The organism is Streptomyces sp. NEAU-YJ-81 (genome assembly GCF_017592595.1).
Taxonomy (GTDB): Bacteria; Actinomycetota; Actinomycetes; order Streptomycetales; family Streptomycetaceae; genus Streptomyces; species Streptomyces hygroscopicus_B.
On record NZ_JAGFNO010000003.1, the window covers coordinates 1 to 115,343 of the forward strand.

Sequence of the window (115,343 nt, forward strand, 5' to 3'; positions counted from 1 at the left end):
CGGCCTGGACCGCTTCTGGGCCTCGCTGGGCGAGGCGTGGACGCGTGGTGTGAGCGTGGACTGGGAGGCGGTGTACGAGGGGACGGGCGCGGAGCGCGTCGAGCTGCCCACGTACGCCTTCCAGCACGAGCGCTACTGGATCGAGGTCCCGCTCTCGGTGGGCGATGTCGCCTCCGCCGGGCTTGGCGCCGCCGGGCATCCGCTGCTGGGCGCCGCCGTCGAACTGCCCGACTCCGATGGCTTCCTGCTCACCGGGCGGCTCTCCCTCCAGACCCACCCCTGGCTCGCCGACCACGCCGTGTCCGGCACCGCGCTGCTGCCGGGGACGGCCTTCGTGGAACTGGCGATCCGCGCCGGTGACCAGGTCGGCTGCGATCTGCTGGAGGAGCTGACCCTCGAGGCGCCGCTGATCCTGCCGGGCCGGGGCGGGATCCAGCTCCGGCTGACCGTCGGCGCGCCCGACGCGAGCGGCCGCCGGACGCTGGAGGTCTACTCCCGCCCGGAGCCGGACGCGGACCGGGGCGACGCCTCGGACCAGCCCTGGATCCGTCACGCCAGCGGTGTCCTGGCCTCCGGTGACGCCACGGACGGCGGCGCCGACCTGTCCGTATGGCCGCCCGCCGAGGCCGTCGCCGTCGACGTGGACGACCTCTACGAGCGGTTCGCGGCGGGCGGCATCGGCTACGGCCCGGCGTTCCAGGGGCTGGGCGCCGCCTGGCGGCGCGGCGAGGAGGTCTTCGCCGAGCTGCGCCTGGAGCAGCGGCAGCACGCCGACGCCGCGCTGTTCGGACTGCATCCTGCGCTGCTGGACGCCGCGCTGCACGGGGTCGCGCTCGGCGACTTCCTGGGCGCCGAGGCCGACGGGATCCGGCTGCCGTTCTCCTGGACCGGGGTCACGCTCCACGCGGCGGGCGCCACGGCGCTGCGCGTACGGATCGCCCCGGCCGGGCCGGACACGGTGACCCTGGACGTCGCGGACGAGAACGGTGGCGCGGTCGCGTCGGTGGACTCCCTCGTGCTGCGTCGTATCGCCCCGGAGCAACTGCGCGCGGCCCAGGTGACGTACCACGACTCGCTGTTCCGGCTGGAGTGGGCGCCGGTGCCGACGCCCTCGGCGGCCCCCGGGACCCTCCGCTGGGCCCTGGTCGGCCAGGGCACGGCGAACAGCGCCGGCCAGGACGCCGTGAACAGCGCCGGCCAGGACGCCGCGCACGGCACGGACGCCTTCGGGCTCGTCGCCGTGCTGGATTCCGCCGGTGCCGAATGCGCCGTCTTCGCCGACCTGGCCGAACTCGCGGCCGTGGTGGCTTCGGGCAGCCCCCGGCCGGACGTCGTCCTCCTCCCGCACACCGGCCCCGCCGGGGGCGGCGATGTGGCGGAGGGCGCCCGGCTGGCCACCCATGCCGCGCTGGACAGCGCGCTGTCGTGGCTCGCGGAGGAGGGCCTCGCCGGGGCGCGGCTGGCGTTCGTCACCCGGCGCGCGGTCGCCACGTCCCCGGACGCCGCGGTGCACGACCTGCCGCGGTCGGCCGTATGGGGTCTGATCCGCACCGCCCAGACCGAGAACCCGGACCGTTTCCTGCTGCTCGACCTGGACGGTGACGAGACCTCGGCAGACCTGCTCACGGCGGCCGTGGCAGGCGGGGAGCCGCAGCTCGCCGTCCGCGCGGGCGCCCTCCACGCGCCCCGGCTGGCCCGGGTCGCCACCCAGGAACAGAACGAGGGCCAGGCGCCGGAAGGGCTCCCGGAGTTCGACCCGGACGGTACGGTCCTGATCACCGGCGCCACCGGTGTCCTCGGCGGACAGCTCGCCCGCCATCTGGTGACCGAGCGCGGTGTGCGGCATCTGCTGCTCAACAGCCGCCGCGGGCAGCGCGCCCCGGGGATGCCCGGGCTGGTCGACGAACTGACCGCGCTGGGCGCCCGGGTGAGCGTCGCGGCCTGCGATGTGGCCGACCGCGAGGCGCTGTCGATGCTGCTGGCCGAGGTGGATCCGGAGCATCCGCTCACCGCCGTCGTGCACACCGCGGGTGTGCTGGACGACGGGCTGCTGCCCACGCTCACCCCGGACCGGATCGACACGGTCTTCCGGCCGAAGGTGGCCGCGGCGCACAACCTGCACGAGCTGACCCGCGATCTGGACCTCTCCGCCTTCGTGCTGTTCTCGTCCGCCGCCGGCACCTTCGGCGCGCCGGGCCAGGCCAACTACGCGGCGGCCAACGCCTTCCTGGACGCCCTGGCCGCGCATCGCCGCTCCGCCGGACTGCCCGCGCTCTCGCTGGCCTGGGGCCTGTGGGAGCAGCGCAGCGCGATGACCGGCGGCATGGCGGACGCGGACGTGGCCCGTATGGAGCGCTCCGGGATGGCGCCGCTGTCCTCGCGGGACGGTCTGGAGCTGTTCGACACGGCGTGCACGGTCGGCGGTGAGGCGGTGCTCGTACCGCTGCACCTGGACATCGCGCCGCTGCGCGAGCAGGCCGCCGAGGGTGGACTGCCCGCCGTGTTCCGCGGGCTGGTCCGGGCTCCGGCCCGGCGGCGCACCGTCGCCGCCGGGGCGGCCGACACGGGCGGCCCCTCGCTGGCGCGGCGGCTGGCCGGGCTGGCCGAGGCGGAGCGCGAAAAGGCCGTGCTGGACCTGGTCCGCGGCCAGGCCGCCGCGGTCCTCGGCTTCCCGGACGCGGAGGCGGTGGGGGCCACGCGCGGCTTCCTGGAGCAGGGCTTCGACTCGCTGACCGCCGTCGAGCTGCGCAACCGGCTGAACGCCGCGAGCGGGCTGCGGCTGGCCCCGACGCTGCTGTTCGACCACCCGACGCCCGAGCTGGTCGCCCGGCAGTTGCTCGCGCAGTTGGCCGGTTCGGTGGCCGCCGAGGGCGGTGCGGTCTCGGACGCGCCACGCGCGGAGGCGGCGGGCGCGGAGCCGTCGGCCGTGTTCGGCGCGATGATGCGGGAGGCCGGACAGCTTGGCAAGCAGGAGGAGTTCACCCGGCTGCTGATGGACGTCTCGCGGTTCCGGCCCTCGTTCGCGAGCGCCACCGAGCTGGACAAGGCGCCCGCGCTGGTGCGGCTGTCGCGCGGTGCGACCGGGCCCGCGCTGGTGTGCTTCTCCTCGATCCTGTCGATCGGCGGCCCGCACCAGTACGCGCGGTTCGCCGCCGGGTTCCGCGGCCACCGGGACGTCTGGGCGCTGGGCAACCCCGGCTTCGTCGCCGGGGAACGGCTCCCGGCCAATCCGGAGGCCGTGATCGAGGCGCAGGCCGAGGCAGTGCTGCGGGAGACCGACGGGGCGCCGTTCGTGCTGCTGGGCCACTCCTCGGGCGGGCTGCTCGCCCATGAGGTGGCCGCGCGGCTGGAGAGCACCGGGGTCTTCCCGGACGCGGTCGTCCTGCTCGACATCTACTCGCACGACCGGGACGCGGCCGTGGCCCTCCAGCCCGGGCTGAGCGCCGGGATGGACGAGCGGAGCGCCGGCCAGGTGCCGGTGGACGACACCCGGCTGCTGGCCATGGGCGCCTACTTCCGGCTGTTCGGCCAGTGGCGGCCCAAGGAGGTCAAGACGCCGACGCTGCTGGTCCGGGCGGGGGAGCGGCTCTTCGACTGGTCCCGCGACGGCGACTGGCGGTCGTACTGGCAGCTCCCGCACACCGCGCTCGACGTGCCGGGGAACCACTTCACCATGATGGAGGAGCACGCCGGGACGACGGCACGGGCCGTGGCCGACTGGCTGGCGGACTGACGGGCGCGGGCCCGCACCCCCACACGGGCCCGGCCCTTTGCGTTGTGCGCGGTGTGGGATCAGCGCTTACGAGCGGGCCGCGAGCGCTTGCCCGGACCCACCGTGACCACCTCGAAGCTGGACTTGGTGCGGTCCAGCCGGTGGAAGAGGTTGTCCGGCCCGGTGATGTACATCTTCGACACCCCGGCGCCCTTCAGCGTGTCCACCACCTTCGGCCAGTGGATCGGCAGGTCGAAGGTGTCCAGCAGCATCGTGCGCAGCGCGTCGGCCGAGGTCACGATGGTGCCGTCCTGGTCGGTGACCACGGGCAGCTTCGGGTCGAGGATGTCGTACTTCGGCAGGATCTCCTCGGCGGCCCGGCGCCGCAGCTCCGCGAACGCGGGTGCGTGCACCGCCGGGACCATGGTGTACATGGAGTAGCCGCCGGCCTGGCTGATCGCCTTCTTGAACCCCTCCAGCTCCTTCTCGCGCAGCGAGACCATGAAGAAGCCGTCGTCGAGATAGCCGGAGTAGTCGTACCACTCACCGCGCTCGCCGAGCTCGGTGAGAATCTCCGTCAGCTTCTCCTGCGGAGTGCGGACGAAGGTGTGGGTGACCGCGTCCTGGTGCTCCTCGGCGAAGTACGCGTGCTCACAGCGGGCCAGCTCCGCGGTGAGCCGCACCACCTCGGGGAACGGCAGCGAACTGACGTACGCCGCAGCCGCCTTCTGCCCGAAGCTGGGGCCCACGCACAGGTCCGGGACCAGTCCGTGCTCCTGCTCCGCGCGGTCCGCCGAGGCCATCGAGTTCACCAGGAAGGCGATCTGGGTGGCCTCGGAGTAGTCGTCCTCGGAGTCGCGGAGCCGGTCGAAGACCGAGTAGCCCAGCGCCTCGTCGGCCTCGGCGAGCCGCTTGCGGGCGAACGGGTCGAGCGTCAGGAACCTGCCCACCTCGGAGAAGCCGGAGGGCCCCATACCGGGGAACACGATGGCTGTCTTCGTCTGCTCGGATGCCGTCATGGTGTGGTGCCTTACTCTCGATCCTGCCGTCGCTCAGTCCTGCGCCCTGCGGTTGAAGCCCCGGATGCCGATGGTCCCGAAGATCAGGATGGCCGCTGCGATGGCGGAGAAGCAGATCCACAGCGGAATCGACTCCGGCACCTTGGGCCCGGGTTCCAGCAGCAGTCCGCGCATCGCCTCGGTGACGTAGGTCAGCGGGTTGAAGGAGCACAGGATCTGGAACCAGCGGACACCCTCCAGGCTCCGCCACGGGAACTGCGTGGCCCCGGTGAACATGATCGGGGTGAGCGTCATGGCGAAGACGATGGAGATATGACGCGCGGGCGCCAGGGTGCCCAGGGTGAGGCCGACGCAGCCGCCGACCAGTCCGCCGAGGCTCAGGATGCCCAGCGTCACCGGCATCTTCTCCAGTGGCCAGGAGACGTCGTCCAGCAGCGCCAGACCGATCGGGATCATGACCAGGGAGCCGATCAGACCGCGCATCGCGCCGAAGATCGCCTTCTCCACCGCCACCAGGGAGACCGGAATGGGTGCGAGCAATCGGTCCTCGATCTCCTTGGTCCAGGAGAAGTCGATGGCCAGCGGCAGCGCGGTGTTCTGGAGCGCGACCAGGAAGCTGTTGAGCGCCACCACACCGGGCAGCAGCACCTGCTGGAAGCCGGGCTGGGTGAAGCCGATCTCGCCGAGCACCTTGCCGAAGACGAACAGCATGAAGAACGGTTCCACGATGACCTGGCCCAGGAAGGGGCCCATCTCGCGGCCGGTGACGAAGATGTCGCGCCACAGGATGAAGAAGAACGTCCGCCACCGATTGGCGCGGCGCCGGTGGCGCCCGCTGCGGCGCTTGGCGTCGGGCAGTTCGAGTTCGAGTTCGGGCTGCGGCTCGGGCTCGGGCTCCACGAGCGGCGAACGGGCGTCCGCCGCCGCGATGATGGCGTTCAGCGCGGCCTTGGCGTCCTGTGCGGCCTGGGAGGCCGACGGGGCCGGGATGGGCTTGATGACGAGCGTCAGGGTGTCCCCGATGTCGCCGCCGCCGTGCGGGACGCCCATGCCCCTGGCCTCGTGGTGCCGGTGCTCCTGCGGCCGGCTCTGCTGCTGCCGGGGGTCGGGCTGCCGGACATCCGGCGTCTTGCCCTCGTGCTTGACCGGCGCGTTCGGGGTGGCCTTCTGCATCTCGGCGCCCGGACGCGGGGCCGACGGCTTGGACCGGACGAGCACGGTCCGGGTGTCCTCGAAGCCGTCGTCCTCGGGGGACTTCGGCTCCGCGGCCCGCGGATCGGTGGTGCCGTTCCCGTCCGGCCTGGCAGCGGGGGTCCTGGGGTCGGCGGGCCGGTGCTCACCGCCCCTGGCGGCGCCGCCCTGGTGCGCGGGTGCCCCGGCGCCGGCCGCGGGCTTCTCCTCCGCGGCCTTGCCACCCGTGGTCCCGTCCGTCGATGACGTGGGTCGAGAGGAGGAGCTCATCGCATCTCCTTCCCCGTCAGGTCGACAAAGACGTCTTCCAGGCTCGCCTTGCTCACATTCAGGTCCTTGATTTCGCAGCCGGTGTCGGTCAGGGCCTTGATGACCGTGGGCAGAAGTACGGAGGACGACGCGTTGCTGTAGACCTTCATCCGGAAGGTGCCGTCGTCGACCGCCCCGGCCCCGCCCATGGCTGCGGCCATCTCGGCCTCGGCGCTGAGCACCTCGACCCGCTCGGCGACCCCGAGGCCCTGCACCATGTGGACCACGCCGTTCATCCCGCTGTGCGGCGGGCGCACCGTGACGGTCAGCGCGGTGTTGCTCATCCGGCTGGTCAGTGCCTCGGGGGTGTCCAGGGCGAGCAGCTTGCCGTGGTCGACGATGCCGATCCGGTCACACAGCTTGGAGGCTTCCTCCATGTCGTGGGTGGTGATCACCACCGTGACGCCACGGGTCTTCAGTTCGGCGACCCGGTCGCGTACGAAGATCTGTGACTGCGGGTCGAGGCCGGTGGCCGGCTCGTCCAGGAACAGCACTCGGGGGCGGTGCATCAGCGCCCGCGCGATCATCACGCGCTGTGCCTGACCACCGGAGACCTGGTCCGCCCGGGCCTTGGCATGGTCGGAGAGGCCGACCCAGTCCAGGCTCTCGTCCGCCAGGCGGTTGCGCTCCGAGCGGGGGAGACCATGGTAGCCGGCGTGGAAGGTCAGGTTCTGACGGATCGTCAGTGACCGGTCCAGGTTGTTGCGCTGCGGCACGATGGCGAAGGACTGCCGGGCCACCGCCGGCCTGCGCACCACATCGACGCCCTGCACGAAGGCACGCCCGCCGGTGGGGGCGACACGGGTGGTCAGGATGCCGATGGTGGTGGTCTTACCCGCCCCGTTGGGCCCGAGGAAGCCGAAGACTTCACCGTGCCTGACGGTGAAGCTGAGATTGTCGACAGCCGGGGTGGGCCGGCCGGGATACTTCTTGATCAAGCCGTCGACAACGACGGCGAAGTCAATAGGGCGTGTTGTGTTCATCGCTGTCGTCGCACCGATTTAATTGGCTTGAGGAGAACATTACTTTCCTCTTGTCTAACACGACGGCTTGACTCCTGACCCCTAACTGCCTGCAGATTAGGGGGTGGTGGCACGGGTGAGGGGGCCTTAGGGGGCGCCTGCTGTGTCCCGCTGTGTCCCGGGCCGCGCCGCGATGGCGTGGTACCCGCATATCGCGCGTACCTCGAATAGCGGTTACTAGGGGTTGTGGCCCCGGAGAAGGGCTCATAGCCTCACGGAGTCAGCATCTCGGACGAGCGTGGTCGACGCGCCCCACCATCGCACTCGTACCCGGCCCCTCAGTGCAATCGCGGGGATGTACTCCTTGAGCCAGATCAAGCCCGATGATGTGGGCCTTATTCGGATATTGCAAACGGAAACTCCGAGTAGTTTCCGGCTGATCTGTTTCCCGGAATCCGCCCACTCCACCGCGTACTACCTCTCGCTGTCCGAGCTTCTGCTGCCCACCGTCGAGGTGTTGGCGATCCAGTACCCCCTGTACGTGGGCGTCGACGACGACGAGCGGCTGACCGATTCGGCCGGCCTCGCGGACCGGATCTTCGGTGCGCTGGGGGAGTGGATGGACCGCCCGCTCGCGTTCTTCGGCCACCGGGCCGGCGCCGACCTCGCCTACCGCGTCGCCGAGCGACTGGAACGGGAGACTGGGACGGCGCTGCTGACCCTGTTCGTATCCGGCCGCACCGCGCACTGGGGCATGTCCCTGGGGCCCCCGGAGCTCGGCTGCCGGATCGTCGCCCTCGCCGGTGAGGGCGACCCCAAGACCCCGCTGCGCGGCGTACGGGCCTGGCGGCGGCGTACGAGCGGACGATTCGACCTCGAGGTGTTTCCCGGCGCCCGTTACTACCTCGACTCGAGCCGGAGAGAGGTCGTCAACCTGGTGCACGACCAGTTGCTCTCGCATGTCCCCGTCGATGCCGAGTGGGAGACCGGCTTCGAAGACCAGGGAGCCTAGGGGGGACCCGCCCAGGGCTGCCCGTACTCCTGAGCGAACTCCTAAGCGAAAAGGAAAAGAGTACGTTCGATGACCGCGAAGATCTACGCGCTCGACTCGGTGCAGACCCTGGCCGACTTCGAGCTGGACGCGCTGCGCGTCGCCGATGTGATCCGCGAGCACGGGGTGACCCACGGCGACCGCGTCATCTTCAAGGCGGGCAACTCCGCCGCCTATGTGAGTGTGCTGTTCGCGCTCATGCACGTGGGAGCCTCCATCGTGCTGATCGACCAGCAGGAGCACCCGGACGAGACCCGGCGGATCGCCCAGCGCACCGGCGCCGCGATCGCCTTCGTGGACGACGACGCCCCGATCCACGCCGACATCCGTACGGTGAACCTCTACGAACTGATCGCCCCGGCCGCCGGGCGCCCACTCACCACTCGGGAGCTGTCCTTCGACGCCTGGGCCGACCGTCGCGACGGCCTGATCATGTGGACCTCCGGTTCCACCGGCGAGCCCAAGGGCGCCGTCAAGTCCGGCCGTAAGTTCCTCACCAACCTGGAGCGCAACGCCGCCCAGGTCGGGCACCGGCCGGACGACGTACTGCTGCCGCTGCTGCCCTTCGCCCACCAGTACGGGCTGTCCATGGTGCTCATCGCCTGGCTCACCCGCTGCTCGCTGGTGATCGCCCCGTACAAGCGCCTGGACCGGGCCGTGCAGATGGCCGGACGGACCGGCGCCACGGTGATCGACGCCACTCCGTCGAGCTACCGCACCATGCTCAACCTGGTCGGCCGGAAGCCGTCGCTGCGGACGCAGTTGGAAGGCGTCCGGATGTTCTGCTCGGGCGCCGCGCCGCTCGACGGCGCGCTCTCCGAGCGCTATGTGGCCGAGTTCGGCCTGCCGCTGCTGGACAGCTACGGCAGCACCGAGCTGGGCAACATAGCCTTCGCCACCCTGGAGAACCCGGTCTCCTGCGGCCGGGCCATGGAGGGCATCAAGCTGCGCGTCATCGACGAGGACGGCCACCCGGCCGCCCCCGGCGAGGCCGGCGAGATCGAGGTCGACACCCCGGACGCGCTCGAGGGCCATCTCGCCGAGGACGGCACCATCGACGCCGTGCCCACCGGCTGGCAGACCACCGGCGACCTCGGCTACCTCGACGCCGACGACAACCTCTTCGTCCTGGGGCGGAAGTTCGCGGTGCACCGCTCCGGCTACACGCTCCACCCCGAGCTGATCGAGCGGAAGGCCGCCCTCGCCGAGATCTCCACCCGGATCGTGCCGCTCCCCGACGAGCGCCGGGCCGGCGACACCCAGCTCGTCTTCTTCGTGGAGGACGACGAACTGCGGGACGCCAAGCACTGGCGGGAGCGGCTGTGCCAGGTGCTCCCGCTCTACGAACAGCCCAACCGGGTCGAGGTGCTGGAGAGCTTCCCGCTCAACCGCAACGGCAAGCCGGACAAGCGCCGGCTCGAGCAGATCGCCCAGGGCTGAGACATGACAGGGGGAGCCGACGGCGCGCGTCGGCTCCCCCTGTGTGCTGTATGTGTACGGCCGTTGTGTGCTGTATGGGTGCGGCCGTGGCCGTCAGTCGTACGGAAGCTCCAGCGGCGCGAAGGTGTCGAAGAGATCACCGGGGCCCGGATTGTCCGGATGCGTGGTGCCGCCGAGGTGGCGGAGGACTCCCCACACCGCGTTCAGCGCCGTGGTCACCGCTCCCTCGGCGAACCCGGCCGTCCAGGAGACGTCGTCCCCGCACAGGAAGAAGCCCTGCTGCGCCGGATCCATCCCGTCCTGCATGAACTGGGTGAACAGCCGCCGCTGATAGCGGTAGTGGCCGGGCAGATTGTTCTTGAAGGCCCCCATGAAACGGGGCTCGGTCTCCCAGGTGACGGTGAGCGGCCCCGCGATGATGTGCGACCGGATGTCCACGTCCGGATAGATCGCGGCCAGCTTGGAGAGCAGCGTCTCCAGCCGCTCCTCGGCCGAGAGCGTGGCGACCTTCAGCGAGTCGTCGTTCCAGGTGTACGACAGGCACATGACCCCGGGCCGGTCGGGCCCGTCGTCGAACAGATAGACCCCGCGCGGCATCCGGTCGGTGAGCGTCATGCTCATCGCGTCGTGGCCGGTCGCCGGATCGGCGTCCCGCCAGAACGGCCGGTCGACCAGGACGAACAGCTTGGACGCGCCCATGTAGTGGGTGCGCTCCACCGCCGTCCACAGCGGAGTGGACAGCAGCGACGGATCGCAGTCGACCCGGTTCAGCAGCGTCCATAGATGCGGGCTGTAGATCACCGCGGGGAACTCGCGCTCCTCGCCGCTCTCGTCCGTCACCCGGACGCCGTCGGCGGTCCGCCGCAGCCGGGTGACCGCGGGGCGGGGCCGGCCGCCGTGCAGCGAGGCCAGCGAGGTGCCCTGCGGCCAGTGGGCGAGCGTCTCGGGCTGGTGCTCCCACAGCCCGTTCGGCACCTGGGAGGAGCCGCCGACTATGCCCACCTGGTTGTCGTCGGCCTCGGTGACCACGACGCGCAGGATCTCCAGCACCGAGTTGGGGAAGTCGGTGTCCCAGCCGCCGGTGCCGAAGCCCACCTGGCCGAAGATCTCCCGGTGACGGAACGACTGGAAGGTGGAAGAGGTGGCGAGGAAGCCGTAGAAGGACTGGTCGTCGAACTCCTTGACCAGCGAGTTCCATATGGTCTTCAGCGTGGTGACGTCCCGCTGCTGGATGGCGTCCCGCAGCGTGGCCAGGTCGGCGCGCTCCTGGAGCGCCTTGTCCCACGCGTCGGCGACCTCCTGGTAGACCCCCGGAAGCTCGCCTGCGGTGCGCACCCGGTCCTGGCCGCCGTTCAGGTCGATCAGCGTGCTCGCGGTGGCCGGCGCCAAAGGATTAGGGAAAGGACGAGTGGACAGGCCCAGCAGATCGATGTAATGGAACAGCGATCGCGCGGAGACGGGAAAGCGCATGGCGCCCATCTCCGCCTTGTATTCCGGATTCCCGGGGAAGGGGGTGGACCGCATCCGGCCGCCCAGTTGCTCCGCTTCATAAAGAACTGGGGAAAGCCCTAGTCGTAGAAGCTCATAGGCCGCGGTCAGTCCGGACATTCCGCCGCCGATGACGGCGACTTCGGTCCCGTGCATCGCAGCAGGCAGGGCGCCCAAACCTGCGGCGTGGGACAGCCACCTGTCATAGGAAAAGGGGAAATCCGGCACGAGCATGGTCGTGGCGGACGCGGTAGCGCACGTCATGGCATCAACCTCTTGGGGCCGAGTGGCATCGCGGGGATATCAGGCGGTGTAAGCGACATCGAAATCCAGGCTCGCGGGCAGTTCTCGGCGCTGGCTGATGTTGATCTTCCGGTAGACACGGGTCAAGTGTTGTTCCACCGTGGAGATCGTGATGTAGAGCTTAGCGGCGATCTCCCGGTTGGTGTAGCCGGAAGCTGCTAGTGCTGCGACCCGGCTCTCGGCATCGGAGAGTTCGGAAAAGGCGGCAGTATCCTCGCCCGTACGGGTCGCTTCCGACAGGGCCGAACGGGCCGGAGTGCGCTGCAGCGAACGGGACAACTCCTCGGCGCCGCAGCTGTCCGCGAGCCGCAGGGCCCGGCGGGTCATCAGCCGGCTGGTGTCCAGATCGCCGAGCAGCTTGTGCGCCTCCGCCAGATCCGCCAGCGCCCGCGCCATCTCGTACCAGCCGCCGCTCGCCTGGAGCACCCCCACCGCCTGCTGCAGCAGCGCGATCCGCTCGTTCAGCGGCCGGGTGGCGGCCAGGACCCGCAGCGCGGCGCCCCGGGTGCGGGACGAGGACTCCCCGGCCAGCTCCAACTGCTCCTCCGCCAGCCGCGCCGCCCGCTCCTGGCCGCCCAGGGTCAGCCAGGTCTCGGCGGCGCCCAGCCGCCAGGTCAGGGTGGCGGGCGAGTCCAGGCCCCAGGCGGCCATCTTCTCGCCACAGGCGCGGAAGTCGGTGAGGGCCGCGTGCTGCCGGCCGGTCGCCAGCTGATGGCGGGCCCGTGCGTAGAGGTAGTGCAGCCCGAAGCGGTTCCGGTACATCTCCTCCGGCACCGGGCGGGCGAGCAGTTCGGCCGCCGCGTCGTGGTTGCCCATCGCGGTGTGCGCGTTGATCAGCATCCCGAGCGGCATGCCGACGGTGACCCCCCAGCCGCGCGCCGGAAGCTCCTCCAGCGCCCGCTCCGCGTACCGGACCGTGTCCCGCAGCCGTCCGACGCGCAGCGCGATCTGGGCCCGCAGCACACAGAAGTAGGCCAGCAGCGCCTTGGCACCGCGCTCCGAGGTCTCCTCGATCAGCCGGTCGCACCAACTGGTGGCGGTGGCGTGGCGGTCCGCGTACACCAGCGTCTGCAGCGCGGCGTGCACCGTCAGCATCGTCCGGTCGGAGAGCCGGACGGTCTCCAGTACCCGCTCCGCGGCCCGCACGGCGCGCTCGTCGACACCGCGGCTCAGTACGGTCCGCAGCGCCCGGAACGCGGTGAGCTGGGGCGACTCCGGGGACTGGTCAGGCGACAGCGGGCCGATATCCCAAGGGCCGTCGGACTCCTCCTGGTCCAGGAAGGGCCGCAGTTCGGGGTGGTCGGGGTAGGTGGAGGACAGCGCGAGCCGGATGGTGCGCAGCCCGGTGTCGAGATCGGTGCCCGGGTGCTCGGCGGCGGCCCGGCTGACCTGCTCCAGCGCGGCGGCGGCCTCGCCCATCCGCCCCAGCCCCAGCAGCCCGATGACGACCGGGATGGTCTGCGGCGCGGGCAGCAGCCCGCTGCCGGCCGGACCGGCCAGCGCCTGCAGCCGCCGCATCTGGGACAGTGGGTTGAACGGCCACATGGCCTGCACCATGGTCGCCTGGAGCTGCAGCGCCTCGCGCTCGTCGGTGCTGTACCGGTCGGCCATCTGCAGGCAGTTCATGGCGAGTTCTCTGCGGTCCGCGGCGATGGCGTGCACGGCCGCGTCGCACAGCGCCTGCGAGATCCACTCCTCGACCGGCCCGGGCGCCTCGTGGCTGAGCAGATGGCGGGCCACGTCGATGGGGTCGGCGCCCTCCTCGTACAGCAGCCGGGCGGCCCGCAGGTGCAGCGGGCCGAGCTCGTGCAGCTCCAGATCGTCCAGCAGTACGGTGCGCACCGCGTCGCTGCGGAACCGCCCGCCGTGCAGGATGCCCACCTCGGTGAGCAGCCCGACGGACTGCCGGACCAGCCGCTCCTCGACCTCGATCAGCCTGCTCAGCAGGGGAACGGACGTGGCGTCACCCAGCAGCGCGACCCCGTGGGCCACCCGGCGGTGGGCCGGGCCGCCGCGGTACACGCAGGACAGCGCCGCCTGCCGGAACAGCTCCCCGGCCACCGGGGCGTCCGTCCCGGGCGCGGGGTCGAGGGGGCCGCGGGTGAGGCGGGAGAACCGGTCGTCCAGGAGGCCGCGCAGCAGCAGCAGATTGCCGCCGGTCATCTCGTGGTACGCGGCGGCATGGCGCCCGGCCTCCGCGGTGCCCAACTCCTGGGTCAGCAGCGTGGAGACGCCCGCGACGGTGAGCGGGGCGAGCCGGACATGGCACACCTTCGGCTCGTGCAGCAGCTCGTCCAGGGCCGTGGCGGCGGGGCCGGTCAGCGACCCGCGGCTGACCACGACGGACAGCGCCTCCGAGCGGCAGCGGCGGATGCCGTACGCCAGGCAGCGCAGCGACGGAAGGTCGGCGAACTGGACGTCGTCGATGGCGATCAGCAGGGGGGCGTCCCCGGTCAGTTCGTCGAGCGTGCGGTGGAAGTCCTGGAGCAGCGGGAGTTCGGCCTCGACCGGGCCGTGCGGGTTCCGGAGCGCCTCGAGGCCGGGCCGCGGCCGGGAGGGCTGCAGATGGGCCGGCATGCCCTGGTAGAGCTGCTCGAGCACGGCATAGGGGAACTTCTGCTCCGAGGCGGAGGCGACCGCGGGCAGGACCCGGACGCCGCGTCCACCCGCCGTGTCCGCCACGGTGTGCAGAAGTGCGGTCTTTCCCGACGTAACGGCGCCGCTGATCACGGCGAGCCGGCTTCCCTCGCGGGCGCCCTCGAAGAGGAGCCGATTGAGCCGGGCTATCTCCTGATCGCGCTCCACCAACACGTACGAAACACCTTCCCCGATTTAACGTATGCGCAGGGGTCTTGAAAGCGAATCACCGTGCATGGCGCACCTGGTAATGCATCGTCCCCCGAGTCGAAAATGCCGCGCCGCTGTTGTGCCCCAGATCCCTTCCGTTGTTGACACCCTGCGCGGCGGTATGGCTGCTCTGTGTCATGTCGCGTCTTCTTCCGCCCCTCCCGGCCGGGTTGGGCATGCCAGCCCAGGATCAGGGGTATGGGGCGGATGCGCACTCTAGCAGTGCTGTTGGTAGGAAAAGATGACCGTCTCGTCACGGGAGAAACTGTTCGATTACGGTTTCGTCCCCGTAACCGAGTTGTGAAGCCACGCGTCGACTCTCAGATCGCGCTTCGCCGCTGGTGGCTGGGGGGTTGCTGGGGGTAACACCCCTGTCGGATGTGAAAGTTGCGCAAAAGTGTCGGAAACTACTGAACCTCGAGTTCGCCCCCTCGCGTCCCGTTGTGTGTGTTTCCCCTGTTCCATGGTCGTAGCCATCGTCGCCCCAGGCGTCCATTAGCATCGCCGCGGCCGCCGAATGGGCTGCGGTGTGTCATGGGCCACTATGGGAACGGCTACTAGGGAAGCGACTAGTTGTCCGAGAAAACGGGAGGAAGTGCGCGTGGTCAACCAGAAGTTGACATTTGTCGTCGGCACCGGCCGGTGCGGTTCGACGGCTCTGTCTCAGGTCATCAATATTCATCCGGATGTTCTCAGCATCAATGAATTGTTCGCCAGCATTCCCGATGCGGAGATGCTGGACGAGGCTCCGCTGAGCGGCCCGGAGTTCTGGGGATATCTGTCCCGGCCCAATGTGGTCACCAATAGCATGATCAAAAATGGCGCCACTCCGCCCGAGTTCCTCTACCACAGGATGCCCAAGCGGCGGTTCGACGCGGAGACCACCGGTATTCCGGCCATCAGCGTCATGGTGCTGCCCCATCTGACCGACGATCCCGACGCGCTCTTCGACGAGTTGGAGTCCGAGGTCACCTCCTGGCCCACCCGCCGTCCGGCAGATCACTGGACGGCCCTTTTCGCCTCCCTCGGCGCACGGTTCGGCAACCCCGGTGCCGTCGTCGAGCGGACCGGCCTGTCCATCGGCCGCGTGCCGGAGATGCACCGCGCCTTCCCCGAGGCGCGCTTTGTGCACCTCTACCGCGAGGGCCCCGACTGTGCCGTCTCCATGAGCCGCCACTTCAGCTTCCGGATGATCCCGATGCTGTGGGAGATGGCCATGCACCTCGGTCTGGAGACCCCGCAGCAGCTGACGCCGCAGCACGCGGCCCAGCTCCCGCCCGACCTGGCACCGCTGCTGAGCGACCGGTACGACCCGGCGCTGGTGATGGAGCGTCCCATCCCGCTCAGCGCGTTCGGCACCCTGTGGTCCGAGACGATCGTCGACGGTCTGCGGAAGCTGGACGAGGTCCCGGCGGAGCAGCGCACCGCGCTGTCGTACGAGACCCTGCTGGAGGAGCCGGAGAAGGAACTGATCCGGCTCGCCGAGTTCATCGGGGTGGAACCGCACCGCACCTGGCTGGACGCGTCCATCGCCCACCTCGACGGCGGACGGCCCGGCGCGGCGCGGAAGCTGCCCGAGGCGGAGCTCACCCCGCTGCTCGAATCCTGTATCCCGGGCACGCGGGCGCTGGTCGCCCACCAGTAGGGCGCGCGTCGTCACCCGGCGACGGCCGCTCACCCCGAGGCCGGTCGCCGGGTGGCGCCCTGCTGCCTTGCCCTGGGCCATCTGTCCTGGCCCATCTGTCCTGGGCCATCTGTCGTGGGCACGCTGTGGCCAGGCGTCCATAGCCCGTCCATAGCCGGTGCCTATCATCGTGGTGTGCAGTTGCATCAGCTGCGTTATTTCGCCACCGTCGCGGAGACCCGGCACTTCACCCGCGCCGCGGAGCTCCTGCATGTCGCCCAGCCCTCGCTGTCCCAGCAGATCCGCGCCCTGGAGCGGGAGCTGGGAGCCGATCTCTTCCACCGGGCGCGCGGCAATATCGCCCTCACCGACGCGGGAGAGGCACTGCTCCCGCTGGCCCGCCAGATCCTCGCCGACGCCGAGACCGCGCACCGCGAGGTCCAGGAGGTCGCCCAGCTACGGCGCGGCCGAGTGCGGCTGGGGGCCACGCCGAGCCTGTGCGCCAGCTTCGTCCCCGATGTGCTGCGCCGCTTCCACGACGAGTTCCCGGGCATCGAGCTGATCGTGGACGAGGGCGGTTCCCAGGACCTGGTCCGCACGCTCTCCGCGGGCGAGCTGGACCTCGCGCTGATCATCACCCCGCTGCCCGGCCAGGCATCCGCCCTCGCCGCCACCGAGCTGTTGCGGGAGGAGTTGGTGGTGGCCTCCTCGCCCGCGTCCCCACCCCCCACCCGGCGTCGGCGGATCCTGGTCGAGGATCTGCGGGACCGGCCGATGGTGATGTTCCGGCGCGGCTACGACCTGCGTGAATTCACCACGGCGGTCTGCCGGGCGGCCGGGTTCGAGCCGTCCTTCACGGTCGAGGGCGGCGAGATGGACGCGGTGCTGGGCTTCGTACGGGCCGGGCTCGGCATCGCCGTACTGCCGGGCATGGTGGCGGCCCGGTCCGGGCTGCGGATCACGCCGTTCGCGGGCCACGATATGCAGCGCACCATCGCCGTCGCCCACCGTAAGGACGTCGCGCCGCCCCGGGCCGCGCGTGAGCTGCGCCGGGTGATGCTGGAGCATCTGCGGACGGCGGCCGCGGGGGAGTTCGGCCTGCCGCCGAACACGACGCGACTGCTGCCGTAGCTGTGAGGGTGCGGGGGCGATGCGGAGCGGGTGGTGCGAACCGTAAGGCTGCTGCGAGGCGTGTGCCACGGGACGGGGCGGCGGTAAGGCCGCCGCGAGGGTCGTGCCGTCAGCCCCAGATCGCGTGGGCCAGCGCCGCACCCGCGAAGGCGGCGCCCACCCCGGCCGCCACACTCAGCACCACATTCGCGACGGCGAAGAGCCGGGCGCCCTCCTCGGTCAGCCGCAGGGTCTCGTACGAGAACGTCGAGTACGTCGTCAGCGCCCCGCACAGCCCCGTGCCCAGCAGCAGTTGCAGCCGCTGGGACGCCGCCCCCTCCGCCGCCGCGCCGGTCAGCAGGCCCAGCACCAGACAGCCCACCACATTGACCATGAACGTGCCCCAGGGGAAGACCGAGTCGTGCCGTGCCTGGACCGCGCGGTCGGTCAGATAGCGCAGCGGGGCACCGACCATCCCGCCCGCGATCACCAGCAGCCAGTTCACCGGGCCCGGCCCCGGGGGTGCACGATCTCGACCGGGTCGACCACCACGAGGCCGTCACCCACGATCTCCTCCAGCTCGGGCAGGAAGGACCGCACCCGCTCCTCCGTATCGATCATCACGATGGCCATGGGCAAATCCTCGCCGAGCGACAGCAGCCGCGAGGTGTGGATCAGAGACGAGGAGCCGTACCCCTCGACGCCGCGGAACACGCTCGCACCCGCGAGCCCCGCGCGATGCGCGCGGTGCACGATCTCGGCGGACAGCGGCTTGCGATGCCAGGTGTCGTTCTCGCCGATGAAGACGGTCAGCCGCAGCGCGGGCTCGCCGGTCACCGGGCCGCCCTCCCGCCGCCGTAAGCGCCCAGGACACCCCGGGCCGCCGCCACGGCGGCCCATACGGCTGCCATCGCCACCACGAGCGTCCCCGCCAGATAGGCGAAGGCGATCGCGAAACGGCCGTCCTGGACCAGTCGGGTGAAGTCCACGGCATACGTCGAGAAGGTGGTGAAGCCGCCGAGCACACCGGTGCCGAAGAAGGGCCGTACCAGCCGGTGGGCCGTCCACATCTCGGTGATCAGCACCAGGAAGACGCCGATGACCGCGCAGCCGACGGCGTTGACCAGCAGGGTCGTCCAGGGGAAGGCGCTGGACGGGGTCGGCCACAGCAGCGACGCCCCGTAGCGTGCCGTCGCCCCGAGCGCGCCGCCCACCGCCACCACGCCCACCACGGGGCCCTGCCCCCGCCAGGGGTGATGCCGGGCGGGCGGGGCCGGGCCGGTATCGGGGTCGATGGGCTCGTCCACCACATCCGACCGTGAGCTGCCCATAGGCATCAGGCTACGTCGTGACGGCGACACCGGCCGACCGGGGAGGACGACGGAAGCGGACCGGGGAGGACGGCGCGATGCGGCCCCGGGAGGACGGTGGAAGCGGCCCCGGGAGGACGGCGCGGACGTGCGCGGACGTACGGGAGGCGGTCAGTGATCCCGGCGCGCCACGAAGTCGCACAGCGCGTGCAGAACCCGCGTCGCCGGCTCGTCCGGCAGTCCGTTCACCGCGGTCCGGGCGCGCAGCAGCCGGGCGTGCATCACCGTCCGCGCCTCCGCCAGCGCCCCGCAGCGGTGCAGCAGCGCGACGGCCCTCGGCAGCCCGGCGCTCTCCGGGGCCGCGGTGGCGGCGGTCAGCAGGGTGCGCAACTCACCCGCCTCCGGCCGCTCGTCGGCCAGCGCCAGCAGCACCGGGAGGCTGGCGACGCCGATCGCGAGATCCTTGCCCTGTTCCTTGCCGGAGACCTCGGAGGTGGAGGTGATGTCGAGGATGTCGTCGGATATCTGGAACGCGATTCCCAGATGTTCTCCGTATTCGGCGAGCGCCTGGACGGCAGGCTCCGGGGCGCCCGTCCGGACCGCCCCCAGTTGCAGCGCCATGGCGATGAGCGAGGCCGACTTTCCCGCGACCACGGTGAAGTAGTGGGAGAGCGGATCGTCGTCGTCCGAGGGGCCGACGAGTTCCCGTATCTGCCCCATGATCAGCCGATTGGTGACCTTGGACTGCAATCGGATGGCTTCCGGGCCGAGTTCCGCGGCGAGCTGGGCCGCCTTCGACAGCAGCCAATTGCCCGCGAGTATGGCGGTGGTGTTGCCCCAGCGGGCGTTGACGCTGGGAACCCCGCGCCGGGTGCGGGCCTGGTCCATGACGTCGTCGTGGTAGAGCGAGGCGACATGCACCAGCTCGGCCAGGGTGGCGGCCCGCACGGCGGCGGAGGGATCGCGCTCGCCGAACTCCGCGCCGACCAGCGCCAGAAGCGGGCGCAGCCGCTTTCCGCCGGGGCCGAAGAGATGTCCGGCGACTTCCGCGACCCAAGGGTCCCGGGCCTCGGTGGCGAGAGCGCGGAGCTGCTCCTCCGAGGCGTCCATCCCGCGTTCCAGACGGGCCGTGAGCGCGGGGTCGCCGGTGGTGAGCTCCATGGCCATGGAGCCTCTGGACTCGGTTGTGGCGGACGCGACCATGCCGCGGACCGTAGACGAGGGACACGCCGGAACACTGAATTCCGTCAGGAAGGTGCCATTTCCGTATCCCAGGCTTTTTCCCAGGGCCCTCGGGGAACCCCTCGGCGGGTGCCCGCTCCGGCCGGTACCGTCAAGCCTGTCGACGCCGATCGCGAGCGAGGAGAACAGTGATGAGCAACCCCTTCGAGAACCCCGACGGCCGCTATTTCGTGCTCGTCAACGAGGAGGGGCAGCACTCCCTGTGGCCGGCCTTCGCCGAGGTCCCCGCGGGCTGGACGGTCGCCCACGGCGAGGACGACCGCCAGGCGTGCCTGGACTACGTCAACGAGCACTGGACCGATATGCGGCCCAAGAGCCTGATCACGGCGATGGACGGCAGCTCGGCCTGACCGCACCCGCACGCGGTTGGCAGTTTCCGGCCGTATCTCTTCCCTTTTGGCGCCGCATGGCCTGAACGCGTGCCTTACGGTCGCGACGGGCCCCACGGCGTTACGTTGACGGTGTGACGACGGACGCGAACGCCGACCTTCCGGCGACCATGCGGGCATGGGTGGTCCCCGCCCCGGGCCGGATCGAGCAGGTGGAGCTGCCGGTGCCACGGCCGGTGGAGGACGAACTGCTGATCCGGGTCCGGGCCTGCGGGGTGTGCCGCACCGATTTGCATGTCCGCGATGGCGATCTGCCCCCGCACCGCAGCCCCGTCGTCCCCGGCCACGAGGCCGTCGGCGAGGTCGTCGCGGCGGGCTCGCGGGCGCACGGCCCCGGCCCCGGAGTCCGGCTCGGTGTCCCCTGGCTGCGGCGCACCTGCGGCCGCTGCCGGTACTGCCTCCGGGGCCAGGAGAACCTGTGCCCGTCCTCGGAGTACACCGGCTGGGACGCGGACGGCGGCTACGCCGAGTACGTCACCGTACCGGCGGCCTACGCCTATGAGCTGCCCTCCGGATACACCGACGAGGAACTCGCCCCGCTGCTGTGCGCCGGCATCATCGGCTACCGCGCCCTGCGCCGGGCCGACCTGCCGCCGGGCGGGCGGCTCGGCATCTACGGTTTCGGTGGCTCCGCCCACCTCACCGCCCAGGTCGCCATCGCCCAGGGCGCCGTCGTCCACGTCCTGACCCGCTCACCCGCCGCCCAGACCCTCGCGCTGGAACTCGGCGCCGCCTCCGCGAACGACTCCTACGACCGCCCGCCCGAGCCCCTGGACGCCGCCATCCTCTTCGCCCCGGTGGGCCAACTGGTCCCGGTCGCCCTGGAGGCCCTGGACGCCGGCGGCACGCTGAGCATCGCCGGGATCTACCTCTCGGACATCCCGTCCCTCGACTACGACCGCCACCTCTTCCGCGAACGCACCGTGCGCAGCGTCACCGCCAACACCCGCGAGGACGGGCGCGAATTCCTCGCCGCGGCCGCCGAGGACCGCGTCAGTGCCACGGTCACGCCCTACCCCTTCGACCGGGCGGACGCCGCCCTCGACGACCTCGCCGCCGACCGTGTCAACGGGGTGGCGGTCCTGACGATGCCGCACTAGCGCGAGGGGCCGGGCGCTACATCCCTGGGACCTCTACGACTGGGACGTCTACGACTGGGACCTCTACGACCCTGGACCGGTTGTCGCTCACTCCGGCGGCCCCGGCCGGCGGCCGAGCGGGGAGATGCGGCGGTATCCCGCCCGGGCGTTGACGATACGGGCGAGCGCGGTGCCCGCGACGGCCGCCGCCAGGAGGCAGGCGAGCCAGCCGGTGTCGCGGTCGCCCGCCCAGGAGAGCCGCCCCGCGGGCGGAATGGCGAAGCCGTTGAGGAACAGCCAGCACAGCGCCGCCGTACCGGGCGCCGCGACGAATCGCGCGCACAGCCCCAGCAGGGCGGCCAGCAGCGAGAGCCCGATCAGGGCGAACACCGGGCGGCCATGGCCGCCGAGGAAGTTCAGGGTCACCACCAGCACCAGCGCACCGAGGAAGGCCCCACCCCAGACGACGGGAGTGGCGACCGGGTCGGGAACCGGCCTGATGCCTGTGCTGAGCCGCCTCCACTCAATCATGGGCACCATCCTCCTCTGGGCGCCATCCTTCCCGCCTGTCGATGGCCACCCCACCTTTACGCGGTCGGCATCGTCCCATCGCGCCCTCACTCACCGGCCCTCATTACCAATTCTTTGCCATTCGTTAGGGTGGCATGAGACTCGAGCGACGAGAGGGATGATTGTGGGCGCTCCGCGGATGAGCAGTACGCCATTGCCCGGCATCGGGGTCCGCTACGACCTGACGACACGAGAGAACAGGCTGCTGGCGGTCATCGCGCACCGCGACGGAGACCGGACGCTGAGTGCGTACCGGAAGGAGGATCCCGATGAGTGCGCCCTGTCCACCAGGCTGACCGCGGGGGAAGCGGAGGCGCTCGTCGGAGTCCTGATGCCGACCCATCACAGCCCGAATCTGCTGTCCACGACCGAGCTGGGGCTGGTGGCCGAGCGGATCGAGCTGTCGTCCACGTCGTACTGGAACGGGCGGGTGCTGGGCGAGACGCGGATGCGGACCGAGACCGGCGTCTCGATCGTGGCGGTGCTGCGCAGGGCGGAGGCGATCCCCTCCCCGACCCCGGACTTCCGGCTGGCCGGTGGGGACGAGCTGATCGTGATCGGTACCCGCGAGGGTGTGGAGTCGGCCGCGGCGATACTCGGGCGGGTGTAAGCCCATGCATTCGTCTGCCGTCTTTCTGATCGAGTTCGGCGCGGTCATCCTGGGCCTCGGGCTGCTGGGGCGGCTGGCCGGACGGTTTCAGTTCTCCCCGATCCCGCTGTATCTGCTGGCCGGACTGGCCTTCGGCGAGGGCGGGCTGCTGCCGCTGGGGACGAGCGAGCAGTTCGTCGCGACCGGCGCCGAGATCGGCGTCATCCTGCTGCTGCTGATGCTCGGCCTGGAGTACACCGCCAGCGATCTGGTCAGCAATCTGAAGACCCAGTACCGGGCCGGGCTCGTCGACGCGGTGCTCAACGCGCTGCCCGGCGCCGTCATGGCCCTGCTGCTGGGATGGGGGCCGGTGGCCGCTGTCGTGCTGGCCGGCGTCACCTGGATCTCCTCCTCCGGCGTCATCGCCAAGGTCCTCCGCGATCTGGGCCGGCTCGGCAACCGCGAGACCCCGGTGATCCTGAGCATCCTGGTCCTCGAAGACCTGGCGATGGCCGTCTATCTGCCGATCGTCACCGCCCTGCTGGCCGGTGCGGGCCTGGCAGCGGGCAGTGTCACCCTGGCCATCGCCCTCGGTGTGGCCGGTCTGGTGCTGTTCCTGGCCGTCCGCTACGGCCGGCACATTTCCCGCTTCGTCTCCAGCGACGACCCCGAGAAGCTGCTGCTGGTGGTGCTCGGGCTGACGCTGCTGGTGGCGGGGATCGCCCAGCAGCTCCAGGTGTCGGCGGCCGTCGGCGCGTTCCTGGTGGGCATCGCCCTGTCCGGGGAGGTCGCCGAGGGCACCCATCATCTGCTCAGCCCGCTGCGGGATCTGTTCGCCGCCGTCTTCTTCGTCTTCTTCGGCCTGCATACGGATCCGGCCAGCATCCCTCCGGTGCTGCTGCCCGCCATGACGCTGGCCGTCCTCACCGCCAGTACGAAGATCGCCACCGGCTACTGGGCGGCGCGGCGGGCCGGGATTTCCGAACGGGGCCGCTGGCGGGCCGGGGGCACGCTGGTGGCCCGGGGCGAGTTCTCGATCGTCATCGCGGGACTCGCCGTCACCGCCGGTATCGAACCCTCGCTGGGCCCGCTGGCCACGGCGTATGTCCTGATCCTGGTCGTCCTCGGCCCGCTCACCGCCCGCTGGACGGAGCCTGTCGCCCGGCGGGTCACGGCCCGGCTGGCGGCGCGCCGCGAGGCCGCTGCCGCGGCGGCGGTCGAGGGCGGGGTCGAGAACGGGGGCGATGGCGTGGCGGAGGAGCCGCGGGAGACAGTGGACGACCCCGATGCAGTGGGGCGCCGTTCATAACCGTTCGCCGGTGCGTACAGGGAGGGCCGCGGGGAGCTCCGCGGCCCTTCCGCGCGTCTCAGCCCTGGTCCGCTTCCTCGTGCCCTGAGTCCCTCAAGTCTTCCAGGCCCCCTAAGCCGTCTAAGTCTCCTAACCCCTCTAAGTTCCCTAACGCGTCGCCGAGCCCGGCCGCGACCATGCCGCCCACGGCCCCGGCCGCCGTACCGGCCGCCGTACCGGCCGAGATGCCCGAGGCGATCGCCCCGGTGCGGGGCGTGTGGGCGGCGCGGGCCTCGATGAGCGCCCGGATCCAGGAGTCGACCTCGGCGGTCCAGTCGCGATGATCGAGGCCCTCATGGCTCACGGTGTGGCGGCCCATGGCGGCAGGGCCACCGGGAAGGCGCTTGCCGGGGGAGGACGGACCGGGGAAGGACTCGCCGCGGGAGGCCACGCCGGAGAAGGGCCTGCCGCGCTTGTCGGCCTCCAGGACGACCTCCATGCCGTCGGGGCCGGTGAGAAGGGTCAGCGCGACTTCGTTCATGTCGTGGATGTACCGCGGGGCGGGGGTGAGCTCGATCTGCTGGTGGAAGGGGAGCGTCTGCCCGGTGCCGGCGATATGGCCGAGCCGCAGATCGGCGGCGACGAGGCCGAAGCCGAGCCGCCCCAGCGCCCCCAGCACGGCTTCCTGGACCGGCAGCGGGCGCACGATCAGCTCTTCCGGATCGCCGTGGTCCTTCTCGCCTGCCGACGCGAGCTCGATCCGGATGCCCAGGACGACGCCCAGCGGCTGCCCGGACAGCTCGGTGAGCGGGGTTTCCCACGGTATGTGAAGGGTGAACGGAACGTCTCTGTGCTCTCTCGTGTCGAGCCGGAACCCCCCGCTGAGCCGGAGACGGTCCAAGACCACGCCGCCCGCGCCCTCCTCGCCGCCGTGCCCCGCCTCGACCCTGGCGACCAGCTCCAGTGCGAGGTGCTCGATATCGCAGGCACTGCCTCCGCCCCGGAGCCGCACATGCCCCTGCACCACCCCACCGGGGCGCACCGGCCCCCGGTCCAGGACCGTGTCCACGACGGGTCCGCCGACCCCGAGCGAGCCGAGCACTCGTTTGAACACCATCGCGGCGTCCACTCCTTCGCTGTCACTGGGTTCGTTCTCTGTTCCGTGGGGGGCATGCGTGGAACGAATGGGATGGTAAAGGGATTCCCATGCATACCTTCTGGGATGGCAAAACCGGCCGGGGGTGGTGCGGCCCCGACCGTCAGCGTCCGCGACGGCCCAGCTCAGGGGCCCTTCGGCGAGTCCCTCGTCCGGTCGAACACTTTTCGGGATTCGTTCGGCCGTACCCGACGCCACCCTTCCGGGTGACTCGGATCGGGCGGGGGAAACGGTCCGCTTCCACCAACGCCCGCTCGTGGAGAGCCATCTGATTGGGTCCTCCGGCCATGGGTAACCGGGGCTGGACCCGGGGCGCACGACGGGCGGGTGCCGTGCGGAGAGTGGAGTATGTCCGCATAGGCGGGTGCCCGAATGTGGGGCGCCTGCTCATCCGCACCCCGGAGGACGGGAGGAACCGATGTCACGTGTGCGACGGGTGAGATCGGCGCTGCTCAGCGCCGCGGCGATCGTCGTGAGCGCGGGGATCCGGCGTTGGCGGCACAGGTCGTCGCGGAAGGCCCGGCTGGCCGACGCCCAGAACGGCGGCCGATGGCAGACGGTCACCGTCAACCGGCCGCCTACGGACGTATGGGCCGAGGCGCTGCCGGAGCCGCTGGAGCGCTACGGAGACCGGCTGGAGATCCGGATCCGCCCGGCGCCCGGGAACTGCGGGACCGAGCTGGCGGCGCGGACGAAGGATCAGCCCTCGCGGCTCGCCATCGCCCTGCCGGGCAGGCTGGCCGGTCAGGACCTCCGCCCGGAGGTGCGCCGCGCCCTGCGCGAGGCGAAGTCCCAGTTGGAGGGCGGCACGGGCAAAGCCGTAAGGGCGGCACGTACAAAGCCACAGCCGTAAGGGCGGCACATATAAAACGAAGGGCTGTGGCCGCGTGGTTTTCCGTCCGGGCGGCTGACTTCCGTCCGGGCGGCCGACTTCCGGCCGGGCGGCCGACTTCCGGCCCGGTCCGCTCAGGACGCGGTGATCGACAAAGGACCTCTACGGCGAGTCGGGTCCGAATCGCCGTCCCGCTTCGGGTAATGGTGGGCGAATCAATACAACGTATTCGTCGGCCGGTGCCGCCGGCCGCCCCACATGCATCCTGCCGAGGAGCGGACACGGACATGGCGACGACAACCAAGCCCGAATTTCAAGCTCCCGCCGAAACCACCAAACTCGGCAGCATCGTGGTCGACTGGCTCACCACCACGGACCATAAGAAAATCGGACACCTGTACTTGGTGACCGCGTTCGGTTTCTTTCTCATCGGCGGCCTTCTGGCCATGGTCATGCGGGCCGAACTCGCCCGACCCGGACTGCAATTGGTCAGTCCCGAGCAGTACAACCAGGCTTTCACCCTGCACGGCACGCTGATGCTGCTGTTCTTCGCCACGCCGGTCTTCGCCGGATTCGCCAACGAGATCATGCCGCTGCAGATCGGTGCCCCGGATGTCGCCTTCCCCCGGCTGAACATGTTCTCGTACTGGCTCTTCGCCTTCGGCGGACTGATCGTGATCGGCAGTCTGCTCACCCCAGGCGGCGCGGCCGACTTCGGCTGGACGGCCTATACGCCGCTCAGCAGCAAGGCGCGCACACCGGGCGTGGGCGGCGACATGTGGGTGATGGGTCTCGCCCTCTCCGGCTTCGGGACGATCCTGGGCGCCGTCAACTTCGTCACGACCATCGTGTGCATGCGCGCCCCGGGAATGACGATGTTCCGTCTGCCCATCTTCACCTGGAACATCCTCTTCACCTCGATCCTGGTGCTGCTCGCCTTCCCCATCCTGGCGGCGGCCCTGCTGGTGCTGGAGGCGGACCGTAAATTCGGCGCGGTCGTCTTCGAGGGGGCCAACGGCGGGCCGATGCTCTGGCAGCACCTCTTCTGGTTCTTCGGCCATCCCGAGGTCTACATCATCGCCCTGCCGTTCTTCGGGATCATCACCGAAATCATTCCGGTGTTCTCCCGCAAGGTCGTCTTCGGCTATATCGGTCTGGTGGGCGCCACCATCGCCATCACCGGCCTCTCTGTGACGGTCTGGGCCCACCATATGTTCGCCACCGGAGCGGTGCTCCTGCCGTTCTTCTCCTTTATGACGTTCCTCATCGCGGTGCCGACCGGGGTGAAGTTCTTCAACTGGATCGGAACCATGTGGCGTGGCTCCCTCTCCTTCGAGACGCCGATGCTGTGGTCCATCGGCTTCCTGGTCACCTTCCTGTTCGGCGGGCTGACCGGGGTGATCCTCGCCTCGCCTCCGATGGATTTCGAGGTCCACGACAGCTATTTCGTCGTCGCCCACTTCCACTACGTGGTCTTCGGCACGGTGGTCTTCGCGATGTTCGCCGGATTCTATTTCTGGTGGCCCAAGTTCACCGGCACGATGCTCGATGAGCGCCTCGGCAAGATCCACTTCTGGACCCTGTTCATCGGCTTCCACGCGACCTTCCTGGTGCACCACTGGCTGGGCGCCACCGGTATGCCGCGCCGCTATGCCGACTATCTGGCCGCCGACGGCTTCACCACGCTGAACACGGTCTCCACCATCGGCTCCTTCCTCCTGGGCCTGTCCACCCTGCCGTTCATCTACAACGTGTGGAAAACCGGGAAGTACGGAAAGCGGGTCGAGGCCGACGACCCCTGGGGGTGGAGCCGCTCTCTGGAATGGGCCACGTCATGCCCGCCGCCCCGGCACAACTTCCTCACCCTGCCGAAGATCCGCTCCGAATCCCCCGCCTTCGACCTCCACCACCCCGAGGTCATCCCCCACGAGGTGGCCACGTCCAGCAGGCCGCCCCTCCCCGGGGCGGGGCGCACCGACGGCGAGCCCGGCCCCGAAACGGGCGGCGACACCGGGGACCGCAAGGACTGACCCCCTCTGAGGGCTGCCCCTCTCGGGGGCCGGGTCCGGGGCAAGCCGCGCACTCGCGCACTATCGCATCCAACCGGAAACGCGTACTATCGCGTCCGGTCGCCGATGGCTGCCCAACTTCCCCCGCATTCACCCGAGTTCCCCGAGGAGCACATCCATGCCCACGCTGCTGGATCCGGTCCTGGACCTGCTGATGCTCCGCGGCACCGTCACCGAGGCCGAACCGATAGCCGCCCGCATGCGCCGGCTGCGCATCGAGGGCGACACCCTCGCCGGGCTCGACGTCCGCCCCGGACAGCAGGTGCGCGTCCTGGTCGGCTCCGGGCTGACCCGCCGTACGTACTCCGTATGGCGCTACGACCCCTCCGGCGCCATCGAGTTGTGCGTGCTGGACCACGCCGAAGCGGGGCCGGGGGCGAGCTGGGGCAGGAGTGTCCAGGTCGGCGAGCGGGTGCGGCTGGGCAAACCCGAGGGGTCGTTCACGCTCCGACCCGAGGCCGCCCACCACGTCTTCGTCGGGGAGGAGACGGCGTCCGTCCCCTTCGGCGCGATGCTGGCCGCACTGCCGCCCGGGGCGCGGGTCTCCGGCTGCGTGGAGACGGAGACGGCCGCGGACCGCCTGCCGCTGCCCCACTCGGACCGCCTCAACTGGCTGACCAGGGGAGACGCTTCACTCCCGGACGCGGTACGACGCCTCGCCCCCGAACCGGGCGGGATCGCCTACGTCGCCGGCGAGGCCCGTACCGTGCAGCGGGTGCGGCAGGCGCTCGTCCGGGAGGCGGGCTGGGACCGTCGCGCGGTACTCACCAAGCCGTTCTGGACGCCGGGCAAGCGGGGCATGGAGTAGAGCGGACGGGTCCCGCGCCTGCCCCTGATCGCCGGGAAGCGCCCGGGGCCGTGCCGTGCCCGGTGGGAACCGGTTCCGAACAGCGAGAAGACCCCCTCCGCTACGCGCGGTCGGTCGTTTCCTCGCGGGTCAGGTGGGGTTGGTGCGCGGTGATTCGCGCAGGAGTGGCCGCAGGCGGAGGAGGACGTCGACCTGGGCGGGGTTGTAGAGGTCCCTGATGGCCTTGTCGACCGTCTGCTGGGCGAAGTGCGTTCCACCCGGGGCATCGGCGTGGAAGTCCCACAGCCCGGGTACCTCCGCGTAGAGCGCGCGGAGGTAGGGGGCAAGGCGCTTGGCCATGTCCTGGCGGGCCCGCTCGTCGGTGTCGGCGGGCAGGTCGTTGAACTCCGAGGCGACGGGATAGTTGGGAAGGGTTTGCAGCATCTCGGCGTAGGTCTGCATACCTTGTGGCCCGAGGACTCGGGCGAGAACGACGACGACCGCACGGTCGGCGTCGGACAGTTTTGCCGCGGCGGCGGCCGGGGCGAGTTCGGGCGGCAGGTCGGTCGACGCGGCCTGGCGCAGGATGAGGTCGACTTCGACGCGGGCCCGCTGGAGTCGCTCGATGGCGGCGGCGAGTTCGGTGTCGAGGGTACGCAGGGCTTCCGCGGGGTGGTCGTCGGCGTCGCCCATGGCGGCGATCTGGGACAGGGAGAACCCGAGGTCGGTCAGGCGTCTGATCCGCAGCGCCCGGACGAGGTGGGCGACGCCGTACTGCTTGTAGCCGTTGGCGCGCCGCTCGGGCTCCTCGAGCAGTCCGACCTCGTGGTAGTGCCGCACCGCCCGCAGGCTCGTGCCGGCGAGCTCGGCGAGCTCGCGGGTGCTCCAGGCCACGACCGTCCCCTCGTTCTAAAAAAGGCGGCTCCGTCGACGCGGTCGCGTCGACGGGTGCCAGTCGAAACTGTGCCGTGGCGGCATGGTCAAGCGCGGCCGGCCGGGAAACCATATAAGTGGCGTGGAACACTCGCTTCAGGGGTTGAGTGTGCCGCGATGACCAGCTCTCGTCGGCACTGACACAGTGCCCTGCCGGAGCCAGAAGGCACGCAGCCGCTCTCAGGTCTGGCCTCACGCTCACATGCGTCGTGGGAAACGGAGGGTTGATCGGCCGGTCCGCCTCAGCCGGGGTTTCGGCGGAAGTGCGGGATGATCTTCTCCCCCCATTGCCGGATGGTCTCCAGGCACGCTTCTTGCGGAACGGTGCCCATTTGGATCAGGCAGATCACTTCGTCCACGCCGGTCTCGGCGATGCGTTCCACGTGCGCTATGGCCGTCTCCGCCGTGCCATAGGCATGCTCGGTGTTGTAGGAGCCCACATATTCCGGCCGCAACGGAACACCGGATTCATGGAGACTGTGCACAACTTCTTCTTTTGTGTGGGCCAGTGCGGCTCCGCCGTCGCCATTTGTATCCTGTTGCGGGACTGGGCCGTTTCCGTACCAGTGCCTTGCTGACTCTACGAAGAACTGCTGTCCGCGGACCCCGATGGTGCGAGCGCGATCGGCATCGTCCAGGACGACGGTGGGGCACACGACAGCGAAATGGTCATTCGCGTGGGAGGACACAAAGTGCTGGCCGGTGCGTGCCGCGAGAGCGGCATCGTAGGTGCGGCGCAGTGTGCGGACCATGTCGGGGCCGGCGAAGCCGAGAACCAGCGCGCCTACGCCGAAGTCGGCGGCCAGCTTGAGCGTTTCTTTCTTGCTGCATGCCATGAACAGGGGAGGGTGGGGGGCCTGCAGAGGGCGAGGAAGGATGGCGCCGGGGCCGATATCGATCGATCCGTGCCACTCGAATTGCTCTTTCTGCCAGGCGCTCCCGAAGATGCGCAGTGCTTCCTCCAGTTGCGGGCGGGTGTCTTCCGGCTTGACGCCGTACAAGGACATCTCCTGCCGGCCGGCCCCGCGTCCCGCGCCGATGTCAACCCGTCCGCCGGACAGGACGTCGAGCATCGCGGCGCGCTCGGCGACCCGCACCGGATGCTGATAACCGAAGGGCATGGTCACCACACCGTGGCCGATACGAATGCGGGAGGTTCGGGCCGCCACCCAGCTCAGAAAGATCTCCGAGGCGCTCATGTGTGAATACCACTTCAGCCCGTGATGTTCCACGGCCCAGACGCGGTCGAAGCCGACCTCGTCGGCCAGCACGGCCTGTTCGACAGAATTCCGCAGCATCCGGCGTTCACGCTCGGGTGTGGGTGAGGCCAACTGGCCCACGATAAAGAGGGAGAACTGCATCAACTGCTCCTGAGAGGGCCGTGTACTCCATTGTGGTACCCGCGGCAAAAGGTGCCCGGGGACTGGCCCCGGGCACCTTTCATTTCAGCGGGGTGCGTCGGTCAGAAGTGGGTGCACCCGGTGCTCGCACTGGTGCCGGTGCATAGCGTGGAAGCCGCGTGCTGCTCGTAGGGCGACTCGTCGGTCTCCATCAGCTGCAGTGCCAGGACCTCTACCATGTCCATGGTTCTTCCTTTCTCTTTATCTCTTTCTTGAAAACGGTCTGCCGCAGGCCGCGGTGGACCGTCCCCTCCCGGAAACTGGGAAGGGAGTCTTTTGAGGGGGGTTTCAGAGGAGGCTGTCGACGGTGAAGAACATGTCTCCTCGGCCGTCCAGCAAGCGGGTCAGGGCCAGCAGGACGCCCGCTGAACCGCTCCACAGATCGGCCGTGAACTTCATCAGGTACTCGCCGTGGAAGCGGGCTCCGCCGGAACCGGAATGCGCCACGGCGTGGCTGAAGAGCCCTCGCGCCGCGTCAATCGCTGCCGCGTGTCCAGTGGACGTGCCGGTGAGGCCGGCGTGTTCGGCCAGAGCGAAGACCAGACCGGACTGCCCCTCGTACAGGCCCGCATAGAGAGTCGTCGCCAGCGTGCTCGCTTGTATCGCCTCGTCCACGGCCCTGGCGAGGTCCTCGTCCGCCACGGGCAGGAAACGGGCGGCGACGAGGGCGAAGCCGGCGGAGCCCCGGTACAGGTAGGGGTACAGGCGGGAGTCGGCGGTGGAGACGCGGAAGCCGATACCTCCTCCAGGAAAGGGATCGGCCATGGCCGCTTCCTGCCGCAACAGCTCCAGGCCGCGCCGTTTGGCGTCCTCGTCCCCCAGCAGGCGGTAGAGGTAGTAGTCGAGCAGCGCGATACCGACGCGTCCGTGCAGCAGCCCGGTCACGCCCTCGCTCTGCAGCACGGACGCGAGCCCGTCGCCGTCGGGGATGCGGGCACGCAGCCGGGAGGCGGCTGTCAGGTGGTTCTCGTCCCCGTCGTGTCCGTACAGCGCCAGGTGCGTCAGGGCGACCCCGGCGAGGCCTTCGCCGAGGGTGGCCCGCTGTGCCAGGACGGGATGCTTTTCGGCGGCTTCCAGCAGGACGCGTGCCTCGTCGCGCATACCCTGGTCGGCCAGCACCCAGGCGATGCCGGCATTGCCGGTGTGCAGTCCGGGAGCAGCCCGGTCGGCCATCTCAAGGCTCTCGGTGCGCATCCGCTTCAGCACCGCCTCCGGAGCGGTGCGCCCCGCATGGTGCAGGGCGTGGACCACTCCGGCAGTGCCGTAGGGCACCCCGTGCCGATGAGTGTGATAGCCCCGTGGCACCGTCGGGAAAACCACCCGCCCCTCCGGCTCGGCCATGGCGAGCAGCGCATCGGCAGTCGCTTGCTGCAGCCGGCGCAGACTCGCTGCCGGATCGTCATCCACCTCACGGGGAGTGGGAAGAGGGCTGGCGGCATCGAGGGAAGTGAAGGTGGCTGCCCGCTCCCACAGGTCGTGCGGCATCGGCACCCCGGAATCGCGGGAGACGCGGTGGCGCAGATGGTGCAGGACGGCCGGTTCCCGCTGGATGACGTGGTTCTTCATGCCGAAAGCCATGAGCTGAGCGAGGGCGGCGAGTCCGTAGCGGTCGCAGTACGTCGGGTCCTCACGCATCCGCTGCTCAAGCCGCTCTGACGGCTCATCCGGGAAGTAGCCCGGGGTGCCGTAAAGCGGGGCGGGCTCGCCGATCCGGGCCGCCGTCTCGAAGTCGATCAGCCGCACCTGGTCGGCGTCGTCCACCAGCACATTGCGGGGGCTGACATCGAGGAACACATAACCGGCCCCGTGCAGCCGCTCCAGGCAGGCCGTCAGCTGGTCCAGAATGTCTTGGCACCGGCGCCAGTAGGCCCTGTGGTCGGCGGCATCCGAGCCGACGATGAATCCGGGGTAGTTGTAGGTGACCCAGTCCAGTAGCGAATGGCCGGGAACCAATTCCGTGACCAGATAGCTGTGTTCCCAGTGGCGGAAGAAGCCCAGGGGTTTCGGCGCCAGCCCCGGCGCCTGTTCACCCAACGCCTGCAAGACACGGTGCTCGTGCGCCAGCAGGTCCGGTGCGGCTTTGCCGTCCGGATGCAGCCCGTTGTGGGCACGCGCTTCCTTGACGAACACCTCCTCGCCGGTATCGGTCCGCACCGCCCGGTACGCGCCGCCTCCGTTGGAATGCCGCAGCACCGACTCAAAGCGCAGACCCTCGAAGGAGATTCCCTTCCGCTCCCTATCCTGTGGGCGCGCCGGAGTTTCCGCCTCGTGCGCGAATGGATCGGTGACCCCGGCGGGCAGCGTAAAGGCCAGCCCCCTTACATCGGGCACCAGTTGCCCGGTGGCATCCGGCACCATCAGCTCCTCGACTCCGTCGGGCTGCATCACCGGAATGGTCTCGAACGCGCCGTAGCGGTACGACACCACCCGGGACCCGGGCCACCGGCGGTCACCGAGAATGTAGGGCCCCTCTTCGCCGGGCGTCGCCTCGGCCAGTGCCTCCATCAGTTTCCTGGCGGCGGCCTCATCGGGAGGATAGGCGGCGATGAACTTTCCGCTCTGCGGGCGAAAAGCCTGCTTGTGGTGGAGCAGAACAAAGAAGAGCGACGAGTGCAGATGCTTGAACGGAACGTCCTGCTCTACGCAGACAGTCGCCGCAGCGTCGAGGATGTGCTGAGCCCGCTCGTAGGGCGCGGAGACATGCACTTTCCAGCCATGGGTGACGGACGGCGCGCTCGGCGGCCCGTAGACGGTCCAGAATGCCGACCGCTGCCGATTCCAGTCACTCGGGACCATGCTCGCGCTATAAACGGTCCCTTCGTACTCGGCCTCTTCCAACGGGCGATAGAAATCCCTGTGTGCTTGCACGTACGGCAAATAATCCATGACGCCACCTGATGTGTTGAGCGGCCAGTTCGCCATTCAACGTCGGAACCGGATCGGCCAGCACTCACCTGCCGACGACCGACAGTCAAAACTATGCCGCCAGGGCATGGTCAACTTCCGTCCCCCGCGGTACTGCGCGGCGGGTACGGCGGCGAGCACGCCGCCGTTTGAATACCGGACGCGGAATGGTGTGGGCTTGGCTTCGTCATCGACGTCGACCTCACCCAGGCGGCACGCGCCGTAGCGCCCGTATCCCGGCAACTGTCCGTAGAGTTACGGGAGTTGCTGAGCGACCTGTATTCTGCGGATCCGAAACACGGCGTGCAGCACGGCAGAGACACTCCGCGCGAAGCACTCCCCGTGGCGGGACCGCACTGGAACGAGGTTGACGTCGGCGTCAACGCGGCCCTGTTCGAGACGAGCCTCGCCATCGCGGGCACACGCAAGCACCTCGGAGAAGACCCCGATGTGGACTGGGTGGCACTCGACCCCGCGCTCGGCTGAGCGTACAAACGACGCGCGCCGGCCAGAGCAGAGACCAGAGACCAGAGCCGAGAAGCCACGGGCCACAGACCCGAGGAGCACCATGCCCGCTGATCCCACCGCGCCCACCGATCTCGCCCCCGTGCTGGTCACCGGCGCCACCGGTCTGCAGGGCGGCGCCACCACTCGCGCCCTGCTCGCGGCGGGCGTACCCGTCCGGGCCCTGGTCCGCGACCCGGCCACCGAACGGGCCAGGGCCGTCGCGGCACTCGGCGCCGAGCTGGTCACCGGGGATCTCTACGACCCCGGCTCCGTACGGTGGGCCGCCGAAGGGACGCGCGCCGCCTTCTCGGTCCAGATGCCCGACATAAACAACCTCGAGGGGGACTCCGAGTGGGTCCAGGCCCGCAACCTGATCGACGCCGTCCGCGACGCGGGCGTGCCGCAGTTCGTGCACACCTCGGTCTCCGGCGCCGACCAGCACCGCGCCGCGCCCGGCTGGGCGGAGGGCCGCTGGCCGAGGACGGAGCACTACTACGAGACCAAGAGCGCCATCCAGGCCCGGGTCCGCGAGGCGGGCTTCCGGCACTGGACGCTGCTCAAACCGGCCGTCTTCATGGAGAACTTCCTCCCCCCGTCCGCCCTGCTGCCGCGCGGCCCCGAGGGTGGCCTGGTGACCGTCCTCAAGCCCACGACCGAGCTCTCCCTCATCGCGGTCACCGACATCGGAACGGCCGCCGCCGCGGCCTTCGCCGACCCGGAGCGGTTCCACGAGGCCGAGCTGGAGCTGGCGGGCGACCGCCTGCCGATGACCCGTATCGCCGACGTCCTCTCCCACGCCCTGGACATCGCGCTGACGGCCCCGTCCATGACGGCGGCTGAGGCCCACGCCGCCGGAACGCCGGAATGGGCCGTCCACCACTACGAGTTCCACAACCACTTCACCCACCCCGCCCGCCCCGCCCACGCCCGGGGCTTCGGCCTCCCCCTCACCGGCTTCGCGGAATGGGCCGAACATCACCTGAGGGGTGAGGGGTGAGGTCTGCGCCGTCCCAATGGCGTATCCCGTGTGCTGTGCTCATGATGGTCGGGTAGGGCTAATCTTCAGCTCTGCCTCCAGCAGCGTGTACAGCAGGAGGGCCGGTAACCCACTTTTGCCCGCGCACCCTATCGCTGCTGGAAATCTCACGCGTGCCGTTTCGGATTCGGTGGGTCGCTTCGCCGTAGGCACGTGCACTGGTGGCCTATGGCAACAAATTGCCTTCCATCATATGAATCACTGCAGGTAGGTGAATCATGGATACCTCGATAAGGAAGATCAACAGGCTCATCGCGGCGCTGGCGGCTGTCCTGCTGGTATCCCTCGGCGCGAGCGCCGGAGCATGGGGCGACAGTCGCGGGCAGGACGCGGCGGTGGAGAAGTCTCCGTCCTCGTCGTCTTTCCCGCAAGAGGAGCCTCCCCCCGGTTTCAAGTCGAAGTACGCGGAAGTGAACGGTTTCCGCATGCACTACCTGCAAGGCGGTAAAGGTTCGCCGGTCGTTTTGATCCACGGGTTCCCTCAGTCGTGGGTCGAGTGGCGGGACCAGATGGGGCCGCTCTCCAAGAACCACACTGTGATCGCGGTTGACCTCCGCGGCGCTGGCAACTCCGAGGTCACCAAGGGCGGTTATGAGAAGGCGCAGATGGCCAGGGACGTGCATGAGCTGCTGAAGCGGCTGAAGCTGAACAACGGCGTCCAGGTCGTCGGGCACGACGTCGGTCTGTGGGTCAGCTACGCCTACGCGGCCCAGTGGCCGCGGGAGGTGCGCCGCATGGCCGTGATGGAAGCTCCCATCCCGGACGACAGCCTGTACCGCTTCCCGGCTCTGGAAGCCAACCCGAAGACCCCGTCCATGTGGCACTTCGGTCTGTTCCAGTTGCCCCTTGCGGAGCACCTCATCTCCGGTCACGAGCGCGTCTTTGTCCAGGGCTTTATAGAGGAGCTTCTGGTCAACAAGGCCGCGTTCACGCCGGCTGACTACAACTTCTACGCTCATTACCTGAAGGAGCCGGGCCGTACGGTGGCCTGGATGAAGATGTACCGCGAGCTCCGCGGGGACGTCGATCAGAACAAGAAGTTCCTGGCCGAAGGAAAGCTGAAGATGCCGGTCCTGGCGATTGGCGGCCAGGCGTCGTTCGGTGGCAAGATCGCCGACCAATGGCGTGACTACGCCACGAACGTCAGCGGCCGGGTCCTTAAGGGGGCGGGTCACTGGGTGACCGAGGAGAAGCCCAAGGACGTGACGAACCTGCTGCAGTCCTTCCTGCAGAAGTAGGTTCTGCCGCGAACGGCGGCCCTCGCAGCAACGGATCCTGCGGCCAGCACATCGAAGACGAGGCGCTCAAGCCGGGTGATCTCTTGTTCCAGGGCGAGAACGGCGGCATTTGGCGGGTTCCGTCATCCGCCGGGCATGGCGCAGCGCTCGCCGGGCCTACGCTCGGTGTGTCGACGGGCAGTTGCCGGACTTGAGGAGGCGACTCGAAGCTGCCGGGGATCTGCCCGACCTGTCCGGCGCGTGGTCCGCTCCGCCGCTGAGAACTTCGACACGTATTCGACACGGTCACCCGCAGAAACCCGGTGACAGTCGGACGGCCCCGGAGCTTTCCCTTGATCGTCGGAGGCGCGCGCGGGGCTGTGCCGTGGCCGGTGGAACCGCTCCGAACGGCGAGAAGACCCCCTTCGCTACGTGCGTAGAGAAGAGGGTCCAGTGCGCCCCCGGCAGGACTCGAACCTGCGGCCAAGCGCTTAGAAGGCGCCTGCTCTATCCACTGAGCTACGGGGGCCGGTGGTGGTCGCGGAGCTGCTGAGCCCCCGGTGCCTGCGGGGCCGACGGGGCGGCCGTGGTGCGGGTGGCCGGGCTCGACGGACCGTGACCTTGCCGGGACAAGGATAGGGCTCCTTGCGCCTCGCCCCGGTTGCTTCACCTCCGTGGCACGTTGTGGAGGTTCAGTGAAGCGGTCTGATAATCGCAGGCAGGTCTGAAACTTGCATCGTTTTTCGCGCCTCAGGGAACGGGTGTTGTCTACTCGTTATGCCCGCGCCCCTGTCGTCACGTCCACCTCATGCCCCTTTTAGGGTGATCCGGGTGGGTCTCTTTGACGCGCACGAGTGACCATACGCTTCAAAAAGGCACCAAAAGCGTGCATTCTTCACCACGTGGCGATCTTGGACGTACGGCCCCGGCTGCTCGACGCGCTGACCTCACTGCGTGACCGTGTCGACGCCGCTCGGTTTCCGCTCCCCCTTCCCGGCGCCGACCGCGCTCGCCGCAGCCGAGCCGAGCTGCTCGCTCAACTGGACGACTACCTCGTGCCCCGGTTGCGCGCCCCCGAAGCGCCCCTGCTGGCGGTAATCGGGGGATCGACGGGGGCGGGCAAGTCCACCCTCGTCAATTCGCTGGTCGGCCGACGGGTCACCGAGGCCGGTGTGTTGCGGCCCACGACGCGTACGCCGGTGCTGGTGTGCCACCCCGACGATCACCCCTGGTTCGCCGGACAGCGGGTGCTGCCGCGGCTCACCCGGGTGTGGGTGCCGGCGCAGGGGGAGCGGGCGGAGAGCGCGTACGACGAGGAGGGGCGGGCGCAGGAGGGGCCGGCGGCGCTGCGGGTGGAGACCGACCCGGGGCTGGCGCGGGGGCTGGCACTGCTCGACGCGCCCGACATCGATTCGCTGGTCGCGCGGAATCGCGATCTGGCCGCGGAATTGATCTGCGCCGCGGACATCTGGGTGCTCGTCACCACGGCCACCCGCTACGGCGACGCCGTCCCCTGGCATCTGCTGCGGACCGCGAAGGAGTACGACGTCACCCTCGTCACCGTCCTGGACCGGGTGCCGCACCAGGTGGCCGCCGAGGTCTCCCGGCAGTACGCCGCGCTCCTTACGGCGGCCGGGCTCGGCGATGTCCCGCGCTTCACCATCCCCGAGCTCCCCGAATCCGCGGGCGGCGGCAGCGGGCTGCTGCCGTCCACCGCCGTCGCCGCCCTGCGGTCCTGGCTCACCCAGCACGCACAGGATCCGTACGCCCGTACCGTCGCCGCCGCCCGTACGGCCGCCGGGACGCTCGCCTCGCTGAGTTCCCGGATGCCCGCGCTGGCCGGGGCCGCGGCGGCGCAGCACGCGGCCGCCGTGCGGCTGGTCCAGCGGGTCGAGGGCGCGTACGGGGAGGCGGTGGAGCGGGTGCGGCGCGAGATCGCGCAGGGCGCGGCGCTCGCGGGCGGTGCGCTCACCCACTGGCACGGCCTGCCGCATGACAGCACCCCCGATGAGCTCCTTACGGCTCTCACCGACTCCCTGGCCACCCTGCTGCGCGGCGCGGCCGCCACCGCGGACGAGCGGGTCGCGGAGGCCGGGAGGCAGGACCCGGTCGCGCGGGCCGGGCTCGCTCCGTGCGACGCGCCCGGCGCCGCCGAGCGGATCGGCGTGGCCGTACGGCACTGGCGGCGCTGTGCCGAGGAGCTGGCCGAGGAGGAGGCCCGGGTCCGGATCGCCGAATACGGGGGCAGTTGCGCGCCCGAGGAGATCGCCGCCCTGCTCGCCGCGTCCCTGCTGGGCGGACGCCGCGCCCGTAAGGCGGGCGAGAAGCTCGCCGAGACCCTGGGCGCGCATGCGGCGCTGCGTCTGGGCGACCGCGGCGGACGGCTGCTCGACAGCTGTGTCGCGCGCGCCCTGCGGGCGGAGCGCGACGGCAGGCTGGCCCCGCTGGACGCCCTGGACATGTCCCCGGAGCACCAGGTCGAGCTGATCGCCGCGCTGTCCGTACTGCAGAAGGAGAGGTGACCGACGGTGACGGCCACGGAGGGCAACGGCGGCAACGAGGGCGGCGGGGGAGACCGGGCGGCGGGGGGCCGCCACACATGGGACGACGGCCTGATCGCCCGGCGTGCGAACCGCTGGACTGGAGGACGTGCCGGGGCCCGTCCGGCCCGTGCGGTGGACGAGGGGAGGCCGCAGGAGGCCGCGGCGGGCGTTTCCCACGCCACGGCCGGCTACTTCCCGGGGGAGGAGACCGCCCGGCGGTCCTTCGGCGGCCCTCCCTACGCCGTGTACCAGGCGGGCGTCCGCAGCTTCGCTACGGGCACCCTGCGGCCCCGTCTCGAGGCCCTGCGCCAGCTGGTCGGGCTGTCCCGGTCCCGGCTCGAGGGGCGCACGCTCGCCGGGGCCGCGCGGGTGCTCGACGAGGCGGACGCGCGGGGACGGCATCCTTACGGGCACACCGTGGTCGCCGTCGCCGGGGCCACCGGAAGCGGTAAGTCGACACTTTTCAACGCCCTCGCCGGAGCCCCCCTCTCCGAGGCCGGGATCCGCCGTCCGACCACCGCCACGCCCCTCGCCTGTGCGTGGACCGACCACGCCGACGGCCTGCTGGACCGGCTCGGCATCCCGGCGGTGGACCGGCGCAACCCGGGCTATCCGTACGACCCGGCGCTGCGCGGTCTCGTCCTCCTCGACCTGCCCGACCACGACTCGGCCGCCCCGGGCCACCGGGAGCGGGTGGACCGGCTGCTGGGTCTCGTCGACGCGGTGGTGTGGGTGGTGGACCCCGAGAAGTACGCGGACGCGGTCCTCCATGAGCGCTATCTGCGGCCGCTCGCCGGCTATGCCGAGGTGACCTTCGTCGTGCTCAATCAGGTGGACCGGCTGCCGGGCGAGGCCGCGGACCAGGTGCTGGACGATCTGCGGCGGCTGCTGGACGAGGACGGGCTCGCCCTCGGGGAGCACGGGGAGCCGGGGGCGGCCGTGCTCGCGCTGTCCGCGCTGACCGGCGAGGGCGTCGGGGAGCTGCGGGAGACGCTCGGGCGGCTCACGGCCGAGTGCGGGGCGGCCGAGCGCCGGCTGTCGGCGGACGTGGACGGCACCATGACGCGGCTGCGCCCGCAGTATGTGGCGGACAACGGGCCGATCGGGCTCACCGAGCGGGCGCGGGCGGAGTTCGAGGACCGGCTTGCCGAGGCGGCGGGCGCGGCCGCGGCCGGACAGGCGGCGGAGCGCGCCTGGCTGAGGGACGCGGAGTGGCGGTGCGGAACGCCCTGGGGGCGGGTGCGGGGGAGGAAGGCCCGCGCCTCGGGGGGCTCCCGGGCCTCGCGAACCCCCGGAGCCGCGGAGCGGATGGAGATCCCGGGCGCGCGGGCGCGCACGGTGGCGGTGGAGGCGGTCACGGCGCGCCCCGCGGTGGAGGAGGCCGTACGGACGCTCGGGGACCAGGCGACGGCCGGGCTGCCCGGCCCCTGGGCGCAGGCCGTACGGGAGGCGGCGGGGTGGGGCGGCAGAGGACTGGCGGAGGCGGTCGACGAGGCGGTGGCGGCCGCGGCGGTGGACCGGCAGCCGATCCGGCCGGTGTGGTGGTCGATGGTGGCGGCGGCTCAGGTGACCTGGCTGGTGGTGCAAGTGGTGGGGGTGCTGTGGCTGCTGGGAGCCACTGCCGGGGTGTTCGGTGGGCCCGAGTGGTGGATGCCGGCGCTGCTGGTGGGCGGTGCGGCGGTCGGCCCGGCGCTGGCGTGGGGCTCCCGGGTGGCCGCGCGGGGGCCCGCCCGGCGCCATGGCCGGTCGGTGGAGGGCCGGTTGCGGGAGGCGGCGGCCGAGTGCGGGGCCAGGCGGGTGCTGGAGCCGGTGGAGGCGGAGCTGGCGCGGTACGGGGAGGTACGGGCGCAGTACGTCATCGCGGCGGGCGGCGGGTGACGGTCGGTCACCCGGGCGGGTGACCGAGTTGTCCACAACCGCGGGGTCGTGCACAGGGCCCGGCGGGGCCTCGCGATCCCGGGCAGCATGGTTCACGAACAGCACGGCAGAGCCGGGAATTGATGGGGGAGGCGTAGCCGGTGAATGAGAGCTGGGTGACCGTGGTGGGCAATGCCGCGACGCGGCCGGACTTCTGGGAGACGGCGGCGGGTGTCGCGGTGGCCCGGTTCCGGTTGGCGGTGACGGTGCGCCGGTGGGACCGGGGTCGGGACGCGTGGGCGGACGCGTACACGAGTTTCTATACGGTCTGGACGTGGCGCACGCTCGCCGCGAATGTCGCCGGGTCGGTATCGCTCGGTGAACCCCTCGTTGTCCATGGGACGTTGCGGGTGCGGGAGCGCGAATGGGACCGGGAGCGAGAGCGGGAGAGGGATCGGCCGCTTCAGGGAGAAGGGGGAGGCGCGGCCGCGGGCCCGGTCCCGGCCGTGGATTCCGGCGGCGGGCCGAATCAGCCCAGGCGCTGGGTCATCGCGGAGATCGACGCGATGGCGGTCGGGCATGATCTTACGCGGGGTACATCCGCTTTTCGTCGGGTTTCACAGGCCAAACCGCTGCTAAACGCACCGACCGGGGCAACTTCCCCGTGAGTGAAGGCGATCACGGGAGATTTGTCGATAATCCCAGGTCATAAGTGATCTGAGGATTGATAACGATTCCGATTCGGATCGGTTGGGTCTAGGTATTGCAGGGGAGCGTGCGGTTCTTTTCTCCCTAGGATCCCTGCGTGCCCAACGGGGGTTCCTGAGTTTTGAGTTCGCTGGCGAGGCGCACCAACAGACTGGCGCTCGCCCGGAGGGGAAACCATGATTTCTGTAAAGAGGCGGGGCGCTGCCCGCCTTGCGGCCGCCGTTCTGGCGTCCGGCCTGGTCGCGGCGGGCGCGATGGTCACCGCCGGCACCGCCGCCGCCGATGACGCGCCCCCGAGCCAGGGCGGCGCCACCGCCACGCTGGGCGGTCTCAAGACGTTCGACAAGGCCGTGATCCACGAGAACGGCAAGGACCAGCAGGTCGGCGCCGGCCTCTTCGAGATGTCGGTCGACAACGGCGGCTCCATCCAGACGTACTGCATTGATCTGCACAACCCGACGCAGAGCAAGGCGAAGTACGAGGAGAAGTCCTGGGCCGAGACGTCGCTGGCGAACAACCCCAACGCGGGCAAGATCAACTGGGTTCTGCAGAACTCCTACCCCCAGGTGAACGACCTCGGCGCGCTGGCGAAGACGGCCGGTACCGGTGCCCTCACCGAGAAGACCGCCGCCGCGGGTACGCAGGTCGCCATCTGGCGTTTCTCCGACAACGCGAAGGTCGACGCGATCGACCCGCAGGCCGAGAAGCTGGCCGACTACCTCGAGAAGAGCGCGCAGAACCTCGAGGAGCCCAAGGCGTCGCTGAGCCTGGACCCGCCGGCCGTCTCCGGCAAGGCCGGTGAGCGCCTCGGCCCGGTCAAGGTCCACACCAACGCCGACAGCGTCACCCTGACCCAGGGCACCGAGGCCGGGGGCGGCGGCGTCAAGCTCGTCGACAAGAGCGGCAAGGCCCTCACCAGCGCCGCCGACGGCGGCGAGGTGTACTTCGACGTCCCGGAGGGCGCGGCGGACGGCTCCGCCACGCTGACCGCCCAGGCCGCCACCAAGGTTCCGGTGGGCCGCGCGTTCGCCAGCGCCACCAAGAGCCAGACGCAGATCCTGGCCGGGTCCAGCGAGAGCACCGTCTCCGCCACCGCCACCGCGAACTGGGCGAAGAAGGGCGCGGTCCCGGCGGTCTCCGCCGAGAAGGACTGCGCCAAGGGCGGCGTGGACATCACGGCCAGCAACAAGGGCGACGAGGCGTTCACCTTCGAGCTGCTGGGCCAGAAGTACACCGTCGAGGCGGGCCAGTCGAAGACCGTCACCGCCCCGGTGAAGGAGGACCAGAGCTACAAGTTCAGCATCACCGGTCCGAACGGCTTCGAGAAGACCTTCTCCGGCGTTCTCGACTGCAAGACCGCCAGCAGCGGTGGCGGCAGCGACACCCCCTCCTCGCAGCCGAGCCCCGCGTCGGCCGGTGGCAGCACCGGCGGTGACACCTCCGGTGGCGACCTCGCCGAGACCGGTAGCAGCAGCAACACCCCGATGATCGCGGGCATCGCCGTGGCGCTGGTCGTCGTCGGTGGCGGCGCGGTCTTCTTCGTCCGCAAGAAGAAGGCGCCCGCGGGTCAGTGAAACGCCTGGGCGGCGACGCCAGGACAGCAGTGATCGCTGAGTGAAACGAAGGTCACCGAGTGTGGTGATCATCGAAAACGCGGTGATGGAGGGCCGGAGCCTCGCGGAGGCTCCGGCCCTTCGCGTCATGGGGGCGGCGGATACCGGGGTCGTGGGGACCGCGGATGCCGGACTCACACCGCACGCCGGACCAAACGGGTTTCCGCCTCGGGCTTGGCGTACGGCAAGATGGCTGTATCTACCCTCATGCGGTGGAGCCGCCACGGATACGGACCCCGCGGCGGGGCCGCATCTCGATACCTACCAGATTGCCGGACGGTTTCTCTTGGCTGAGTTCATCTACACCATGCGCAAGACGCGCAAGGCGCACGGCGACAAGGTGATCCTCGACGACGTCACGCTGAGCTTTTACCCTGGCGCGAAGATCGGTGTCGTGGGCCCCAACGGCGCCGGTAAGTCGACGGTGCTGAAGATCATGGCGGGCCTGGAGCAGCCGTCCAATGGTGACGCCTTCCTGTCGCCCGGCTACAGCGTCGGCATCCTGCTCCAGGAGCCCCCGCTCGACGAGTCCAAGACCGTGCTGGAGAACGTCCAGGACGGCGTGGCGGAGACCAAGGGCAAGCTCGACCGCTTCAACGAGATCGCCGAGCAGATGGCGACCGACTACAGCGACGCGCTGCTCGAGGAGATGGGCAAGCTCCAGGAGGACCTGGACCACGCCAACGCGTGGGACATGGACGCCCAGCTCGAGCAGGCCATGGACGCCCTCGGCTGCCCGCCCGGCGACTGGCCGGTCACCACCCTCTCCGGCGGTGAGAAGCGCCGGGTCGCGCTCTGCAAGCTGCTGCTGGAGGCTCCCGACCTGCTGCTGCTGGACGAGCCCACCAACCACCTGGACGCCGAGTCCGTCAACTGGCTGGAGCAGCACCTCGCCAAGTACGCGGGCACCGTCGTGGCCATTACCCACGACCGGTACTTCCTGGACAACGTGGCCGAGTGGATCCTGGAGCTCGACCGCGGCCGCGCCATCGGCTACGAGGGCAACTACTCCACCTACCTGGAGAAGAAGCAGGCCCGGCTGAAGGTCGAGGGCCAGAAGGACGCCAAGCGCGCCAAGCGCCTCAAGGAGGAGCTGGACTGGGTCCGCTCCAACGCCAAGGGCCGCCAGGCCAAGTCCAGGGCCCGGCTGACCCGTTACGAGGAGATGGCCGCCGAGGCCGAGAAGACCCGGAAGCTGGACTTCGAGGAGATCCAGATCCCGCCGGGCCCGCGCCTGGGCGGCGTCGTGGTCGAGGTGGAGAACCTCTCCAAGGCGTTCGGCGAGAAGGTCCTCATCGACGACCTCTCCTTCACCCTCCCGCGCAACGGCATCGTCGGGGTCATCGGCCCCAACGGCGCCGGTAAGACCACGCTCTTCAAGATGATCCAGGGCCTGGAGACCGCCGACGCGGGCAGCATCAAGGTCGGCGAGACCGTCAAGATCTCCTACGTCGACCAGAGCCGCGCCAACATCGACCCCAAGAAGACGCTGTGGGCGGTCGTCTCCGACGAGCTCGACTACATCAACGTCGGCCAGGTCGAGATGCCGTCCCGTGCCTATGTCTCCGCGTTCGGCTTCAAGGGCCCGGACCAGCAGAAGCCGGCCGGCATCCTCTCGGGCGGTGAGCGCAACCGCCTCAACCTCGCGCTCACCCTCAAGCAGGGCGGCAATCTGCTGCTCCTCGACGAGCCCACCAACGACCTCGACGTCGAGACCCTCTCTTCGCTGGAGAACGCGCTGCTCGACTTCCCCGGCTGCGCCGTGGTCGTCTCCCACGACCGCTGGTTCCTCGACCGCGTCGCCACGCACATCCTGGCGTACGAGGGCGAGTCCAAGTGGTTCTGGTTCGAGGGCAACTTCGAGTCGTACGAGAAGAACAAGGTCGAGCGGCTCGGCCCGGACGCGGCCCGTCCGCACCGCGCCACCTACAAGAAGCTCACCCGGGGCTGAGCGGATGGCACGCCATATCTACCCCTGTCCCCTGCGCTGGTCCGACATGGACGCGTTCGGCCACGTCAACAACGTGACCTTCCTCCGCTACCTGGAGGAGGCACGGGTCGACTTCATGTGGCGGCTGGCGCCGGGGAACGGGAGTGACGCGTTCACCGGCGGCGTGGTCGTGGCCCGGCATGAGATCGACTATCTGAAGCCCCTCGTCCACCGGCACCGCCCGGTGACGGTCGAGACCTGGGTGACGGAGATCAGGGCCGCGTATCTCACCCTGCGCTACGAGATCAAGGACGAGGACGCGCTGTATGTGCGTGCCGCCACCCGCATCGTGCCGTACGACCTCGACCAGAGCCGCCCGCGCCGGGTCTCCCCGGAAGAGGAGAGGTTCCTGACCGAGTACCTGGAGCCGGACCCGGTGAAGAAGAGCGCCGGTAAGGCGGCTGCGAAGTCCGGCCGATCCGCCGGATCCGCGGGTGGCGCCGAGCGGCCGGAGGGGGCCGTCGCCGTATGACGGCCGCCGGCCAGGAGCTCCACTTCGCCGACGCCGGGGAGGCGGCCGATCTCGCCGCCTTCCTGGCCCGGCTGATCCACTACGACCGGGCGGCGGCGGTGCGGCTGCAGGCGGGCGGCGGTGTGCTCGCCGTCTTCGGCCGGCCGCCGTCCTTCGAGGTCCTCGCGATCCGTACGGCGCGGCTCGAGGCGATCATCGGCACCGACGCCACGTCGGCCGGGGAGGCCGGAGCGGCCGGGGCGGCGAGCGGGCCCGGCGCCCTGGATACGACGGTCTCGGCGGGCGAGCTCGAGGACGCGCTGGACACGGCGCGGGCCGGGCGGACCGCAGACGGCCCCGAGGTCCGTGACCGGGGCCTGGTGGTCACCGTGCCGCAGGCCGTCACCGGTCCGCCGTGGGCCGGGGTGCTGCCGCCGCGCGGCGGCTGGCGCCGGGTGAGCGGCCTGCCGGGCGTGGACGAGGTGCGCGGGGCGGTCGCCGCCGCCGTCGCCGAGTTCCGGGCCCGCGACGCGGAGCTTCCCGAGGAGCGCCGTACGCGCGCCGAGCGCGACCGCATCGGCCATGAGATCTGGTCCCGCACGCTCGGCGACACCGGGCTCCCGCTGCGCGCCGTGCATGCCGCCCAGTCGCTGGGCTTCCTGCGCCCGGTCCGGGCGGCGGCTCCGGCCGCCTCCGCCCCCGGTGCCGCAGGCGGTGTGGCCACGGCCGCGCCCGGCCCCACGGCCGAGCCACTGGCGCTGCTCGCCGCGGGCGGCTGGCTGCGGCTGCGCACTCCGTACGGCTCGATCGCGGTGCGTACGTCGGGCCTCTCCGGCCTGTCCGTCACACCCGCCTGAGCCCGCCGGGTCAGTCCGCTGAGCCCGCCGGTCAGCCCTCCGTGTTGATCATGGAGGCGGCGGCGTACGTCAGGTAGTGCCACAGCTGGCCCTCGAGCTTCGGGGCCAGCTCCAGCTCGTCGACCGCGTCGCGCATATGGCGCAGCCAGGCGTCATGGGCGGCGCGGTTCACGGTGAAGGGGGCGTGGCGCATGCGCAGCCGCGGGTGGCCGCGGTTGTCGCTGTAGGTGCGGGGGCCGCCCCAGTACTGCATCAGGAAGAGTACGAGCCGCTCCTCGGCCGGTCCCAGGTCGTCCTCGGGGTACATCGGCCGGAGCAGCGGGTCCTCGGCGACCCCCTGGTAGAAGCGGTGGACCAGACGCCGGAAGGTCTGCTCGCCGCCGACCTGCTCGTAGAAGGTCTGCTCCTGAAGTGTGCCTCGCGGAATCTCTTTCACGCCTCCATGGTCTCAGACACCCCCGGCTGGAAAAGGGGGCGTGGGTCGCGGCTGGAGGGCGGGCGCAGGAGAGTGGAGTCATGGGCAGCACGGGCGGTGGCACACGCAGTGCGCCGGACGCCGTGGAGCGTGTGGCGCGGGGGAAGCGTATGGGCCGGGAGGCCGATGGGTGCGCCGAGGAGGCCGCGGTGGTACGGGCCGGGCTGGTCCGGGAGATCGTGGCGGGCGGGGGACTCACGGACCCCGCCTGGCGGGCGGCCTTCGAGGAGGTGCCGCGTCATCTCTTCGTGCCCTACTACTACGAGGCTGGGGAGGCGGGCACGGCGGCACGTGCGCCGGGTGTGGCAGGCGCGGCATGTGCGCGGGGTGCGGCAGACGCGGCATGTACGGCGGGTGCGGTGGGTGCGGCAGACGCGGCACGTGCGGTGGGTACGGCAGACGCGGCACGTGCGGCGGGTGCGGCAGGCACGGCGGGTGCGGCAGACGCGGCACGTGCGGCAGGCACGGCGGGTACGGCAGGCGCGGCAGGTGCGGTGGGTGCGGCACGTGCGCCGGGTGCGGCAGACGCGGCAGGTGCGTCGGGCCGCGAGACAGCAGGGGCAGCAAGGGCCGGTGCGGCGCACGGGACGGTCGGCTACACCCGGCTGTGGCGCGACGACCCCCACCCGCTGCGGCGGGCCCGCTGGCTGGCTGGCGCGTATGCGGACGCCCCGCTCGCCACGCGGGTGCGCGACGGCGAGTTGATCACCTCCAGCAGCCAGCCGTCGCTCATGGCGCGGATGCTCCAGGCGCTCCAGGTGCGGGACGGGGACCGGGTGCTGGAGATCGGCGCGGGCACCGGCTACAACGCCGCGCTGCTGGCCCATCGGCTCGGCGATACCCACGTCACGACTCTCGACCTCGACCCGGAGATCACCGAGGCGGCCCGTAACCATCTGGCCGCCGCCGGGTTCCGCCCCGCGGTCGTCACGGGCGACGGGGCGCGCGGCTGTCCGCTGCACGCTCCCTACGACCGGATCATCGTCACCTGCGCCGTGGTGTCCATCCCGTCCGCATGGCTCGGCCAGTGCCGTCCGGGCGCGCTGATCCTGACGCCGCTCGCGACCGGGCTGATCGCCCTGAGGGTCGCCGACGCCGGCCATGCGGAGGGGCATTTTCTGGCCATGCCCGCGTACTTCGTTCCGCTGCGCGGCAGCGGCCCCCCGCCTCAGGTGCCCACGCACGGTCTGCCGTCCCGGCCGCTGCTGGACGACTCCTTCCGCTTCCTGCTGAACGTGGCCGCGGGCCATATGGAGCCGGTCGAGGCCCTCGCGCTGTGGGAGCACGAGGGCAGGCCGGGGCGGGAGCGCTACGGGGTGACGGTGCGGGGCGAGCGTCAATGGGCCTGGCTGGACGACCCGGAGGGCGCCTACGGCTGGCCGCTGGGCCCTCCCGGCGGCCTTCAGCCCCGGCTTCAGCCCTTCTAGGGCTTCAGTCCTTCCAGCCCTCCGGTCCCACCCCGCCCGTCCCGCCTCAGCCCCGGCGCACCGTGATCGTCGTCCACGCGCCGACGTGGACGCGGTCGCCGTCCCGGAGCGGGACCGGCACGAACGGCTGGATCGGCTCCTCGCCGCCGTTGATCGTCGTCCCGTTCGTCGAGTCCTGGTCGACGACCGCCCAGACGCCGTCGGGCTGCTGGACGAGGAGCGCGTGCTGATGCGAGACGCCCGGGTCCTCGGGCGGGCGCCCGAGGTCGATGTCGGGGGCCTCACCGGTGCTGTGGCGGCGCCGGCCGATGGTGATCTGGCCGCCGTTGAGCGGCAGTTGCTGCTCGGGGGAGTAGGCCGGGAGGTTCAGCCCGGCGGCCTCCGGGCCGCTGCGGTTCATCATCGCCATGAAGTACTCACGGTCCGGGGCGACCACGGCTATCCAGTTCCCGGGCGCCGACGACGGAGCCCCGCCCTGGCCGAACTGGGCGCCGCCGGGCGGCGTCGAGTGCTGCGGCGCGCCGGGGTGCTGCTGCTGAAGCGGCTGGTGGCCCGGCCCCTGCTGCTGCGGCGGCGGGGCGTACCCTTCGTTCCCGTACGGCTGGGCGGGGGGCGCCGGAGCCTGGGGGTAGCCGTAGCCGTACTGCGGCACGGCCGGGGGCGCGCCCTGGCCGTGGCCCGGGGCGCCCTGCTGCGGTGCGCCGTGCGGGGGCGTGCCCCCCTGCTGCGGCGGCGGGAGCGTCCAGTCGCTGTCGCCGCCGAACCCCGGAGCGGAGGCGTGACCGGCGCCGCCCTGCCCCGGGTGCGGGACATGCGGCACCCCGTGCCCCGGCTGCTGCGGTGGCGCGTAACCGCCCTGCGGCGGACCGTACGGAGAAGGCGTGTGCGTCTGGAAGTTGAACCGGCACTCCTCGCAGAACGGAGCCTGCGCCTCACGCGGCGTACGGCACTGCGGGCACAGCTCCTGCTGCTGCGCCGGATAGCCGTAGCCCCCCGCGCCGCCGGGCGGCGGTGGGCCGCCCGGCCCCGGACTCCCGTAGCCGCCCGGTGGCACGGGCACGCCGTGGCCACCCGGCGCGGGCTGTGGCGGAGGTGGCGAGACGGCACCGGAGGGCATGGGTGTCCCCGACATCCGGTGGCCACACACCTCGCACCAGTCGTCGGCCGCCGAGTGGTGGCCGTTGGGACAGGTCGGCATGTCGGATCCCCCTCTTGTGGCTTTCTCGGTGTTTCTGCCGAGAAGTGCTACGTGAGTGCTGGTTATGTGCTACTTCTTGACGCGAACTGTCTTGGTGGAGCGCGTTTCGAGTGTCATCTCGTCCGCCTCCGCGACCTTCGCCTTCAGTCGCACAGTACCTGCCGCCACATCGAGGACGTCCACCACCTTCGCGAGCAGTTTCGCCGTGTCCTCGTTCCCCGATGCGGTCGCCAGCTGTACGGCACGCCCCAGCTTCGCGGTCGCTTGTTCGGCATCGCCGGACTTGCGGGCATTCATGCCCTGTTGGATGACCTGGGCCAGTTCGGCTTGGCCCGTATAGTGCGCCACCTGCGGATTCATCGCGGTGGAGACGGCCAGGTCAGCCGTCCACACCGCGCGTACCAGCCCCTGTGCCAGCGGGCTCGGCGGGCTGCCGACTCCGTCGGGCGGCGGCTGGACCAGGGAAATCCTGGCCGCGAGCATCTCCTGGCCGACCTCCGCCGCCGGAACTCTCACACACAGGTGGTAGTCGCGGGACTCATCGCCCCAGGACCCGGTGGGATAGTCGCCCGCGCGCGGACCGGCTTCGACGCGGCGGGCGGTCAGATCCTCGACCGTCGGTGCGACCTGTTTCACATACGCCACCTCGGCGCCCTTGGGAGTCCACAGCCGGAGGCTGACGTCGGCGATCTCCTTGCCCATCGCCGCCTCCATCATCCGCGTGAAGTCCGCGGAGAGCCCGGCGGGATCGGCGACGATATCGGCCGTTCCGAGCAGGGCGGAGGCGATCCCGGTGACCTCCTCGACCTCCCAGTCCGTACCCACCCCGCGGGCGTCGCAGGTGAAGCGGCCCGCGCAGGCGTCGAGCACCGCCCGCAGCCGCTGCGGCTCCTCGTGCTCGTTCCGGCCGTCGGTGAGCAGAATGCCGTGCCGGATCGTGGCATCGGCGGAGCCGAGCAGCAGGTCGGCCAGCAGCAGCCAGGTGCCGATCGCGGTGCCGCCGCCCGGACTCAGGCTCCGCAGCGCGTCCTTGGCCTGGGCGCGGGTGAGCGGATCGGCGATGGCCAGCCGCCCGTTGCCCGGAAAGACCTCGACCGCCTTGTGGGTGCCCGCCACCACGGAGAAGGCGACGCCGTCGCGCACCGTGTCGATGGCGGCGGCGGTCGCCTCCCGTGCGTGGCGCATCTTCGTCGGCGGATAGTCCATCGAGCCGGAGCAGTCCACCATGATCACCACGGCCGCGCGGGCGGAGGCACCGCCCGGGACGCCCCCGCCGTCGTACGCGCCGGGGACGCCGTCGTACACGCCGGGGACGCCGTCGTACGCCTCGGGGGCGGCGGCGGGAGCGGGGATCGGCGGGCCTTCCGCGGCCCCGCCGCCGGACGAGGTGACGGTGATGATCGCGTTCACCTCGCGGCCTCCCTCGGGGAGGTACTCGTTCTGATAGACCTCGACCGAGAACCGCGGCGCGTCGGGCGTCGAGAAATGGGCCATATCATCCGCTCCTTGGCGACCGTCAGGCGGATCCTGCCCGGCCCGGGGCCGCGGGGAACGGCACGACCGCCACTGTTACGTTGTCGTGGCCCCCGCCGTCGAGGGCGTGGCCGACCAGGATCTGCGCGCTGTTCAGCGGCCGGGAACGGGCGTCCGGCGGCACCGCGCGGGCCATCTGCTCCGCCGATTCGGCGTAGTTCCACAGCCCGTCGGTGCACACCACCACGACGCCCGGCCGGTCCGGTTTGTAGGAGGCGGTGTGGGGCTCCAGCTCATAGGCGTCCGCCCCGAGCCAGCCGGTGATGGCGTGGGCGCGCTCGTCCGCGTACGCCTCGGCCTCCGACATCAGCCCCGCGGCCACCATCTGGGCCGCCCAGGAGTCGTCCTCGGTGAGCCGGGCGGGCGGGGCCGTACGGTCGTCGGGGACCCAGTAGGCGCGGCTGTCGCCGACCCAGCCGATGGTGAGGATGTCGCTGGTCACGACGGCGCTGACGATGGTGCAGGCCGGTGCGTTCTGATGACGCTGGCCCTCGGGGTGCGCAGCGGCCGCGCCGGTCTCCATGGCCAGCGAGTTGACCGCCTCGGCGGCGGCGACGATCGCCTCGTTCATGGCCTGCTGGGGGTGGGCGCCGCGCGGCAGCGAGGCCCGCAGCGCCTCACCGGCCGCATGGGCCGCGGCGGCCGAGGCTTCGTCGGGGCGGGTGGCCGAGGAGACGCCGTCGCACACCACGGCGACCACGACCGGTGAGCCGTCGGGCAGCTCGGCGGTGGACACCGCGTACGCGTCCTCATTGCGGTGATGGCGCAGCCCTCGGTCGGTGGCCGCGGCGATGCCCTCCAACTCGCTCTCCATATGGTCGCGTTCGCGTGCCTGGGCGTGTCCGCAGCGCTCGCAGTATCCGTCCTGGTCGATGGTGCCCTCCTGGCACGCGGCGCACCGGGCGCGGTGCTCGCCGCCGGGCAGCCGGGGGTCCGCCCCGGTGCCGGTGCCCGCCATGCTGCCCGTGCTGGTCGCCGCGCTGGTGTGCGTACTCGCGTTGGTCCCCGTGTCGATCTCCGCGGGGGTGCCGGTCTCGGTGGGTGGCGCCGCCTCGGGCGCGCCGAGCGTCCCGGCGGCCCGCGGATCGGCCGGCTGCCCGTACCCGTCGGGGGCCGGGGCGGCCAGCTCGTAGTCGTCCGGCTCCGGCTCAGGGTGGGGGGACCGCGCCGCGCCGTTCAGCTGCGGCGGTACCGGCCGGTCGCCGGGCGTCTGCGCCGCCGGCGTGGCCACCGCCGTCAGATCGGCACCGCACTGATCGCAGTATCTGTCTCCCGCCTGCGGCGGCTCATCACAGGTCGGGCAGGCTGACAGCTGGGCTGGCTGCGGCATCTGCGACATCGATCACACCCACGTCCTGGGGCGGAAACGGTTGGCCCGCTCCACCAGTTCGATCCTCTCCTCGCCTCGCTGCGCGAGTCTGGCGAGTACCCGGTACGAGCGCTCCAATCCGAAGCGCAGCCCGCGCTCGTCGAGGCTGCTGCCGAGCAGAGGCGGCCGGTTGTGTCCCGGGGGCGCCCCGCTGCTGCCGGACAGTACCCAATCCAGGGCACTGCCCAGGACCTCCGTACGCAGCCGCTCGCGCCGCACCGCGTCAAGACCGAACTCGCCCAGCCGCTCGACCTGGGCGGCCGAGGCCGCCAGATCGCCCAGCAGGGCGTCGTACGGGGCGCGCTGGCGCAGCCGGGCCCGTACGGCGGCGACCCGCGCCGCCGTGTAGTGGATCGAGGACTCCGGGACCGATTCCAGGGCCCGCACCGCGCCCGCCCGGTCCCCGGAGCACAGCAGGACCCGGGCGAGGCCGAAAGCGGCGCTCACAAAGCTCGGGTCGGTGGCCCACACCAGCCGGTAGTACTCCGCAGCGTTGTCCAACTGGCCTAGGACCTCGGCGCAGACGCCGAGCGCCAGCTTCGGCGCGGGCTCACCGGGGAACGCGTCGTAGACGGCGTCGAAGGAGAGCGCGGCCGTCTCGCGGTCGCCGGTGGCCAGCGAGTGCAGCCCCCGGTACCAGACGATCCGCCAGTCGTCGCTGTACGCGGCCTCCAGACCGGTGAGCGCGACGCCCGCGTCCTGCTCCTGACTCAGCTCAAGCTGGGCGCGGACCCGGCGCAGCCGCAGCTCGACCGAGTCGACGGGCGCGGTCCGCAGCGCGGCGCTCATCTCGGCGGGCTCGGCGGCCAGCAGCCCGGCCAGGAATCCGGCGTTGGGGTCGTCCGGGTCCACCAGCGGGACCGGGAGCGCCAGCGCGGTGGCTCCCCCTTCCAGCGTGGCGATGGCCGGCAGCGGCAGGGCCAGCGGGCCCGGCGGCCGCTGCGCGGGGACGGGCGCGGTGGCGCCCCGGCCGATGGGCCGGGCGCCCAGCAGGGACGGATCCTGGCCGTCGTCGGCGAACAACTCGGTGTCCACGACGCGTGGTTCCGGGCCGAAGAGGGTGGACAGGGCCGGCCGGGGCCGCCCGGTCTGCAGCGCCACGACCTCCCGCAGCACCCCGGTCAGCTGGTCGGCCATCTCCCGCGCGGAGGCGAAGCGGCGCCCCGGGTCCGGGTCGGTGGCCCGCACCAGCAGCCGGTAGAAGGATTCATAGCGCCGGAAGACCTCGATGTGCTCGGGGTCCGGCAGGCTGTCCACGAAGACGTTCGTATAGCCCTGGAAGTCGAAGGTGAGCACGGCCAGGGTGCGCGCCACCGTGTAGAGATCGGAGGCGACCGACGGGCCGGTCTCGGCGATCTCGGGGGCCTGGTAGCCGACCGTCCCGTAGATGGGGCTGTCGTGGTCGTCCATCCGCCGGACCGCGCCCATGTCGATCAGCTTGAGCTGGTCCTGCTGCTGAATGGCGTTGTCGACCTTGAAGTCGCAGTAGAGCAGATTGCGGCTGTGCAGATGGCCCAGCGCCTCCAGGGCCTCGATGCCGTAGGCGCAGGCCTGCTCGACGGGCAGCGGATTGCGCCGGCCGTCGGTGGTGCGCAGGGCGTTGGCGATGTCCTTGAGGGACTTGCCGCCCACGTACTCCATGACGATGTAGCCGTCGAGGCTGCCGGTGCGCTGGTCGAGATGCTCGACGAAGTTGTAGATCCGGACGATGTTGGAGTGCTCGATCTCGGCGAGGAAGCGGCGCTCGGAGACGGCGGCCGCCAGGGCCTCCTCGTCGCCCGTGTCCAGCAGGCCCTTGAGGACCACCCAGCGGTCCGACACCGCGCGGTCGATGGCCAGATAGATCCAGCCGAGCCCGCCGTGCGCCAGACAGCCCGCGACCTCGTACTGGCCGTGGACGATGTCACCGGGGTTCAACTTCGGTACGAACGAGTACGGATGGCCGCATTTGGTGCAGAACCCCTCCGTGCGGCCCGGCCGCTCGCCGCGGGCGCGGCCCACCGGGGCACCGCAGTCCCCGCGGCTGCAGAACCGCTTCCGCTCGGGGACCTCGGGGTCCGCGAGCACCGCCGTCCGCGGATCGGGGCGCGGCACATCCGGGACGCTGACCAGACCGGCGCCCAGTGCGTTCCGCCCGGAGGAGGCCGCGGTGGAGGAGCGGGAGCTGCGCACCGAGACCGAACGCGACGAGGTCCGCCCGGACATGGAGCGGGACAGCCGCCCGGACACCGAGCGCCGGGACGAGGAGGAGCGTGCCGAACGCGACCGGCCCGAGGCGCCGGACGAGGAGTCCCGGCCGGACAACGGGGAGGATCCTTGGCCGGACGACAGGGAGGAGCCCCTGACCGACGACGAGGATCCGCCGCCCGACGACGAGCCCCCTCCCGACGACGAGGAGCCCCCGACCGGTCCGCCCCGCCCGGTGATCCCGGTGGGCGGTGAGGCCACCAACCCCTGCGGTGAGACGACCGGGGCCATACCGCAGACATCGCAGTACAGCTCACCTCCGCCCACGTCCTCGTAGGACCCGCCGCAGTCACGCCGCTGGCAGGCGGCGACCGCCGCAGTCATTTCGTGCCTCCCTCGATACCTTCGTCGGCCGGGCCCGTCTGGCGTGGCACCAGGGCCTCGGCCGCCGCCTGCTGATAGCGCAGCACGGCCTGCTCGGCCACCCGCAGATCACACGGGGCGCTCCACAGCATCCGGCGGGCCACGTCATACCGCTCCACCAGCATCGGATCCTCCGCCATGCCGTGGCGGGCGACCTTCGCCTTGTACGCGTCGAGACGGCCGCGCAGCTCGGCGCGGACCGCCAGCGGCGCGGTGACCGCGGTCAACGACTCGCGGGCCCGCAGCAATTCGTCGTCGGCGCGCTGCTCCAGGCTCTCCAGCAGCGGCGAGAGCCGGTGCCACTGGGAGCGCCTGCGGTAGTCGGCGGCGGCGACCAGCTGCTCGTGCAGCGCGGTCGGCGGGCCGCTGACGGCCGGCACCTCCGACGCCGCGATCTTCGCGAGCACCTCACCGCGCGCCTGGCGCGCCTCCGCCAGGGTGCGATCGGCGCGGGAGAGCACATCCCGCAGCCGCATCAGCCGCCGCTCGGCGTCCTGCCGCACATCCAGGACCGCCTCGATCTCCCGTCGCACATCCTCCAGGGCGCGGGCGGAGCGGTCATAGCGCTGGGTGTCGGGGCTGCCGCCGCCGGGCGCGGAGCTGCCGCCGGCCGGTTTCCAGAAGGCCAGCGGGTCGGAGACCACTTCGGCGCGCAGCGCGGTCAGCTCGGCGGTGATCTGCTCCAGATCGTCCCCCGAGGGGTGCTCACCGGGACGCACTCCGACGGAGTTGGCGAGCGAACGGGTGCGGTGCAGCTCGGCGGAGAGCATGTCGATCCGGGCGGGCAGCGCGGACCATACGGCGTCGGCGCTGACGATGACGCCCAGGGCCTCCGCGTACCAGCGGTTCATCCGGTCGACCAGGCGGTCCAGGCTCAACTCCTCGCTGAGCAGGGGCGATCCGCCGAGGGTGGCGCTGCTGGGCAGGGTGATCGCGGTGCCGCACAGCAGCTCGGTGAGCTCGGTCAGCTCTTCCTGTGTCGGCCAGCGGTGACGGGAGCGCAGCTCACGGGCGCGGGTGAGGGCCTCGGAGTACGCGTCGAAGTAGCTCCAGAGGAGAGAGATGGCCTGCTCGGTGGTGGACCACCGGTCCTTGGTGACGCCCGTGAGCTCGGCGCCCTCGAGGAGCCTTCTGCCCGCGTGGTCCTGGAGGGCGAGCAGCGAGGACTCGATCGCCTCGTGCTCGGCGGCGAGCTTCGCCAGCGCGCGGTCCACCTCCTCACGGCCCATGACCGGGCCGTCGGGTGCCCCCGCGAAGCTGGGGAAGGGTCCCGGGACCCCCATCGATCACCTCTCCATGTCCGTAACCGTTGTGTGATCCGTCTGCAGCGTCATCCCTACGCGTGTGAGGCGGGTGCTAATCCTTGCCGGTCCGTGATCCTTGCACGTACCCGATGTGTCCGGGTCCGGCGCTAGTCCTTGTATTCGGGGGCGGGTGGTGCCGGATTCTCCTGTGCCGTGCTGAAGTCCTTGGCGAGCCACTTCTGGTAGGCCTGCATCCAGGGGCTGCCGGCACCGCCCTGGCGGTAGTTCTCCAGAACCTTGTTGACCCGGCGTACCAGGTCGTCGTCGTCCTTGTTCATCGCCACGCCGTAGAGCTCATCGGTGAATCGCGAGCCGACCAGCTTGACGGAGGGGTCCTGGGCCGCCTGGCCGGCCGCCAGCGCATTGTCGGTGATCACCGCGTCCACCTGGCCGAGTTGCAGCCTGACCAGACAGTCCAGCTGGTTGGGAACGGGCTTGACCTTGATCGCGCCCAGCTGCTCGGCCCCGGTGTCCGGCTTGTCCAGCTCGGCCTCGGCGGTGGAACCCTGCGCGGTGCAGACCTTCTTGCCGCGCAGGGTCTTGTTGTAGCCGGTGATGGACGAGTCGTCGGCGACCAGCACCTGCTGCCCGGCCTGGAAGTACGCGGTGGAGAACGCGACGTCCTTGATCCGGTCGCAGTTGATGGTCATGGTGCGCACCACGACGTCCACCTTGCCCTGTTGCAGGGCCTTGATGCGCTGACTGGTGGGGATGGTGCGGAAGATGACCGCGTCCGGATCGCCGAATATGTCCTCGGCTATGGCGCGCACCAGGTCGATGTCGAAGCCGGTGAGGTCGCCGGTGGCCGGATCGCGGTATCCCCAGCGGTAGCTGTTCTGGTCGACGCCGGCGATCAGCTTGTTGAGCTTATGGCCGTTGACCTCACGGTTCTTGATCCGCTTGATGGCCGGGCCGCTGGCGCTGGACGGGCGCAGGCTCGCCTCGGGATCGCGGCAGCTGTCCGCCGCGGCCTCGGCCTCGGCGCCGACCCGCATCGTCTGAGGGCGCTGCGCACCGCCCTTGCTGTCGCCGTCGCCGCCGTCGTCCATCATCGCCGGCACCGCGATGGCCGTGGCCACGCCCAGGGCGCATACCGTCACCGCGGCGGCCGATCGCAGCGATCGCATGCTTCCGCCCCCCATCGTCCTCATCGGTACTCCGACAGTCTGCGGCCTATGCCCAGCACCGCGCCCGCGGCTCCCAGCACGGCCAGCACTCCGGCGCCCAGCGCCATGGCGGTGAACGCGCCGCGTCCGTCGTCGGCGGCCTGCTGGAACTCCCGCTGCTCGTGGTCGAGGGCCTCGGCCAGCTTGCTGTCCACCGCGTCGAAGGACTCGCCGGTGCTGTCCTTGGCGCCGATGACCTTGGTCAGCGCCGTCTTGTAGTCGCCCCCGTCATCGGCGGTGCGGGCGGCCTTGTGCCGCACCTGCCACTCCTTGACCCGGTCGGCGGCCTTCTCCAGCGGCTCACGGCCCGCGTCGTCGTCCGCGAGGGCGCGCGCCTTGTCCAGCAGGCTGCCGTCCGCGGGACGGCCGCCGGACGACTCCCCCACGAGCGCGGACATCCGCGAGCCGTAGCTGACCTCGTAGGCGTCCTTGCCCTTGTTGGCGCCGTCCTCGTCGACGACGACCGCGCCGCGCGCCACCAGGGTCAGATTCTCGTCGGCGCGGGCCCGCAGGGAGTCGATCCGCGCCTCGTTGAGCACCTGGAGGGACTTCGCCCCGTGGTCATTGGAGTCGCTGAGCTCGGTGCTGGCGACCGCATGGCCGACCACCAGCCACAGCATCACCACCGTGGAGGCGGCCGTGGCGGCGAGCATGCCGTGGTTGAGCACCCGGTTCGTCCGCTGGTAGTGGCGGCGCTGGGCCCACCCCAGCGCGCCCAGGGCGACCAGGCCGGTGCCGATCGCCACCCACGGCCATGCCTCGGCGTCCTCGTAGTCATCCCCGAGACGGGCGGTCTCGGCCTGGTAGAGCCTGCCCGCGGCGGGCAGCAGCCGGGTGCGCATGGTGTCGTTGGCATAGCGCAGATAGGCGCCGCCCAGTGGCAGCCCCTGGCGGTTGTTGGCGCGCGCGGAGTCGACCAGACCGGTGTACACCGGCAGTAGCTGATTGATCTTCCGTATCTCGTCGCGGGCGGAGGCTGAGCCTCCCGTGTTGGCGGCGGCGCTCACCAGCAGCTTCGAGGCGGTGTCGATGTCCCGCACATACCGCCGACGGACCTGGGCGGGCTCCTGGCCGCCCGCCAGGAAGCCCCTGGTCGCCGTGGTGTCCGCGTCGGCCAGGGAGCGGTAGATCTGCGCCGCGTCGGCGCTCAGCGGCTGACTGCGCTCGGCCACGGCGTCCGCCGCGGTCTGCCGGTCGGAGACCTGCCAGGCCGTGACCGCGCCGAACGCGACCACCAGCGCGGCGAGCACCGCCCCGATGACGCGCAGCCGGCCGGGCTCGGTCGTCGCCGCCGCCCGCGCCCGGTCGAGCCCCTCACGCCACGCGGTCCGCGGCGGGGCCGCGGGCGCGGGTGGCGGCGCGGCTCTGCCGGTGGTCGGCGGGTATGACACAAGACCTCCCCCTTCGCCCGGATTCCGTAGTTGGTGTCGCGGTCGGTGTCGCAGCAGTATGGACCGCGGCGCCAGGAGAGGTCACCGGTCGAGCCTGGATCTTGTTCGGATCGCGATCTTCCCTCCCCTTTTCATTACGCTTCGGACGGACTTTCGGTTCCACTTTCCGTGTCATCAGCTGGGGCGTAGTGCGCGCGCAGCCGGGCGTACGCCGCCTCGGGCGCGCCGGTGCGGTCCAGGCCCAGCAGGGCGGCGCCCAGCACCGGCGGTGCGGTGACCACCCGCGGCTCGGCCTTCGGAGCGCGCTCCGCCAGCAGTTCGCGGATCCGGTCGTCCAGCAGCGGATGGCGGGCCGCGAGCACCCCGCCGCCCAGCACCACCGGTGTCTCCTCGCCCAGCAGATCGAGGCGGCCGAGGGCGACCGTGGCCATGGTCACCACCTCCTCCGCCTGGCGGTCGACGATCGCCCGCGCGATCTCGTCGCCGGCGTCGGCCACCGCGAAGAGCACCGGCGTCAGCTCATGCCGCCTGGCCCCGTCCAGCCGGCCCAGATGCAGCGCCTCGATCAGCTCGTACATGGTGGTCAGGCCGAACTGCGCGGGCAGGGCGCGGGCCAGCTCGGTCGGCTCGCCGCGGCCGTCCTCCGCGCGGGCCGCCCACCACAGCGCCTCCTCCGACAGATAGCCTCCGCCGCCCCAGTCGCCGGAGATCCGGCCGATGGCGGGGAAGCGGGCCACCCGGCCGCCGTGACCGATCCCGGCGCAGTTGATGCCCGCGCCGCAGACCACGGAGACGCCGGTCGGCTCGCCGTCGTCGGCGACCCCGGCCCGCAGCAGGGCGAAGGTGTCGTTGGCGACCGTGACGGTGGCGCCCCAGCCGCGATCGGCCAGTACGCCCGTCAGCTCCTCCTCCTCGCTGGGCAGATCGGCGTTGGCCAGGCATGCCGAGATATGCCCCGCGCGCGGTGGACCGGATCCGCCCGCCTGCCGCGCCGCCTCCTCCACCAGGGGCGCGAGCGAGCCGACCGCGGCCTCGGCTCCCACGACGGGCGGCCGGAAGCCGCCGCCGCGGGCCGCGCCGAGGACGGAGCCGTCCGGGCCGACGAGCGCGACATCGGTCTTGCTGTTGCCCGCGTCGATCGCCAGGACCGAGCGGTCCGGCTCAGACGCGGAGGAAGCGGAGGAAGGAGACGAAGGGGAAGGAGAGGGGGTCGATACGGACTGGGTCAGGCCCACGCCAGATGCTCCCGGTTGTGCGCGATGAGGTCGTCGGTCAGGTTCTCGGCGTATTCGATCTGGCCGATGAGGGGGTGGGACAGCAGCGCCTGGAAGACCCGCTCCCGGCCGCCCTTCAACGCCGCCTCCAGCGCCAGGTGTTCGTACGCCGTGACATTGGAGACCAGGCCGGCGAACAGGGGCTCGAGGGGGCGCACGGGCAGGGGCTTCGCGCCCTGTGCGTTGACGGCCGCCGGGACCTCGATCACCGCGTCGTCGGGCAGGAAGGGCAGGGTGCCGTCGTTGAGCGTATTGACGATCCGCACCTCACCGGTGTCGCCCAGCAGGGACGAGGTCAGATCGACCGCCGCCTCCGAGTAGAACGCCCCGCCGCGCTTGCCGAGCAGCTCGGGCTTCTCGTCCAGCGTCGGATCGCCGTACATCTCCAGCAGCTCCCGCTCGATCGCCGCGACCTCCGCCGCCCGGGAGGGCTTGCTGCGCAGCTCCCTGACCACCGCGTCGTGCTGGTAGAAGTAGCGCAGATAGTAGGAGGGGACGACGCCGAGCCGGTCCACCAGCGTACGCGGCATCCGCAGATCGTCGGCGATCGTCTCGCCGTGCTCCGCGAGCAGCTTGGGCAGCACATCCTCGCCGTCGGTGCCGCCGATGCGCACCGCGCGCTCCCAGGTGAGGTGGTTCAGGCCCACATGCTCCAGCGTCACCTCGCCGGGGGTCACGCCCAGCAGCTTCGCGAACTTCCGCTGGAAGCCGATGGCGACATTGCACAGGCCGACCGCCCGGTGCCCGGAGGTGAGCAGCGCCCGGGTCACGATCCCGACCGGGTTGGTGAAGTCCACGATCCAGGCGTCGGGGTTGCGGCGGCGCACCCGCTCGGCGATGTCCAGCACCACCGGGACGGTGCGCAGCGCCTTGGCCAGCCCGCCCGCGCCGGTGGTCTCCTGTCCGACACAGCCGCACTCCAGCGGCCAGGTCTCGTCCTGATTCCGCGCGGCCTGACCGCCGACCCGCAGCTGCAGCAGGACCGCGTCCGCGCCGTCCACGCCCGCGTCCAGGTCGTCGGTCCACGAGATGGTGCCCGGGTGACCCTGCTTGGCGAAGATCCTGCGCGCCAGCCCGCCGACCAGCTCCAGCCGGTCGGCGGCCGGGTCGATCAGGACGAGCTCCTCCAGCGGGAGCGCGTCCCGCAACCGGGCGAATCCGTCGATGAGTTCGGGGGTGTAGGTGGATCCGCCCCCCACGACTGCGAGCTTCAACCCTTGACTCCTGTCAGTGTGACGCCTTCGACGAAGGCTTTTTGAGCGAAGAAGAAGACGATGATGACGGGGGCCATGACGAGCAGGGTCGCGGCCATCGTCAGATTCCAGTTGACGCTGTGCGCGCTCTTGAAGCTCTCCAGGCCGTAACTGAGCGTCCAGGCGCCCGGATTCTGCGCGGCGTAGATCTGCGGGCCGAAGTAGTCGTTCCAGCAGTAGAAGAACTGGAAGAGCGCGACGGCCGCGATCCCCGGCTTGGCCATCGGGACCACGATGCGCAGCAGCGTGCCGAGTTCACCGCTGCCGTCGACCTTCGCCGATTCCAGGTACTCCCGGGGAATCGTCAGCAGGAACTGGCGCAGCAGAAAGATGGAGTACGCGTCGCCGAACGCCATCGGAATGATCAGTGGCCACAGCGAACCCGACAGATGAAGCTGCTGGGCCCAGACCAGATACATCGGGATCACGATCACCTGCGGCGGCAGCATCATCGTGGAGATGACCATGATCATGGCGGTGCGGCGACCGCGGAAGCGGAATTTGGCGAGGGCGTAGGCCACCGGAATGGAGGAACAGACCGTGAACAGGGTGCCGAGCCCGGCGTACAACAGCGAATTGCGCCACCAGTCCAGAAAGCCCGGAGTGTTGAAGACATCGGCGTAATTCGACCAGTTCCATTCGGTGGGCCACAGATCGCCGCTCAGCGCCTGGTCGTCGCTCATCACCGAGGTCAGGAAGACGAAGACGAAGGGCAGGATGAAGAAGAGCGCGGCGGCGATGGCGACCGTGTGCACGGCGATCCAGTGCAGGGCGGCGCGGCGGCGGGCGGCGGGGGCGGGGGAGCGGCCGGCGGCGGGCCGCGCGGGCGCGGATGGCGCCGAGAGGGCGGTGGTGGCGGTCATGGCGGATCGGTCCTCTCAGTCCTCGGCTCAGTCCTCGGCCGACAGCAGTCCGGCACGCTTGCGCATCAGCAGCGTCGTCACGGCCATCGCGATCGCGAACAGCACGAGCGAGAGCACGCAGGCGGCTCCGGTGTTGAAGTTCTGGAAGCCGAGCGAGTAGACGAGCTGCGGCACGGTGAGCGTGGAGTGGTCGGGGTAGCCGGGCTGGATGACCGTTCCGGGCCCGACGCTGACCCCGGAGGCGAGCTTTCCGGCGACCAGCGCCTGGGTGTAGTACTGCATGGTCTGGACGACGCCCGTCACGACCGCGAACATCACGATCGGGGTGATCGACGGCCAGGTCACATAGCGGAACTTGTGGAACGCCCCGGCGCCGTCGAGCTCGGCCGCCTCGTACTGCTCCTTGGGCACATCGAGCAGGGCCGCCATGAAGATGACCATGAGATCCCCGATGCCCCACAGGGAGAGCAGCACGAGGGACGGCTTGGCCCAGGTCGGGTCGTTGAACCAGTTCGGCGCGTGGATCCCGATATTCCCGAGGATGTCGTTCACCGGGCCGGTGCCGGGATTGAGCAGAAAGACGAAGGCGACGGTGGCCGCCACCGGAGGGGCGAGATACGGCAGATAGAAGGCGGTGCGGAAGAATCCCACCCCGGACTTGATCCTGGTGACCAGCAGTCCGATGCCCAGGCCGAAGACGACCCGCAGCGCCACCATGACCACGACCAGCCAGAGCGTATTCCACAGCGCCGGTCCGAACAGCGGCATCTGCTCCAGCACATATCGCCAGTTGCGCAGCCCCACGAAGGTCGGGGCCTCGATCTGGTTGTAGTGCATGAAGGAGAAGTAGACGGTGGCGATCAGCGGATAGCCGAAGAAGACGGTGAAGCCGACCAGCCAGGGGGAGAGAAAACCGAGGGTGCGCAGCCGCTCTCGCCGTGCTTTGCGGCGCAGAGCGGGGGCGTTCGTCAAGGTGGCCATATCGCACTCCGTCAGTTCTGTGCCTGGAGATTGTCGGCGTCTATCTCGTCATCGAGTTTCCGTAGCCCCGCGTCCAGATCGTGCACCTTGCCCGCCTCGACGCCGTAGGAGAAGTCCTGCAGCGAGGTGACGTACTGACCGCCGTTGATCGAGGGCGGCAGGGCGGTGCTGTAGCGGTTCTGCGCGATATCGAGGAAGGCCCGGAAGGTGGGATCCGAGTCCAGTTTCGGGGAGGTGAGCGCCGCTTTGGTGGACGGCACATTGTGAATGGCGTTGGCGAAGGCGACCACCTGATCGGTGTTGGCGGTCAGGAACTTCACCAGCTCCCAGGCGGCGTTCTGGTGGGTGCTGCTGTGCGCGATGCCGACCACGGTGCCGGTGAGATAGCCCCGCCCATACGTTTCGGGCCGGTCGTCGGGCACTGGCAGCGGAGCGGTGTCCCACTTGAACTTCGCGCCCTTCATGAAGAGCCCGCGCCATTCGCCGTCCATATGCATGGCGAGCTTTCCGGTGAGAAAGGCGTTCTGGGACGACATCTCATCGCCGAAGGAGGTGCGGAACGTCTCCAGCGGGCCATAGCCGCCCTGGCTCCGGATCAGCTCCCGGGTGGTGGCGTAGAACTCCTTGGCCGCCTTCTCCTTCGCCAGCCGCGCCTTGCCGTCCTTGCCGAAATAGGACGGGCCCCACTGGGCGAAGAGCCGGTCCGGGCTGTTCTGGTAGAGCCGGAAATTGGGCATGAACCCGACCCGCTGATAGCCGCCGCTCTTGGTGCGCTTGGTCAGCTTGACGGCGTCGCGCCGCAGCTCCGACATGGTGCGCGGCGGCCGCTTGATGCCCGCTTCCGCGAAGGCGTCCTTGTTGTAGTACATGCCGTACGCGTCGGCGAGCAGTGGGAGGGCGCACTGGTCGCCCTCGTAGCTCGTGTAATCCAGCAGCGTTTTCGGGAAGACCTTGGCCTTGTCCAGCCCGGTCTTCCTCATGAACGGATTGAGGTCCACCCACATCCCGGACGAGCAGTACTGCCCCACATTGTTGGTGGTGAAGGAAGAGACGACATCGGGGGCGTCGCTTCCGCCGGCCCGCAGCGCCTGGTTCACGGTGGCGTCGGTGACATTCCCGGTCGCCTTCACCTTGATATTGGGGTGGAGCTTCTCGAACCGGGCGATGCCGGCATCGATCGCCTTCACCTCGCTCTTCTCCGACCAGCCGTGCCAGAACTTCAGCGTGACGGGTTTGGTCGGATCGTCCTCGGCGCTGCCGGTGCTGGGATTGGCGCAGCCCGTCAGGAGGAGGGCGCCGGCGCTCAGCACCGACGCGAGAGCGGCCAGTTTTCGTGGCATGGGGGACTTCCTTTACTGCGGTACGGGGGGACGGCAGGGGGAAGCGGCGGTGCGGGCGCCGGATGATGAACGAGGACGTACGGGGAGAGTGGGGCGGTGAATCAGGCGTCGAATCGGGCGGTGTCGAAAACGGTCTGACGGGCATCGGCGACCGCCGTCCGCAGCGCGCCGATGAGAATCGGATCCCCCTCGATCTCACTGATCCGCAACTGCGGGCGGGGCAGTGCGAGACCGGTCATCTCCGCCTCGACCAGCTGACGCAGGCGCTCCCCGCCGGCCTGGGCGACCTCACCCGAAAGGACGACCAGCTCCGGGTCGACCACGGCGACGACGGAGGCCAGCCCGGTGGCCAGCCGGCGGGCCAGCTCGGTCAGCACCTCGTCGCCCGCGCCGGGGGTGCGCAGCGCGGCGGCGAGCGCCTTGGTGGCCGTGGGCGCGTCGATCCCGTGCTCACGGGCCAGCTCCACGACGGCGGGCGAGCCGACCAGCATCTGGAACCCCCCGCCCCCGTCCGGCCGGGCGGCCTCGTCCGGTCCGCCCCGGGCCAGCGGGGCGCCCGGCAGCGGCATATAGCCGATCTCCCCGGCCCCGCCGGTGGCGCCGCGCAGCAGGGTGCCGCCGAGCACGATGGCCGCGCCGACCCCCTCATCGGCCCAGACCAGCGCGAAGTCGTCGAAGTCCTGGGCGGTGCCGTGGTGCTGTTCGGCGATGGCGGCGAGATTGACGTCGTTCTCGATGACGATCGGGGTGTGCAGCACCTCGGCCAGTTCGTCCCGCAGGGTGCGGGACTGCCAGCCGGGCAGATGCGGGGCGTAGCGCAGCTTCCCGGTGCGCGGGTCGAGCGCGCCGGGGGTGCCGATCACGGTGGAGTGCAGATCGTCGCGGCCGAGTCCGGCGGCGGCCAGCGCGCCGTCCACCGCCTCGGCGACCAGCTCTCCGGTCCGGTTGGTCACGCTCTCGTCGGTCGCCGGGGCCGTCACCCGGTGCTCACCGGCCACCTGGCCGGTGATGCTGGCGACGGCGGCGGTGATGCCCTCCTGGTCGACGGCGAGCGCGGCCACATGGGCGGCGGCCGGATCGATCTCGTAAAGCTGCGCGTTGGGCCCCGGCCGTCCGGTGACGTTGCCGGTCGTGCGGACCAGGCCGACGGACTCCAGGCGGGTCAGCAACTGGGAGGCGGTGGGCTTGGACAGCCCGGTCAGCTCCCCGAGCCGGGTCCGGGTGAGCGGCCCGTGTGCGGACAGCAGCTCCAGTGCGGCGCGGTCGTTCATGGCGCGGAGGACGCGGGGAGTCCCGGGCGTGCCGCCCTGCGTGCTGCTGCCGGGTGGTGCGGCCATGTGCTGCCCCCGTCCTCACTCTGTTAAGAAAGTTTCCTATTGATGAACAGCAAGCTAGGGGGCGGACCGGGGTGGCGTCAATGGGTCATGGGTGGGCTTTCCTTGGCGGGTTCTTGGCGAAGAGATGGATCTCGCATGTACCTGGCATGGACAAGTCACCGTAAGAGTGGCCTGCGGTGGGGTGGCTGTGATCGTCGGCCCCCACCGGAATGCGACTACTCGTATCGCAGGGGGTTTGGTGAGATCTTCTTCTTCCCGGAAGCGCGCGGCCCGTTCCAGACAGCGCACGGCCTTGGGGCTGGCGGCGGCGCTGCCGTTGGTGGCCGGTGCGCTGGCACTGGGCATACCCACGGCCCAGGCCGATTCCGCACCACAGGGCCGTGACACCCTGAGCGGCACCAAGCCCACCTGGGCGACGGTGCGTTCGGACCGCGGCGCCACCGATGACGGCAATAAGGTCACCGCCCGCGTCTACCTCGCCGGACGGGACGCCAAGGGGCTGGCCGACTACGCGAAGGCCGTGTCCGACCCCTCCTCGCCGGACTACGGCAGGTATCTCTCGGTCCGGCAGACCCAGGCACGTTTCGGAGCGACACGGCAGCAGAAGGACGCCGTGACCGCCTGGTTGAAGGGCTCCGGGCTCGACGTCACCGGCGGCAACCAGCACTATCTGTCCGTCACCGGCGAAGTCGCCGCCGCCGAGCGGGCGTTCGGCACCCAGCTGCACAACTACACCAAGGACAGCACGGTCTACCGGGCGCCGTCGAACGCGGCCACCGTGCCCGCCTCGCTCCATGGCGCCGTACTGACCGTCGTCGGCCTGGACAACGCGCCCAAGCGGGCCAAGCACGACGAGACCCTCCCGCCCCCCGGACCGGTCTTCATGAACGCCGGGCCGTTCTCCACCTCCTACGGCTCCCGGACCAACCGGAGTCTGCCGTCGGCGTACGGCGCCAAGCAGCCGTACGCGATCAAGGGGTACACCGGCGAGCAGCTGCGCGCCGCCTACGGCGCCAAGAGCCGTAACACCGGTAAGGGCGTCACCGTCGCCATCACCGACGCCTTCGCCTCGCCGACGATCGCCGCGGACGCCGCCAAGTACGCCCAGCGCAACGGCGATGCGGCCTACCGCAAGGGCCAGTTGACGCAGGTGCTGCCGGCCGACTACCGGAACACCGAGGAGTGCGACGCGGGCGGATGGTACGGCGAGGAGACCCTCGACGTCGAGGCGGTACACGCGGTGGCGCCCGCGGCCGACATCGTCTACGTCGGCGGAGCCTCCTGCACCGACGACGATCTGCTCGACTCGCTCGCCAAGGTCGTCGACAACCGGCTGGCCGACATCGTCTCCAACTCCTGGGGCGATGTGGAGGCCAACGAGACGCCGGACGTGGCCGCTGCCTACGACCAGATCTTCCAGCAGGGCGCGGTCGAGGGCATCGGCTTCTACTTCTCCTCCGGTGACAACGGCGACAACGTGGCGTCCACCGGCACCAAGCAGGTCGACACCCCGGCCAACTCGGCGTGGGTGACGGCGGTCGGCGGTACCTCCCTGGCCGTCGGCAAGGGCGACAAGTACCAGTGGGAGACCGGCTGGGGCACCACCAAGGCCAACCTCTCGGCCGACGGCACCAACTGGGACGCGCTGCCCGGCGGGTACACCTCCGGCGCCGGCGGCGGCACCAGCAAGACCGTCGCCCAGCCCTTCTACCAGCGCGGAGTGGTGCCGGACTCGCTCGCCCTGGCCAACGGCGGCACGGCCAAGCAGCGGGTGACCCCGGACGTCGCGGCCGTGGCCGACCCCAACACCGGCTTCCTGGTGGGCCAGACGCAGACCTTCCCGGACGGATCGCTCCAGTACGGCGAGTACCGCATCGGCGGCACCTCGCTGGCCGCGCCCGTGATCGCCGGTGTCCAGGCGCTCGCCCAGCAGGCGCGCGGCGGCCAGCCGATCGGCTTCGCCAACCCGTCGCTGTACGACCGGTACGGCACCGCCTCGTACCACGATGTGACCGACCACCCGCTGGGCGCCGGTGTCTCGCTGGGCGTGGTCCGGGTCGACTACGTCAACAGCCACGACGACTCCGACGGGCTGGTGACCTCGCTGCGCAGCCTCGGCCGGGACAGCTCGCTGCACGCGGTTGTGGGCTACGACGATGTGACCGGCGTGGGCACCCCCGCGGCCGGCTACCTCACCTCGTTCGGCGGACACCACCGCCGCTGAGCCGGGCCTGAGCTCCTTACGGTTCCCATCGGGCTCCCGTCCCTCCCCGGGGCGGGAGCCCTGTCATGTCCGCCGCGCCTACTCCCGCGTCTACTTCTGTGCGGGCGACGCGCTCACTTCTGCGCGGGCGGCGGCACCGTCGCGGAGGGGGTGGCGGACGGAGCGGCGGGGGAGGAGAGCGGGCTGGCCGTCGTGGACTGCGGCGAGTCCGGGTTGGACAACGCCGACGGCGCCGCCGTGGTGGCCGACGGATCGACGCCCTCGGTCTGCAGCTCCGGGTCCAGAGGCCGGCCGACGAGCTGAATGCCCGCCTCGTTCAGCGCCTTCTTGATCCGCCAGCGCAGCTCCCGCTCGACACCGAGCGACTTGCCGGGCATGGTCCGCGCCGACACCCGGACGATCATCGAGTCCAGATAGACCGCCTCGAGCCCCAGGACCTCGATCGGCTCCCACAGCCGCTCGTTCCACGGCTCGTCCTTGGCCATGTCCACACCGACCTGCGTGATCACGGAGCGGACGTTGTCCAGATCCTCCTCGGCCCGGACCTGGACGTCGAGCGCGGCCGTCGCCCAGCCCTGGCTGAGGTTGCCGATCCGCTTGACCTCGCCGTTGCGCACGTACCAGATCTCGCCGTTGTCCCCGCGCAGCTTGGTGACGCGCAGACCGACCTCGATCACCTCGCCCGAGGCCACCCCGGCGTCGACCGTGTCGCCGACCCCGTACTGATCCTCGAGGATCATGAAGACACCGGAGAGGAAGTCGGTGACCAGATTGCGGGCGCCGAAACCGATCGCCACACCCGCGACCCCGGCGCTGGCCAGCAGCGGCGCCAGATTGATCTGCAGCGCGGAGAGGATCATCAGCGCCGCGGTGCCCATGATCATGAACGAGGCGACGGAGCGCAGCACCGAGCCGATCGCCGCGGAACGCTGTCGCCGTCGCTCCACATTGACCAGCAGCCCGCCGAGCGCGGTGCCGTCGACGGCCTGGGCCGTGCGGTTCATGCGCTCTATCAGCTTGGTGATCGCCCGCCGGATGACGGACCGGAGCACGAAGGCGATGATCAGGATCAGGGCTATGCGCAGGCCGGTGCCGAGCCAAGTGGACCAGTTCTCCTCCACCCAGCCCGCGGCGTTCGTGGCGCTCCTATGCGCATCGTCGAGAGTCGTGGGACGAGGCGTCGAGTCTGCGGCCAGAGCAGCAGCGGACCAGAACACAGCAGAAACCCTTCGTATGCGACATGCCCGCACGGATCACCCGCGCGCGCAACCTCTGACACAGTAGCCGGGCGCGAGACGCGCCGTTCCTGTGTTCGAGAGCGCGCGAGCGTGCTCAGGGGGCGCGTATGAGCGGGGCCGGAGGCCGCAATTCCACCTTCTGCCCCGGTCGGGGCCGGGCGGCGGCACCGCTCGGACGGTCCCGTGATTCTTGCCACTCCGCAGTGGTGTCCCCTCGCCCGCGCACGCCGCGCGCGAGGGTGCCGGAAGGCCGTCGGGACGGTGGTCAAGGGGCCGCCGCCCCTACCGCGCGCGGGCGGTATACGCGCGGTACGCGGAAATGCCTCTCAACCGTTAACCCGGTGATAGTGGCGTTCCGGCCAGGGTTCAGGGGAAACTGGGGGAGATCGTCCCGGCGCGAGCCACGCGCCGCCGGCGTACAAGGAGGCCCCTGTGCCGCATGTCCTGGTCCTCAACGCGTCGTACGAGCCCCTCGGCGTCGTACCGCTCCGCCGCGCGCTCGTACTCGTCCTCAATGACAAGGCCATCAGCCTCGAGGACTCAGGCGCCCTGATGCACAGCGCTACCCGCGCGATCCCCGCACCCAGCGTCGTCCGGCTGAAGCGCTTTGTGAGGGTGCCCTTTCGCGGCCCCGTCCCGCTCACCCGCCGCGCGCTGTTCGCCCGCGACGGCGGCCGATGCGCGTATTGCGGTGGCGTCGCAACCAGCGTCGATCACGTCGTCCCGCGCAGCCGTGGCGGGCAGCACACCTGGGAAAACGTGGTCGCCGCGTGCCGTCGCTGCAACCACGTCAAAGCAGACCGCCATGTCGCCGAGATCGGCTGGCGGCTGCGCCATCAACCCGCGCCGCCTTCGGGGCTCGCGTGGCGGATCATCGGCACGGGGCATAGGGACCCGCGCTGGCTGCCATACCTGCAGGCATACGGCGCGGAAGACGCGATGGCCCGGATCGACGGCAGATCTGCCTGAGACCCGGGTCACCATTTTTTTGTGGCTCGGTTCGCTCCTGGCCGGTAGGACCCGGGGCCGGAAGCTCCCGGTGCCCGGCCGGGCACCGGGGAGCCGAAACGGAGAGGGCCCTAGTCCTTCTGGACCGCGTAGGCGGCGACCGACCAGAGGGAGTAGCCGAAGCGGGTGGCGCGCTCGACGCCCTGGACGCGGATGAAACGCGTGTCCGGGGCGTCCATGCCGATCGACTCCCGCCCGCCCTTCCCATGGGCGACCGTCGCCGCGTCGCGCCAGGTGCGGCCGTCCCCGGAGACCTGGACGCGGTAGCGGGAGGCGTAGGCGTCCTGCCAGTTCAGCTCAAGGCGGCCGATCCGGGCCGGGTGGGCCAGCTCCAGTTGGAGCCAGGCGCCGTCCTCGGACCGGGAGGACCAGCGGGTGTCCGCTTTGCCATCGATCGCGGCGGACGCCGGGAGGTCGGCGGTCTCGTCGCCGGACGAGGTCGCCTTCGTGCCCTCCGCACGGGCCAGGTCCGGGCCGTCGGTGCGCGGAAACGCCCTTACGGTCAGCATGCGCTCCTCCGACCCGAAGCGCACCGGGAGGGAGTAGCTGCCCGCCTTGGTGCCCTGGGCCACCGATATCTCCAAGCGGGCGGTCACCGCGCCGCCGCGCGGGGCCGTCACCCCGCCGGGGGCGCGCACGGTGATGCCGTGCGGCGCCTTCACCGTAAGGTCGCCGTTCACATCGCCGGGGCGGTGGGAGACCAACTGGGCCTCGACGACGGCCGCGCCGCCGCCTATCTCCGCATCCGCCGTCTTGTGGGACAGCGTGAGTTCGGCGTCCGGGGTGTCGCCGAACCAGGGGGTGATCTCGTGCACAGCGGGCGGGGTGGTGCCGGTCGGCCAGCTCAGCCGGATCGCGTCCGCCATCAGGTCCTCGTCCCCGTCCGCCGCCCTGACCTGGGTGAAACCGCTGCCCGAGAGCGCACCGAGGCTGCGCCAGCCCTTACCGGGGACATGCGCCTCCACGGTGCCCGGTGAGGCGTCCTGGACCCGGGTGGTGAGCGCGGAGACGGCGGAGAGCGGACGGCTGCGGCCGAAGCGCACGGTGACCGGGCGGCTGGGGGAAGCCACCTCCGTGGCCGCCTTACCGTCGGCCGCCGCGTGGTCGTCCTTGCCGGTCCGCAGCCCCTGCTTCGGGGTCCGGTCCACGCCCGACCAGGCGTCCGCCCGAGTCAGGGCCTTGGCGAGGAAGGGGTCGAGAACGCCCTTGCCGACCGTGACCCTGCTGTCCCCGATCTTCTCGCGCAGCGCCTCCACCGCGAGCCGGGCCTTCCAGGCCGCCGCTCCGTCGCCGCGTGCCTGGGCGGTGAGCATGTCCACGGCCCGTACGCCCGCGTCACCGTAGCGGCCCAGCTGGTCGAGCCAGGGCCGGACATCGTCGCCCAGCGTGCGGGACAGCCGCTCGGGGGCGTCACGCATGGTCCGGAAGGCGTCGCGCAGCCGGTCCCCGGACCGCTCCAGCCGCCCCACGTCCGTACCGGCCAGGGCCGTCCAGAACGCGTCGAAGAGCGGGCGCAGATACGCGGACTCGTCGCCGCCGAGCATCGAGGAGGCGTCGTTCCCGGCGAGCGCGCGCAGGGCGGCGCGGGTCTTGGCGTCCGGGCCCGCGAGGTCGTCGATGGCCGCCTGCCAGGACTCCTGGGGGCGGTAGCCGCGCGGGTTCCAGGCGAAGTCGGCGGCGGTGAACAGCGGGATCCGGGAGGCGGTCGGCTGCTCCATGGCGTTCGCCAGCAGCGCCGCGGACTGGGTGGCCACCGCCGGGTCGCGGCCGGTGTACGGGCCGAGGAAGATCCGGTCCTGCGCCCAGTCGTTGACCGGGTAGTTGTCCATGGTGACCAGGCGGTGGCCGAACGCCGACCGGGCACCGGCCAGCTCACCGCCGGTGATGGTCCTGGGCACCACCCCCACCCCGGTCCAGGCGACGTCCACGCCGTCGTCGAGCGCACCGGCCAGCGCGCGCCGGAACTCGGTGTCGCCGTCCTGGAAGTACTCGGTCGGCATCAGGGACAGCGGGGCCGAGCCGGGGTAGCGGCCGGCCAGATGGCGGGCGAGGGCGTTGGCCACCTTGGCCTGTGCGGTGGCGGCGGCCTCCGGGCCGGAGCCGAAGGTGTCGGCGTCGGCGTCGCAGTGCCACTCGCTGTAGCTGACGTCCTGGAACTGCAGTTGGAAGGAGCGCACCCCGAGCGCCCACATGGCGTCGACCTTACGCAGCAGCGCCTTGAGGTCCTTCGAGGACGAGAAGCACATCTCCTGGCCGGGGGAGACCGCCCAGCCGAGGGTGACGTGGTTGGCCCGGGCGCGCGTGGCCAGCTCGCGGAACTCCTCGCGCCGCTCGGCGGGGTAGGGGTCGCGCCAGCGGGCCTGCCGGTAAGGGTCGTCGCCGGGCGCGTAGAGATAGCGGTTCTGCTTGGTGCGGCCCATGAAGTCGAGCTGGGCCAGCCGGTCGCGGTGCGACCACGGGGAGCCGTAGAAGCCCTCCGTCGTGCCCCTTACGGCCGTCCCGGGCCAGTCGCGGACGGTCACCCCGGCGACGGCGGAGCCCCGGCCCTCCCGCTTCACCAGCAGCTGGCGCAGGGTCTGAACGGCGTGGAAGAGACCGTCGGGGCCGACGCCGGACAGCGCGACCGTGGGTCGCCCCTCCACCGGGCCCGTGGCCAGGAGATAGCCGCCGGACGGGAGGTCGCCGCGCTCGGGCGCGCGCAGGGCGCGCAGCGCGCTGTTCGCGCCCCGGCCGCCCACCTGCACCACCAGTCCGCGCGCCGGGGCCTTGCCGCCGGGCGTGGCTTCGTTGACGGTGCGCACCCCCGCGTCGTGCAGCAGGCCGCGCAGTGCGTCCAGGGCGTACGGATCGGCGTCGCCGTCGGCTATGAGGGTGGCCTCGTCCCCCAGGGCCAGCTCCGCCCCGTGTGCCCGCAGCGACTGAGGGCGCGGCCATACGGGCGGTATGCCGTCGCTGCTGTCGCGCTCCGGTGTGGAGGCGCCCGGGGAGCCGTGGTCCACCGGTGCGGCGGCGGCCGCGGGGGCGCCGCCGAGCAGCCCGCCGATGACCGCGGCAGCCATGGCCGTCGCCCCCGCGGCCCTGGGCCTCTTCCCCCCGAACTGCACGGGCCTCTCCTCGATCCAGATAGCCGGTCCCCGTAGATATGGCGCCGATAGGCGTGAGCCCACCACCAGGCCGGTGAGGGTGTCAACGCGGACGACCGAACTGTCGGCATTGCCGCGCGCGCGAGGCATCGGGCGGACCGGGGCCGGGCGCGGCGCGCCCGGCGCAAGTCTGACGGATGAAGGGCGGTCCTGTTCGTAAACTCTGTGCTCCCGATCCCTTACAGCCGTGAAATTGCCGCCCAGAGGGTATGTGACCTACAGCACGTACGGGGGGCGTTTACGTCTGCGCCCGTCCGGAGTGGGTAGGGCTCGGGATGACCCACTGCCGACAACCCCACGGAGGTCCGTGTGGCCGCGTCAGCTCAGCTTCTGCTTTCCGCCCTGTCCAAACCCGGACCCGAGACGTCCAGTGAACCGGATCCCTTCGACGGGGTCTCCGGCCCCGACTGTGGACTGTGCGGCCTGGACGGCTTCGGGTCCGGAAGCGCCACGGAGGCGCCCCTCACCAGCGAGCCCCCGCTCGCCGACAACGTTCCCCTGACCAGCGAGCCCCCGCTCGCCGCCGAACGTCCCCTGACAAGTGAGCCGACCGCCGCCCTCACCGGCGCGGGCGCGGGCTGCGAGCCGATGGAGTACTGATGGGCAGAGCGCGGCTCGCCGAGCTGCACGGTGTCGCCACCTCCTACGAGCCCGCCCCGGGCCGCACCGTCCAGGTGCCCGAGGACACAGTCGTCGCCGTACTGGCCGCGCTCGGCGTGGACGCCTCGACCCCCGAATCGGTACGCGAAGCGCTGGACCGGCATGAGCGCCGGCAGCGCGACCAGCTGCTGCCCCCCTGCGTGGTGGTGCGCCCCGGCAAGGCGCCACGCCTGAGCCTGCCCGAGGGCACGGCGCTGCGGGTGCGCCCCGAAGACGGCGCACCGCACACGCGGGGGCGGGTGGCCGCGGGGACCCGTAGGGCCGATGGCTCCCTCACGGAGGCCCGCACAGACAGCACTCGTACGGGCGGCGTTCTTACGGGCGGCGCTCATACGGGTGGCGCTCTTACGGAGGGCACCACCGCCGACGGCCTCCTTACCGCGCTCGCCGCGCTGCCGCCCGGTGCCCATACCCTGCTCGCCGAGGCCCCCGACGGCCGCCGCGCCACCGCCCCCCTCATCGTGGCCCCCGACCGGATGCCGTTATCCCCGGTCCGCAGCCACGGCTTTCTGGTGCAGCTCTACTCGCTGCTCTCCGCACGCTCCTGGGGCATGGGCGACCTCGGCGACCTGGCCGATCTGGCCGCCTGGTCGGGGCGGGCCCTCGGCGCCGGCTTCGTCCAGATCAACCCGCTGCACGCCGCCGTGCCCGGCACCCCGGGCGCGCCGACCGACCCCTCGCCCTACCGCCCTTCCTCGCGCCGCTTCCCCGACCCAGTTCATCTGCGGATCGAGGACGTGCCCGAATACGTCCAGCTGCGCGGCCGCGCCCGCGAGCGGGCCGATCAGCTCCTGGAGGCCGCCGCCGCCCTCCGTACGTCCGTCCTGCGCGAGGGCGCCCTGATCGACCGGGACGCCGTCTGGGCCCTCAAGCGCGAGGCGCTGGAGCTGGTGCGGACGGTCCCGCTCAGCCCCGGCCGCCGCGCCGCTTACTGCGACTTCCTCGCCGAGCGCGGACAGGCCCTGGAGGACCACGCCCTGTGGTGCGCGCTCGCCGAGACCCACGGCCATGAATGGCGCACCTGGCCCGGCGGCCTGGCCGATCCGCGCTCGGCGGGCACGGCCCGGGCACGGGCCGAGCATCTGGACCGCACCGACTTCCACTGCTGGCTGGCCTGGCTCACCGACACCCAGTTGGCCGCCGCCCAGCGCGCCGCGCGCGACGCGGGCATGGGCATCGGCCTCGTGCACGATCTGGCGGTCGGAGTCCATCCCTCGGGCGCCGACGCCTGGGCGCTCCAGGACGTCTTCGCCTCCGGCATGTCGATCGGCGCGCCCCCGGACGCCTTCAACTCCCGGGGCCAGGACTGGGGCCTGCCGCCGTGGCGCCCGGACGCGCTCGCCGCCACCGGCTACGCCCCTTACCGCGATCTGCTGCGCGGCCTCTTACGGCACGCGGGCGCGCTCCGCATCGACCATGTGATGGGCCTCTTCCGGCTGTGGTGGGTCCCCGAGGGGCGTGAGCCGACCGAGGGCTGTTACGTCCGCTACGACGCGGAGGCGATGCTCGGCGTGCTCGCCCTGGAGGCGCACCGGGCCGGGACGGTCGTCATAGGGGAGGACCTGGGGACGGTCGAGCCCGGTGTGCGGGAGGAGCTGGAGCGGCGCGGGGTGCTGGGGACGTCGGTGATGTGGTTCGAGCGCCACTACGACAGTGCCGCCGCGGCGGGCGCGGCCCGGCCGCTGTCCCCCGGGGAGTGGCGCGCGGACTGCCTGGCCACCGTGACGACCCACGATCTGCCGAGCACGGCCGCCCGGCTCACCGGCGACCATGTCGAGCTCCGGCACCGGCTGGGCCTGCTGACCCGCCCCCTCGCCGAGGAGCGCGCGGCGGACGCGGTCGAGGTCGCCGAGTGGCTGGCGCTGCTGGGGCGGCTCGGGCTGCTGCCGGAGGGGCCGGGCGACGAGGAGGGTGCGGTCAAGGCGGTCCACCGCTTTCTGCTGCGCACCCCGGCGAGGATGGTGGGCGTATGGCTGCCGGACGCCGTGGGGGACCGCAGACCGCAGAATCTGCCGGGCACCTGGGATCAGTACCCCAACTGGCGGTTGCCGATCGCCGACGCCGAGGGGCGCCCGATGTCCCTGGAGGAGCTGGTCGCCTCGCCCCGGCTGCGGGCGCTGATGGCCGAGGTGGCCCGGCTCGCCCCTCGTGACCCTGCCCCATAGCTGCCCCGGCCTCGCCGTGGCGGCCTCGCCCCTGCCTCGTAGCTGTCCGACTCCGCCCATGGCTGCCTCGGCCCGCCCATAGGTTGGATCTCTGCTTTGCGCAGTCTCCCCAGAACGCCTCTCCTCTGGCAGTCTGTCATGGACACCGCCATAGAGATCCGATCAATGACGACCGGAGAGCTGGAGGGGACCATGGCCCGATCCCTGGGCGGAACGCCCGGCACCCACCGACCACGCGGACGACGGCGCGCGCTGCTCGCGCTCCGCGCCCTCGCCCTGGCCGCCCTCGCGGCCGCCGCCGTCCCTCCCGCTCCCGCGCAGGCCGCTCCCGCGCAGGCCCCCGCGCAGGCCCCCGGGCAGGCCGCGCGAGCCGGATGTCAGGGGCCCGTCACCCCCGCCCCGCAGCAGACCGTCGAGGACTGCGACACCCCCGCCCGCATCATCGACAAGGCCGTCCACACCGTCCCCACCCCCGGACAGCGGGCCTGGCAGAAGCGCGAGATCACCGCCTTCACCCACTTCGGCATGAACACCATGACCGGCCGCCAGTGGGGCTCGGGGGCCGAGGACGAGAAGCTCTTCGACCCGCCCGAGCTCGACATGGACCAGTGGATGCGGGCGTACAAGGCCGCCGGCGCCCAGCAGGTCATGCTCACCGCCAAGCACCACGACGGCTTCGTGCTCTACCCGAGCCGCTACACGGACCACGACGTCGAGGCCAGCCCCTGGTGGACGAACGGCCCCGGCGGCAGGAATCCCGATGGCGATGTGCTGGGCGCGTACGTCAAGGCCGCCCGTAAGGCTGGACTCAAGGTCGGCGTCTACCTCTCGCCCGCGGACGGGGCCGAGCTGCCGCACGGCTGGCACGCCCAGTGGGTCGAGAAGATCCGCGAGAAGCAGCAGAACGGCGAGGAGCTGTCGCTGCCCGAGCGCATGGCCCTGGAGGACGGCGACCGCGCACCCGCCGGCCATGGCCGCTACGGCAACGGCAGCAAGCCCACCGAGCGCACCATCCCCACCCTCGTCCCCGGCGACGACCGGGCGGACAAGGTCGCCTCGGGCGCGCTGCCCACGTTCCGCTTCACCGCCGACGACTACGACGCGTACTACCTCAACCAGATCTACGAGATCCTGACGCAGTACGGCCCCATCGACGAGTTCTGGCTGGACGGCGCCAACCCCTGGGGCGGTGCGGGCGTCACCCAGAACTACAACGTCAGGAACTGGTTCGAGCTGATCCGCGCGCTCTCCCCGGATGCCGTGGTCTTCCAGGGCGCGCAGGGCGTGCGCTGGGTGGGCAACGAGGACGGCATCGCCCGGGAGACCGAATGGTCGGTGACCCCGTCCGCCGTCGACCCGTGGACGGTCGTGGGCGGCGGGCTGCCCAATGACTCCACCGACGCCGACATCGGTTCGCGCGCGAAGCTGACCGCGCCGGGCGTGCGCCATCTGCAGTGGTACCCGGCCGAGGCCGATGTCTCGATCCGCCCCGGCTGGTTCCACGACCCCGCGGAGCGGCCCAAGACCCCCGGCCAGTTGATGTCGCTGTACGAGCGCAGCGTGGGCCGCAACGCCTCGCTGCTGCTCAACGTCCCGCCCGCGAAGAGCGGCCGGATCGACGACACCGACATCGCCTCCCTTACGGCCTTCGGCAAAGCCGTAAGGACGACATACGGCACCGGCGCGCGGCCGGCCACCGGCCATCCGGTGACCTTCGACCGGGTACGGCTCGGCGAGGACATCCGCCGGGGACAGCGGGTGGAGGAGTTCACCGTGCAGGCCCGGGTGGCGGGGACATGGCGGGACATCGCCTCCGGTACGACCATCGGGGCCCGGCGCATCCTTCCGCTGGCCGCGCCCGTCACGGCCGACGGGCTGCGGGTACGGGTCCTCGCCTCCCGCGCCGCGCCACGGCTGCTGCCACCCACCGTCCACCTCAGCGCGGCGGGCCGCGGCTGAGCCGACTTCCGAGGCCGCGGTCATGGCCATCTCAACACGGTGGTAAAGGCCACCCCGGGCACGCGGCGCCGGGGGGCATCGGATAACTTGAGTCCGTGAGCAACAAGGTCAAAAAGAACGCCGTGCGCGCCGGTGCAGTCATCGCCGCGACGACGGCGATGCTGCTGATGTCGTCCCCCGCGTTCGCGCTCACCCGCGACGACGGTGACGACCCGGGTCCGGGCCTGAGCGTCGCCGAGACGCTGGGCCTCTATGTCGCCGCTCCGATCATTCTCTTCCTGGTGATCGCGGGTCTGGTGATGGCGGGAGACAGGAAGTCCCGTAAGCAGACCGACTGAGGCGATCGATCGACGAAGCGCGCACGCCGCTGCGGAGCGCCCCGGCCATCCGGCCGGGGCGCTCTTGTCGTGTAAGGCGGCGTCTCCGGCCCGGGTGGGGCGGGCCGTCTCCGGCCGCGCGCTAGGGTGGCCCGTCTCCGGCCGCCGGTCGGTACCGGGTAGGCCATCCGCGCCGCGCCGCATTCCGCCGCCCCGGATCCCCAAGTGCGACCGTGTCACGCCGAGTTCACCGTGTGCCATCCACAGGCTCCGGGCCGTTTATTTTCGCTTTAACCTACGGTGTCGTAACCTACGGGTCCGTAGGTAAAGCCCGTCGCCCCCGTCCCCTGGAGCGCCACCGTGACACTCGCCCCCACCCATCGCCACGGTCAGGCCGTATGGAGCGATACCCAGCTCCTGTACGCGCTTGAAGAGGTGGTCGAGACCGAGCTCAACCGGCATCTGGCGGTCGCCAAGGAGTGGATGCCGCACGAGTACGTCCCGTGGAGCGACGGCCGGAACTTCGACGGTGTCATGGGCGGTGAGGCATGGGCGCCCGACCAGTCCAAGGTCAGCGACGTCGGCCGGATCGCGCTCGTGGTCAACCTCCTCACCGAGGACAACCTCCCCAGCTACCACCACGAGATCGCGACCCTCTTCGGCCGGGACGGCGCCTGGGGCACCTGGGTGCACCGCTGGACGGCGGAGGAGGGGCGCCACGGCATCGTGATGCGTGACTACCTGCTGACCAGCCGCGCCGTCGACCCGGTGGAGCTGGAGCGGTTCCGCATGGCGCACATGTCCGAGGGCTTCGAGTCGGACAACCAGCACAGCATGCTGCACACCGTGGCGTATGTCGCCTTCCAGGAGCTGGCCACCCGCATTTCGCACCGCAACACCGGCCATCACTCCGGCGACCCGGTCTGCGACCGGATGCTGGCGCGCATCGCCACCGACGAGAACCTGCACATGATCTTCTACCGGAACCTGCTCGGGAAGGCGTTCGAGCTGGCCCCCGACCAGACCATGGGCGCCGTCCGCGATGTGGTGGTCAACTTCCGCATGCCTGGTCATGGGATGCCCGGCTTCGAGCGCGCCGCCGCCCAGATCGCCATTGGCGGTATATACAACCTGCGTATCCACCATGACGATGTCCTGCAGCCCGTGCTGCGCTTCCTGAAGGTCCTGGAGATCGGCGGGCTCGGCCCGGAGGGGCTCAAGGCACAGGAGGAACTGGGGCTCTACATGGGTGGATTGGACGATCAGGCCACCAAGTTCGACGAGCGGCGCGAGGCGCTGCTGGCCCGTCGCAGGGCCCGTGCCGAACGTTCGTGATCACTCTGGCACCATCGGGTGATGGTCGAACATTCATCGCAAGGGACGTCCGGCGCGGCTCACGGTGAAATGCCCGCCATGGCGGACCAGATGGCGGCGGATCAGAAGGCGGATTCAGGAGCGGATCAAGGGCCGGATCCGGCGTTGGATCCGGCGGCCGAGGCGGCCCGGCTGAGGGCCGCCGCGGCCGCCGGAAAACCGGATGCGTACCGGGCCTACGCCGAACTCCTCACCGGCGAGGGCCGCTTGGACGAGGCCCTGCCGTGGTGGGCCAGGGCCGCCGACGCCGGGGACGCGGACGCCTCACGCACGCTCGCGATCTGTCACAAGGACCGCGGCGAGTTCGCCGAGGCCGAGCGGTGGTACCGCACAGCCGCCGATCGCGACGGCGGCTGTGCGTTCGGTCTGGCCCGGCTGCTGCACGAGGCCGGCGACACGGCCGGTGCCGAGACGTGGTACGAGCACGGGGCCGCGCTCGGCAGCGTCGAGTGCACGACCAACGGCGCCGTGCTGCTCGCCGCCCGCGGCGAATGGGACACCGCCCTGGAGCGGCTGGCCGAGGCGTCCGCCCAGGGCGACGACATCGCCACCCGCACCCGCGGGGCCATCCAGAACATGCTGAGCGACCTGGATAGCTGGCGCGAGGCCCTCGCCCGGGCCGAAGCGGAGGGCGACCCCGAGGAGGCGTACGAGGCGCTGCGCGACCTGCTCGACCCGGACCGCAGGGCGATGTTCGCGCGCTACCCCCGGATGGTCGCGGAGGCCGAGGCGCTGTACGCGCGGGCGGCCGCGGTCGGCAGCGCCAAGGCACTGGTGGACCAGGCCCTCTTCATCGCTCGCGACGACAGCCGCTGGGACGAGGCCCGCGCCCTCGTCGAACGCGCCCATGAGCGGGGCTACGACGGCGCGGCGTACGTCCTCGGCGCCTGGGCGGAGGAGAACGGCGAACTGCGCACCGCCGAGGAGTGGTACCGCACGGCCGACGAGGCGGACGGTGGCCACATATGGGCCTGCTTCAACCTCGGCGTGCTGTGCGTACGGCAGCGGCGGCTGGACGAGGCGGAACGATGGCTGCGGGCCACGGGGCTCGACGGTGTCGAGGGTGCCGAAGGCGCCGAGGGTGTGGATGCGGAGGGCAGGGGCCCGTTCGACGAGGGCGAGGAGCGGATCGTCAGCGCGCTGGAGGACATCGCCGCGATCCGCGCCGACCCCGAGCGGATGCCGCCCGCCGAGTGGGAGGAACGCCTGCCCGGGCTGCGGGCCCGCGCCGAGGAGGGCGGCCCGGACGCCTGGTGCGCGTACGCCGACGCGCTCGACCGGCTGTACCGGCTCCCGGAGGCCGCCGAGTGGTACCGCAGGGCGGGCACCCCGCGCGCCCTGCTCGCCCTGGGCCGGATGCTGTACGAAGTGGGCGGCGCCACGGGGCTGCGGATGGTGCCGTTCTACGAGCCCGCGGCGGCGGAAGGCGACGCCGGGGCCGCGTACGACATCGGCCGCATCCACGACGAGGCCGGGGACCGGCGCACCGCCCAGATCTGGTTCCGCCGGGCCGCCGACCTCGGGCACGGGCGGGCCGCGTGGTGGCTCGGCTGGACGTCGGAGGAGCGGGGCGGCGACCCGCAGCACGCCGAGCGCTGGTACGTCCGCGCCGCGCGCAGCGGTCTGGTGCCGCCCGCGTTTCTCGCGGGGCGCAGCATGGTCCGGCGCGGCGCCTATGGCGAGGCCGAGCCGCTGCTCAGGGTGGCATGCGAGGGGAAGCACGAGGAGGCGCCGTACTGGCTCGCGCAGGCCCTGCGGGGGCTGGGGCGGGTGGAGGAGGCGGAGCGGTGGCTCCGGGTGGCCGCCGAGGCGTACCCGGATCTCCTCCGCCAATACGGCCCGATGGCCGGCCTGGCCATGCCCGACCCTAGGTAACCGGTTTGTGGGCAATCGTTCCGCGGGGCGGAACGGGTGGGCACAAACCGGCCAGCGGCCAGTACCCGGCAACGAAACGTTAACCAGAGACGGGGCCAAGCCGGTGCGGCCCAGCTAATCGTTGGCCGGGGCGCGTGGCCGGGTGCGGCCCGGTGGGTGGGTTGTGCCCACCCGTCCCGCCCTGCGGGACGATTGCCCACAACTAGTAGAGCGCATGCCCGCAACTGGGCGGCGCGGTGCGGGGCGCAGGGCCCCGCACCGCGCCGCAACCCGGTCAGCCCGCGTTGGCGTCCGCGGCCTGGGCGCGGAGGGCGCGTTCGATGCCCGCCCGGGACTCCGTCATCAGACGCCTCAGCGCCGCCGTGGGCTCGGCCGACGCGAGCCACGCGTCCGTGGTGTCCAGGGTCTCCTGCGAGACCTGCAGCGCCGGGTAGAGCCCCACCACGATCTGCTGCGCCATCTCATGGCTGCGGCTGTTCCAGGTGTCCTTCGCCGCCGCGAAGTACTTCTCCGTGTACGGCGCCAGCAGCTCCCGCTGATCGGTCTGGACGAAGCCGCCGATCACCGCCTCCTGCACCGCGTTCGGCAGGGTGTCGCTCTCCACGACCGACGCCCACGCCTCCGCCTTGGCCTGCGGCGTCGGCCGCGCGGCCCGCGCCATCGCGGCATAGCGCTCGCCCGCGGAGGTCTTGTCGCGCTCCAGCTCCGCCGCGATGGCCCCCTCGTCCGCCCGCCCGGTGGCGGTGAGCCGCTGCAGCAGCGCCCAGCGCAGCTCGGTGTCGATGGCCAGGCCCTCGATCGTCTCGGTGCCCTCGAGCAGCCCGGCGACCAGGTCGAGCTGCGCGTCCGTACGGGCGGTCGCGGTGAAGGCCCGCGCCCAGGCGAGCTGGTGGTCGCTGCCCGGCGCCGCCGCCCGCAGATGGTCGAGCGTGGCCTCGGTCCACTTGGCCAGGCCCGTCTCGCGCCAGGCCGGGGCGGCGTACAGGTCCAGGGCCAGCTTCACCTGGCGGTGCAGCGACTGGACGACGCCGATGTCCGACTCCTTGGCGATGCCCGAGAGCACCAGCGCCAGGTAGTCGCGGGTGGCCAGCTCGCCGTCGCGGACCATGTCCCAGGCCGAGGCCCAGCACAGCGCGCGCGGCAGGGACTCCGCGAAGTCGCCGAGGTGCTCGGTGACGACGGCCAGCGAGTCCGGATCCAGCCGCACCTTCGCGTAGGTGAGGTCGTCGTCGTTGAGCAGGATCACCGCGGAGCGCTTCGCGCCGATCAGTTGCTCCACCTGGGTCAGCTCACCGTCCACGTCCAGCTCGATGCGCTCGGAGCGGATCAGCTTGCCGGTCGCGTTCAGGTTGTAGAGCCCGATGGCGATGCGGTGCGGCCGCAGAGTCGGCTCGCCCTTGGCGCCCGGCGGCAGCGCCGGGGCCTCCTGCCGCACCGCGAAGGAGGTCACCGTCCCGCTCGCGTCCGTCTCGATCTCCGGCCGCAGCACATTGATGCCCGCCGTCTCCAGCCACTTCTTCGACCAGGTCTTCAGATCGCGCCCGCTGGTCTCCTCCAGCGCGCCGAGCAGATCCGACAGCCGGGTGTTCTTGTAGGCGTGGCGCTTGAAGTACGCCTGGACGCCGCTGAAGAACTCGTCCATCCCGACGTACGAGACCAGCTGCTTGAGCACCGAGGCGCCCTTGGCGTAGGTGATCCCGTCGAAGTTGACCAGGACGTCGTCCAGGTCGTTGATCTCGGCCATGATCGGGTGGGTGGACGGAAGCTGGTCCTGCCGGTAGGCCCACGTCTTCATGGAGTTGGCGAAGGAGGTCCAGGAGCGCGGCCACCTGCTGCCCGGCGCATGGGCCTGGCAGGCGATCGAGGTGTAGGTGGCGAACGACTCGTTCAGCCACAGGTCGTTCCACCACTCCATGGTGACGAGATCGCCGAACCACATATGGGCCAGCTCGTGGAGGATGGTCTCGGCCCGCGCCTCATACGCCGCGTCGGTGACCTTGGAGCGGAAGACGTACTGGTCGCGGATGGTCACCGCGCCCGCGTTCTCCATCGCGCCCGCGTTGAACTCCGGCACGAAGAGCTGGTCGTACTTGGCGAACGGGTACGCGTAGTCGAACTTCTCCTCGAACCACTCGAAGCCCTGCCGCGTCACCTCGAAGATCGCGTCCGAGTCGAGGTACTCCGCGAGCGAGGGACGGCAGTAGATGCCCAGCGGCACCGAGCGGCCGTCCTTCTCGTACGAGCTGTGCACGCTGTGGTACGGGCCCGCGATCAGCGCGGTGACATAGGTCGACAGGCGCGGGGTCGGCTCGAACCGCCAGACGTTGTCCTTCGGCTCCGGCGCCGGCGAGTTCGAGATCACCGTCCAGCCCTCGGGCGCCGTCACGGTGAACTGGAACGTGGCCTTCAGGTCGGGCTGCTCGAAGTTGGCGTACACCCGGCGGGCGTCGGGCACCTCGAACTGGGTGTAGAGGTACGCCTGCTGGTCGACCGGGTCGACAAAGCGATGCAGCCCCTCACCGGTGTTGGTGTACGCGCAGTCCGCGACCACCCGCAGCTCATTGCGCCCGGCCAGCAGCCCCGGCAGGGCGATCCGCGAGTCCTTGAAGACCTGGTTCGGGTCGAGCGCGTCGCCGTTGAGCACCACCTCGTGCACCGTGGGCGCCACCAGGTCGATGAACGACTCCGCGCCCGACTCGGCGGCGTCGAAGCGCACCGTGGTCACGGAGCGGTAGGTACCGCCCTCCTGGGCGCCGCTCAGGTCCAGTTCGATCTCGTACGCGTCCACCGTGAGGAGGCGCGCCCGCTGCTGCGCTTCCTCCCTTGTGAGGTTGGTGCCAGGCACGTCGGCCAACTCCCGTTCGTCATGTGCGGTACGCCATGCGTCAGGCGGATGGCCATCCTCGCACGTCGGCCGGTCGGCGTCGGTAGGCCAAAGGGCGACTGAACGGGGGGAACACCGAGGGGGAGCGGCCGGCCGCTCCCCCTCGGACGAGGCGTGGGCGTCAGCTCAGGTCGGCCGCCACCAGCTCGGCGATCTGCACCGCGTTCAGCGCGGCGCCCTTGCGCAGGTTGTCGTTGGAGAGGAACAGCGCGAGACCGTGCTCGACCGTCTCGTCCACCCGGATCCGGCCCACATAGCTGGGGTCCTGGCCCGCGGCCTGGAGCGGGGTCGGGATCTCCGAGAGCGCCACGCCCGGGGCCGCGGCCAGCAGCTCGGAGGCGCGCTCCACGCTGATCGGACGCTCGAAGCGCGCGTTCACCTGGAGCGAGTGGCCGCTGAAGACCGGCACCCGGACACAGGTGCCGGACACCTTCAGCTCCGGGATCTCCAGGATCTTGCGGCTCTCGTTGCGGAGCTTCTGCTCCTCGTCGGTCTCGAACCGGCCGTCGTCGACGATCTTCCCGGCCAGCGGGAGCACATTGAACGCGATCGGGCGGGCGTACACCTCGGGCGCGGGGAAGTCCACGGCCGCGCCGTCGTGGGTGAGCTCGGCCGCGCGGTCGGCGGTCTTGCGGATCTGGCCGTCGAGCTCGGCGACGCCGGACAGCCCGGAGCCGGAGACGGCCTGGTAGGTGGTGGCCACCAGGGCGGTGAGCCCGGCCTCGGCGTGCAGCGGGCGCAGCACGGGCATGGCGGCCATGGTGGTGCAGTTCGGGTTGGCGATGATGCCCTTGGGGCGGTCCACCGCGGCGTGCGGGTTGACCTCGGCGACGACCAGGGGCACCTGGGGGTCCATCCGCCAGGCCGAGGAGTTGTCGATCACGACGGGGCCCTGTGCGGCGACCTTCTCGGCCAGCGCCCTGGAAGTGGCGCCGCCCGCGGAGAACAGGACGATGTCCAGACCGGAGTAGTCGGCCGTGGCGGCGTCCTCGACGGTGATCTCGGTACCGCGCCACGGGAGCGTACGCCCGGCCGAGCGGGCGGAGGCGAACAGCCGCAGCTGCTCGGCCGGGAAGTCACGCTCGGCGAGCACCCTGCGCATCACTCCGCCGACCTGGCCGGTCGCTCCGACGATTCCGATCCTCATATCAGCCCTTTTCCTTGGTTGTGCCTGTTCGAGGCGCCTACCCTCCTGGCAAGTGTCTCAGGCGGGTCCGTTACCGTCCCGTGATTTATCCCACGGCGGGGGCGGTTCCCAGGGTGGATGAACGCCGAGTGAGGAGAAGAATTCCTGTTCACAAGGGCGCGATGACCGTTTGCTACCGCCAAGATCCACGTGTGGAGATCGGCGACCGGCGTTGCCGCCTCGTTCACCGCCAGGCCATTCCCGATGCCAACGATCCGAGGTGAGGGCAGCGTCGCTGTCCGCCCGTTTCCGCGTGTCCACTCGGGGAGATCACGCATGTCCCGCATACGGTCCGCCGCAGCCGCCGTCGCCCGCCTCGATCGGCGCACCTTCCTCGCCGCAACCGCCGCCACCGGTGCCACGGCCGGTCTGGGGCTCGCCTTCGGGCCCGGCAGTGGTTCGGCCGACGCCACGCAGCCCGCCACCGCGCGCGCCGCGGGCCGCCGGGTGGTGCAGGCCCCGGCGGCGCCCTCGACGGCCGGTACGACGCTGGAGACGTTCTCCGCCGCGCAGGGCGCCACCGGCTACCGGCGGCTCGCCGGCGGCCCCGCCTGGACCCGTGAGGTCCGCAGCGAGATCACCGGCGCCAAGGGCGGCCGCGAGGACCGGCGCACCGCGCTCGCCTCGTTCGTCCAGCTCACGGATCTGCACCTGACCGACGTCCAGCACCCGATGCGCTACGAGTTCCTGCGCAGCGGGCGCGCCGGGGCGTGGCGGCCGCACGAGGCGCTGACCATCGCCGGGGTCGCCTCGCTCATCGAGCGGATCAACGGGCTGCGCGGCGGACCCGCCACCGGGGCGCCGCTGTCGTTCGTCATGACCACCGGCGACAACACCGACAACAACGCCAAGATCGAGCTGGACTGGTTCCTGGCCGCGATGAACGGCGGCCGGATCACCCCCAACACCGGCGACCCGCGCCACTACGAGGGCGTCCAGAACAGCGGGCTCAAGGAGTTCTGGCACCCCGAGGAGGCGCTGCGCGACGCCGACAAGAAGCTCGGCTTCCCGCGCATCGACGGCTTCCTCAAGGCCGCGCTGCGCACCGTCAATAGCCCCGGGCTGCGGCTGCCGTGGTACTCCACCATCGGCAACCACGACGATCTGGCGGGCGGTGTCTACTCCCTCGGCCACGACTACTACGCGGACTTCGCCACCGGGAAGCGCAAGCTGGAGATCATCCCGGCCGCGGAGGCCGAGTCGCTCTACAAGGGGACGCGCAAGGGGGCCGACCCCAAGGGCGCGGACATGAAGGCGCTGCTGGAGGCGCACGCCAAGGACATGCGCACGGTCACCCCCGACGAGCGCCGTGCGCCCTTCACCCAGTCCGAGTACCTGGCCGCGCATCTCGACCCGGCCGCCACCGGCCCCGGCCCGGTCGGCCACGGCTACACCAAGGCCAACCTCGACGAGGGCACCCTCTACTACTCGTTCCGGGTCTCCGAGAACGTGATCGGCATCAGCCTGGACACCACCGACCCGGGCGGCCACTACACCGGTTCGCTCGGCACCGCCCAACTGCGCTGGCTGGAGCGGACCCTGAAGGCCCACAAGGACGACTACGTCATCGTCTTCAGCCACCACTACAGCCGCAGCCTGGACAACATGAACCGCGACCCGGGCCGGCCGGGCGAGGCCCGCCACGGCGGGGACGAGGTCGTCGCCCTGTTCCAGCGCCACCCTCAGGTGCTGGCCTGGATCAACGGCCACAGCCACCAGAACGAGATCACCCCGCGCGGCACCTTCTGGGAGATCACCACCGCCTCGCATGTGGACTTCCCCCAGCTGGCCCGGGTGTTCGAGGTCGTGGACAACCACGACGGCACGATCTCCCTGTTCACCACGCTCATCGAGTCGGCCGCGCCGCACCGCACGGACTTCTCGGACCTGTCCCAGACCGGTCTCGCGGCGCTCTACCGCGAGCTGTCCTTCAACACGCCCGGCGCCAGCCAGAAGCTGGCCGGTGACGCGACGGACCGCAACACCGAGCTGCTGCTGCGCAAGCCCTGAGCCCTGAGCCCGAGCCGCCCGCACCGGGTGGCCCGATACCCCGCCTCCGCGCCGGGGCATCGGGGCGTCAGCGCGGCAGGACCACCACATAGGAGGCCGGGTCGCGGTCGGCCGCCGCGATCAGGGCGGTACGGACCACCGCGGCCTGTTCCTCCGGGGTCTCCCGGAGCTTCTTCGGGGTGACGCGCACGACCGTGATCCCGAGCCGCTCCAGGTGCTCGCGCTTGCGGCCGAAACCGCCGCGCCAGACCTCCTCGTCCTGGCGGGGCGCCCGGGTGTCGATCTCCACCGCCACCGCCTGCTCACGCCAGTAGGCGTCCACCCCGCCGAGAGCGGGCCCGCCGGGCAGCCGCAGCTCCACGTTCCACAGGGGCTCGGGCAGGTGGTGGCCGCGGATCATGTCGTACAGCCGCCCCTCGGCGATCGCCCGGCCCTCGGCGAGCAGCGCGTCCACGGCGTCCACGACATGCGGCCGGGACAGCAGCCGGGCCGAGTTCAGCTCCGCGACGACGGCCGTGGCCTCGCAGTGGCCGTGGCGCACGGACTCGGTGAGCAGTCTGCGGACCAGGACGGCGTCGGTGAGCCGGGCGACCGCGTCGGCGAGGGCGCGGGCCACCGGGGCGGTGGGCACCCCCGCGACGTACTGGGGGCCGGGCAGGGTGCCGGCCCGCACGAAGCGTACGAAGCCGGTGGCGCGCAGCCGCCGGGTGCGCGGCACCAGGACGTCGATCCGGTCGAGGGAGGCCAGCGGGGGAGCGGAGGAGAAGTGGTACAGGGCGAGCGCGGCAAGCCCGGTGATCATCGCCTCGCCGTGCGGCTCGCCGCCGCCCGGCGCGGAGCCGTCGGCGCCCTGGCCGCGGCTCGCGGTGTACAGCAGCGCGGCCAGCAGCCGCTCCTCGCTGGTCGCCGGGCCGGGGTGGAGCAGATGGACGCCCGGCAGGATCTGCTGCCAGGGCCCGCCGGCCCGGCTGCGCTCCGCGGCGACGGCCGCGGTCACACCGTGCTCGCGGAGCTGACGCGTCGTCAACACCCGGCGCTGGACGTCCGAGAGGTGGTGGAGAGGGCGGGGGGACAGCGGCGTGTTGTGGCTCATGCCCCCGCCATTCCCGCGTCCGCCGCACCGGCTAACCCCTGTTACAGAGTCGTCGACAAAAGCGGACAACCCCGCACTAAAGTACGGTAGTTCGAATGCCGAAAGGCTCCCCGCCCCGATGCCCGACCGCGTCCCGCCAGCCTGGCCGCGTCCCGCCACTCCGGCCGCACCTCGCCACCCCGGCCGCGTCCCGCCAGTCTGGCCGCGCGGCCAGCCCGCGGGGTCCAGCCTGCGGGGTCCTGCTGCGGGGCCCGGCCGCGAGGTCCGGCTACGGAGTCCGACTTGCGAGGCCCTGCTGCGAGGTCCGACCACGCGGCCCGGCCGCGAGGGGCCGGACCGTCGCCGAGGTGGTCGCCGAGCTGGACGCGGGGGAGCGCCCCGAATTCCCGGTGAACATCGCGATCACCCGGGAGGACGGCGCGGTCACGGGCGAGATGTCCATCGTCAGGACCCTGGGCCCCGCAGCGGTGCCCGGCTTGCGGGGTCCGGCCGCACGGTCCGGCCGTGAGGCCCCGCCCCGGTGCCCGCGCGGCGCTCGCCCGGCGGTCGCCGGGGGCGCCGCGCGGGCGTCCGAGGGTCGGCGTACGCCTTAGGCGGCCGCCCTCTCGTCGCATTGCTGCCCGCGCAGGGCGCGGGCGAGGTCGTCGCGTGCCTCCAGGACCAGTCGGCGCAGCGCGGGCGCCGCGTCCTGGTGGCCGTCCAGCCAGGCGTCGGCCGCCTCCAGGGCGCGGGTGTCGCCCTGGGCGGCCGGGAACAGCCCGCGCACGATCGCCATCCCGATCTCGATCGACCGCTCCTGCCAGATCCGCTCGATCACCTCGAAGTAGCGCGGTGCGTACGGCGCCAGCAGATCCCGCTGGCCCGGCTGGTCGAAACCGGAGATGGTGGCTTCCACCAGGGCGTTGGAGAGGCGGTCGGACTCCACCACCGCGTCCCATGCCTCGGCCTTGACCGAGGCGGAGGGCCGGGCGGCCAGACACCGCACCTGGTGGCGCTTGCCGGAGGCGGTGTCGTCGCGCGCCAGCTCGGCGCCGATCAGCGCCTCGTCGGCCTGACCGCTCGCGGCCAGCGCGGCCAGGAACGTCCAGCGCAGCTCCTGGTCCACATCCAGCCCGTCGATCCGGGCCGTGCCGTCCAGCAGCCCGCTCAGCATCCGCAGCTCGGACTCGGTGACGGCGACCTGCGCGAAGAACCGCGCCCAGGCGAGCTGATGCCCGCTGCCCGGCTCGGCCAGCCGCAGCTCGCTCAGCGCGACCTCGGCGAGCTGGACGCCGGCCGCCTCGCGCGCGTCCGGCGCCGAGTAGTGGTGCAGGGCGGACAGCGCCCATGCCTGGACCATCTGCAGCACGCCGATGTCGCTCTCGGCCCCGGCGAACCGCCGCACCAGCTCCAGATAGTCGCGGGCGGGCAGCAGCGCGTCGCGGGTGAGGTTCCACAGCGCGGACCAGCTCAGCGCGCGGGCGAGGGGGTCGGTCAGCTCGCCCAGGTGCTGGCGCAGGGTGTCCAGCGACCTCTCGTCGAAGCGGATCTTGCAGTAGGTGAGGTCGTCGTCGTTGACCAGGATCAGATCGGGCCGGGAGGCGCCGGTCAGCTCGGGGACGACCGTACGGGGGCCGTCGACGTCCACCTCGGCGCGGGCGTAGCGCACCAGGGCTCCGGGGCGCTCACCGGCCGGGGCCTCCTTGCGGTACAGCCCCACGGCCACCCGGTGCGGCCGCAGTGTCGGGTGGCTCTCGGCGGCTTCCTGCTCCACCGCCAGCTCGGTGATGTGCCCCTCGGCGTCATAGGTGGCCTGCGGGGTGAGCGCGTTGACCCCCGCGGTCTCCAGCCAGGCGCGCGACCAGGTGGCCATGTCCCGCCCCGAGGTCTCGCCGAGCACCGACAGCAGATCCGACAGCCGGGTGTTGCCGTACGCGTGCCGCTTGAAGTAGCGCCGCGCGCCCTCCAGGAAGGCGTCCTGCCCGACGTAGGCCACCAGCTGCTTGAGCACGGACGCGCCCTTGGCGTACGTGATCCCGTCGAAGTTGAGCTTGGCGTCCTCCAGGTCACGGATGTCGGCCGTGACCGGGTGGGTGGACGGCAGCTGGTCGGCGCGGTAGGCCCAAGCCTTGCGGCGGTTGGCGAAGGTGATCCAGCCGTCGGTGAAGCGGGTCGCCCCGACCAGGGCGAAGGCCCCCATGAAGTCGGCGAACGACTCCTTGAGCCACAGGTCGTCCCACCACTCCATGGTCACCAGGTCGCCGAACCACATATGCGCCATCTCGTGCAGGATGACGTTCGCCCGGCTCTCGTACGACGCCTGGGTGACCTTGCCGCGGAAGATGAACTCCTCCCGGAAGGTCACACAGCCCGGGTTCTCCATCGCGCCGAGGTTGTACTCCGGCACGAACGCCTGGTCGTACTTGCCGAACGGGTACGGATAGTCGAAGTGGTCGTGGAAGAAGTCCAGACCCTGCTTGGTGACCGTGAAGATGTCGCCCGCGTCGAAGTGCTTGGCCAGCCCCTTGCGGCACAGCGCGCCCAGCGGGATCTCCAGCTCGGAACCGTCCGGCAGCGTGCGGCGGTAGAGGTCGCTCTCGTGGTGGTACGGACCGGCGAGCACGGCCGTGATGTACGTCGAGATGGGCCGGGTCGGGACGAAGTGGCTGGTCGCGGCGCCATCGCCGGCACCGGACGGCTCGACCCGGTCCACCGTCCCGTTGCTCAGCACCGTCCAGCCCTCCGGGGCGGTCACCGAGAAGGTGAACGGGCCCTTGAGGTCCGGCTGTTCGAAGTTGGCGAAGACCCGGCGGGCGTCGGCCGGCTCGTACTGGGTGTAGAGGTAGACCTCGCCGTCCTCCGGGTCCACGAAGCGGTGCAGGCCCTCGCCGGTCCGGCTGTAGGCGCACTGCGCGTCCACCACCAGCTCGTTCTCGGCGGCGAGCCCCTCCAGGGCGATCCGGGAGCCGTCGAAGACCGCCGCCGCGTCCAGTTCCCGCCCGTTGAGCCGCACCGAGGTCACCGAGGGCGCCAGCAGATCGGCGAAGGTCGCCGCGCCCGGCTCGGCGCAGCGGAAGCGGATCGTGGTCGTGGAGCGGAAGGTGCGCGGCCCGGACCCGGTGTGCTCACCGACCGCGGACCGCAGATCGAGCGCCACCTCGTAACGCTCGACGGCCAGCAGCTTCGCCCGCGCACGGGCCTCGTCACGGGTCAGGTTCTCACCGGGCACGACGCGGCTCCCTCGGCAATGTCTCGCATCTCGGATATCGGACAGCGGAAATCATGTCACGGTGCACCGACAGCCGGTATCGGGGAATGGGCTCCCCTCCCGCCCGCGTTGGGTGAGGTAGCTAGCTCTCTATTCATTTGCGATGACGACGCGCCCGCTTGAGGAGAAACCGTGACCGAGACTGCCAAGACTCCTGCTGATTTCTGGTTCGATCCGCTGTGTCCCTGGGCCTGGATGACCTCGCGCTGGATGCTCGAGGTGGAGAAGGTGCGCCCGGTCGAGGTGCGTTGGCACGTCATGAGCCTCGCCGTGCTCAACGAGCCCAAGCTGGATGAGCTGCCCGAGGAGTACCGCGAGCTGCTGAAGACCGCCTGGGGCCCGGTCCGGGTCTGCATCGCCGCCGAGCAGAAGCACGGCAGCGAGGTTCTCGGCCGGCTCTACACCGCCCTCGGCACCCGCTTCCACAACCAGGGCCTGGAGAAGAACCGCGAGACGATCGTGGCCGCCCTCGAGGAGGCCGGTCTCCCCGCCGACCTCGCCGACTACGCCGACTCCGACGCGTACGACACCGAGCTGCGCGCCTCCCACAAGGAGGGCATCGAGCTGGTTGGCCAGGACGTGGGCACCCCCGTCATCGCCGTCCCGGGCTCGGACGGCGAGCAGGTCGCCTTCTTCGGCCCGGTGGTCACCCCCGCTCCCAAGGGCGAGGACGCCGCCAAGCTGTGGGACGGCACGCTGCTGGTCGCCTCGATCCCCGGCTTCTACGAGATCAAGCGCACCCGTACGGTCGGTCCGATCTTCGACTGACCCCCTGCGCCGCCGCCACGGCAGGGCCCCCGCGCGAGTCGACCGCGCGGGGGCCCTTTTCGCTTCCCGGCCGCCCATGCGTGGGCACACGCATGGGCGGCCGAGTGGCCATGCCCGGGCGCTGGGCCCGGGCGTACGGGTGGCTCAGCCCCGGCGGCCCACCAGCTTCCAGGCGGCCGGCAGCGCGCCCATCGCCAGCGCGGCCTTCAGCGCGTCCCCGATCAGGAACGGGGTGAGCCCGGCCGCGACCGCCTCGCCGAGGGAGATGTGGGTGGCCAGCGCGAGATACGGGACGCCCACGGCGTAGGTGACCGCCGAGCCGACCGCCATGGTGCCCGCAGTGCGCAGCACCCCGCGGTCACCGCCGCGCCGGGCCAGCGCGCCCACCACGGTCGCCGCCAGCAGCATGCCCAGCACATAGCCGAACGACGGCATGGCGGCGCCGGAGCTGCCCTCGGCGAACCACGGCACGCCCGCCATGCCGACCAGGGTGTACAGCGCCAGCGACAGGAAGCCGCGCCGGGCGCCCAGCGAGGTGCCCACCAGCAGGGCGGCGAACGTCTGGCCGGTCACCGGCACCGGCGAGCCGGGGACGGGCACCGAGATCTGGGCGGCGAGACCGGTGAGCACGGCGCCCCCGATGACCAGCGCGGTGTCCCGGGCCAGGACGCGCCGGGCGGGAAAGACCGCGTCCGCGAGGACCGTACCGGGTGTGGCGGCGGCAGAAACCGTGCTCATCAGCGATGCTCCCAGGTCAGAGGGTGGATACCGCGACGCTAACCCAACGCGCGGGCCCCGGACACCGTCGGATGACCACAAAGCCGGACGCATCGGCTTGGCGGCTTCTGGCAGAGACACCCGATACGGAGCGTGACGCCGGTGTCCGATATCCAGAAAAGATTGGCCGCGATGTTGTCCTGATAGGACGCGCCCTTCACACTAGGGACGTTTTGCATCCGCCCGCTCGCCTCGTAAGGGACAGAGAAGAAGAATGAACCGGACATCCGCGTCCTCCGGGCCATCCGGCACCGCCGAGGTGACCGGCACGGGCGCGACCGCCACGCCACCGCTCTCCCACGGCCTCAAGCAGCGCCATCTGTCGATGATCGCCCTCGGGGGTGTGATCGGCGCGGGGCTGTTCGTCGGCTCCGGCGCCGGAATCGCCGCCGCTGGTCCGTCGATTGTGGTGGCCTACGCGGTCTCCGGGCTGCTGGTGATGCTCGTGATGCGGATGCTCGGCGAGATGTCGGCGGCCAACCCGGCCTCCGGCTCGTTCTCCGTGCACGCCGAGCGGGCGATCGGGCCCTGGGCGGGGTTCACAGTGGGCTGGATGTTCTGGATCCTGCTGTGCGTGGGCATCGCCGCCGAGGCGATCGGCGCGGCCGGGATCATGGTCCAGTGGTTCCCGGGCACCGACTCCTGGATGTGGGTCGCCCTCTTCATGGCGATGTTCTGCGCGACGAACCTCGCGGCGGTCAGCAACTTCGGCGAGTTCGAGTTCTGGTTCGCCGCGCTGAAGATCGCCGCGATCACGATCTTCCTGGTCCTCGGCGTACTCGCGATCCTCGGCGTCCTGCCGGGCACCGACGCCCCCGGCGGCTCCCATCTCACCGGTGACGGCGGCTTCTTGCCCAACGGGGTGAACGGCCTGGTCGTCGGCCTGCTGGCCTCCGTCTTCGCCTACGGCGGACTGGAGACGGTGACGATCGCGGCGGCCGAGTCCGAGAACCCGGTCAAGAGCGTCGCGGGCGCGGTGCGCACCGCGATGTGGCGCATCGCCCTCTTCTACGTCGGCTCGATGGTGGTCGTGGTCACGCTGATCCCGTGGAACGACAAGGCGGTGGTCGCCGAGGGTCCCTACGTTGCCGTCCTCAACCACCTCGACATCCCCGCGGCCGGGGACATCATGAACGTGATCGTGCTGATCGCGCTGCTCTCGGCGATGAACGCCAACATCTACGGCGCCTCCCGCATGTCCTACTCCCTGGTCACCCGCGGCGAGGGCCCCGCCTTCCTGGGCCGCGTCACCGGCGGCGTCCCCCGCCTCACCGTGCTCGCCTCCTCCTTCTTCGGCTTCGTCGCGGTGCTGCTCAGCTACTGGTGGCCGGAGACCATCTTCAAGTGGCTGCTCAACATGGTCGGCGCCGCGGTACTGGTGGTCTGGGGCTTCATCGCCGCCGCCCAACTGCGCATGCGCAGCCGCCTGCAGCGCGAGGCCCCGGAAAAGCTCGTGGTGAAGATGTGGCTCTTCCCGTACCTGACCTGGGTCGCGCTGGCCGCGACGGTCGGAGTGCTGGTGCTGATGCTGCGCGAGAGCGACACCCGCAGCCAGCTCTACGCCACGGCTGTCATGGCGATCGCGCTCGCGATCATCGGATACGTACGGCAGCGGATGTCGGTGGCCCGACAGGAGGGCTGATCAGGGCTGATCAGCGCTGGGCTTCGGCCTCGGCTTGCCATTCGGCGAGCCACTGGCGGTTCTCCGCGATGAACGGGTGCTCGGGTCCGAGCACCCGTTCACGGCGTTCGATGAGTTCTTGGAGCGCCGTGATGGCCTCGTCGTACTTGCCCAGCCCGTGCGCGACCCTGGCGGTGAGGCTGAGTGCGGCGAGGGCCAAAGGATGATTCGCACCCTGAACGCGGATACGGTCAGCCAGCACGCGGCCAGCCACCGGTTCGGCTTCCGCGTAGCGACCGAGCGCCCGTAGCCCGTCGCCGTAGTCATGGCGAACCAGGAGGGCCGTGAGGTGGTCCGGCGGCAGGAACCGCTCGCAGTCCTCGACGACACGGGCCTCCTCGTCGAACTGCTCTCTTTTGCCGATCGCGGAAAGCGTCAGGACCAGCAAGGACCGGCTGACGAAGGTCTCCAGCGCGTCCGCGCCCAGCACCCGGCGCTGGGCCGCCGTTGCCTCGCGAAGCAGCTGCTCAGCCTCTTCCAGGCGGTCGAGTAGCCTCAGCGACATCCCCAGGCCCACACAGCTCCACAGCGTTTCGGGGTGATCCTCGCCGAGCACGCGCTTGCGTGTGGTCCAAATCCGCCGATGCAGCGCTTCGGCATCCGCGCGCCGCGCCAGGAAGAGCAATGCCCGCGCCTCGGCGTCATACGCGGCCAAAGTGACGGAGTGTTCTCCGCCCAACGTCCGCTCGGCGACGTCCGCGGCGTATCGGGAATGTCGCAGAGCTCCCGTGACGTTTCCCGCGTGCTGCATCTGCCGTGCGATGCGCACCATCAGTCCGGCCGACAGTTCCCCCGAAGCTCCCCGCAGCAACTGGGTGACGTGCGGGGCGAGCAGCTCCCATCCGGAGTACGTTTCGACCGGTACGGTTTCGTCCGGCGGCAGTGCCGCCTCCAGCAACCGCCCCGCCGCCTCGGCCAGCGCCGCACGCTGCCCCTCCGGAACCCCGGCAGCGACGCTGTCCAGCAGCACCCCATGAGCCTGTACGCACCGACGCCCGTCCGCCTCGACCATCCCGATCAGCGAATGGTCGAGCAGCCCGCGCAGCGCGGGCTCGACCCGGTCCGCCGCGAGCGGCGGGTCGAGGTGGCCGAGATCCACCTCACCCCGCGCCACCGGCATCAGCAGCGACAGCGGCACCGGGTCCGCCGCCCAGCAGGACAGCAGCCGTAGCAGGGTCGTCGCCTCCGGCAGCCCCTGTCCGGCGAGGGCGTCCAGGGACAACTGCCAGGTGCGGCCGACGAGATGGCGGGACTGGCCACTGCCCGTACTCGCCGCGCCCAGGTCGACGAGTGCCGTCGAGTCCTCGCTCAGCTTCCGGTCGTACTCGTCCATCGACCACGACTCCAGGAGTTGATGCGACAGATGCGAACCCGCCAGGGTCAGGGCCAGCGGCAGACAGCCCAGCCGTCGCGCCACCTTCTGCGCCGACTCGACGGTACCGGCGTCCGGTGCCAGATCGCAGAGGACCTGTGCCGCGTCGGCCTCCGGCAGCACCCCGACGGGGTGCCGTGCCGACCCGGCGCCCCGCCACAGCGGCGAGGTCGCGTGGCGCGTGGTCACCAGGACCGTGCCGAGCGGGCTGGTGCGCAGCCAGCCGCCCTCCTCCAGGACCGTCGGGTCGTCGGCGTTGTCCAGGACCAGCAGCCAGCGCTGGGCGGAGTGGTCCAGGTAGTGCCAGACCAGGTCGGCGGCGGCGCGCTGGCCGCTGGCCGCGGCGGCCAGTTCTCCGGTGGTGGCGCCCCGGTCGCCCGCCACGGCGAGCATGCCCGCTCGCAGGGAGATCCGCTCCGAGGCGTTCACCCAGAGCCCGATGCGTCCGTGGTCCCTTACGGCCTCCGTGAAGAGGGCGTGCGCCACCGCCGTCTTGCCGCAGCCGCCCAGGCCGTGCAGGACGTGAACGTCGCCACCGGGGCCGGTGACGGCCGCTCGGAGGCGCTCCATAAGGTCGGCGCGGTCCCGCAGGATGCCCGGTGTCCGCCCGACGAGCGGCACTCGTACGGAGTCGGGGACCGTCGTGCCCTGGGGCGGCCGGGGGCCGACCGGCTGGGGTGCGAGGAGGGACCCCGTTCCGGACCCGTAGTGGTGATGGTGCTCCTGGATGTACTGGTCGCCGCCGGTCTGGAAGACCCGGCCCTGGCCGGACGCGCGGCCGTCGATGGGGCCCGGCTCGCTCATCGCTCGGTGATGTGCTGGTCGCGGCCGGCCTGGTAGACCCGGCCGCTGCCGGACGCCTCGGCCGTCATATGGATCTCGCCGACGGCGGGTCGCTGATCGGGGAGGCGGGGGCTCAACTCGTCCAGGATGCGGCGCAGTTCATCCGCCACCTCCGGCTGGGCCACCAGCAGTCGGCGCACCCGTCCCTGCCATTCGGCGGCCAGCTCCGCCTCGGAGTCCTCGTCGCCCGTCTCACGCGCGAGCAGCAGATCGGCACGGCTCGCCTCGAACTCCTCGCCGATGCCGTCGGCTCTGGCTGGCTGGAACCTCTGCCAGAGCGAGACGAGGCCGTCTCTGGCCGACTCCCAGGCGGTGGTGGCCATCAGCGTGACCATGGTGGTGCCCGCCGTCCTGGCGAGATCGGCGATCTGCGGATCCATGCCCTCCCCCTTCGAGCGACCTTTGATCATAGGTCCGCCGTTCGCCCCGCGCATGGATCAGATCAGGCCACTCCCCGTGCATGGCGCCCGGCACCCGACCGGCCCGCGTGCGCTGGCGGAAAACGCTCTTGCTGCTAGCGTGTACTTGCAAGTTAATTGCAATAACGGGTCCGAAGGGCTTCGCATGGCCATCTACACACTTCCTGAACTTCCGTACGACTACTCGGAGCTGGCCCCGGTCATCAGCCCCGAGATCATCGAGCTGCACCACGACAAGCACCACGCCGCGTACGTCAAGGGCGCGAACGACACGATGGAGCAGCTCGCGGAGGCGCGGGACAAGGATCAGTGGGGCTCGATCAACGGGCTCGAGAAGAACTTGGCCTTCCATCTGTCCGGCCACATCCTGCACAGCATCTACTGGCACAACATGACCGGTGACGGCGGCGGCGAGCCGCTGGAGAGGGACGGGGTCGGAGAGCTGGCCGACGCCATCGCCGAGCACTTCGGATCCTTCGCGGGCTTCAAGGCCCAGTTGTCCAAGGCCGCCGCCACCACTCAGGGCTCGGGCTGGGGTGTGCTGGCGTACGAGCCGGTCAGCGGGCGGCTGGTGGTCGAGCAGGTCTACGACCACCAGGGGAACGTGGGACAGGGCTCGGTGCCGATCCTGGTCTTCGACGCCTGGGAGCACGCCTTCTATCTGCAGTACAAGAACCAGAAGGTGGACTTCATCGAGGCCATGTGGAAGGTCGTCAACTGGCAGGATGTGGCGCGCCGTTACACGGCCGCCAAGGAGCGTGCCCACAACCTGCTGCTGGCCCCGTAACCCGGAGCGCCCGCCAGACCACCTGCTTGCGTGATCGTCTTCTCACCGAACACCGGGCAGGCGGAAAAGGGGCCCCCGCGCGGTCGACTCGCGCGGGGGCCCTGCCGTTGGTGGGAGTGGTGTCCTCAGGTGAGGGTCCAGCGCTGGTTCGGGCCGTTGTGGCAGCTCCACAGCACCAGCCGGGTGCCGTTGCCGGTGCCGTTGTCGTAGGCGTCCAGGCAGCGGCCGGAGCCCTGGTGGACGAGGGCGCCGGAGGCGTTCACCTGCCACTTCTGGCCGGTCGCACCGGTGCAGTCGCCGATGACGACCCTCGTACCGTCGGCGGTGCCGTCCTTCTCGGCGCTCAGGCATTTGCTGCCGTAGACGGTCAGTTCATTGCGTGAGGTGAGCCGGAAGAGCTGGTTCTGGCCGCCCTGGCAGTCCCAGAGCTGGGCCTGGGCGCCGTTGGTGATCGTGTTCTGGTCCAGATCGACGCAGCGCCCGGAAGCGGCGCCGATGATCTGGGCACCGTCGGTGCCGGGGAGGTCCTGGACGGTGATGGTGTCCGGGCCGCCGTTCACGGTGACCGTGTTGGCGCCCTTGGCCAGTGAGAGCAGGACGGAGACGGTGCGGCGGGCGGTGGCGGAGCCGGTGGGCGGCAGGGCGAGCGTGGTGGCGTACTGGCCGCCCACGCGGAGGGTGGCGATACGCGGGGCGGTGTCGCCGTTGGCGTAGGTGAGGTCGGCCAGTTTCAGCCCCGCCGTCTTGGCCGTGACGGTGAGGGAACCGGTGCCCTGGTAGGTGGTGCCGGGGGCTTCCGTGCCCGAGACGGTCAGCAGCATCGCCTCACCGGCCGGGACGGTGGCGGTGTAGCCGCCGCTGTGGGTGCCCACCGGGGCGCGCTTCCAGACGTCACGGACGGAGGCGGCGGCGCCGGTCAGCCCGAGGTCGGTCCAGCGGGCGGTGATGGGCTTGGCGGCGGAGGTGCGGTTGAGCAGCAGCACGGCGCGCTGCCCGGTGCCGGACAGCACCTTGGCGTACACCTGCAGCCCCGCGGCGTCCTCGGCGACCTTCACCCCCTGCAGCCCGCGCGGGTCCTGGTCGACGGCGATGACTTCGGGGTTGGTGAGGTTGGCGGCGGTCTCCCGCGTCATGGTGGTGAGGTCGTTCCCGGCGAGCAGCGGGGCACCGGAGATCGCCCACAGGCTCATATGGGTGCGGTCGAACGTGGCGTTGGAACCCTTCATGCCGACCGTAAGCATGTCCGGGTCGTTGTAGTAGCCGGTGTGCTGGGCGGTGGGGTGCAGGCCCTGGTCGAAGTTGGACAGCATCGCGGTGGCCGAGGGCGTCTGTCCCCAGTAGATGATGTCGGTGCTGGTACGCCACAGATCGCCCACGCCCGGGGCCCAGTTCCACGGCCGGCCCGAGCCCCATTCGCACAGCGACAGCACGAGACGGCGGCCGGTGACGGCGGTCGCCGCCTTGTTCGCCTCGCTGAGGGCCCGGTAGGTGGCCTCCTGGTTGAGCCCCTCGTCCTGGCCCCCGCACCAGTCGACCTTGACGTAGTCGAAGCCCCACTCCTGGAAGGCCCGCAGATCCTGCTCGTAGTGGCCTTCGCTGCCGCTGCCCGGGGCGGGCGGGGTGCCCGGCGGGGTGGGGTAGAAGTAGCCGCAGCCGTTCTTACCGGCGTCGGTGTAGAGCCCGGCCTTGAGCCCCTTGCTGTGGATGTAGTCGGCGATGGCCTTCATCCCGCCGGGCCACTGCTGGGAGTCGACGGTGATGTTGCCCTTGCTGTCGCGGGTGCCCCACCACCAGCCTTCGTCGATGTTGACGTACTCGTACCCGGCCTCGGCCATGCCGGAGGACACCAGCGCGTCCACCTGGGCCTTGATCGTGTGGTAGTCGATCTGGCTGGCCAGGCTGTTCCACGAGGCCCAGCCCATGGGCGCGGTGGGTACGTCGACCTGCGGGGCGGGGGCCGCGGGGGCCGAGGGCGCCGCGTACGCCACGGCGCCCGGCCCGGTGAAGCCCAGCCCGGTGACGGTCAGCAGAACGGACAGCAGAACGGCCGGCAGCGCCCCGGCCAGGCGCCTGGGCCGTGATCGGGGCCGTGGCCGGTCGGGGCGGAATAAGCGTGGCAGGCCGCGGAGGACAAGGCGCATGAGGAAACCACTCCCATTCGATATATCGAACCATGTTCGCGATATGGGTCGTAGCTGATCTGCGAAGGATTCTGTGGACCCGGCCGGCCGATGACAAGAGGTGTGCGTGGGGAAACTGTCTCCCGACGCCACGGGGCCCCGCGCGGACGGCTCGCGCGGGGCCCTGGTGGTCCGTTGTGGTCAGCCCGCCGTCTCCGGCGCCCGTCCCCGCGTCCGGCGGATCGCCCGTGCCGCCATCGGCCCGACCAGCGCGATCAGCGACAGGCACAGGATCGCCGCGGAGAGCGGGCGGGTGAAGAAGATCGTCCAGTCGCCCTCGCTGAAGGCCAGCGCGCGCCGGAACTGGGTCTCCGCCATCGGACCCAGCACGGCGCCCAGAATCAGCGGGGCGACGGGATAGCCGGTGCGGCGCATGCCGAAGCCCAGCACGCCGAAGAGCACCGCGATGCCGAGGTCGACCGCGTTCTGCGACAGCGCGTACACCCCCAGGGCCGCGAAGACCAGGATGCCTGCCGTGAGCAGCGGGCGCGGCAGCCGGAGGAGCTTCACCCACAGCGGGATCAGCGGCAGGTTGAGCACGAGCAGCATCACATTGCCGATGTAGAGGCTGGCGATCAGCGTCCAGACCAGCGCCGACTGGGTCTCGAACAGTTGCGGGCCGGGCTGCACGTTGTACATCTGGAACGCGATCAGCAGCACCCCGGCCGTCGCGGAGGTGGGGATGCCCAGCGTCAGCAGAGGCATCAACACCCCGGAGAACGCGGCGTTGTTGGCGGCCTCGGGGCCCGCCACCCCCTCGATGGCGCCCTTGCCGAACTGCTTCTTGTGCCGGGACAGCCGCTTCTCCACGTTGTAGCTCAGGAACGTGGGTATCTCCGCGCCGCCCGCGGGCAGGGCGCCGATCGGCAGGCCGATCGCCGTACCCCGCAGCCACGGCTTCCAGGACCGTCGCCAGTCCTCGGGGCTCATCCCGATCCTGCCGCCCACCGGGAGCACCCGCTCCTCGGGCGCCCGCCGCAACCGGGCCGCGGTGTAGAGCGCCTCCCCGATCGCGAAGAGGCCGACGGCGACGGCCACGATCTGGATCCCGTCGTACAGCTCCGGCACCCCGAAGGTGTAGCGCGCCTGGCCGGTGAGGCTGTCGATGCCGACGAGCCCGATGGCCAGGCCCAGGAAGAGGCTGCACAGCCCGCGCGCCGGGGCGTCGGCCACGACCGCGGTGACCGTGGCGAAGGCGAGGATCATCACGGCGAAGTACTCGGCGGGCTGGATCTTCTCGGCGATCTGCGCCATGGCCGGGCCCGCGAAGGTGATCCCGACGGTGGAGATCGTGCCCGCCACGAACGAGCCGATGGCGGCCGTGGCGAGCGCGGCCCCGGCGCGCCCCGATCGGGCCATCGGATGGCCCTCCAGGGTCGTGGGGACCGACGCCGTCTCCCCGGGCACGTTCAGCAGGATGGCCGTGGTGGAACCGCCGTACATCCCGCCGTAGTAGATGCCCGCGAAGAGCACCAGCGCTCCGGTGGGGTCGAAGACGAAGGTGAGCGGGAGCAGCAGCGCCACCGTCGTGGCGGGACCCAGGCCGGGCAGCACGCCGACCAGCGAGCCCAGCGTGCAGCCCGCGAAGGCCAGCAGCAGATGCATGGGGCTGAACGCGCTGCCGAAACCGCCCATGAGGTCGTTGAGGACATCCATGGTCAGAACGCCAATCGGACGATGCCGGGCGGCAGATGGATGCCCAGCAGACGGTCGAAGAGGAAGTACACGGCCAGCGCGAGCACCAGGCCGATCAGGGCGTCACGGAGGAGCCGGCGGCTGCCGAGCACCCGCGCGACCAGTGCGAAGAGCACGGCGGTCGACTGCCAGTAGCCGCAGGGGGCGAGCGCGAACAGATAGCCGACCAGCAGCGCGAGCAGGGCCGCCACCGGGCGCCACTCGGTGAGCCGGGCCTCCTCGCGCGCCTGCTCGGCCTGCACCGGGTCGCTGCCGCGGAACGCCTGGACGACGGTGACCGACGCCGCGACGCACAGCCCCACGCCGACCAGCAGGGGGAACGCCCGGGGGCCCACGTCCTGGTCGATGGCCCCCTCCGGAATGGCGAACGCCCAGCCCAGCACGGCCACACCCGCGGCGAGGAAGAGCAGCGCGGCCACCCGCGGCCCCCAGAGCGGCCCCTCCGGCGGGAGCCGGTCATCCGGCGGGGCGGCGCCGCCCGGCGCGCCCGAGGCATCCAACGCCTCCGGGTTCACCGTGTCGTTCCGCGCGGTCACCGCCGCGTCGCGTTCGCTCACGGCCTCGCCCGGTGTGCTCACCGCCGCGTCGCGCCCGCTCACCGTCTCGTCCGGTGTGCTCACCGCCTCGTCCCGCGCGCTCATGAGCCGAGCCCCACGGACGTGAGCGCCTGGCCGACCTGGCGCTGCTGCTTGTCGATCAGGGCGCCGTACGTCTTCCCCGGCACCCACACGCTCTTCCAGTCGTTCTGCCGCAACGCCCGCTTCCAGCACGAAGTCCGGCGCATCCGGTCCACCACCTTCACGATCGCCCGCTGTTCGTCGTCGCTCAGCCCGGGCGGGGCCATGACCCCGCCGACGCTCACCACGCTCTCGTCGCCGTAGCCGAGTGCGGAGAGGGTGGGGGCGTCGATGCCCTCCGGGGCCTTGTCGCCGCTGACCGCGAGGACCCGCAGCTTCCCGGCCTCGATCTGCGGACGGACCTCCGTCAGCGTGGACAGGCCGACCTTCGAGGCTCCGCTCAGCAGCAGGTTGAGCACCTCCCCGCCGCCACCGGTGGGCACATAGGTGACCTTGCGCGCCGAGACGCCCGCGGCCTTGGCGAGGGCGGCCACCGTGATGTGGTCCGGGCCGCCCAGCGAACCGCCCACCCAGGACGTCTGCTTGGGGTCCTTCCGCATGGCCGCCAGCACCGAGCGCAGGTCGCGGAAGGAGGAACGGGCCGGCACCACGATCGCGGTCGTGCTCACCGTGAGCCCCGCCACGGGCGTGAGCTCGGACAGCTTCACGGGGGAGTGGTTCTGGATGGCGCCGCCGATCATGGTCACCGTGTCCATGGTCATTAGCTGGTACGGATCGCCTCCCCGCCCCGCCATCCGGGCGAGCCCGATGGTGCCGCCCGCCCCCGGGGCGTTGGTGACCGTGACGTCCTCGTCGATGGTCTTGCAGGTGGTGAGCGCCGAACCGATGCCGCGCGCCCGTGCGTCCCAGCCGCCGCCGACGCTCCCGGGAGCGAGGATCGACAGCCCGCGGGAGGGGTAGTCGGCGACGGCGCCCGAGTCGTCCAGCGAACCGATGGTGCACGCACTGCTCACCGTGGCCACGAGGGCGACCACCGCTGCCAGCCGCGGGCCGTTCCTGAGGAGAGGAGGCATGGGGACGCTCCAGGCGAGGGAGGGGAAGGCGAAGTGGGCTGGAGCTTGCGCCTCCGCCGACGGCCCCCACAAGACGATTGACTGGAAGGCGTCAATGGCCGACGCTGCCCGGATGCCCGTCGTGATCGAGCTGGGGCCCGCCCCGGAGCACCGCATCAGCACCCGCCTGTCCCCGCTCGCCGAGCTGTGCGCCTGTCTGCACGCGCTGGACGGGCCACGCCACCATCCGGCCAGCCGGCGCTGGGTGGGGGCGGTCCTGCACGGCGCGGACGAACGGCTGCTGGAGCGGGCCGGACTGTGGGCGCCGTTGTGGGGCGCCTTCCGCGCCCGCTATCTGCTGCCCCTCACCCCGGGCCCGGAGCGCGACCTGGAGGAGGAGCTGGCGGAGGTGGCGCGGCTGGACGAGGAGACGTTCACGACCATGACCGAGCAGGCGCTCGTCGGCAAGAACGGCCATGGCCCGGGCTCCGGATCCCGGCGCGGCGGCCGCTCGCCGGAGCGCTTCCTGGCCCGGCTGCGGCAGCTCTCCGAGCGCCGGTTCGACCTGGGGCTGCGGCTGCTGGCCGACCCGGCCGGTTTCCGCGACGGCCTGCTCGCCTTTCTGTCCGCCGTGGCCGAGGAGGTCTTCGAGGCGGAGTGGACGCGGCTGCGCGCGACCCTGGAGGCCGACGCCCGGATCCGCGGCCATGAACAGTCCCGCTACGGGGCGGCCGTGCTGGCCGGATTCCCCACCGCCCGCATGGAACAGGACCCGCCACGGGTGGTCTTCGACAAGCTCTACAACGCGCGGGCCAGCCTCGCCGACAGCCCCTGTCTGCTGGTGCCGTCGCTGCACATCAACCCGCATCTCGCGATCAAGCACTACCCCGGATACCCGGTCGTGGTGCAGTACCCGGTGCGCGACGCGGCGGGCGCGGAGCCGACCGCCCTGGACGTGGTGATGCGCGGGCTGCGGGCGCTGGACGAGCCGCTGCGCATCCGGATGTGCCGGGCGCTGCTGCGGCAGTCGATGACGACGACGGAGCTGGCCACCCAGTTCGAGATGACGCCCCCGCAGATGTCGCGGCATCTGCGCAAGCTGCGGGAGGCCGGAATGGTGCACACCCACCGGGAGGGCGCGCGGGTGCACTACCAGCTGGACGAGGCGGCGGTGCGCAACCTGGGCGTCGATCTGCTCTCCGCGCTGCACCGCTGAGACCGGCCCTCCGCGCTGCGGCACCGAGACCGGCGGCGCCGCTCATACCGACCGAAGGAGCCGCTCATAACCGACCGAAGGTATTGACGCTCAGGAGGCAATCATCTTGAGCGGTGTGCGGACCGCCCCGGATCGTGGCGGCACCCGCCACGGCAGAAGGAAGCGATACGTGACCACCCCCCGCGTCAAGACCACCAAGGCGTTCTACCGCACCGGCTCCACCACCTGGTTCGCCTCACGGCACGACCAGCGGTTCTCGTTCGGCCTGCACATCCCGTCGGTGCACGAGACCACCGACACCCCGCTGCCGCTGATGGTGATCCAGCACGGCACCGCGCGCACCGCGGCCCAGTACCGGGACGCGATGGCCGAGTTCTCCGAGCGGCACGGCTGTGTCGTGCTCACCCCCTTGTTCCCGGCGGGCATCGGGGACCCGGAGGACCTGCACAACTTCAAGTTCATCGAGTACGGCGGCATCCGTTACGACGAGGAGCTGCTGGCGATGGTGGCCGAGGCGGGGGAGCGGTTCCACATCGATACCGAGCGCTTTCTGCTGCAGGGCTTCTCGGGCGGCGGGCAGTTCGCGCACCGCTTCCTGTATCTGCACCCCGAGCGGCTCAGCGGAGTGTCCATCGGCGCGCCCGGCCGGGTCACGCTGATCGATCCCGACCGCGAGTGGTGGCTGGGCACGGCGGGGTTCGAGGAGCGCTTCGGGGTGCCGCTGCGGCTGGATGAGATCCGTAAGGTGCCCGTGCATATGGCGGTCGGGGCGGAGGACACCGAGACCTGGGAGATCAACAACCCGGGTGACTCCAACTGGATGGACGGCGCCGACGCCGTCGGCCGCACCCGCGTGGAGCGCATCACCGCGCTGCGGGACAACTACACCGCGCTGGGCATCGACGTCACCCTCGACATCGTGCCCGGCGTCGGGCACCGGGGCATGGGGGTGCTGGACGCGGTCCGTGCCTTCGCGGAGCGGGTCCTTCCGCGCGTCGTCTGAGCCCGGCACAGCTCCCGTACGCAGCCCCCCGAGACAGCCCCCGTACGCAAGCCCCCCGAGACAGCCCCCGGACGCGGCCCCCCGAGACAGCCCTCGGATGCGGCCCACCGGGCCCGGCCCCCGGACACGGCTGTGCCCCCGGGCGGCGGCCGGTACACCGTCGCCCAGGGGCACAGGGGAATTCAGCAGAGCGCGCCTCTACGGGGCCGCCGTCTCCTTGGCGGAGGCATCGGAGGAGGCGGCCGGGTCGGGGCCGCGACCGGCCACGAGGCGGTCCCGGACCAGGGCGAAGGCCACCACGAGCGCGGCCACCAGCGCGGAGAGGATCACCTGCTCGCGCCCGTCCTTGTCGGTGAGCATATAGACCAGGACGAACGAGATCATCGCGATCGTCGCCCAGGTCAGATACGGGAACAGCCACATCCGGACGATCAGCTTCTCGGGGTTCTCGCGCAGGATGATCCCGCGCATCCGCAACTGGCTGAAGCAGATCACCAGCCAGACGAAGAGCGCGACCGCACCCGAGGAGTTCAGCAGGAAGGTGAAGACCGTGTCCGGCCACTGGTAGTTGAACCAGACCGCGACGAAGCCGAAGACGACCGAGCCGAGGATCGCGGCCGCCGGCACGCCACGGGCGTTGGTGCGGGCGAAGGCGGCCGGGGCGTCGCCGCGCTGGCCGAGCGAGAAGGCCATGCGGGAGGCGGTGTAGAGGCCGGAGTTCAGACACGAGAGCACGGCGGTCAGCACGATCACGTTCATGATGTCGCCGGCGTGCGGAATGCCGATCGAGTCCAGCGCCGCGACATAGCTGCCGTCGTCGGCGATCGCCTTGGAGTCCCAGGGCAGCAGCGTGACCACGACGAAGATCGAGCCCAGGTAGAAGACCGCGATACGCCAGATCACGCTGTTGGTGGCCTTGGTGACCGCCCGCTGCGGGTTCTCGGACTCACCGGCCGCGAGGGTGACGATCTCGCTGCCCATGAAGGAGAAGACCACCAGCAGCACACCGGTAAGGATGGCGCCCGGCCCGTTCGGCAGGAAACCGCCGTGATCGGTGAGGTGGGCCAGGCCCGCGCCCTCGTTGTCCGAATGCGGCAGTACTCCGAAGACCGCGAGCCCGCCGACCACGATGAACGCGGCGATCGCCACGACCTTGATCCCGGCGAACCAGAACTCGAACTCACCGTAGGAGCCGACCGAGACCAGGTTGGTCGCGGTGAGCACCACCATGACGATCAGTGCCCAGCCCCACTGCGGGACCGCCGGCCACCAGCCCTCCAGGATCTTGGCGCCGGCGGTGGCCTCGACCGCCAGCACCACGACCCAGAAGAACCAGTACAGCCAGCCGATGGAGAAACCGGCCCAGCGGCCGAGCGCCCGGTCGGCGTAGGCGGAGAAGGAGCCGGAGGTGGGATTGGCGGCGGACATCTCGCCGAGCATCCGCATGACGAAGACGACCATGAGGCCGACCAGCGCATACGAGACAAGAATGCCGGGACCGGCCTTCGCGATACCCGCGCTGGAGCCGACGAACAGACCGGCGCCGATCACCCCGCCGATCGCGATCATCGACAGATGGCGGTTTTTGAGCCCCGCTTTGAGGCCGTCGGGCGAGCCCGGATCGCCGGGTGCCTGCTGCTGCTCCGGCGTGGTCGCAGGTTGTGCGCTCATGTGCTGGATTCCTTTGCTCTCGCGTTACGAGCGACGCCAGTGAATCTCAGGAGGTCCGCCAGTTGAACCTTTGATTCCAGATTGTTACTTGAGGTTTTCATGAGGTTCCTTGGCGCTACCGAGTTTTGTGCGACGCCTACCCGGGGCGGCGGGGGCCACACGGCCATGACACACTCGGAATATGCGCGTGTACCTCGGCTCGGACCATGCCGGTTTTGAATTCAAGAACCACCTCGTGGAGTGGCTCAACGCGGCCGGCCACGAGCCCGTCGACTGCGGCCCGCACGTCTACGACTCGCAGGACGACTACCCGCCGTTCTGCCTGCGCGCCGCGGAGCGGACCGCCGCCGACCCGGAGAGCCTCGGCATCGTCATCGGCGGATCCGGCAATGGTGAGCAGATCGCGGCGAACAAGGTCAAGGGGGTGCGCGCGGCACTGGCCTGGAGCGAGCAGACCGCGGCCCTCGGCCGTGAGCACAACAACGCCAATGTGATCAGCGTCGGCGCCCGGATGCACACGCAGGACGAGGCGACCAAGTTCGTCGAGATCTTCCTGAACACCCCGTACTCGGGCGAGGAGCGGCACACCCGCCGCATCGAGATGCTCAGCGCCTACGAGACCACCGGCGAGCTGCCGCCCATCCCGGCCCACCACCCGCAAGGCGACTGATGCCCGAAGGGCACACGATCCACCGGCTGGCCGCCGACCACCTCGAGACCTTCGGGGGGCGGCCCGTCCGGGCCACCAGCCCACAGGGGAAGTTCGCCGACGGCGCCGGGCTGATCGACGGCCAGCCGCTGCACCACGCCGAGGCCCACGGCAAGCACCTCTTCCTGGACTTCGCGGCCACCGGCTGGGTCCACGTCCACCTCGGGCTCTTCGGTACGTACGCCTTCGGCCCGGCCCCCGCCCCGCCCGCCACCGACACCGTCCGGCTGCGGCTGGCGAACCCCGAGGGCTACGCGGATCTGCGCGGCCCGACCGCCTGTGCACTGATCACCGACGGGGAGAAGCAGGCGATCCACGACCGGCTGGGCCCCGATCCGCTGCGCCCGGCGGACGACGGCGAGCGGGCCTGGACCCGGATCTCCCGCAGCCGGGTCAGCGTGGCCGCGCTGCTCATGGACCAGAAGGTGATCTCCGGCGTCGGGAACGTCTACCGCGCCGAGGTGCTCTTCCGGCACGGCATCGACCCCTACCGCCCCGGCCGTGCGCTGACCCGCGCCGAATGGGACGCGATCTGGGCCGACCTGGTGGCGCTGATGCGCGAGGGGGTGCGGAACAACCGGATCGACACGGTCCGCCCCGAGCACACCCCCGAGGCCATGGGCCGCCCGCCGCGCGTGGACGACCACGGCGGTGAGGTCTATGTCTACCGGCGCGCCGGACAGCCCTGCCATGTCTGCGGTGGCGAGATCCGTACCGCCGATCTCGCCGCCCGCAACCTCTTCTGGTGCCCTGACTGCCAGCGGCCCTAAGGCGACGGCCCTAAGGCGACGGCCCTAAGGCGGCGACCGTAAGGCGGCAGCCATAAGGCAGCGCCCTTGAAACGGCCGCCGGGCCGCTCACCCCGGGGCCGCATCCGCCGCCCCGAAGCCGTCAGAAGCCGTGGGGCAACCATGGGGCGACCGGGGAGGCGAACGCCGTCGCCGCCTCCGTAAGGGCGCCCTGACGGATCTCCTGGACGCGTCCCGCACCCGCCAGCGCGGTGAGCGAAACCCCACCGAGATACGCCGCCCCCAGCTCCCGTACGCCCAGCCGGAGATCGGGAGCGTCCTGTGTCCGCTCGCAGGAGGCGCCCTTGGCGTCGCCGCTCAGCCGCCAGCGCCCCTCGTTCCACGGGCAGAAGGGGTCCGTGACCTCCAGGACGGCATCCACCAGGGTCGTGTACGTCCGCCTTTCGAGCGCGGCCCCCACGTCCACCAGGCGGACGTACAGCGAGTCGCGCAGCCTTACGGCGCACCGCCGGATGTCCGAGACCAGGTGCTGCCACGGATCGTCGACCGGGCGGGAACCGGTCCGGATCACCGAGGTCAGGTCGAGTTCGAAGAGCAGGCGCCACAGCGCCGCGTAGGACGCCGGGTCCAGGGCCTCCAGATCACGCAGGATGACCGTGCCCTTCGGCCCGGCCAGATCCCAGTCGGGCTTGACCGCGAAGCGCGCATAGCCGCTGACCTCGCCGCCCGACTCGGCCAGCACACAGCGCAGCGGGGACGCCCCTTCGCGCTCGCCCGGCGGGTCCAGCAGCGGCAGCCGCTCCCAGCCGGGGCGCCGCTCCAGCATGCCCGGCCGGGTGGACACCCGCCGGGCGTAGACGGCCTCGCACGCCTCGACGGCCGACTCCGGGGGCACCACGCGCAGCCGAACGTCGTCGGTGCCCTCGGGGACGGTCAGCCGCACCTGGGCGGTGTCGATCTCGGCGTAGGCGTTCTGCGTGGCGGCGCCGTACCCGAACCGTCCGTAGATGTCCGGTTCCGATGCGGTCAGAACGGCCAGCGGCTCATCGCCCGCCGCACGTATGTCGTCCAACTGCCGCCGCATCATGCTCCGCAGCACTCCGCGCCGCCGGTGCGTGGCCTGCACGCTCACCATCGTGATACCGGCCGCGGGGACGATCGCCCCGCCGGGAACCGACAGCCGGAAGCTGAACAGCCCCGCCGTGCCGACGATGTCGGCGCCGTCCCACACGCCGATCGAGCGCTCGCATTCGGTCAACTCCCTCCAGAGCGCGGATTCCTCCGGCGCTTCGGGAACTCCTCCGAATGCGAGTACCAGTTTTCCGTACCAATCATCCCAAATCGATGGGTCGAGCACACGCAGCTCAGTCCTCATATTCCCATCCCTAGCAGCCGTTTCCCGTACACGCGAACGAATTTCGCTTACTATTGCCCCCTGGCTGGGTGGTTCAACGCGCCACGAATCGACGCGCGTCCGAACGGGTGGGTAGGGTCCCGATGCAATGACTGGCGGCGTGGACACTCCGTGGGCCCGGATGCGCAGAGCTCTGCACCGGGCTCGCACTGGCGTGCGCAAAGCCGGAGTGGACTATTTCCGCGGCGAAGGCTCCGACCGGCTCGCCCTGACGGCGCTGCTCCTCGGCATCCCCGCCATCGCCGGAGGCACCATCGCCCAGCCCGACTGGTGCTCCCCGTCCGCCCTCGTCCTGCCCATCGTCGCGGGCGGGCTGTTGCTGCGCCCCGCCAGCCTGCTCGCCCTCTACGCGGCGGCCGCCACGGCCCTGATCGTGGAGTCCGCCGTGCTCGGCCCGTACGCCGAGGAGGACGCCTCCTCCCGGGTCACCCCCGGCACCATCCTGGTCGTCGCCGCCGTGGGCTTCTTCGGCCTGCTGATCGCCCAGTTCCGCAGCCGCGTCGGGGTGCCCTGGCGGCGCGGCGGCACCATGCTCTTCGACCTGCGCGAGCGCATCCGCGTCCAGAGCAAGCTGCCCGGTCTGCCGCGTGGCTGGCACCGCGAGATGGCGCTGCGCCCGGCCGGTGGACAGTCCTTCTCCGGTGACTTCGTCGTGGCCGCCCGCACCGGCGGCGGCCGCACCCTCGAGGTCGTCCTCACCGACGTCTCCGGCAAGGGCATGGACGCCGCCTCGCGCGCCCTGCTGCTCTCCGGCGCCTTCGGCGGCCTCCTCGGCTCCCTGCCCCCGCACGGCTTCCTCCCGGCCGCCAACGGCTATCTCCTGCGCCAGGACTGGGACGAGGGCTTCGCGACCTCCATCCATCTCGTCCTCGACCTCGACAGCGGCGACTTCGAGCTCTTCTCCGCCGGACATCTGCCCGCGCTCCAGCTGAGCGCGGGCACCGGCAAGTGGGAGGAGAAGTCCGCCGACGGCCCGCTGCTGGGCGTCTACGACGGCGCCCAGTTCGACCCCACCAAGGGCACTCTCCGCCCCGGCGACGTCCTGATGCTCTTCACCGACGGCCTCGTCGAGACCGCCGACCGGGACATCAGCGAAGGCATCGACCGCCTTACGGGCGAGGCGGACCGCTACGTCGGCTCCGGCTTCCACGGCGCGGCCTGGCATCTGATCGAGACGGTCGCGAAGGACGTCAACGACGACCGGGCCCTGCTGCTGATCTGCCGCCAGTAGCCGCACCTTTCCCGCCCGACTGCCCGATGGCGCCTGCCCGCGAGGTCCCGGCGGGGGTTAACCCCACCCCGGATACGCCGGTCGCCGTCATGGCTGCCAAGGGGCCGCGATCCGTACGTTCGAGGGGAATCGGGCGAACTCCTCGGAAGGGTCACCACCATGCGGCTGCGCAAGCGGCGAGAGACGGCGGCACCGGCGCCGCACCACGACGCCCATGCCATCGAACTCCACGGCATCCAGCGCCGCTACGGCCGTGGCCGCACCGCCGTCCACGCCCTGCGCGGCATCGACCTCGCCCTTCCGCGCGGCAGCTTCACCGCCGTCATGGGCCCCTCGGGCTGCGGCAAGTCGACGTTCCTGCAGTGTGCCGCCGGGCTCGACCGGCCGACCGCCGGGTCCGTGCGGCTCGGCGGCACCGAAATCACCGGAATGAGTGAGAACAAGCTCACCGCGCTGCGCCGCGCCCGCCTCGGGTTCGTCTTCCAGTCCTTCAACCTTCTCCCCTCCCTGACCGTCGAGCAGAACGTGCTGCTCCCGATGCGGCTCGCGGGCACCCGCCCCGACCGCCACCGGGCCCGTGAGGTGCTCGCCCAGGTCGGGCTGGGGGAACAGACCAGGCGGCGGCCCGGTGAGCTCTCCGGCGGCCAGCAGCAGCGCGTGGCCATCGCCCGCGCCCTGGTCACCCGCCCCGATGTCGTCTTCGCCGACGAGCCGACCGGCGCCCTGGACACCAACACCGCCGCCGAGGTGCTCACCCTCCTGCGGCAGGCCGTGGACGCGATGGGCGCGACCGTCGTGATGGTCACGCACGACCCGGTCGCCGCGAGCTACGCCGACCGCGTGCTCTTCCTCGCCGACGGCGCGATCGCCGACCGGCTCCTCCGCGCCCCGGCGCACGAGATCGCCGAGCGGATGACCCGCCTCACCGCCCGCACTCCGGCCCCTGCCACGGCCTGGGCCGCGGAGGGGGTCCGGTGAAGCCGCTCACCAACGGGCTGGCCCGCGCCGCCGTCCGCTTCAAGCCGTCCGCCTTCGCGGGCACCTTCATCGCCCTGGCCGTGGCCGCGGCGATCGTGTCCGCGTGCGGCATCCTGCTGGAGACCGGGATCCGGGCCTCCGTACCGCCGCAGCGCTATGCGAGTGCCCCGGTCGTGGTCGCCGCCGACCAGCGGGTGCACTATGTCATCGGCCATGGCGACGGCCGCTCGGACGAATCCGAGCAGGTCCCCGACCGCGCCCGGCTCGACGCCTCCCTGGTGGCCACCGCTGCCCGCACCCAGGGGGCCGCGGCCGCGGCCCCGGATGTGAGCTTCCCTCTCCGCACCGCCCATGGGGCGCTCACCGGCCATGGCTGGGGCGCGGCGCCCTTCACGGGGGTGGCGCTCGCCTCGGGCGCGGCGCCCCGTGACGGCGAGGCGGTCCTCAGCCCCGGGGCGGCCCGCGCGGCGGGTACCGGCGTCGGCGGCCGGATCACGGTGACGGCGCCGGACGGCCGCCACACGTTCCGGGTCTCCGGTGTGACCCGTAAGGCGGGCGGCGCCGACGGCGACGGCCTTACGGCGTGGTTCACCGACCGCCGGGCCCAGGCGCTGAGCGGGCATCCCACCACCGTGGACGCCGTCCTCGTCCGCCCCCGCCCCGGCACCACGCCGGACCGGCTGGCCGCCCATCTGGAGCGGGCCGTGAAGGGCGCGGCGCACTCCCCGCGCGTGCACACCGGCGGCGGCCGCGGCGCCATCGAGGAGCCCGCGCTCGCGAACGCCAGGGAGACGCTCATGGGGCTCGGCGGCTCCTTCGGCGGGATCGCGACCGCCGTCGCCGTCTTCACCACGGCGGGCACCGTCGCCCTCTCCGTCGGGCAGCGCGGCCGCGAGGTGGCCCTGCTGCGGGCGATCGGCGCCACCCCGCGCCAGATCCGCCGCTCCGTCGCGGCCGAGGCGGTGCTGGTGGCACCGCTCGCGGGCGCGGTCGGCCTGCTGCCCGGGTACGCGCTCGCCCACTGGTGGTTCGGACAGCTCAAGGAGAAGGGCGCCATCCCCGGGCCCGTGGAGCTCTCCGTCTCCTGGATCCCGCTCGTCACCGCCGTCGGCGCGGGGCTTCTCACCTCGCTCCTGGCCGGCCTGATGGCCGCCCGCCGCCCGGCGCGGATCCCGCCGGGGCGGGCGCTCGGCGAGGCGGCCGTCGAACGGCTGCGGCCCGGTGTGATCCGTACGGTCCTCGGCGTCGCGGCCCTCGCCGGCGGCATCGTCATGACCGGCGTCGCCGCCTCCGCCTCCGGCGACGACGCGGCCAACGCCGCGCTCGGGGTCGTGATGCTGTTCATGCTCGCCGTGGCCCTGCTCGGCCCGGTCATCGCCCGGCTGTGCGCCTGGCTGATCGGTCTGCCGCTGCGCGCCGGACCGGCGTCGGCCCATCTGGCCTCGGCCAACAGCCGGGCCAACGCCCGCCGCCTGGCCTCGGCGATCACCCCCATCGTGCTGGCCATGGCCTTCGCCTCGACGCTCGTGTTCATGCACACCAGCGAGGACCACGCGGGCGACCGCCAGAGGCGGGCGGGCATCGTCGCCGACCAGGTGATCTCCGCCCCCGATGGGCTCCCCTCCGGTACCGCGGCCCGCGCCGGCTCCGTGCGGGGCGTGGCCGCGTCGGTGGGGCTGCTGCGCACGGGGGTGCTGGTCCCGGTGGGCTCGGGCGACGGCCGCTGGCTGCGGACCGCGTCGACGCAGGGCGTCTCGGGGAGCGGCCGCGACCTGGCGGCCGTACAGGACCTGGACGTCCGTAAGGGGCACCTGGACGCCCTGGGGCCGGGCCGGGTGGCCGTCGACGCGCTCCTGGCGAAGGCGGCCCACGCCCGGGTCGGGCACCGGCTCGCCCTCCACCTCCCGGACGGTACGAGGATCTCGCCCACCGT

General features: G+C 71.2%; 86 protein-coding genes, 1 tRNA gene and 1 pseudogene (1 of these 88 running past the window's edge). 43 read left to right on the forward strand and 45 right to left on the reverse strand.

The features are described from left to right. A partial coding sequence (locus J5X86_RS08455) for a type I polyketide synthase (protein WP_208516162.1) occupies positions 1–3,733 on the forward strand: 3,733 nt, incomplete at its 5' end. Between the two features lie 59 nt (positions 3,734–3,792). Here the strand turns inward: J5X86_RS08455 and J5X86_RS08460 are convergent. Genes J5X86_RS08460 through J5X86_RS08470 form a run of 3 tightly spaced genes read right to left on the reverse strand, consistent with a single transcriptional unit; the run spans position 3,793 to position 7,214 of the window. Then, positions 3,793–4,731, reverse strand: coding sequence for an ACP S-malonyltransferase (locus J5X86_RS08460; RefSeq protein WP_208516163.1), 939 nt, complete (start codon positions 4,729–4,731; stop codon positions 3,793–3,795). Between the two features lie 33 nt (positions 4,732–4,764). Then, positions 4,765–6,192, reverse strand: coding sequence for an ABC transporter permease (locus J5X86_RS50500; RefSeq protein WP_243979912.1), 1,428 nt, complete (start codon positions 6,190–6,192; stop codon positions 4,765–4,767). After that, positions 6,189–7,214: an ABC transporter ATP-binding protein gene (locus tag J5X86_RS08470; protein ID WP_208516164.1), complete on the reverse strand. Its 1,026-nt coding sequence runs from the start codon at positions 7,212–7,214 to the stop codon at positions 6,189–6,191. The genes J5X86_RS50500 and J5X86_RS08470 overlap by 4 nt, the downstream gene beginning before the upstream one ends. Positions 7,215–7,599: 385 nt before the next feature. Here J5X86_RS08470 and J5X86_RS08475 point away from each other — a divergent pair, with 385 nt between their 5' ends. Both J5X86_RS08475 and J5X86_RS08480 read left to right on the forward strand, forming a co-directional pair. Then, entirely contained in the window at positions 7,600–8,205 is a 606-nt protein-coding gene (locus tag J5X86_RS08475) for a thioesterase II family protein (RefSeq protein WP_243979915.1), read from the forward strand. 69 nt (positions 8,206–8,274) lie between these two features. Beyond that, positions 8,275–9,684, forward strand: coding sequence for a class I adenylate-forming enzyme family protein (locus tag J5X86_RS08480; protein ID WP_208516165.1), 1,410 nt, complete (start codon positions 8,275–8,277; stop codon positions 9,682–9,684). 93 nt (positions 9,685–9,777) lie between these two features. Here J5X86_RS08480 and J5X86_RS08485 read toward each other — a convergent pair whose 3' ends face one another. After that, positions 9,778–11,436, reverse strand: a complete 1,659-nt coding sequence (locus tag J5X86_RS08485; RefSeq protein ID WP_208516166.1) for an NAD(P)/FAD-dependent oxidoreductase — start codon at positions 11,434–11,436, stop codon at positions 9,778–9,780. 39 nt (positions 11,437–11,475) lie between these two features. Then, complete coding sequence (locus J5X86_RS08490; protein ID WP_208516167.1) at positions 11,476–14,286, reverse strand: LuxR family transcriptional regulator; 2,811 nt, start codon at positions 14,284–14,286, stop codon at positions 11,476–11,478. A 580-nt stretch (positions 14,287–14,866) separates the two neighbouring features. Between J5X86_RS08490 and J5X86_RS08495 the strand changes: the two genes are divergently transcribed. Further along, the gene (locus tag J5X86_RS08495) at positions 14,867–15,967 is read left to right on the forward strand and encodes a sulfotransferase (RefSeq protein WP_243979917.1); all 1,101 of its coding nucleotides are present in this window, start codon (positions 14,867–14,869) and stop codon (positions 15,965–15,967) included. A gap of 174 nt (positions 15,968–16,141) precedes the next feature. Then, positions 16,142–17,077 (forward strand): LysR family transcriptional regulator, encoded by a 936-nt coding sequence (locus J5X86_RS08500; protein ID WP_043241119.1) that lies wholly within the window; start codon positions 16,142–16,144, stop codon positions 17,075–17,077. Between the two features lie 109 nt (positions 17,078–17,186). Here J5X86_RS08500 and crcB (J5X86_RS08505) read toward each other — a convergent pair whose 3' ends face one another. The 4 genes from crcB (J5X86_RS08505) to J5X86_RS08520 form a co-directional block, all read right to left on the reverse strand. Beyond that, entirely contained in the window at positions 17,187–17,561 is a 375-nt protein-coding gene (crcB, locus tag J5X86_RS08505; protein WP_208516169.1) for a fluoride efflux transporter CrcB, read from the reverse strand. Next, positions 17,558–17,893 carry a DUF190 domain-containing protein gene (locus J5X86_RS08510; RefSeq protein ID WP_078641480.1) on the reverse strand — a complete coding sequence of 112 codons (336 nt, stop codon included), beginning with the start codon at positions 17,891–17,893 and terminating at the stop codon, positions 17,558–17,560. The genes crcB (J5X86_RS08505) and J5X86_RS08510 overlap by 4 nt, the downstream gene beginning before the upstream one ends. Next, positions 17,890–18,387, reverse strand: a complete 498-nt coding sequence (gene crcB, locus J5X86_RS08515) for a fluoride efflux transporter CrcB (RefSeq protein WP_208516170.1) — start codon at positions 18,385–18,387, stop codon at positions 17,890–17,892. Before crcB (J5X86_RS08515) ends, J5X86_RS08510 begins: the two co-directional genes overlap by 4 nt. 150 nt (positions 18,388–18,537) lie before the next feature. Next, complete coding sequence (locus tag J5X86_RS08520; protein ID WP_208516171.1) at positions 18,538–19,569, reverse strand: polyprenyl synthetase family protein; 1,032 nt, start codon at positions 19,567–19,569, stop codon at positions 18,538–18,540. Positions 19,570–19,739: 170 nt separating this feature from the next. On the opposite strand from J5X86_RS08520, the gene J5X86_RS08525 reads away from it, so the two are divergent. Together J5X86_RS08525 and J5X86_RS08530 are read left to right on the forward strand one after the other, a co-directional pair. Then, positions 19,740–19,958, forward strand: coding sequence for an MbtH family protein (locus J5X86_RS08525; RefSeq protein WP_243979919.1), 219 nt, complete (start codon positions 19,740–19,742; stop codon positions 19,956–19,958). 149 nt (positions 19,959–20,107) lie between these two features. Continuing rightward, complete coding sequence (locus J5X86_RS08530; RefSeq protein WP_208516542.1) at positions 20,108–21,097, forward strand: zinc-dependent alcohol dehydrogenase family protein; 990 nt, start codon at positions 20,108–20,110, stop codon at positions 21,095–21,097. A gap of 87 nt (positions 21,098–21,184) precedes the next feature. Here J5X86_RS08530 and J5X86_RS08535 read toward each other — a convergent pair whose 3' ends face one another. Next, entirely contained in the window at positions 21,185–21,607 is a 423-nt protein-coding gene (locus J5X86_RS08535; protein WP_208516173.1) for a hypothetical protein, read from the reverse strand. A gap of 178 nt (positions 21,608–21,785) precedes the next feature. Between J5X86_RS08535 and J5X86_RS08540 the strand changes: the two genes are divergently transcribed. Together J5X86_RS08540 and J5X86_RS08545 are read left to right on the forward strand one after the other, a co-directional pair. After that, a complete protein-coding gene (locus J5X86_RS08540) occupies positions 21,786–22,256 on the forward strand; it encodes a cation:proton antiporter regulatory subunit (protein ID WP_078641476.1) in 471 nt (156 codons plus the stop codon). Positions 22,257–22,260: 4 nt separating this feature from the next. Next, a complete protein-coding gene (locus tag J5X86_RS08545) occupies positions 22,261–23,544 on the forward strand; it encodes a cation:proton antiporter (RefSeq protein ID WP_208516174.1) in 1,284 nt (427 codons plus the stop codon). A 58-nt stretch (positions 23,545–23,602) separates the two neighbouring features. On the opposite strand, the gene J5X86_RS08550 is transcribed toward J5X86_RS08545, so the two are convergent. Further along, complete coding sequence (locus tag J5X86_RS08550; protein ID WP_208516175.1) at positions 23,603–24,640, reverse strand: sporulation protein; 1,038 nt, start codon at positions 24,638–24,640, stop codon at positions 23,603–23,605. 457 nt (positions 24,641–25,097) lie between these two features. Between J5X86_RS08550 and J5X86_RS08555 the strand changes: the two genes are divergently transcribed. From J5X86_RS08555 to J5X86_RS08565, 3 genes are all read left to right on the forward strand, one after another. Beyond that, a complete protein-coding gene (locus J5X86_RS08555) occupies positions 25,098–25,532 on the forward strand; it encodes a hypothetical protein (protein WP_208516176.1) in 435 nt (144 codons plus the stop codon). Positions 25,533–25,798: 266 nt separating this feature from the next. Further along, a complete protein-coding gene (gene ctaD, locus J5X86_RS08560) occupies positions 25,799–27,541 on the forward strand; it encodes a cytochrome c oxidase subunit I (RefSeq protein ID WP_208516177.1) in 1,743 nt (580 codons plus the stop codon). A gap of 157 nt (positions 27,542–27,698) precedes the next feature. Then, the gene (locus J5X86_RS08565) at positions 27,699–28,388 is read left to right on the forward strand and encodes a siderophore-interacting protein (protein ID WP_208516178.1); all 690 of its coding nucleotides are present in this window, start codon (positions 27,699–27,701) and stop codon (positions 28,386–28,388) included. A 129-nt stretch (positions 28,389–28,517) separates the two neighbouring features. On the opposite strand, the gene J5X86_RS08570 is transcribed toward J5X86_RS08565, so the two are convergent. The 4 genes from J5X86_RS08570 to lanKC form a co-directional block, all read right to left on the reverse strand. Beyond that, complete coding sequence (locus J5X86_RS08570) at positions 28,518–29,261, reverse strand: MerR family transcriptional regulator (RefSeq protein ID WP_208516179.1); 744 nt, start codon at positions 29,259–29,261, stop codon at positions 28,518–28,520. A 281-nt stretch (positions 29,262–29,542) separates the two neighbouring features. Further along, positions 29,543–30,661 (reverse strand): LLM class flavin-dependent oxidoreductase, encoded by a 1,119-nt coding sequence (locus J5X86_RS08575; protein ID WP_208516180.1) that lies wholly within the window; start codon positions 30,659–30,661, stop codon positions 29,543–29,545. Between the two features lie 101 nt (positions 30,662–30,762). Further along, entirely contained in the window at positions 30,763–30,885 is a 123-nt protein-coding gene (locus tag J5X86_RS51915) for a hypothetical protein (RefSeq protein WP_279595174.1), read from the reverse strand. Between the two features lie 103 nt (positions 30,886–30,988). After that, positions 30,989–33,622 carry a class III lanthionine synthetase LanKC gene (gene lanKC, locus J5X86_RS08580; protein WP_308124476.1) on the reverse strand — a complete coding sequence of 878 codons (2,634 nt, stop codon included), beginning with the start codon at positions 33,620–33,622 and terminating at the stop codon, positions 30,989–30,991. Between the two features lie 285 nt (positions 33,623–33,907). On the opposite strand from lanKC, the gene J5X86_RS08585 reads away from it, so the two are divergent. From J5X86_RS08585 to J5X86_RS08595, 3 genes are all read left to right on the forward strand, one after another. Beyond that, complete coding sequence (locus J5X86_RS08585) at positions 33,908–34,090, forward strand: hypothetical protein (RefSeq protein WP_208516182.1); 183 nt, start codon at positions 33,908–33,910, stop codon at positions 34,088–34,090. A gap of 82 nt (positions 34,091–34,172) precedes the next feature. Then, positions 34,173–35,108 (forward strand): NmrA family NAD(P)-binding protein, encoded by a 936-nt coding sequence (locus J5X86_RS08590; RefSeq protein WP_208516183.1) that lies wholly within the window; start codon positions 34,173–34,175, stop codon positions 35,106–35,108. Between the two features lie 257 nt (positions 35,109–35,365). Further along, positions 35,366–36,385 (forward strand): alpha/beta fold hydrolase, encoded by a 1,020-nt coding sequence (locus tag J5X86_RS08595; protein ID WP_208516184.1) that lies wholly within the window; start codon positions 35,366–35,368, stop codon positions 36,383–36,385. Positions 36,386–36,820: 435 nt separating this feature from the next. On the opposite strand, the gene J5X86_RS08600 is transcribed toward J5X86_RS08595, so the two are convergent. Further along, positions 36,821–36,893: transfer RNA gene (locus J5X86_RS08600), tRNA-Arg, on the reverse strand. 382 nt (positions 36,894–37,275) lie between these two features. Between J5X86_RS08600 and J5X86_RS08605 the strand changes: the two genes are divergently transcribed. The 7 genes from J5X86_RS08605 (at position 37,276) to J5X86_RS08635 (ending at position 46,383) form a co-directional block, all read left to right on the forward strand. After that, on the forward strand, positions 37,276–38,886 hold the full coding sequence (locus tag J5X86_RS08605) for a dynamin family protein (protein WP_208516543.1): 1,611 nt from the start codon (positions 37,276–37,278) through the stop codon (positions 38,884–38,886). A 6-nt stretch (positions 38,887–38,892) separates the two neighbouring features. Beyond that, positions 38,893–40,785: a GTPase gene (locus J5X86_RS08610; protein WP_208516185.1), complete on the forward strand. Its 1,893-nt coding sequence runs from the start codon at positions 38,893–38,895 to the stop codon at positions 40,783–40,785. Between the two features lie 140 nt (positions 40,786–40,925). After that, positions 40,926–41,432, forward strand: coding sequence for a single-stranded DNA-binding protein (locus tag J5X86_RS08615; protein WP_208516186.1), 507 nt, complete (start codon positions 40,926–40,928; stop codon positions 41,430–41,432). 216 nt (positions 41,433–41,648) lie between these two features. Further along, positions 41,649–43,046 carry an LAETG motif-containing sortase-dependent surface protein gene (locus tag J5X86_RS08620; RefSeq protein WP_208516187.1) on the forward strand — a complete coding sequence of 466 codons (1,398 nt, stop codon included), beginning with the start codon at positions 41,649–41,651 and terminating at the stop codon, positions 43,044–43,046. A gap of 325 nt (positions 43,047–43,371) precedes the next feature. Then, positions 43,372–45,036, forward strand: a complete 1,665-nt coding sequence (gene ettA, locus J5X86_RS08625) for an energy-dependent translational throttle protein EttA (RefSeq protein WP_078647424.1) — start codon at positions 43,372–43,374, stop codon at positions 45,034–45,036. A gap of 4 nt (positions 45,037–45,040) precedes the next feature. After that, positions 45,041–45,547 carry a thioesterase family protein gene (locus J5X86_RS08630; protein ID WP_208516188.1) on the forward strand — a complete coding sequence of 169 codons (507 nt, stop codon included), beginning with the start codon at positions 45,041–45,043 and terminating at the stop codon, positions 45,545–45,547. Next, entirely contained in the window at positions 45,544–46,383 is an 840-nt protein-coding gene (locus tag J5X86_RS08635) for a hypothetical protein (RefSeq protein ID WP_208516189.1), read from the forward strand. The genes J5X86_RS08630 and J5X86_RS08635 overlap by 4 nt, the downstream gene beginning before the upstream one ends. Positions 46,384–46,414: 31 nt before the next feature. On the opposite strand, the gene J5X86_RS08640 is transcribed toward J5X86_RS08635, so the two are convergent. Further along, a complete protein-coding gene (locus J5X86_RS08640; protein WP_208516190.1) occupies positions 46,415–46,819 on the reverse strand; it encodes a globin in 405 nt (134 codons plus the stop codon). Positions 46,820–47,352: 533 nt separating this feature from the next. Here J5X86_RS08640 and J5X86_RS08650 point away from each other — a divergent pair. Continuing rightward, entirely contained in the window at positions 47,353–48,285 is a 933-nt protein-coding gene (locus J5X86_RS08650; RefSeq protein WP_208516544.1) for a methyltransferase domain-containing protein, read from the forward strand. Between the two features lie 46 nt (positions 48,286–48,331). Here J5X86_RS08650 and J5X86_RS08655 read toward each other — a convergent pair whose 3' ends face one another. From J5X86_RS08655 to J5X86_RS08715, 13 genes are all read right to left on the reverse strand, one after another. Then, entirely contained in the window at positions 48,332–49,483 is a 1,152-nt protein-coding gene (locus J5X86_RS08655) for an FHA domain-containing protein (RefSeq protein ID WP_208516191.1), read from the reverse strand. Between the two features lie 69 nt (positions 49,484–49,552). Continuing rightward, a complete protein-coding gene (locus tag J5X86_RS08660) occupies positions 49,553–50,977 on the reverse strand; it encodes a VWA domain-containing protein (protein WP_208516192.1) in 1,425 nt (474 codons plus the stop codon). A 22-nt stretch (positions 50,978–50,999) separates the two neighbouring features. After that, a complete protein-coding gene (locus J5X86_RS08665; protein WP_208516193.1) occupies positions 51,000–52,355 on the reverse strand; it encodes a protein phosphatase 2C domain-containing protein in 1,356 nt (451 codons plus the stop codon). Positions 52,356–52,358: 3 nt separating this feature from the next. Then, positions 52,359–54,956: a serine/threonine-protein kinase gene (locus J5X86_RS08670; RefSeq protein ID WP_208516194.1), complete on the reverse strand. Its 2,598-nt coding sequence runs from the start codon at positions 54,954–54,956 to the stop codon at positions 52,359–52,361. Continuing rightward, positions 54,953–56,278, reverse strand: a complete 1,326-nt coding sequence (locus tag J5X86_RS08675) for a hypothetical protein (RefSeq protein ID WP_208516195.1) — start codon at positions 56,276–56,278, stop codon at positions 54,953–54,955. The genes J5X86_RS08670 and J5X86_RS08675 overlap by 4 nt, the downstream gene beginning before the upstream one ends. 128 nt (positions 56,279–56,406) lie before the next feature. Beyond that, positions 56,407–57,426: a glutamate ABC transporter substrate-binding protein gene (locus J5X86_RS08680; protein ID WP_243979921.1), complete on the reverse strand. Its 1,020-nt coding sequence runs from the start codon at positions 57,424–57,426 to the stop codon at positions 56,407–56,409. A gap of 20 nt (positions 57,427–57,446) precedes the next feature. Beyond that, positions 57,447–58,856 (reverse strand): hypothetical protein, encoded by a 1,410-nt coding sequence (locus tag J5X86_RS08685; RefSeq protein ID WP_208516197.1) that lies wholly within the window; start codon positions 58,854–58,856, stop codon positions 57,447–57,449. A gap of 134 nt (positions 58,857–58,990) precedes the next feature. Further along, on the reverse strand, positions 58,991–60,001 hold the full coding sequence (locus J5X86_RS08690) for an N-acetylglucosamine kinase (protein WP_119994442.1): 1,011 nt from the start codon (positions 59,999–60,001) through the stop codon (positions 58,991–58,993). A gap of 80 nt (positions 60,002–60,081) precedes the next feature. Then, on the reverse strand, positions 60,082–61,344 hold the full coding sequence (locus J5X86_RS08695) for a 6-phospho-beta-glucosidase (RefSeq protein WP_208516198.1): 1,263 nt from the start codon (positions 61,342–61,344) through the stop codon (positions 60,082–60,084). Then, positions 61,341–62,246: a carbohydrate ABC transporter permease gene (locus tag J5X86_RS08700; RefSeq protein WP_078641455.1), complete on the reverse strand. Its 906-nt coding sequence runs from the start codon at positions 62,244–62,246 to the stop codon at positions 61,341–61,343. The genes J5X86_RS08695 and J5X86_RS08700 overlap by 4 nt, the downstream gene beginning before the upstream one ends. Positions 62,247–62,273: 27 nt before the next feature. Further along, complete coding sequence (locus tag J5X86_RS08705; protein WP_208516199.1) at positions 62,274–63,227, reverse strand: carbohydrate ABC transporter permease; 954 nt, start codon at positions 63,225–63,227, stop codon at positions 62,274–62,276. 11 nt (positions 63,228–63,238) lie between these two features. Further along, entirely contained in the window at positions 63,239–64,567 is a 1,329-nt protein-coding gene (locus J5X86_RS08710; RefSeq protein ID WP_208516200.1) for an extracellular solute-binding protein, read from the reverse strand. A 101-nt stretch (positions 64,568–64,668) separates the two neighbouring features. Then, positions 64,669–65,904, reverse strand: a complete 1,236-nt coding sequence (locus J5X86_RS08715; protein ID WP_208516201.1) for an ROK family transcriptional regulator — start codon at positions 65,902–65,904, stop codon at positions 64,669–64,671. Positions 65,905–66,142: 238 nt separating this feature from the next. On the opposite strand from J5X86_RS08715, the gene J5X86_RS08720 reads away from it, so the two are divergent. Continuing rightward, complete coding sequence (locus J5X86_RS08720; RefSeq protein ID WP_308124478.1) at positions 66,143–68,128, forward strand: S53 family peptidase; 1,986 nt, start codon at positions 66,143–66,145, stop codon at positions 68,126–68,128. A 113-nt stretch (positions 68,129–68,241) separates the two neighbouring features. On the opposite strand, the gene J5X86_RS08725 is transcribed toward J5X86_RS08720, so the two are convergent. After that, positions 68,242–69,345, reverse strand: coding sequence for a mechanosensitive ion channel family protein (locus tag J5X86_RS08725; RefSeq protein WP_208516202.1), 1,104 nt, complete (start codon positions 69,343–69,345; stop codon positions 68,242–68,244). 453 nt (positions 69,346–69,798) lie between these two features. Here J5X86_RS08725 and J5X86_RS08730 point away from each other — a divergent pair, with 453 nt between their 5' ends. Further along, a complete protein-coding gene (locus J5X86_RS08730; protein WP_208516203.1) occupies positions 69,799–70,335 on the forward strand; it encodes an HNH endonuclease in 537 nt (178 codons plus the stop codon). Between the two features lie 110 nt (positions 70,336–70,445). Here the strand turns inward: J5X86_RS08730 and J5X86_RS08735 are convergent, their stop codons facing one another. Further along, entirely contained in the window at positions 70,446–73,433 is a 2,988-nt protein-coding gene (locus J5X86_RS08735; protein ID WP_208516204.1) for a beta-N-acetylglucosaminidase domain-containing protein, read from the reverse strand. Between the two features lie 393 nt (positions 73,434–73,826). On the opposite strand from J5X86_RS08735, the gene J5X86_RS08740 reads away from it, so the two are divergent. The 6 genes from J5X86_RS08740 to J5X86_RS08765 all read left to right on the forward strand — a co-directional run bounded on the left by J5X86_RS08740 (position 73,827) and on the right by J5X86_RS08765 (position 81,867). Beyond that, positions 73,827–74,117: a hypothetical protein gene (locus J5X86_RS08740; RefSeq protein ID WP_208516205.1), complete on the forward strand. Its 291-nt coding sequence runs from the start codon at positions 73,827–73,829 to the stop codon at positions 74,115–74,117. Beyond that, the gene (gene malQ, locus J5X86_RS08745; protein ID WP_208516206.1) at positions 74,117–76,342 is read left to right on the forward strand and encodes a 4-alpha-glucanotransferase; all 2,226 of its coding nucleotides are present in this window, start codon (positions 74,117–74,119) and stop codon (positions 76,340–76,342) included. The genes J5X86_RS08740 and malQ overlap by 1 nt, the downstream gene beginning before the upstream one ends. Positions 76,343–76,534: 192 nt before the next feature. After that, on the forward strand, positions 76,535–78,301 hold the full coding sequence (locus J5X86_RS08750) for an alpha-L-fucosidase (protein ID WP_243979923.1): 1,767 nt from the start codon (positions 76,535–76,537) through the stop codon (positions 78,299–78,301). 95 nt (positions 78,302–78,396) lie between these two features. Next, positions 78,397–78,639: a hypothetical protein gene (locus tag J5X86_RS08755; RefSeq protein ID WP_014060726.1), complete on the forward strand. Its 243-nt coding sequence runs from the start codon at positions 78,397–78,399 to the stop codon at positions 78,637–78,639. Between the two features lie 339 nt (positions 78,640–78,978). Next, positions 78,979–79,953 carry an acyl-ACP desaturase gene (locus J5X86_RS08760; protein ID WP_208516207.1) on the forward strand — a complete coding sequence of 325 codons (975 nt, stop codon included), beginning with the start codon at positions 78,979–78,981 and terminating at the stop codon, positions 79,951–79,953. 78 nt (positions 79,954–80,031) lie between these two features. After that, entirely contained in the window at positions 80,032–81,867 is a 1,836-nt protein-coding gene (locus J5X86_RS08765) for a tetratricopeptide repeat protein (protein WP_243979924.1), read from the forward strand. A gap of 274 nt (positions 81,868–82,141) precedes the next feature. Here J5X86_RS08765 and pepN (J5X86_RS08770) read toward each other — a convergent pair whose 3' ends face one another. Together pepN (J5X86_RS08770) and J5X86_RS08775 are read right to left on the reverse strand one after the other, a co-directional pair. Further along, a complete protein-coding gene (gene pepN / locus J5X86_RS08770; RefSeq protein WP_208516209.1) occupies positions 82,142–84,712 on the reverse strand; it encodes an aminopeptidase N in 2,571 nt (856 codons plus the stop codon). Between the two features lie 160 nt (positions 84,713–84,872). Next, a complete protein-coding gene (locus J5X86_RS08775) occupies positions 84,873–85,898 on the reverse strand; it encodes an aspartate-semialdehyde dehydrogenase (RefSeq protein WP_208516210.1) in 1,026 nt (341 codons plus the stop codon). A 315-nt stretch (positions 85,899–86,213) separates the two neighbouring features. Here J5X86_RS08775 and J5X86_RS08780 point away from each other — a divergent pair, with 315 nt between their 5' ends. Then, positions 86,214–87,947: a TIGR03767 family metallophosphoesterase gene (locus J5X86_RS08780; protein WP_208516211.1), complete on the forward strand. Its 1,734-nt coding sequence runs from the start codon at positions 86,214–86,216 to the stop codon at positions 87,945–87,947. Positions 87,948–88,014: 67 nt separating this feature from the next. On the opposite strand, the gene J5X86_RS08785 is transcribed toward J5X86_RS08780, so the two are convergent. Next, the gene (locus J5X86_RS08785; protein WP_208516212.1) at positions 88,015–89,040 is read right to left on the reverse strand and encodes a hypothetical protein; all 1,026 of its coding nucleotides are present in this window, start codon (positions 89,038–89,040) and stop codon (positions 88,015–88,017) included. Between the two features lie 320 nt (positions 89,041–89,360). Here J5X86_RS08785 and J5X86_RS08790 point away from each other — a divergent pair. After that, positions 89,361–89,501: pseudogene (locus tag J5X86_RS08790) on the forward strand (DUF4442 domain-containing protein); the annotation flags it as partial. A 128-nt stretch (positions 89,502–89,629) separates the two neighbouring features. On the opposite strand, the gene pepN (J5X86_RS08795) reads toward J5X86_RS08790, so the two are convergent. Further along, entirely contained in the window at positions 89,630–92,248 is a 2,619-nt protein-coding gene (pepN, locus tag J5X86_RS08795; RefSeq protein WP_208516213.1) for an aminopeptidase N, read from the reverse strand. A 171-nt stretch (positions 92,249–92,419) separates the two neighbouring features. Between pepN (J5X86_RS08795) and J5X86_RS08800 the strand changes: the two genes are divergently transcribed. Then, the gene (locus J5X86_RS08800; RefSeq protein WP_078641439.1) at positions 92,420–93,055 is read left to right on the forward strand and encodes a DsbA family protein; all 636 of its coding nucleotides are present in this window, start codon (positions 92,420–92,422) and stop codon (positions 93,053–93,055) included. Between the two features lie 144 nt (positions 93,056–93,199). On the opposite strand, the gene J5X86_RS08805 is transcribed toward J5X86_RS08800, so the two are convergent. Next, positions 93,200–93,793, reverse strand: coding sequence for a biotin transporter BioY (locus J5X86_RS08805; RefSeq protein ID WP_059145689.1), 594 nt, complete (start codon positions 93,791–93,793; stop codon positions 93,200–93,202). Positions 93,794–94,046: 253 nt separating this feature from the next. On the opposite strand from J5X86_RS08805, the gene J5X86_RS08810 reads away from it, so the two are divergent. Continuing rightward, positions 94,047–95,474 carry an amino acid permease gene (locus tag J5X86_RS08810; RefSeq protein ID WP_208516214.1) on the forward strand — a complete coding sequence of 476 codons (1,428 nt, stop codon included), beginning with the start codon at positions 94,047–94,049 and terminating at the stop codon, positions 95,472–95,474. 10 nt (positions 95,475–95,484) lie between these two features. On the opposite strand, the gene J5X86_RS08815 is transcribed toward J5X86_RS08810, so the two are convergent. After that, entirely contained in the window at positions 95,485–97,689 is a 2,205-nt protein-coding gene (locus J5X86_RS08815) for a tetratricopeptide repeat protein (protein WP_208516215.1), read from the reverse strand. Beyond that, positions 97,686–98,108: a hypothetical protein gene (locus J5X86_RS08820; RefSeq protein ID WP_078641435.1), complete on the reverse strand. Its 423-nt coding sequence runs from the start codon at positions 98,106–98,108 to the stop codon at positions 97,686–97,688. Before J5X86_RS08820 ends, J5X86_RS08815 begins: the two co-directional genes overlap by 4 nt. A gap of 184 nt (positions 98,109–98,292) precedes the next feature. On the opposite strand from J5X86_RS08820, the gene J5X86_RS08825 reads away from it, so the two are divergent. Further along, positions 98,293–98,934 carry a superoxide dismutase gene (locus tag J5X86_RS08825; RefSeq protein WP_059145691.1) on the forward strand — a complete coding sequence of 214 codons (642 nt, stop codon included), beginning with the start codon at positions 98,293–98,295 and terminating at the stop codon, positions 98,932–98,934. Between the two features lie 125 nt (positions 98,935–99,059). On the opposite strand, the gene J5X86_RS08830 is transcribed toward J5X86_RS08825, so the two are convergent. From J5X86_RS08830 to J5X86_RS08845, 4 genes are all read right to left on the reverse strand, one after another. Further along, positions 99,060–101,075, reverse strand: a complete 2,016-nt coding sequence (locus tag J5X86_RS08830) for a ricin-type beta-trefoil lectin domain protein (protein ID WP_208516216.1) — start codon at positions 101,073–101,075, stop codon at positions 99,060–99,062. Between the two features lie 180 nt (positions 101,076–101,255). Beyond that, complete coding sequence (locus tag J5X86_RS08835) at positions 101,256–102,770, reverse strand: tripartite tricarboxylate transporter permease (RefSeq protein WP_078641434.1); 1,515 nt, start codon at positions 102,768–102,770, stop codon at positions 101,256–101,258. Between the two features lie 2 nt (positions 102,771–102,772). Next, positions 102,773–103,450 (reverse strand): tripartite tricarboxylate transporter TctB family protein, encoded by a 678-nt coding sequence (locus J5X86_RS08840; protein ID WP_243979926.1) that lies wholly within the window; start codon positions 103,448–103,450, stop codon positions 102,773–102,775. Further along, positions 103,447–104,460, reverse strand: coding sequence for a tripartite tricarboxylate transporter substrate binding protein (locus J5X86_RS08845; protein WP_208516217.1), 1,014 nt, complete (start codon positions 104,458–104,460; stop codon positions 103,447–103,449). The genes J5X86_RS08840 and J5X86_RS08845 overlap by 4 nt, the downstream gene beginning before the upstream one ends. 112 nt (positions 104,461–104,572) lie before the next feature. Here J5X86_RS08845 and J5X86_RS08850 point away from each other — a divergent pair, with 112 nt between their 5' ends. Both J5X86_RS08850 and J5X86_RS08855 read left to right on the forward strand, forming a co-directional pair. Next, positions 104,573–105,655, forward strand: a complete 1,083-nt coding sequence (locus J5X86_RS08850) for a DUF5937 family protein (RefSeq protein ID WP_208516218.1) — start codon at positions 104,573–104,575, stop codon at positions 105,653–105,655. 169 nt (positions 105,656–105,824) lie between these two features. Further along, positions 105,825–106,658, forward strand: a complete 834-nt coding sequence (locus tag J5X86_RS08855; RefSeq protein WP_078641431.1) for a hydrolase — start codon at positions 105,825–105,827, stop codon at positions 106,656–106,658. 198 nt (positions 106,659–106,856) lie between these two features. Here J5X86_RS08855 and J5X86_RS08860 read toward each other — a convergent pair whose 3' ends face one another. After that, a complete protein-coding gene (locus J5X86_RS08860) occupies positions 106,857–108,329 on the reverse strand; it encodes an amino acid permease (protein WP_078641430.1) in 1,473 nt (490 codons plus the stop codon). 181 nt (positions 108,330–108,510) lie between these two features. Here J5X86_RS08860 and J5X86_RS08865 point away from each other — a divergent pair, with 181 nt between their 5' ends. Beyond that, a complete protein-coding gene (locus J5X86_RS08865) occupies positions 108,511–108,999 on the forward strand; it encodes a ribose-5-phosphate isomerase (protein WP_014060711.1) in 489 nt (162 codons plus the stop codon). Beyond that, positions 108,999–109,808: an Fpg/Nei family DNA glycosylase gene (locus tag J5X86_RS08870; protein WP_014060710.1), complete on the forward strand. Its 810-nt coding sequence runs from the start codon at positions 108,999–109,001 to the stop codon at positions 109,806–109,808. The genes J5X86_RS08865 and J5X86_RS08870 overlap by 1 nt, the downstream gene beginning before the upstream one ends. A gap of 121 nt (positions 109,809–109,929) precedes the next feature. On the opposite strand, the gene J5X86_RS08875 is transcribed toward J5X86_RS08870, so the two are convergent. After that, positions 109,930–111,162, reverse strand: a complete 1,233-nt coding sequence (locus J5X86_RS08875) for a GNAT family N-acetyltransferase (RefSeq protein ID WP_208516219.1) — start codon at positions 111,160–111,162, stop codon at positions 109,930–109,932. Positions 111,163–111,289: 127 nt separating this feature from the next. Between J5X86_RS08875 and J5X86_RS08880 the strand changes: the two genes are divergently transcribed. The 3 genes from J5X86_RS08880 to J5X86_RS08890 all read left to right on the forward strand — a co-directional run. Then, positions 111,290–112,432, forward strand: coding sequence for a PP2C family protein-serine/threonine phosphatase (locus tag J5X86_RS08880; protein ID WP_208516220.1), 1,143 nt, complete (start codon positions 111,290–111,292; stop codon positions 112,430–112,432). A gap of 159 nt (positions 112,433–112,591) precedes the next feature. Further along, on the forward strand, positions 112,592–113,410 hold the full coding sequence (locus J5X86_RS08885; protein WP_078641426.1) for an ABC transporter ATP-binding protein: 819 nt from the start codon (positions 112,592–112,594) through the stop codon (positions 113,408–113,410). Continuing rightward, positions 113,407–115,343, forward strand: partial view of an ABC transporter permease gene (locus tag J5X86_RS08890; protein ID WP_208516221.1) — the 5' portion only. Its footprint extends 592 nt past the window's final position; only the first 1,937 of its 2,529 coding nucleotides appear in the window; it begins with the start codon at positions 113,407–113,409; the stop codon falls past the right edge of the window. The genes J5X86_RS08885 and J5X86_RS08890 overlap by 4 nt, the downstream gene beginning before the upstream one ends.

What these genes read in the sequence shown, in the direction of transcription:
- J5X86_RS08485 (WP_208516166.1), bottom strand. Translation starts at nt 11,436, where the DNA reads ATGACGTGCGCTACCGCGTCCGCCACGACCATGCTCGTGCCGGATTTC.
- J5X86_RS51915 (WP_279595174.1), bottom strand. Translation starts at nt 30,885, where the DNA reads ATGGACATGGTAGAGGTCCTGGCACTGCAGCTGATGGAGACCGACGAG.
- J5X86_RS08540 (WP_078641476.1), top strand. Translation starts at nt 21,786, where the DNA reads ATGAGCAGTACGCCATTGCCCGGCATCGGGGTCCGCTACGACCTGACG.
- J5X86_RS08555 (WP_208516176.1), top strand. Translation starts at nt 25,098, where the DNA reads ATGTCACGTGTGCGACGGGTGAGATCGGCGCTGCTCAGCGCCGCGGCG.
- J5X86_RS08470 (WP_208516164.1), bottom strand. Translation starts at nt 7,214, where the DNA reads ATGAACACAACACGCCCTATTGACTTCGCCGTCGTTGTCGACGGCTTG.
- J5X86_RS08860 (WP_078641430.1), bottom strand. Translation starts at nt 108,329, where the DNA reads ATGAGCGCACAACCTGCGACCACGCCGGAGCAGCAGCAGGCACCCGGC.
- J5X86_RS08785 (WP_208516212.1), bottom strand. Translation starts at nt 89,040, where the DNA reads ATGAGCCACAACACGCCGCTGTCCCCCCGCCCTCTCCACCACCTCTCG.
- J5X86_RS08705 (WP_208516199.1), bottom strand. Translation starts at nt 63,227, where the DNA reads ATGGCCACCTTGACGAACGCCCCCGCTCTGCGCCGCAAAGCACGGCGA.
- J5X86_RS08820 (WP_078641435.1), bottom strand. Translation starts at nt 98,108, where the DNA reads ATGGATCCGCAGATCGCCGATCTCGCCAGGACGGCGGGCACCACCATG.
- J5X86_RS50500 (WP_243979912.1), bottom strand. Translation starts at nt 6,192, where the DNA reads ATGAGCTCCTCCTCTCGACCCACGTCATCGACGGACGGGACCACGGGT.
- J5X86_RS08565 (WP_208516178.1), top strand. Translation starts at nt 27,699, where the DNA reads ATGCCCACGCTGCTGGATCCGGTCCTGGACCTGCTGATGCTCCGCGGC.
- J5X86_RS08620 (WP_208516187.1), top strand. Translation starts at nt 41,649, where the DNA reads ATGATTTCTGTAAAGAGGCGGGGCGCTGCCCGCCTTGCGGCCGCCGTT.
- J5X86_RS08680 (WP_243979921.1), bottom strand. Translation starts at nt 57,426, where the DNA reads ATGCGATCGCTGCGATCGGCCGCCGCGGTGACGGTATGCGCCCTGGGC.
- J5X86_RS08575 (WP_208516180.1), bottom strand. Translation starts at nt 30,661, where the DNA reads ATGCAGTTCTCCCTCTTTATCGTGGGCCAGTTGGCCTCACCCACACCC.
- J5X86_RS08520 (WP_208516171.1), bottom strand. Translation starts at nt 19,569, where the DNA reads ATGGTCGCGTCCGCCACAACCGAGTCCAGAGGCTCCATGGCCATGGAG.
- lanKC (WP_308124476.1), bottom strand. Translation starts at nt 33,622, where the DNA reads ATGGCGAACTGGCCGCTCAACACATCAGGTGGCGTCATGGATTATTTG.
- J5X86_RS08750 (WP_243979923.1), top strand. Translation starts at nt 76,535, where the DNA reads ATGGCCCGATCCCTGGGCGGAACGCCCGGCACCCACCGACCACGCGGA.
- malQ (WP_208516206.1), top strand. Translation starts at nt 74,117, where the DNA reads ATGGGCAGAGCGCGGCTCGCCGAGCTGCACGGTGTCGCCACCTCCTAC.
- J5X86_RS08670 (WP_208516194.1), bottom strand. Translation starts at nt 54,956, where the DNA reads ATGACTGCGGCGGTCGCCGCCTGCCAGCGGCGTGACTGCGGCGGGTCC.
- J5X86_RS08495 (WP_243979917.1), top strand. Translation starts at nt 14,867, where the DNA reads ATGGGAACGGCTACTAGGGAAGCGACTAGTTGTCCGAGAAAACGGGAG.
- J5X86_RS08880 (WP_208516220.1), top strand. Translation starts at nt 111,290, where the DNA reads ATGACTGGCGGCGTGGACACTCCGTGGGCCCGGATGCGCAGAGCTCTG.
- J5X86_RS08840 (WP_243979926.1), bottom strand. Translation starts at nt 103,450, where the DNA reads ATGAGCGCGCGGGACGAGGCGGTGAGCACACCGGACGAGACGGTGAGC.
- J5X86_RS08530 (WP_208516542.1), top strand. Translation starts at nt 20,108, where the DNA reads ATGCGGGCATGGGTGGTCCCCGCCCCGGGCCGGATCGAGCAGGTGGAG.
- J5X86_RS08660 (WP_208516192.1), bottom strand. Translation starts at nt 50,977, where the DNA reads ATGGCCCATTTCTCGACGCCCGACGCGCCGCGGTTCTCGGTCGAGGTC.
- J5X86_RS08830 (WP_208516216.1), bottom strand. Translation starts at nt 101,075, where the DNA reads ATGCGCCTTGTCCTCCGCGGCCTGCCACGCTTATTCCGCCCCGACCGG.
- J5X86_RS08535 (WP_208516173.1), bottom strand. Translation starts at nt 21,607, where the DNA reads ATGATTGAGTGGAGGCGGCTCAGCACAGGCATCAGGCCGGTTCCCGAC.
- J5X86_RS08885 (WP_078641426.1), top strand. Translation starts at nt 112,592, where the DNA reads ATGCGGCTGCGCAAGCGGCGAGAGACGGCGGCACCGGCGCCGCACCAC.
- J5X86_RS08715 (WP_208516201.1), bottom strand. Translation starts at nt 65,904, where the DNA reads ATGGCCGCACCACCCGGCAGCAGCACGCAGGGCGGCACGCCCGGGACT.
- J5X86_RS08735 (WP_208516204.1), bottom strand. Translation starts at nt 73,433, where the DNA reads ATGGCTGCCGCGGTCATCGGCGGGCTGCTCGGCGGCGCCCCCGCGGCC.
- J5X86_RS08815 (WP_208516215.1), bottom strand. Translation starts at nt 97,689, where the DNA reads ATGAGCGAGCCGGGCCCCATCGACGGCCGCGCGTCCGGCCAGGGCCGG.
- J5X86_RS08675 (WP_208516195.1), bottom strand. Translation starts at nt 56,278, where the DNA reads ATGGGGGTCCCGGGACCCTTCCCCAGCTTCGCGGGGGCACCCGACGGC.
- J5X86_RS08545 (WP_208516174.1), top strand. Translation starts at nt 22,261, where the DNA reads ATGCATTCGTCTGCCGTCTTTCTGATCGAGTTCGGCGCGGTCATCCTG.
- J5X86_RS08630 (WP_208516188.1), top strand. Translation starts at nt 45,041, where the DNA reads ATGGCACGCCATATCTACCCCTGTCCCCTGCGCTGGTCCGACATGGAC.
- J5X86_RS08550 (WP_208516175.1), bottom strand. Translation starts at nt 24,640, where the DNA reads ATGGTGTTCAAACGAGTGCTCGGCTCGCTCGGGGTCGGCGGACCCGTC.
- J5X86_RS08810 (WP_208516214.1), top strand. Translation starts at nt 94,047, where the DNA reads ATGAACCGGACATCCGCGTCCTCCGGGCCATCCGGCACCGCCGAGGTG.
- J5X86_RS08590 (WP_208516183.1), top strand. Translation starts at nt 34,173, where the DNA reads ATGCCCGCTGATCCCACCGCGCCCACCGATCTCGCCCCCGTGCTGGTC.
- J5X86_RS08845 (WP_208516217.1), bottom strand. Translation starts at nt 104,460, where the DNA reads ATGCCTCCTCTCCTCAGGAACGGCCCGCGGCTGGCAGCGGTGGTCGCC.
- J5X86_RS08525 (WP_243979919.1), top strand. Translation starts at nt 19,740, where the DNA reads ATGAGCAACCCCTTCGAGAACCCCGACGGCCGCTATTTCGTGCTCGTC.
- J5X86_RS08825 (WP_059145691.1), top strand. Translation starts at nt 98,293, where the DNA reads ATGGCCATCTACACACTTCCTGAACTTCCGTACGACTACTCGGAGCTG.
- J5X86_RS08665 (WP_208516193.1), bottom strand. Translation starts at nt 52,355, where the DNA reads ATGTCGCAGATGCCGCAGCCAGCCCAGCTGTCAGCCTGCCCGACCTGT.
- J5X86_RS08805 (WP_059145689.1), bottom strand. Translation starts at nt 93,793, where the DNA reads ATGAGCACGGTTTCTGCCGCCGCCACACCCGGTACGGTCCTCGCGGAC.
- J5X86_RS08460 (WP_208516163.1), bottom strand. Translation starts at nt 4,731, where the DNA reads ATGACGGCATCCGAGCAGACGAAGACAGCCATCGTGTTCCCCGGTATG.
- J5X86_RS08700 (WP_078641455.1), bottom strand. Translation starts at nt 62,246, where the DNA reads ATGACCGCCACCACCGCCCTCTCGGCGCCATCCGCGCCCGCGCGGCCC.
- J5X86_RS08835 (WP_078641434.1), bottom strand. Translation starts at nt 102,770, where the DNA reads ATGGATGTCCTCAACGACCTCATGGGCGGTTTCGGCAGCGCGTTCAGC.
- J5X86_RS08850 (WP_208516218.1), top strand. Translation starts at nt 104,573, where the DNA reads ATGCCCGTCGTGATCGAGCTGGGGCCCGCCCCGGAGCACCGCATCAGC.
- ctaD (WP_208516177.1), top strand. Translation starts at nt 25,799, where the DNA reads ATGGCGACGACAACCAAGCCCGAATTTCAAGCTCCCGCCGAAACCACC.
- J5X86_RS08655 (WP_208516191.1), bottom strand. Translation starts at nt 49,483, where the DNA reads ATGCCGACCTGTCCCAACGGCCACCACTCGGCGGCCGACGACTGGTGC.
- J5X86_RS08875 (WP_208516219.1), bottom strand. Translation starts at nt 111,162, where the DNA reads ATGAGGACTGAGCTGCGTGTGCTCGACCCATCGATTTGGGATGATTGG.
- J5X86_RS08865 (WP_014060711.1), top strand. Translation starts at nt 108,511, where the DNA reads ATGCGCGTGTACCTCGGCTCGGACCATGCCGGTTTTGAATTCAAGAAC.
- J5X86_RS08775 (WP_208516210.1), bottom strand. Translation starts at nt 85,898, where the DNA reads ATGAGGATCGGAATCGTCGGAGCGACCGGCCAGGTCGGCGGAGTGATG.
- J5X86_RS08635 (WP_208516189.1), top strand. Translation starts at nt 45,544, where the DNA reads ATGACGGCCGCCGGCCAGGAGCTCCACTTCGCCGACGCCGGGGAGGCG.
- J5X86_RS08710 (WP_208516200.1), bottom strand. Translation starts at nt 64,567, where the DNA reads ATGCCACGAAAACTGGCCGCTCTCGCGTCGGTGCTGAGCGCCGGCGCC.
- J5X86_RS08595 (WP_208516184.1), top strand. Translation starts at nt 35,366, where the DNA reads ATGGATACCTCGATAAGGAAGATCAACAGGCTCATCGCGGCGCTGGCG.
- crcB (WP_208516170.1), bottom strand. Translation starts at nt 18,387, where the DNA reads ATGGGCAGCTCACGGTCGGATGTGGTGGACGAGCCCATCGACCCCGAT.
- J5X86_RS08765 (WP_243979924.1), top strand. Translation starts at nt 80,032, where the DNA reads ATGGCGGACCAGATGGCGGCGGATCAGAAGGCGGATTCAGGAGCGGAT.
- J5X86_RS08480 (WP_208516165.1), top strand. Translation starts at nt 8,275, where the DNA reads ATGACCGCGAAGATCTACGCGCTCGACTCGGTGCAGACCCTGGCCGAC.
- J5X86_RS08780 (WP_208516211.1), top strand. Translation starts at nt 86,214, where the DNA reads ATGTCCCGCATACGGTCCGCCGCAGCCGCCGTCGCCCGCCTCGATCGG.
- J5X86_RS08870 (WP_014060710.1), top strand. Translation starts at nt 108,999, where the DNA reads ATGCCCGAAGGGCACACGATCCACCGGCTGGCCGCCGACCACCTCGAG.